Genomic DNA, 102,753 nt, shown 5'->3' on the forward strand with positions numbered 1-102,753 from the left:
GGCCTACGGTGAAGGCGGTGATGGTGCGCAGCAGCGACCACCAGGGGCTGCGGCCTTCTACCAACGCCGCCGCCCGGCCCAGGCGCAGTTGCAGCGGCAGCACCAAGGCCAGCAGGAAAGCCATGTGGTCGTAGCCCTGCAACAGGTGGTGCATGCCCAGTTGCAGGTAGTCCCACAGGGTGGCTGCAATACCGCGCGGCGGGGCCGCCACCGCCTGGCGCAGTACCAGCGGCACGGCTTGCTGGGGCGCGGCGGTGGCCAGCAGGTCGCGGTCGTCGAGGTGGCCGGTGACGATCAGGCGGTGGTTGCTGTCTTCATTTTTGAACAGGGTGTAGCGCAGGCCCAGGGCGCTGCCGGGTGGGCAGGCCGCCGGGCTGGTGGCGCGCAGGTAGGCACCGTCGCTGCGGGCCTCCAGGCCGTCATACGTCCAGTGCAACGTGCAGCTGGGCGTGGTGCTGGCCAATTCGGTATGGCTTTGCAGCAGGGCCAGGGCGGCGGGGGTGGCGGCCTGGACTTCGGCCCAGGTGACTTGTCCGTCGGCATTGGCATCCACCGGGATCAGCAGGTCCAGATCCTTCAGGGCCACGGAGAGCTGCAGAGTCAAGGCGCTGCCCTGCTGGCGCACGTCCAGGTACGCATCGCTGCCTTTGTGGGCCCACGCGGGGGCGCACAAGAAAGCCGCGCAAAGGATGGCGAGCAGGCGCTTCATGGGCGGCTCCGGGCATCGACGATGCCGGTCTGCTGCATGTCTTTTTGCAATTGCTGCACCGCCGCCGTGTCTTGGGCCTGGCGGGCGCTTTGCAGGGCCACCCACCAGTCGATGGGTTCGCGCTGCAGGTCCAGGTTGCGGCGGGCGATTTGCAGTGCGCCGGGCGCGTCGTCGTCCAGCCACAGGGCCACCAGGGCCTGCTCGCGGCTGTGCAGGCTCAGGTCGTCGCCACGGCGGGCGAGTTCGGCGTTCCACTCGCTCAGGGTGGCGCGCAGGGTTTTCCAGTCGGGGTTGTGCAGGCGGCGCATGGCGGTGGCTTGCCGCAGCAGCACGGCATCGGTTGGGGGCAGCGGCTGCAGCACGGCCAGGGCCTGGGCGGTTTGGCCGGTGCGCAGCAGCAGGTCGCTCAGGGCGATGCTGGTGTAGAGGTCGGGCTCGGCCTGCAGGCTGCGCTGGTAGGCGGTGCGCGCGGCGGCATCTGCGCCTGCGCGTTCTTCGCTTTCGGCCAGCAGGGACTGCAGCCAGCTGGTTTGGGCGGGGTCTTGTGTGGCGGCCAGCAGCTGGGTGAAGCCTTTGCGGGCGGCGGCAGTCTGGCCTTGCAGCGACTGGGTTTCCAGCTGGCAGGCCAGGGCATAGAGGTTTTGCCCGGCACGGGCCACGGCATCGCAGGCGTGCAGGGCCTCGGCGTAGTGGCCGGAAAGCCGCTCCAGGGCGGCCAGGTTCAACCAGCCCTGGGCGTGGCCGGGGGCACGGCGCAAGGCGGCTTGCAGGACGAGGCGCGAAGCCTTGAAGTCGTGGCGACCCTGCTGCACGGTGGCTTGCAATATCGCCAGATCCACCGGCGCGTCAGGCTTGTCCCACCAGGGGGCCAGCACGGCCTGGGCACGGCCCCAGTAGCGTGTGTCGCCGGTTTGGCGGGCGGTGGCGATGTGGGCGCGGGCCTGGGTGGCGGCCGCCACCGGGTCGGCAACGGTAGATGCCACAGCGGCGGGCCGCACCCGGGTGATGGTGGGCAGCCGCTCAATCACCTCATCACCCCGGCTGGGGTGCAGCGCGGTGGTGGCGTGGGCTGCGCTGCACAGCAGCAGGCAGGCGAACCACAGGAATGGGGGGGTACGCATGGTGGGTACGTAAAAAGCAGGTACGCTATGCAAATAGTAGCTACTAGCGCAGATGAAATATACGCTAGAGGCCTTTTTTATATAAATTTCCTTCACCCACCCTCTCCCGCTGGGCGGGAGAGGGTGCAAGGGAAGGCCGAGCGTCAGATTTCCGCAGGATCTGCTGAGTCGCTCGTCGCCAAGGTGGTGCTATCGCCCAGCACCACCGGGTCGCGGCTGTCGCTGGTGTTGGCAATTTCGGCCTTGGTGAAGGCGATCACGTCGTTCACATTGGTGACCGCGCCCACCGGCACGCCGGTGCCCGACACGTACTGGGTTGCCGGGGGGCCATCGTCACCCCCGCCGCAAGCCGCCAGCAAACCCACGGCGACGATGGCCGGTGCTATCCATTTGAAGTGCAACATGGTGTTGTCCTTATCAGTTGGAGCCAGAATTTGGCGTGTTGAGGTACGGGAAGCGCGTCAGGAACGGCACCGTCGCCTGGTCCACACCGTCGTGGATATTGGCCGACTGGGCACCCAGCGGCACGCTGGAGGGCTTGCAGGCCGAGGTCAGGCTGGGCACGCCGGGGACACCGTTCAGGCCCAGGCTGTTGTTGTCGCCGTTGATGACGCACAGGCCGCCGAGCATGGCCACCAGGGCGATGTCCACCACGTCGTCCTTGGGGCGGCGTCCATTGGGGAAGCCCGCCAGGTCCACGGCTTGCGACAGGTTGGCCGTACCGCCCACGCGCAGCACCTCACCGGCCACGCCCAGGCGGTTTTGCATCGCAAACGGCACGGGGGTGATGGCGGTGTTCAGGCGCAGCACTTCGGACGGCGTGGCGTTGGCAGGTTTGTTCACGCCGGTGATACCGGTCAGGAACACGGTGGCCAGGTCGGTGCGCGGCAGGTTGGTAGGTGCCACGGCAGTCGGGCTACCAGCCAACACCAGGCCCAACAAGGCGGGCAGCGTGGGGTTGGTCACGTAGGTCAGGAACTGGCCGTCATCCTGCGGCTTGGAGCCGTTGAACTTGTCTTTGTCGGGCAAACCGATCACCAGCTCATTCACCAGCGGATTGCCCAAACGCGAGACCTGCACCCAGGCACCACCGGCCTTTTCGCTGGTCTGGTGGCCCGACGGCGGCTTGCCGTTGAGCAATCGGGCCTGGCGCATGCTGGCGGTGGTCCAGCCGCCGATGACGGGCTCTGCACCCGCGGTCAGGCAGCCCTTGTTGACTTCGAGGGCGATGGTGGTGATATTGGTTTTCTGCACCGGAGCCTGGCCACCCATGCCGACCGCGTCCTTGTTGGCCGGGTCGAGCAGGAAGGCGGTGGGCGCGTTAACCAGGTCAAAGATCGGGCCCAGGTTGACCGCAAAACCGTCCTGGCGCTGGCCGACGAAGACCTTGCCATCGTCCATACCGGCGGGGCAACCCGGCACCTTGATGCTGAAGATGTGCTTTTGGGCGTAGGTTTCGTACGCTGCCGCACCGCCCAGGGTTTTCACGCCGATGTAGTCCACCGGTTTTTCAAAGGTGGTACCGCCACTGGCCTTGGTAACGGACGACACCACGCCCTTGCGCCGGTCGCCACGCACCACGTTGACGGTGTAGGTTTCGTTGAGGTTCAGGTTGGCATCGTTGACGTTGGCCACGGCACCGGCCTGGATCAGCGGAATCGCCACGCTGGCGGTGCCGATGGGCAGGGCCACGTTGTTGAGTTTGTTGTTGAACTTGAACTGGAAGGTCAGGTGTTCTTTGCCGTCACCCACGTTGTCGATGTGGATCTCGTACAGCGCGTTCGGGTCCATCGCAAAGTAGTTGGGGCCGCCGTACGGAGCCTGCAGGGGCTGGTAGTTGGCGATCATGGTGACGTAGTCAGAGCGGCCACCGCTGCCGTTGCTGGCCACGCCTTCGTAACTGCGGAACATGTAGAAGTCGGTTCCATCTACTTTGGGCACGGTGGTGATGAACGGTGCCTCGCGGTGGCTGGAGGCAAACGCCGCGCTGCCTAAAGCGAGAAGCAGGCAGGCTGCGGTAACAGGGCCGGTTTTGAATCGCATGGTGATCTCCTTGGGGGTCATGTCCATTGGTGCCAATGACAACCATTGGCTTGGTGGATACGCAGGCGGCTTTACCCCGGATTCACATTCGTGAACTATTTCTCAAAAAATCTTCATGTCCACCAACGGACCGCTACACCTTTAATAGCTACTTGTGCTGGTGGAATAAGCGCTGGATGCCGTTTTTATGCCAAACCGGATGCCGGTGCCAGCGCGGCCCCTGGGCTGCGGCAGACCGGGTCGCTATTTATTTGATCTGGATCAAGCGACCGCCAAACAGCGCCGCCCACCGCTTGAAACCCTCCCGCAGCTCCCGCCTAATCGAGCCCGTTACCAAATGTAGTTACCGCTACGCCGAAGGAGCTCCCTATGCGATCCAACCTGCCCGTCACCCGGCAAGAGTACGACTACCCATCGGCCGACATGCTGGTGTCCACCACCGACACCCGGGGCTGTATTACCCACTGCAACAGCGCGTTTGTGCAGGTCAGCGGCTTTACCTACGACGAGCTGGTGGGCCAGCCGCACAACATGATCCGCCACCCCGACATGCCGCCCGAGGCCTTCAAAGACATGTGGAGCACCATCGGCCATGGTCGCCCCTGGACCGGCATGGTGAAAAACCGTCGCAAGGACGGCAGCTTCTACTGGGTGCAGGCCAACGTCACTCCCATCATGGAAGGCGGCAAGCCGCGCGGCTACATGTCGGTGCGCACCAAGCCCAGCCGCCAGCAGGTGCAGGAGGCCGAAGCCCTGTACGCCCGCATGCGCAGCGAACGGGCTGCCAACCGCCCTACTTTCACCTTGCGCGCCGGGGTGGTGCAGCCGCTGGGCTGGCGTGGCACACTGGGCGCACTGGCACGCGTTGGCATGGCGCAGCGCTACCTGCTGGTGCTGGCGGTGATGGTCGGCGTAGGCGTGTTGCCGCTGCTGTTGGGCGTGACCGGCCCCACGGGGCTGTTGCTGCAAGTGGGCTTGCAGGCGGCCTGCGCGGCGGTGATGGTGTTGTGGTTCAAGAGCCACGTATCGGATGTGGTGCGCGAGGCCGAGCGCTTTGCCAGCGACCTGTCGGGCTGCAACCTCAACACCACGATTGCGCTGAACTACCCTGCGCCGCTGGGCGCGCTGGTGGGTTGCTTGCGGCAGATCCAGATCAATATGCGCGCCGTGATCGGCGATGTGCACACCGAAATCCATGGCTTCACCCAGGTGGCCGCCGAAATCGCCTCGGGCAGCATGGACCTGTCGGAGCGCACCGAATCCCAGGCCAGCAGCCTGCAGCAAACTGCGGCCAGCATGGAGCAGTTGTCTGGCACGGTGCAGCAAACCGCCGAGACCGCCCTGCAGGTGGCACAGCAAAGCGACAACAGCACCCAGGTGGCCACGCGGGGCGGCCAGGCCGTGCACCAGGTGGGCGTGGCGATGCAGAACATCGACAAGTCGTCGAAAAAAGTGCAGGAGATCATCGGCGTGATCGAGGGCATTGCCTTCCAGACCAACATCCTGGCGCTGAACGCCGCCGTCGAAGCCGCCCGCGCGGGCGAGCAAGGCCGGGGCTTTGCGGTGGTGGCTTCTGAGGTGCGCTCCCTGGCGCAGCGCAGCGCCGGGGCGGCCCGCGAAATCCGCACGCTGATTGCCGAATCGGCCGAGCAGATCGCGGCAGGCAGCCACCAGATGGCGGATGCCGGGCGCACCATCGACGAGGTGGTGGCCTCGGTCAAAGAGGTGGGCGCGCTGATCCGCCAAATCACGCACGCCACGGTGGAGCAGTCGGGCGGCATCGCGCAGGTGAACGAGGCGGTGAACCAGCTGGATGCCGTGACCCAGCAAAACGCTGCGCTGGTCGAAGAGTCCGCCGCGTCGGCCGAGGGCCTGAGCGGTAGCAGCCTGGCGCTGGCGAGGTCGGTGCAGGTGTTTGTGCTGGCGTGATGGATAAGTGCTAGGCCGCAGCCGTGCTGTCTCGCTCGATCAGCTGGTAAGGCAGCTTGCTGCTGCTGGGCTCGGGGCCGTCGGCCAGGGATTGCAGAATGGCCTTGGCCGCCACCCTGCCAATGTCGGCAGTGGGTGGCCGCACCGTGGACAGGGTGGGCTCCAGCTGGCGGCCAATGGGAAAGTCGCCAAACCCCAGCAGCGCCAGTTGCCCCGGTATGGCGATGCCCTGGCGGGTGGCCTGCATCAGGGCACCGCAGGCTAGGTGGTCGGTGGCAAAAGCCACCGCCGTCACTCGCGCGCCCTTGGCAGCCAGTATCTTGGGCAGCACCGCGCGGCCCGCGTCAAACGCATCGCCCATGGCGGCACGCAGCACCGTGGCACGGGCTCCCTGGGCCTGCACCTCGGCCACAAAGCCTTCACCGCGTTCGTGGGCCCGGAAATCCTCGGCCACGCCGCTGTCCACATAGGCCAGCGAGGTGTGGCCCAGATCGAGCAAATGCCGGGCCATGGCCTGGCCCACGGCAAAGTGGTCAAAACCAATCTGCGCAAAGCCTTCTGAATCGGCCCGCGTGGTGGGATGGTCCCAGATTTCCACCACCGGAATGCCCGCGGCCTGCGCATCCCGCAGCAAGCGCAGGGCCCCCGGCGCATGGTGGCGGCCGGTCACCACGATGGCCGCGGGAGCCCAGCCGGTGAGCACACGCAGCTGCTCTTCTTCACGCTCCTGGGAATAGCCGGTGGACAACAGCAGCAGCTCGTAGGCGCTTTCGCGCAGGCCCTCGGTCAGGCCCTGGATGGTTTCTGCAAAGATGGAATGGCCCACATTGGGGATCAGCGCCGCCACCAGGCGCGACGCGCCGCTAGCCAGCTGCCCGGCCTGCTGGTTGGGTACATACCCCGTCTGGTCGATCGCCTCGCGGATGCGCAGAGCCGTGGCTTCGGCCACCAGGGTGGGCTGGCGGATGTAGCGCGAAACGGTGATGCGGGTCACGCCTGCGGCGTCGGCCACGTCATGCAGCGTAGGCCGCCCATGGCCGCGCCGCTGGCGCTTGGTCGGGTCCGTATTCATTTTTATGTGCGCTAGGGTTTTTGCTAATGCGTGAAGTTTCCACTGCCGTTAATGTTACCGGTAACAGTCAAACCGATCTTCTTAATTTCGAAAGCCCCTATCCATGACCCAATCCCTCGCAGATTTACGCAGCCGCCGGTGGTTCTCCGCCAGCGACATGCGTGGCTTTGCGCACCGCCAGCGCATCCAGCAAATGGGCCTGCGCCGCGAAGATGTGCTGGAGCGCCCCATCATTGGCATCATCAACACCTGGAGCGACCTGTCGCCCTGCCACGCCCATCTGCGCGAACGTGCCAAGAGCGTCAAGCGTGGTGTGCTGATGGCCGGTGGCATGCCGTTCGAGCTGCCCGCCATGAGCCTGGGCGAGGTGATGGTCAAGCCCACCACCATGCTGTACCGCAACTTTCTGGCCATGGAGGTGGAAGAGCTGCTGCGCTCGCTGCCACTGGACGGCGTGGTGCTGCTGGCCGGGTGCGACAAAACCACCCCCGGCACGGTGATGGGCGCCATCAGCGCAGGCCTGCCCATGCTGTTCTGCTCCGCCGGGCCGATGATCAGCGACCGCTACCTCAAGCGCGGCGAACCCACCCGTGCCGTGGGCGCAGGCACCCACACCCGCATGTTCTGGGACGAATACCAGGCGGGCCATATCGACGAGGCGGAGTGGATTGGCCTGGAGGCCAAGATGACCCGCGCGCCCGGCACCTGCAACACCATGGGCACGGCCAGCACCATGACCTCCATCATTGAAGCGCTAGGCCTGGCCCTGCCGGGCTCGACCTCCATCCCCGCCATGGACTCCGGCCACAGCCGCATGGCCGCCGACTGCGGCACCCGCATTGTGCAAATGGTGTGGGACGACCTGACCCCGGCCAAAATACTGACCAAGGGCTCGTTTCGCAACGCCACCGTAGCGCAGATGGCGCTGGGCGGCTCCACCAACGCTGCCGTGCACCTGATCGCCCTGGCACGCCGCGCCGGGGTCAACCTGCAGCTGGAAGACCTGGACGCCATCGGCCACGAAGTGCCGGTGCTGGCCAACCTATACCCCAGCGGTGACAAGCTGATGGAAGATTTCCACTACGCCGGTGGCATGCCCGCTCTGCTGAACCGCGTGCGTGCGCATTTGTCGCTAGATGAGATGACCGTCACCGGCCACACCCTGGCCGAGAACATCGCGGGCCGCGAAAGCCTGGACGATGCCGTCATCCGCCCGCTGGACCACCCGGTCAGCCCGTCTGGCGCGCTGGCAGTACTGCGCGGCAACCTGGCCCCGGATGGCGCGGTGATGAAGCCCAGCGCCGCCAGCCCGAAGTTCTTCCACCACCGGGGCCGTGCCCTGGTGTTCGACTCCCCCGCCGAGATGAACCAGCGCTGTGCCGATCCCGAACTCGATTGCGACGAAAACACCGTGCTGGTGCTGCGCAACGCCGGGCCGGTGGGTGCGCCCGGCATGCCGGAATGGGGCGGCCTGCCCATCCCCAAGAAGTTGCTGGACCAAGGCGTGCGCGATATGGTGCGGATCTCGGACGCACGCATGAGCGGCACCCACTATGGCAGTTGCATCTTGCACGTCAGCCCCGAGGCGGCCGTGGGTGGCCCGCTGTCGCTGGTGCGCGACGGGGATGAAATCCTGGTCGATCTGACCAGCCGCAAACTCGAACTGCTGGTGGACGAGGCCGAACTGGCCGCTCGCCACGCCGCGCGGGTGCCACCACCACGCACCTACCAGCGCGGCTACATACGCCTCTACCAGGAGCATGTAACCCAGGCCCACGAGGGCTGCGACTTCGACTTCCTCCAAGGCACGGCACCCACACCGCAGCCGCCCATTTTCTAAAGGTCCCCTATGAACCCTTTCAAGCAACTCCTGCAAACCACCGGTGCCGCCACGCCGGTCGGCACCTGGATCATGTCGGCCAGCCCCCTCGTTGCTGAGGCCATGGGCCACGCTGGTTTCGACTGGGGTGTGATCGACATGGAACACACGCCGCTGGACCTGATGGACCTGGTACACATGCTGCAGGCGGTATCGGGCACCCCCCTGCTGCCGGTGGTCCGCGTGCCCTGGAACGACACCGTAAACATCAAGCGCGTACTGGACGCCGGTGCCACAACCCTGCTGGTGCCGTTTGTACAAAACGCCGAAGAAGCCCGTGCCGCCGTGGCCGCCACCCGCTACCCGCCCGAAGGCTGCCGCGGCATGGCGGGCATGAGCCGCGCTTCCAAATTCGGCACCACGCCCCAGTATCTGACCACCGCCAACGCGCAGATGACCGTGATCTTGCAGCTGGAAACCACCGAGGCCATCGCCCAGCTGGAGGCCATCGCCGCCGTACCAGGCGTGGATGCGCTCTTCATCGGCCCGGGCGATCTGTCGGCCACCATGGGCCATGTGGGGCAGCTCACCCACCCCGAGGTACTGGCCATCACGGCCAATGCCGTCGCCCGCGCCAAAGCCCTGGGCATGCCCATCGGCACCGTGGGCGGCACCACCGAGGTGGTGGCGCAGTACCGCGCCATCGGCTTCGACTTTGTCGCCATCGCCTCCGACTTGGGCCTGCTGATGCGCAGCGCCCAGGCCGCGCTGGCCAACGTACGCAACACGGGCGCTAGCCCAATCACCCCTACCAACGGAGGCTACTGATGGCTGCTGTAGAACTACGCAAGGTCGTCAAGACATACGACGGCAAACACACCATCATCCATGGCCTGGACCTGGATATCCGTGAGGGTGAATTTTGCGTCTTTGTCGGCCCGTCCGGCTGCGGCAAGAGCACGCTGCTGCGCATGATTGCCGGGCTGGAAACCATCACCAGCGGCGAAGTGCGCATCGGCGGCGAGGTGGTGAACGACAAGCCCCCGCGCACCCGTGACATCGCCATGGTGTTCCAGGACTACGCGCTGTACCCGCACAAGACGCTGTACGACAACATGGCCTTTGGCCTGCGGTTGCGCAAAACGCCCGAAGACGAAATCAAGCGCCGGGTGATGGACGCCGCCAAGCTGCTGCGCATCGACCACATGCTGGACCGCCGCCCTGCTGCCCTGTCGGGTGGGCAGCGCCAGCGGGTGGCCATCGGCCGGGCCATCGTGCGCAAGCCTGCGGTATTCCTGTTCGACGAACCCCTGTCGAACCTGGACGCGCAGCTGCGCCAGGAGATGCGCACCGAGATCAAGCGCCTGCACCAGCGCCTGGGTGCCACCATGATCTACGTGACCCACGACCAGGTGGAGGCCATGACCCTGGCCGACCGCATCGCCGTGCTCAGCGCCGGGCACAAGATGCAGTACGACACGCCCGATGCCATCTACAACCGCCCCGCGGCGCTGTTTGTGGCGGGCTTCACCGGCGCACCGCCAATGAACCTGGTCGATGCCAGCATTGCCCACGGCGTGGCCGATGTGGGCAACAGCGTGCAGATCACCCTGCCCTCGCGGCTGGCGGCGCATGGCGGTGCCTGCAAACTGGGCGTGCGCCCGGAGAACCTGCGCCTGGCCCCCGAGGCGGGCGACATCGTGCTGCCCGCCAGCGTCTCGCTGCTGGAGCCATTGGGCTCGGAAACACTGGTGTCGTTTAAGGTGGGCAGCTCGGAAATGATTGCCCGGGTGTCGGCCTCGTTCCGTGAAGCGCCGGGCACCCTGCTGCCGGTACACGTGCACCCCGACCACCTGCATCTGTTCAACCCGCAAACCGGTGCGGCGCTGAACTGAGCTACTGACAAAAACCCAAGGAGACACTCATGCAAACACGCAACACCTTTCTCGGACTGCTGGGCTCGGCCCTGCTGGTCAGCGGTATGGCCACCGGCAGCGCCCTGGCAGACACCAAAATCCGCGCCTTTGCGGGCGGGTCCGGGCAGCGCCCCGACTTGATGCGCAAGCTGTTCGACCAGTACCAGGCCAAAAACCCCGGTGTCACCATCGAAATGGAAACCGGCGGTGCCACCTCCGAGCTGCAACGCCAGTACCTGGGCACCGTGCTCAACGCCAAGGACCCGTCCATCGACGTGTTCATGATCGACATCGTGAACCCTGCGCAGTACGCCGGTGCAGGCTGGATCGAGCCACTGAACAGCTATGTGGGTGACACCGCCACGGCAATGAAATCCTACCTGCCCGCCTACGCATCGGCGAATGTGATCGACGGCAAGATCGTGGCCATGCCTGCGTTTGCCGACGCGATGTTCATGTACTACCGGCGCGACCTGCTCGAAAAGCACAAAATCGCCGAACCCAAGACCTGGCACGAGCTGGCCGCCGCCGCCACCAAGATCCAGAAGGCCGAAGGCGATGCCAATCTGCAGGGCTTGTCGATCCAGGGCGCGCCGATCGAAGGCGCGGTCTGCACCTTCCTGCTGCCCTACTGGAGCCAGGGCCACGAATTCAACGATGCCGCGGGCAAGCTCACGCTGGACAAAGCCGCCGCCGCCAAAGGGCTGAACCAATGGCTGGCCATGGTGGACCAGGGTGTCATCAAGAAGAATGTGGCCGAGGTCAAAACCCCCGACACGGTAAATGAATTCAAGGCCGGCCAGGTGGTGTTTGCCGTCAACTGGGGCTTTGCCTGGGACCGCTTCAAAGACGATGCCGACAGCAAGGTGGCGGGCAAGGTCGGTGTCATGCCGCTGCCCGCCGTGGCAGGCGGTAAAAGCGCCACCTGTATTGGTGGCTGGCAGTGGGCGCTGAGCGCGTTCAGCAAAAGCAAACCCGAGGCGGCCAAGCTGATCAAGTTCCTGTCCAGCCCCGAAGCCAGCAAGTTCCTGGCGGTGCAGGGCTCGCTGCTGCCCACCGCGCTGGGTGTCTACCAGGATGCCGACGTGGTGAAAGCCGTGCCCTGGTTCAAGGATGCTGCCGCCGTGGTGGCCGCAGGCCGCAGCCGCCCACAGTCGAAAGACTACGGGCAGGTCAGCGACATCATCCGCACCACCACCAGCGCCGTGCTGGCACGCACCAAGAAGCCCGACGAAGGTGTGGCCGAGATCGATGCCCGCCTGCGCCGGGTAATGCGTTGATGGTTGCGCTAATACACACGAAAGAGAAACTACCGTGTCACTGATCAACCGTCTGCGCGACCCCAGCGACAAGACGCTGGCAGTCATGATGCTGGCTCCGGCCTTCCTGCTACTCGCACTGATCGTGGTCTACCCGATTGGCAGGCTGATCTGGAACAGCTTCTTTGACCTGCGACTCTCCGGTGGCGGCGAAGCGAAATTCGTCGGACTGGACAACTACGCCCTGGTCCTGCAAGACCCGGACTTCTGGAACGCCACCAAAAACACCGTGCTGATCACGCTGATCACCGTGCCCGGTGCGCTGGTGGTCGGCCTGGGCCTGGCGATGCTGGCGAACCTGCCGTTCAAGCGGCAGTGGCCGGTGCGCCTGGCGCTGCTACTGCCCTGGGCTTTGCCCCTGGCTTTTTGCGGCCTGATCTTCGCGTGGTTCTTCCACTCGGAATACGGCGTGGTCAACGACGTGATGCGCCGAGCCGGTCAGCAGGAGCCGCGCATGTGGCTGCTGGAGCCGACCTGGGCCTTCGCGGCGATCTGCATCACCATCGTCTGGAAGACCAGTTCCTTCATGGCGCTGATCCTGCTGGCAGGTTTGCAGATGATCTCCAAGTCGCTGTACGAAGCGGCCGAGGTGGACGGCGCGTCCAAGCTGCAGCAGTTCTGGCAGATCACCATCCCGATGCTGATGCCGTCCATCATCGTCGCGTTGATTTTCCGCACCATCACCGCGCTGCAAACCTTTGACATCCCTTACACGATGACCAAAGGCGGGCCGGGCAACTCTACCGAAACGCTGGCCATGCTGATCCACAAGACCACCATCGACTACCTCGACGTGGGCTACGGCTCCACCCTGGCGGTGTTCATGTTCATCCTGTCCTTGTGCGTCACCGGTGTCTACCTCAAACGGATTGGAAACAACGCATGAACAAGCTCTTTGAAGGGCGCTCGCTGCGCTTCATCGCCGCCACCATGGTGGTGCTCAACGGCTTTTTCCCAGCCGTGTGGATTCTGCTGACCTCGCTCAAGACCGAGGGCGAACTGGTGCACAAGCCCATAACCTACCTGCCGCACGAGCTGGTGCTGAGCAACTACGTGCAGGCCTTTACCGACCAGCCGCTGCTGAAGTACCTGGGCAACAGCCTAGCGGTGGCCGGTATGTCCACCCTGGTCTCGCTGGTGGTGGCGGCCTTTGCGGCCTACGCCATCGCCCGGCTGAACATGAAGTACCGGCAACTGGTGCTGACCTGCATCGTCGCCTCCAGCATGTTCCCGCTGGTCACGCTGCTGGTACCGATCTTCGAGACCATGCGCAACCTGAATCTGCTCAACACCTACACCGCGCTGGTGCTGCCCTACACGGTGCTGAGCCTGCCGGTGTGCACCCTGGTGCTGGTGAGCTTCTTCCAGAGCATCCCCAAGGACCTGGAGAACGCCGCCATGATCGACGGCTGCACCCGCATGGGCGCGCTGTGGCGGGTGGTGGTGCCATTGGCCGCACCGGGCGTTTTCACTGCGGGCATTCTGGCCTTCGTGAACGCCTGGGACGAGTTCCTGCTGGCCCTGTCGCTGAACGCCAGTGCCTCCATGCGCACCCTGCCCGTCGGTATTTCGCTGTACCAGGGCGAGTTCACGTTTCCCTGGCCCGTCATCTCCGCAGCCCTGGTGGTCGCCATCGTACCCATTGCGGTGCTGATTGCGGCTTTCCAGGAGCGCGTAGTCGGCGGTCTGACCCAGGGCGGCCTCAAAGGCTAGCCCGCTCTCCAAGTACCCAAGCATCCCAAAAATCAAAGGAAGAGACATGCACAACACACACAAACTGGCCTTGTTGGCCACCGTGGCACTTACCCAAATGGCATTCAGCCCGGTCGCCATGGCGCAAAGTTCCATCATCTATGGCCGCGTGGATGTAGGCCTGCAGCAGGTCAACAACGGTACCAGCAGCACGCGGGTGGACAGCGGCACCTACACCTCGTCGCGCCTGGGTATCCGGGGTGATGAAGATTTGGGCGGCGGTCTGTCGGCGCTGTATTTCATGGAAATCGGCTTTAACGCCGACACCGGCGTGGCGCAGGGAGGCAACCGGCTATTCAACCGCGGATCGTATGTGGGCCTGTCCAGCAAGGATGCGGGCACCGTCACCATCGGTCGGCAATACACGCCGATCTTCTGGCCGTTTCTATTCTCTGATGACACCGGTCCGCTGCGCTTGCATGGCTACAGTCCGGTGCAGTCCGTCCAGCGCAGCAACTTCTTCCGGGTCAACAGCAGCGCCCTGACCACCCCGGTGGCCAACGGCACACTGGCCTCTGCCAGCGGGGGCATCTATTCGGTCGGCATTACCTCGGCGTTTGAAAACAACCTGGTGGTGTACAAAACGCCTTCGTTCGGCGGGCTGACGGTGACCGGGGCCTACGGCGCACCCGAAGGCTATACCGACGGCGGCAGAATCTACGGCGCCAATGCCGAATTCCGCAAGGGCGACCTGTACCTGGGCGGCGGCTGGACCCAGAAGCAAGGGCTGGTCGCCAGCACAGGCAGCTACCAAAAGATCAACGAATCCATGGTGGGAGCGATGTACTCCGTCACCTCCGCCATCAACCTGTGGGGCAATGTGCACGGCTGGGATGTTGCGGCCGGTGCGGGCAGCAAAGTCAAAGGCCATGACCTGATGGTCGGCGTGTCGTACAAGCTGCCTGCGGGTCAGCTGTGGGCCAACTACGCAGGCAAGACCGTCAAGGAATGCACCGACTGCAACTCCCAGGGCTTTGGCGTGGGCTACCACCATTACATGTCCAAGCGCACCGAGCTGTACGTCTCGTACGGCCGGGTCAACAACGATGCCAATTCGGCCAACAGCCTCAACGGTATTGCCCCCCTCACGGCAGGCACCAGCGTGCGCGGCGTGGCAGCAGGCATTGCCCACCAATTCTGAACAGGACACACACCATGGCACAGACCATTCGTTACGGCATCATCGGCTGCGGCAGCATGGGCCGCGAACACATTGAAAACCTCAAGGCCCTGGCGGGCACCCAGGTCACCGCCATCGCTGACCCGCACCCGGCCAGCCGCGCGGCGGCGCTGGAGATATTGCCCGCGGGCGTGCAGGTCTTCGAGCACCACCAGGCGCTGCTCGACAGCGGCCTGTGCGACGCGGTGGTGATCGCCACGCCCAACTTCACCCACATCAAGATGATGCGTGCGGCGCTCAAGACCGACCTGCACATCCTGGTCGAAAAGCCCTTGGTCACGCGCATCGAAGACGGCGTGGAAATGGTCAAGCAGGCCGAGGGCCGCAAGGGCATCGTCTGGGTGGCGCAAGAGTACCGCTACATGCCACCGGTGGCCGAAATGATCCGCATGGCACACGCGGGCGCGGTGGGCAAGCTGCACCAGGTAGCCATCCGCGAACACCGCGAACCCTTCTACCCCAAGGTGGACGACTGGAACCGCTTCAGCGCCAACACCGGCGGCACGCTGGTGGAAAAGTGCTGCCACTATTTCAACCTGATGGACCTGATCCTGGGCGAAAAGCCGGTGCGCGTGTTCGCCTCCGGCGGCCAGCGCGTCAACCACCTGAGCGAAGAATACGGTGGCCGCCGCCCCGATATTCTGGACAGCGCCTACGTGATCGTCGAGTACGCCAGCGGTGCCCGGGCCATGCTGGACCTGTGCATGTTTGCCGAGAACTCGGTGGACAACGAGCAGGTGGTCATCGTTGGCGATGAAGGCAAGCTGGAGTCGCTGCTGCCCTCGCTCACGCTGCGCCATGGCCGCCGCGAAGACTGGGGTCGGCGGGAAACCTGGGGCCAGCCCTCGGGCACCGGCAAGGGCGTGGCCGTGCGCCGCGTGTGGGACACCAACATCAAATATGCGGGCCAGCACTTTGGGGCCTCCTTCATAGAGCACCAGCATTTCGCCGCCGCCATCCGCAACGGCACGCCGCCCGAGATCACGCTGGAAGAAGGGCTGCGCAGCGTGGCCACCGGCCTGGCCGCGCACCGCAGCATCGAGACCGGCCGCGCCGTGCTGATGAGCGAAGTGCTGCCCGCGGGCTGGTAATGCAGAGCAACCACGGCATCACACTGCAGGCGGGGCCGCTGCGCCTGGCCGTGCGGCCCGACCTGGGCGGCAGCCTGGCCGGGCTGTGGCACCAGGGTCGGCCCGTGCTGCGCTCCACCGAGCCGGGACTGCTGGCGGGGCCGCGCCAATCGGCCTGCTTTCCGCTGCTGCCCTATTCCAACCGGCTAGGACATAGGCGCTTTGCGTGGCAGGGACAGAACTACACCACCGAGCCCAATTTCGACGACAGCCCGCACTCGCTGCACGGCGTGGGCTGGCTGCGCGCCTGGCAGGTGGTGCAACAGACCGCTGACCACTTGACTTTGCGCTACACACACGCGCCAGACGGCCACTGGCCGTTCGCCTTCGAGGCCGAGCAGGACATCACGCTCACACCGCAGGCGCTGCGGCTGGACTTGCGGCTGCGCAACACCGATACGCGCACGCAGCCCGTGGGCCTGGGCTGGCACCCCTACTTCCCGGCGCGCCACAGCAGCCATCTGCAGGTCGACGTAGCGACCCGCTGGGAACGCGATGCCTCGATGCTGCCGACGCACGCCACGGTCCAGCAAGGCATCGATGCGCCAGTGCGGTCGCTGGCCCTGGACCACTGCTTCGGCGGCTGGCCGGGCGTGGCCCACATCCGCGATGCGCAGTTCGCGCTGCGCCTGTCGTCCACCCTGCCCTACCTGGTGGTGTTCACGCCGCCCGGGCAGCCGCATTTTTGCGTGGAACCGGTCGGCCATGTGAACAACGCCATCCAACACGCGGACCCGGCCAGCCAAGGGCTGGTGGCGCTGGCACCGGGCGCAGCAACCACCGCATCGCTGACGCTGGACGTGGAGGCGCTGTGATGGACCTCCACCCCACCATCGGTGCTCTGCCCGTACCCGCCAACCTGCTGGGCGAATCGCCCCTGTGGCACCCGCAGGAACAAGTGCTGTACTGGTGCGACATTCCGGGGCGGCAGTTGCACCGCTTTGACCCGGCATCCCAGCAGCACCAGCAATGGCAATTCCACACCGAAGTCGCCTGCTGCGCAGCGCGCGCCCAGAGCGGCCTGCTGCTGGCCCTGCGCGACGGGCTGTGGCATTTCAACCCCACCGACGACAGCCGCACCCAGGTGTCCGCAGCGCCCTACCCGCAGGCCACCGAGCGCTATAACGACGGCAAGGTGGACGCGCAAGGCCGTTTCTGGTCCGGCACCATCCACGAGCCACGCGACACCCCCAGCGCCAGCCTGTACCGGTGGGCCGATGGCCAGCTGCAGCGGGCCGCAGGCGACATCACCGTCAGCAACGGCCTGGCCTGGAGCCCGTCGGGCCGCACCCTGTACTGGGCCGATACCCCGGCGCATGTGATCTATGCCTGCGACTTCGACGCGCAGCAAGGCAGCCTGTCGCACCGGCGGCCCTTTGCCCGCTTCACCCCGCGCGATCCGGCCAAAGACCTGGCGCACTACGGTGGCCGCCCGGATGGTGCCACCGTGGATGCCGAAGGCTGCTACTGGGTGGCGATGTTTGAAGGCGGCTGCCTGCAACGCTTCACACCGCAGGGCGAGCTGCTGCAAATCCTGCCCCTGCCGGTGCGCTGCCCGACCATGCCCTGCTTTGGCGGGCCGGATCTGCGCACCCTTTTCATCACCACCTCCCGCGAGAAGCGGCCCGCGCAGGAACTGGCCGATATGCCTTTATCCGGCCAGGTGCTGCACCTGCGCGTGGCGGTTCCCGGCCTTGCCACCCACTTTGTGAATTCACCATGACCCAAGCCACCACCTGCTACCCTTCCCTCAAAAACCGCGTCGTCTTCATCTCGGGCGGCAGCTCCGGCATCGGTGCCGAACTGGTGCGCGCCTTCGCGGTCCAGGGCGCACAGGTGGCCTTTTGCGGCCTGCGTGCCGACGGCGGCCAGCCGCTGGTCGAGGAAATCACCGCGGCCGGGCACCCTACCCCGTTCTTCGCCCCCTGCGACGTGCGCGACGTGGAGGCCTACCAAGCCCTGCTGGCCGATGTCATCCAGCGCCTGGGCCCCATCCGCGTGCTGGTCAACAACGCAGGGCGCGACGACCGCCACGCCATGGAAGACGTGACCTCGGCGATGTGGGACGAGCGCCTGGCGCTGAACCTCAAGCACTATTTCTTCGCCATCCAGGCCGTGGCCCCTGGCATGGCCGCCGCTGGTGGCGGCTCCATCATCAACATGGGCTCGGTGTCGTGGATGCGCGGCCGCCCCAACCTGGTGGGCTACACCACCGCCAAGGCCGGCATTCTGGGCCTGACCCGCACCCTGGCGCGTGAGCTCGGCGCGCGCAACATCCGCGTCAATGCCATCGTGCCCGGTGCCATCGTCACCGAGCGGCAAACCACACTGCACCGCGACCCGGCCGCCGACCAGCAGTTCCTGGACGCGCAGTGCCTGAAGATCCACCTCGACCCCGGCCACGTGGCCCGCCCCACGCTGTTCATGGCCGCCGATGACAGCGACGGCATGACCGGCCAGCACGTGCTGGTCGATGCCGGCATCGCCCAGCAGTCCGTTATTTCCTGAAACCGTATGACCACCATGACCTCCCCCCTGGCCCTGCTGAACGACCCCACCCTGCTCCAAACCGACGGCCTGATAGGTGCCGAATGGGCCAGCTCGGCGCAGCGCTTCACAGTCCACGACCCCGCCACCGGCCTGCCGTTGGCCGAAGTGGCCAACCTCGACGCCACCCACGCGCTGCAGGCCGTGGCCGCCGCCGAAGCCGCAGGCCCCACCTGGCGCGCCCGCCCCGCCAAGGAACGCGCCAGCCTGATGCTGCGCTGGTTCCATCTGATCCACCAGCACGCCGACGACCTGGCCCGGCTGATGACCGCCGAGCAGGGCAAGCCCCTGGCCGAATCGCGCGGCGAAGTGGCCTTTGGTGCCAGCTTCATCGAGTGGTTTGCCGAGGAGTCTCGGCGCATCTACGGCGAGACCATCCCCACCACCGACCCCGACAAGCGCTACCTGGTAATCCGCCAGCCCATCGGCGTGTGCGCGGCCATCACGCCGTGGAACTTCCCCATCGCCATGGTCACCCGCAAGCTGGCCCCGGCGCTGGCCGCGGGCTGCACCGTGGTGCTCAAGCCCGCCGAGCAAACCCCGCTGTGCGCGCTGGCGCTGGCCGAACTGGCGCAGCGCGCCGGTCTGCCGCCCGGGGTCATCAACGTGGTGCCTGGCGACGGTGCCAACTCCATCGCCATTGGCCGCGCCTGGTGCGAAAGCGATGCCGTGCGCCACCTGTCGTTCACCGGCAGCACCGAGGTCGGCCGCATTCTCATGCGCCAGTGCGCGCCCAGCATCAAAAAGCTGTCGCTGGAACTGGGCGGCAACGCGCCCTTCATCGTCTTCGACGATGCCGACCTGGATGCTGCCGTGGAAGGTGCCATGGCCAGCAAATACCGCAACGCCGGGCAAACCTGCGTCTGCGCCAACCGCTTTTACGTGCAGGACGGCGTGTACGACGCTTTTGTGGACAAACTCGCCGCCAAGGCCCGCGCCATCCAGGTCGGCAACGGCTTCGACGCCGGCGTGCAGCAAGGCCCGCTGATCGATGCCGACGCGCTGGCCAAGGTGGAAGCCCATGTGCAGGACGCACTGGCCCTGGGCGCACGCCTGGTCTGCGGAGGCGAACGCGTGGGCGAGCGCAGCTACGCCCCCACGGTGCTGGCCGATGCCACGGCCGCCATGCTGTGCGCGCGCGAGGAAACCTTTGGCCCCATGGCCCCGGTGTTCCGCTTCCACACCGAGGCCGAGGTCATCGCCCTGGCCAACGCCACCGAGGCCGGGCTGGCCAGCTACTTCTACAGCCGCGACATTGGCCGCATCTTCCGCGTGGGCGAGGCGCTGGAGTACGGCATGGTGGGGGTCAACACCGGGCTGATCTCCACCGCCGAAGTGCCGTTTGGCGGTGTCAAGCAGTCCGGCCTGGGCCGCGAAGGCTCGCGCCACGGCATGGACGACTACGTGGAATTGAAATACCTGTGCCTGGCGGGCATGGCATCCTAGGCCTATGACGCTGCCCCAGCACCTGCTGTTCCTGCTGTGTGCCGCCACCGCAGGCTATGTCCAGAACCTCACCGGCTTCGCCTTCGGGCTGGTGCTGCTGGGCCTGGTGGGCTTGCTGGGTGTGGCCTCTATTGGCGATGTGGCCAATGTGGTCAGCGTGCTGACGCTGGTCAACGCCGTCGTGCTGTTCTGCGCCACCCGGCCGAAGTTCGAGACCCGCATCCTGCTGCCTGCGCTGGCGGCCAGCCAGGTGGGTGTGGTGGCTGGCGTGCTACTGGTGAACTGGCTCAGCAGCAGCCTGGTGGTGGTGCTGAGCTTGCTGCTGGGCCTGACCATCATTGCCTGCGCCAGCATGCTGGCCCGCACGGCACAGGCACAGCTGCAGCGTTCGTCCACCACCAGTTTCATGGCAGTGGGGGCGGTATCCGGGGTGCTGGGCGGGCTGTTTTCTACCGCCGGGCCGCCGCTGGTGTACCACCTGTACCGGCAACCCCTGCCCATGCGCGCCATCCGCGACACTCTGGTGGCCATCTTTGCCGCCAACGCCGTGCTGCGCCTGTGCATGATGGTGCCCACCGGGCATGTCAGCAGCAACGCCCTGCTGTTGAGCCTGGAAACGGTGCCGCTGGTGCTGCTGCAAACCTACTGGATGGCGAACCACCCGTCACGCCTGCAGCCCGCCACGGTCAAACGCATCGTCTGCCTATTGCTGGCGCTGGTGGGTTTCAGCCTGGTGGCATCGTCTTTGCACGCCCTGCACTTTTTTAAATAAAACAGGGCTATAGCGCTTACTCCGTCTACGCTAGTAGCTATTATTTTTGTAGCAAACCTGTTTTGCGGCGCTGCAAGCCGCCCATCACACCCAAGCCCAACAGCACCAGTGCCAGACTTTCAGGCTCGGGGATTTGCTGTTGGGTGAAGGTGGCACCCAGGTCGGCATCGCTGAGGGCGAAGACGAAGATCTTGTTGTCGCCCGAGGTGCCCGGCACAAAGTCGTTGTCATTGGCCACGTACAGGGTGTGCGACAGCACACCGTTCAGCGTGATGTCCTCGCCAAACGCCAAGCCTTCTATTTTGGACGGGATCTGGTCGGCGGTGATGCCGTTGGCGGTGAGCACATTCACCAGGTCCAGCACCAGGGTTTTCTTGACCGCAGCGGTTTTCAGTGCCGTTTGGTCGGCGCTGGAGCCGGTGAGGTTGGTCACGTCGGTGGCACCGTCCAGGTCGATGCGAAAGAGTTGCTTGACCACGGCGATGCTGCCGTCGCCCAGGCCCTTGCCGTCGCGCTCGTCCACCAGGAACTGGTGGTTGTTCAGCGCCACGATCTCGCTCACACCGGAGCCAGTGGTGAGCTGGTAGGCATATTCGTGCGTCACGCCGGTGGCGATGTCGATGGTGACGATGCGCACCACCTTGTTTTTATCCTGCTCCAGCGAGGCCTGCATGATGCCCACCAGCATGGTGCCATCGGGCGAAATCGCCAGGCCTTCCATGCCCTTGTTGGTCACGCGGCCGGTGGCGTTGCCAGCGATTTCCACCGCGCCCCGGGCGCTGAGGGTGCTGATGGCCAGATTCGTGGGCAGGGCAAAGCTCTTGATGCGCTGGCCGGTGGCACGGTCGAACTGGTAGACGTAAGGGCCGTATTCGTCCGAGATGAACACGCTCTTGCCGTCCTTGGACACGCGCACCGCCTCAGGGTCGAGCCGGGCGTTGTTCGGGTTGGTCGAGGTCTTGCTGGCATCGAAATTGTCCGAACGGCCGGTGAAGTAGCTGACGCTGGCGGTGTTTTGCGCCGGCGCGCCACTGGGCAGACCTGCCGCCGTGCCGGTGCCGTAGACCAGCGGGGTAGCGCTGCTGAGCAGCGTGGTGGCGGTGAGCGTGGGGGTCAGGGTGTACGGCAGGTTGCCCGAGGCGGTAGCCACCAAGTCCAGCTTCAGGGTCTGGAAGCGCGAGATGTAGGACGTAGTGTCGTCCACCTGGCTGTTGTAAGCGGTGGCGTTGGGGCCCCGGTCGGGCGTGGCCACAAAGGTGTTGCCACCAGCCCAGGCCAGGCCGGAACCCAGGCCACCCAGCACGTTGCCGGCCAGGCCGTTTTCCAGGGTGCCGGTAAGGCCCGACAGGTCGGACGTGCCACCCAGGGTGCCGATGGCGATCAGCGTGGGCGTGGCCTGTGCGGCCGTGGCGGCAAACAACGAGGCAATAACGAGCGAGAGGATAGAGGTGCGGTGCATGGTGCGTGGGGTTGGTTTATACCCGCAAAGACGCTGCGGGCCAACCCGGTAGCGTAAGCACCTACCGTGACGGTGTGATGACGCTGTATGGACCTGTTACTGCCGCGCCGTGCGCACATTGCCCGGCAGCGTGCCGGGGTGGCTGGTACGAAACGGGTTGATGTCCAGCCCGCCGCGGCGGGTGTAGCGGGCGTACACCGTCAGCTTGATGGGCTGGCAGCGGGTCCACAGCTCCATAAAGATGCGCTCCACGCACTGCTCGTGGAATTCGTTGTGGTTGCGGAAGCTCACCAGGTATTTCAGAAGCCCGGCCTGGTCGATCTGCGGGCCGGTGTAGCTGATCTGCACGCTACCCCAGTCGGGCTGGCCGGTGACCAGGCAGTTGCTTTTCAGCAGGTTGCTAGTCAGCACCTCGGACACCGGAGCTTCGTCTTGCGTAGCGCTGAGCAGCGTGGGGTCGGGGCTGTAGGTGTCGAAGTCCATGTCGAGCCGGTCCAGGCTCAGGCCGTCCAGTTCGTGCACCGGTTCGCGGTCGAACATCTCGGGCAGCAGGATGCGCACGCCAACGCTGGCCGGTGTGTCGCTGCCGCGCCAGGCGGCTTCGCTGATGTCGGTGCGGATGCGGGCCTGTACGGCGGCGGCATCGGCAAAGCGGGTGTTGTTGAAGCTGTTCAGGTAGAGCTTGAAGGACTTGCTCTCGATGATGTTGGGGGTTTCACAGGGCACGGTGATGTGGGCCAGCGCCACCTGCGGCTTGCCGCGTAAGTTCAACCAGCTCAGCTCGAAGGCTGTCCATAGGTCAGCCCCGAAAAATGGCGTGGCTTTATCGGCCAGGCCGATTTCGGCCCGCTTGGTGGCGCGCGGAATGGGAAACAGCAGCGAGGCATCGTACTGGTCGATGTAGGCCGAGCTTTTGCCCAGCTGGGACTGGTCGGGGGTGTTGGCGTTGCTCACAGGAGTTTACTCTTTATTTGATAGCTACTAGCGTAGATGGAATATGCGCTAGAAGCCAATTTGACTAATTAAATTCGTTTTCTCTTAACCACTTGGTGGCAATCCACTTTTCGCCCGCCAGCACCGGCGCGCCGCCGTGCAGGCTTTGGGTGCTGGGGTGGGGCCGGTCGTAGCTGAAGAATACGGCGTTACCGCGCTGTGGGGCCACTTCGAGCTGCACATCGGGGAAGATGGTGGCCCCGCCCTGTTCGGGGGCCTGCAGGTAGATGATCAGCGTGGCCACGCGCTGGCCGCCGCGCTCCAGAATGCGGGGCGTACCCGGCTCGTGCGGTTCAAAGTAATCGTAGTGCGGCTTGTACTGCGCGCCTGGCTGGTACTGCAGCACCTGCAGGCCTTCGCCGTTGACCTCGGGCCAGTCCAACAGCCGCGCGATGCGGGCCTCGATGCGCTGGACCAGCGGGTTCTCGCCGCGGCGGAAAAACATGCCCTCGCTGGTGCGGTCCACATGCACTTCTTCACCGCCGCTTTGGGTTTCTACCGTGAGCGAGCGGCTCAGGCGCGGGCGGGCCAGGTCCACCAGCGCGGTGCATTCCTCGTCTCTGAGCAAACCGCCCAGCACCACCAGCCGGGGCATGCGCATGACCGACAGCACGGCCACCTGGCGGTCACCTGCATCCAGCCACAGAGGCGCGCCGTCGAGTGCGGGGCTGGGCACGGGCACGGCGGCGGGCCGTTGCGCCTGCAGGCTGCGGTCTTGCAAGTGCGCGGTCAAGGTGGCTTCCAGTGCGGCAATGGCCACGTCCTCGTCCCAGCCCGAGGCCCGCATGGATGCCAGCACCACGTCGGGCGCAAACCCGGCCTCGGCCTGCTCGATGATCCATTTGCGCAGGGCGGGTGTGGCGGCTTGCGCAGGCGCACCGGGTTTAGCCATGGGCAGCTCCGCTGCGGCGAAACACCAGCCGCTCGGGCGCGGAGACGGCAGCGGCAAAGCCATAGCCCTCCAGGTTGAAACCCTGCAATTGCTGGGGCAGGCTGAGGCGGTGCTCGGCCGCAAACCGGGCCATCAGGCCGCGGGCGCGCTTGGCCATGAAGCTGATAATCTTGTACTGGCCGTTGCTGCGCAACTCTTCAAACACGCATTCGACCACCTGGGCCTTGAGCGCCTTGCGGTCTACCACCTTGAAATATTCTTGCGAGGCCAGGTTGACCACCACCGGCGTGGCATCGGCGCGCAGGCGCTGGTTCAGGTAGTCCGATATCTGCGTGCCCCAGTATTTGTACAGCGTCGCGCCCTGCGGGTTGGCCAGCCGGGTGCCCATCTCCAGCCGGTACGGCTGCATCCAGTCCAGCGGGCGCAATACGCCGTACAGGCCACTGAGGATGCACAGGTGGTCTTGCACCCAGGCCAGTGCGTCGGCAGGCAGGGTAGCGGCATTCAGCCCGCCGTACACATCGCCATTGAAGGCCAGTACGGCTTGTTTGGCGTTCTTGGCAGTGAACTTGGGACTCCAGGCCTGGTAGCGCGCCACGTTCAGGGCCGACAAGGCATCGCTGAGGTGCATCAGTTCAGAGATTTGCTGGGGCGATTGGGCCCGCAGCAAGGCAATCAATTCGGCCGACTGGGCGGTAAACAAAGGCTGTGTGTGCGGCTGGCCCGTGGCGGGCGTTTCAAAATCCAGAGCCTTGGCGGGCGACAACAAAAACAACATGGGCAAGCATCCTTTGTCAATGATTATCCTTGGACTTGGCGCACCGGCCAGGGCCATCACTGCCTGCCAAGGCCCTGTGCCGCTCTGCGGCTGCGTTTGTTCTCGCGCATCAACGCATCGACCTGCATCAGCTGGGTGTCGATGTCCGCATGGTTCTGCACGGCCACGTCCAGAATGCCGTAGCTGCAAGTAATGGCGTAGCCGCTTTTGCTGAACTGGTTGCGCCGCTCCAGGGCGGCCAGCAAGCGCTCGACGATGCGGTGCGTAGGCCCAGAGCTGCAGTCATACAGCAAAGCCACAAACTTGTCGCCCTCCAGCCGGGCCAGGATATCGGCCCCACGGAAGGTGCGCCGCATCTGTTCGGCAAACGACAACAAGGCCTTGTCACCCTCGGCATAGCCAAAAGACCCGTTGACGGCTCTGAACCGGTCCAGGCCAAAAAACGCCAGGCTGCAGGCTTTGCTTTCGCGCTCGGCCATGTTCAGCGCATGCTATGCCAGCACCTTGAAGCCGCGCCGGTTGTACAGCTTGGTGCGGGGATAGGCAGTGTCCAGTTGGTGGGTAGAGATTTCTTGCTCGGCCATGCTGGCCAAGTCACCCAGCATGCGCAGATCTGCAGGGCTGAATTCCTTGGGCTGAGGGTCGAGGACGCAGAAGGTATCCAGCACGCTGCCATTTTGTACAACCAGGGGCCAGGGCATAAAAGCGGATCTGCGGGCCGCTGGTGACCAAGGGGTTATCGGCAAAGCGCAGGTCTTGCAGCGCATCGGGCACCACCATGCCGGAGTCGCTCAATTAGTGCCAGGCACGCCCCTGTGCAAAGCAGGCAGATTTGCCGTCGGGCCGGATTCTAGAGGCCTGTGCGGGCCTGCAAACGCAGAGCCGCCAAGCCATAGCGGTGGCCAGGGACATCCCATCGGGTCTGTCCATGCATACCGGCCATGCTGGGGGAAGTGCCAGGACCCTTGCAGGTGCACTCTTTTGCGGAACGTGCCCCCAACGGGCTGCACCGAGTAGGTTTTTACTGCTGTTTACGGCCGCGTTTGTGCTGGTACATCAGCGCATCCGCCTCGGACAACAGGGCCTCGATGGGTTTCTGGGCATCTAGCGCGATAGGCACGATGCCGTAACTGCAGGCAATGGCATAGCCGCTGCTGCTGAACTGGTTGCGCCGCTCCAGAGCTGCCAGCAAGCGGTCCACAATGCTTTGCGCCAGGCCGTGCGGGCAGTCAAACAGCAGCACCACAAACTCGTCGCCGCCCAGGCGCGACAAGATGTCGGCATCCCGAAAGCTGCGCCGCATCTGGTCGGCAAAGACCACCAGGGCTTTGTCGCCCTCGGCGTGGCCAAAGTTGTCGTTGATAGCCTTGAACTTGTCCAGATCAAAAAACACCAGCGAGCTCGGCAACGCCTTGCGCACGGCCAGGTGCAGTGCGTGCTGCGCCAACGCCAAAAACCCACGCCGGTTGTGCAGCCGTGTCAGCTCGTCCAGCGTGGCCAGCTGGTAGGTGGAGATTTCTTGTTCCACGATGGCGACCAGGTCGCCCATCAGTTGGATGTCTTCGTCGGCAAATGCGCGGGGCTGCGGGTCCAGCAGGCACAGCGTGCCCAGCTTGCTGCCATTCAAGGCCCGCAGTGGCCAGCCCGCATAAAACCGCACATAGGGTGGATTGATGACCAGCGGATTGTCAAAAAAACGTTCGTCACTTTTCGCGTCAGGTACCAGCAGCAGGCCGTCGCCCAAAATGGCATGGCCGCAAAAGGAAATGTCGCGCGGTGTCTCTTTGTCCGCCAAACCCTGGGCCGACTTGAACCACTGGCGGTTCTCGTCCACCAGGCTGACCAGCGCAATCGACACCCCAAACATGCGTTTGGCCATGCGGGTCAGCCGGTCGAAGCGCTCTTCGGGCGGGGTGTCGAGCAGGTCGAGCGAGCGCAAGGTGCCCAGGCGAAAAGGCTCGTCGGATGGGATGGCGGGCTTGATCATGGGCGGTCTTTCTGCAAAGAGCGTGTTCAGGTCGCCACGGCGTGGCCTGCGATTTATACGCCAATTTACCCGATGCGCCCTGGCCGCTCAGTCGGTAAACCAACCCAATCTTTTCAGGTGGATATTCGTCCAACCCACATCAAGCTGGCTGTTCTTGATTTCACATGAAGCCGCCTTGCTGGTGTAGCCGCCGTAGGTGTTTTTGGCGTACAGGCTCATGGACAACACGGTGCCTTCTTTTCGCACATCCTGTACATACGGGGAGCCGGGGTCTTTCAACATCGGCTTGATGAAATTCAGGCACATCTGCGCTTCGCCGTCCAGCGGACTGGCAGCGGGAGCCGTGGACGCGTTGGGCGGCACGGCAGGGGCAAAAGAGTCCGCCTGGTTGTTGGTTTTGATGGGCGATAGCCGCTCGGGGTCGGGCAGCACCACCGGGCGGCCTGGGTTGAGCACCTGGCCGCTGCCGGTCGATGGGCAGGCCGGGGTTTGGTAGGTCACTTTGCCGCCAGGAGCCGTGCACTTGTTGACGGCAAATGCCTGCCCACAAACCAGCACCAACAGGGCTGTTGCCCATACCGATGTTTTCATTTTTACTTTCATCTAAGTGTTGCGGGCGGCAGGCAGTGCGTGCAACCAACACACACACGCAACACCTGGTACGGAACCTGGTTGCCAGGGCCCCAAGCTGCCACCGGGCGATCCTACCGCGATCCTGTAAATTTAATAAAAAAAGGCCTCTAGCGCATATAGCGCCTACATAATTAGCTATAAATAAAATAGCAACTCAGAAGCCACCACCCCCGCCCGGTAAAATCGCTCCCTCCCAGAAAGAACCCCGATAGACCATGACCGACACCGCTTCCACCGCTCCCGCCCAGCCCGGCTTGCAATCCCTGTCCAAATCGTTCGAACCCGCCGCGCTGGAAGCGCACTGGGGACCGGAATGGGAGCGGCGCGGCTACGCCACGGCGGGCTACCGGGGCACGGGCCAGGCCAAAGCCGGCGTGGAGGCCTTTGCCATCCAGCTGCCGCCCCCCAATGTGACCGGCACCCTGCACATGGGCCATGCCTTCAACCAGACCATCATGGACAGCCTGGCACGCTACCACCGCATGCAGGGCCACAACACCGTGTGGGTGCCCGGCACCGACCACGCGGGCATCGCCACGCAGATCGTGGTGGAGCGCCAGTTGCAAGAGCAAAAGATCAGCCGTCACGACCTGGGCCGCAAGAATTTTGTTGAAAAGGTGTGGGAGTGGAAGGAAAAGAGCGGCAACACCATCACCACCCAAATGCGCCGCATGGGCGACAGCGTGGACTGGGAGCGCGAATACTTCACCATGGACCCCAAACTGTCCAAAACGGTGACCGAAACCTTTGTACAGCTGTATGAGCAAGGCCTGATCTACCGCGGCAAGCGCTTGGTCAACTGGGACCCGATCCTGCAAAGCGCGGTGAGCGACCTGGAAGTAGAAAGCGAAGAAGAAGACGGCTTTATGTGGCACATCAGCTACCCCCTGGCCGACGGCTCGGGGGCGCTGACGGTGGCCACCACCCGCCCGGAAACCATGCTGGGCGACGTGGCGGTGATGGTGCACCCCGAAGACGAGCGCTACATCCACCTGATCGGCAAGATGGTGAAGCTGCCTTTGTGTGACCGCGAAATCCCGGTGATTGCCGACGACTACGTAGACAAGACTTTTGGCACCGGCGTGGTCAAGGTCACGCCCGCGCACGACCAGAACGACTACGCCGTCGGCCAGCGCCACAAGCTGCCCATGATTTGCGTGCTGACGCTGGATGCCAAAATTGAGAGCAATGCGCCCGCAGCCTACATTGGCCTAGACCGCTTTGTCGCCCGCAAAAAGATCGTCGCCGACCTGACCGAACTCGGCCTGCTGGTCGAGACCAAAAAGCACAAGCTGATGGTGCCCCGCTGCACCCGCACCGGCCAGGTGATCGAGCCCATGCTGACCGACCAGTGGTTTGTCGCCATGAGCAAGGTCAGCCCCCAGGACCCGACCGGCAAATCCATCACCCAAAAAGCAATCGACGCAGTGCAGTCTGGCGAAGTCCAGTTTGTGCCCGAAAACTGGGTCAACACCTACAACCAGTGGATGAACAACATCCAGGACTGGTGCATCAGCCGCCAGCTCTGGTGGGGCCACCAGATTCCAGCCTGGTACGACGAAGACGGCAAGGTCTACGTGGCCCGCGACGAGGCCGAGGCGCAGGCCCAGGCACCCGGCAAGACGCTCAAGCGCGACGAAGACGTGCTGGACACCTGGTACTCGTCGGCGCTGGTGCCCTTCAGCACCATGGGCTGGCCCGAGAAAACGCAAGATTTTGACCTGTACCTGCCCTCCTCCGTACTGGTGACCGGCTACGACATCATCTTCTTCTGGGTCGCCCGGATGATCATGATGACCAAGCACTTCACCGGCCAGGTGCCGTTCAAGCACGTCTACATGCACGGCCTGGTGCGCGATGCGCAAGGCAAGAAGATGAGCAAGTCCGAAGGCAATGTGCTGGACCCGGTCGATCTGATCGATGGCATTGCCCTGGCCCCCTTGCTGGACAAGCGCACTGTGGGTTTACGCAAGCCCGAAACCGCCCCCGCCGTGCGCAAGAACACCGAAAAAGAGTTCCCTGAGGGCATCCCCGCCTTTGGGGCCGACGCGCTGCGCTTCACCTTTGCGTCCCTGGCCTCGCTGGGCCGCAACATCAACTTCGACAGCAAGCGCTGCGAGGGCTACCGCAACTTCTGCAACAAGCTGTGGAATGCCACCCGCTTCGTGCTGATGCAGTGCGAAGGCCAGGACTGCGGCGTGCTGGAAGACCAGGCCGATGGCTACCTGGACCTGAGCCAGGCCGACCGCTGGATCGTCTCCAAGCTGCAGCAGGCCGAGGCCGATGTAGCCAAGGGCTTTGCCGACTACCGCCTGGACCTGGTGGCCAACACGATTTACGACTTTGCCTGGAACGAGTTTTGCGACTGGTACCTGGAAATCGCCAAGGTGCAGATCAACACCGGCACGGATGCCCAAAAACGCGCCACCCGCCGCACCCTGATCCGCACGCTGGAAACCTTGCTGCGCCTGGCGCACCCGCTGATTCCGTTCATCACCGAAGAGCTGTGGCAGAAGGTGGCACCTGTGGCCGGTCGTGCGGGTGAGTCGATCAGCATCGCCGTGTACCCCGTGAGCCAGCCCGAGCGCATCGACGAGGCAGCTATTGCACACATCACCAAGCTCAAGGGTCTGGTGGATGCCTGCCGCAACCTGCGCGGCGAAATGAGCGTCTCGCCCGCCACCCGCATGCCGCTGTACTGCGTGGGCGATGCCGAGTTCATGCAGTCGGTGGCACCGGTGTTGCAGTCGCTGGCCAAGCTGAGCGAAGTCAAGCTGTTTGACGACGAAGCCGCCTGGCAAGCCGCCGCGCAGGCCGCCCCCACCGTGGTGGCCGGCGACGCACGCCTGTGCCTGCACATGGAGATCGACGTGGAAGCCGAGAAAGCCCGCCTGGGCAAGGAGGCCGCCCGTCTGGAAGGCGAAATCGCCAAGGCGCACAACAAGCTGGGCAACGAAGCCTTTGTCGCCAAAGCCCCGCCCGCCGTGATCGCCCTGGAGCGTGGCCGCATCACCGACTTTGGCGCGACGCTGGAACGCCTGAAAGAGCAGTTGGCGCGCCTGGGCTAAGCCCTTCGCGGCGACGCACCATCGTCACAATCGAGGGCTAGCATGGCGCGCTTCTTAACCCAGGAGTAGTGCATGTCCTCGATCCCGTTTCTTCCCCGTTCCAACCTTGTGGTGGTGGCCACGGCCCTGAGCTTGGGTGCCTGCAGCATGCTGCCGCCCCAGCGTCTGGCCACGCTGACCGGCCAGGCACCGCTGGTGATTGCGCACCGGGGGGCATCGGGCTACCTGCCGGAAGAAACGCGCGAAGCCTACCTGCGCGCCATTGCACTGGGTGCCGACGTGATCGAGATGGACATCATCGTCACCAAAGACCGCCAGCTCATCGCCCGCCACGACCCGAACCTGGCCATCAGCACCGATGTCGCCAAGCACCCAGAATTTGCAGCGCGCAAGAAGACCATCCAGATCGACGGCGAAACCCAGACCGGCTGGTTCAGCGACGACTTTACGCTGGCCGAAATCAAAACCCTGGGGGCGATCTCTACCGACGCAGAACGCCCACAGCAGTTCAATGGCCAGTTCAAAGTGATTACCTTCGAGGAGGTGATTGAGCTCGCCAAGGCCCAGTCCATCGCCACCGGCCGCAGCATCGCCATCTACCCAGAAACCAAAAAACCCAGCTACTTTGCAGCACTGGGAATACCGATGGAAGACCAGTTTGTGGCCACCATCGTCAAGGCTGGCTGGAATAGCAAAACCGCACCCATCTTTGTCCAGTCCTTCGAACCCAGCAGCTTACAGTACATGAAGAGCAAAGGCCTGCAGACCAAGATGGTGCAGTTGATTGATGGCGACAGCGTAGACCTGCGCACCGGCCAAGTCACGTTCAAAGCCCCCAGCGACCGCCCCTACGACTGGACCATGGTGGGTGACAAGCGCAATTTCGATGCCATGCTGACCCCTGCGGGCTTGGCAGAAATCAAAACCTATGCCGATGGCATCGGCCCGTGGAAGCGCTACATCATCAGCGTCAAAGGCACCATCGGTGCCGATGGCAAGCCCATGGACATGAATGGCGACGGCAAGGTCAACGACGCGGACGCTACGTCTATGGCGCCAACCAGTTTGGTAGCCGATGCGCACAAGGCCGGGCTGTTCGTGCACCCCTTTACCTTCCGCAACGAGTCACGCCGCCTGGCGATGGACTACCAAAAGGATGGCACGAAAGAATACACAGCCATCTTTAATACAGGGGTAGACGGCGTATTTACCGACTTCACCGACACCGCTCTGGCTGCGCGCAAGGCCTGGATGCCGTAAAACTCAGCGGCGGCGCAGCACGTGGATGTAATCAGTGCCTGCGGTTTGCTGGTCCACCAGCTCGTTGCCGGTTTGCTTGGCAAAGGCCTGGAAGTCGCGCACCGAGCCCGCGTCGGTAGACACCACCTTGAGCAACTGGCCGCTTTGCATGTCGGTCAGCGCCTTTTTGGCCTTCAGGATGGGCAGCGGGCAGTTCAGGCCGCGGGTGTCGATTTCTTTGTCTGTCTGCATGGGGCGGGTGTCCTAAGATGGATTTTGATTTTAGTGGCTGGAACTCTCAACCGGGTTGGGCAGCATCGGCTCCATGAACTGCGGCTCAAAGCCCCGCCCACGCAAGAAATCCGCCATGGCATAGCCGGTCCCGGCGGGCCAGCACTTCACGTCGGCCGGGTCGTATAGCCGGTAATCCACCAGCTCGGGCGACAAGCGTACCTCGCCATGGGCGACGGCGTGGTAGACGATCAGCACTTGGTTCATGCGCTGAAAGTCGTACACGCCCACCAGGTTCAGCGCCGAGGTCTGCAGGTTGGTTTCTTCCTGGATTTCGCGGGCAATGCCCTCTTGTGGGGTTTCGCCCGCCTCCATGAAGCCGGTGATCAGCGCGTACATGGCGTTGGTCCAGGCCACGTTGCGCGCCAGCAGGATCTGCCCACCGTATTCCACGATGGCCCCCAGCACCGGCGTGGGATTGTTCCAGTGCGTGAAGTCGCAGGCCGGGCAGCGCAGCCGCTGCTTGGGGCCGCCGTCTTCCAGCTGGCTGATCAGGGCCAGCGGCGTGGCGCACTGGGGGCAAAATTTGAAGGCTGAGGGCATGGGTTCAATTTTTAACAATACTACAAAAATAGTAGCTACTAGCGTATATAGAACATACGCTAGAGCCACTTTTTCTATAAATTTCTAAGCCGGAAAAACGCCGGTGGACAAATACCGATCGCCCCGGTCGCAGACGATGAACACCACCGTGGCATTGGTTTCGCGCTCGGCAATCTGCTGCGCCACCCAGCAGGCCCCGGCGGCAGAGATGCCCGCAAAAATGCCCTCTTCGCGCGCCATGCGGCGGCACATTTCCTCGGCATCGTCCTGGCTCACGTAGGCCAGTTCGTCCACGTGCGACGGGTCGTAAATCTTGGGCAAATAGGCCTGCGGCCATTTGCGGATGCCGGGGATGCGCGAGCCCTCGCTGGGCTGGGCACCAATGATGCGGATGGCAGGATTTTTTTCTTTCAGGAACCGGGACACGCCGGTGATGGTGCCGGTGGTGCCCATGGCGCTAACGAAATGGGTGATCTGGCTCTGGGTATCGGCCCAGATTTCCGGCCCGGTGGTCTCGTAATGGATGCGCGGGTTGTCGGCGTTGGCGAACTGGTCCAGCACCCGGCCCTTGCCCTCGCGCTGCATCTGGTCGGCCAGGTCGCGGGCGTATTCCATGCCGCCGCTCTTGGGCGTAAGGATCAGCTCGGCCCCGAACGCCTTCATGGTCTGGGCGCGCTCGATGGACAGGTCCTCCGGCATGATCAGCACCATGCGGTAGCCCTTGACCGCCGCGGCCATGGCCAGCGCAATGCCGGTGTTGCCCGAGGTGGCCTCGATCAGGGTGTCGCCCACGCTGATTTCGCCACGCTCCTGCGCCCGCTGGATCATCGACAAGGCCGGGCGGTCTTTCACCGAACCCGCCGGATTATTGCCCTCCAGCTTGCCCAGCACCACGTTGCCACGCTCGGCATTCACGGCTGCACCAATGCGCTGCAGCGCCACCATCGGGGTTTTTCCGATGACATCTTCAATTGTTGGATATTTCATACCCTGCACTGTGCCATAATACTGGTCTTGCTTCTGCATTGCCCGGGTGGTGAAATTGGTAGACGCAGGGGACTCAAAATCCCCCGCCGAAAGGCGTGCCGGTTCGATTCCGGCCCCGGGCACCACATTTAAGGCCGCACACTTCCACAAGTGTGCGGCTTTTTCTTTTTCCCCTCTGAAAACCCCTTATGTCACGTGCGTAAGCGTGCATGGAAGTATGCCTACATCCGGGGGCACTTGGGGGCACATTTGGGGGCAGAAAATTGGAAAGTGGGGGCACATGGTACTTTTGGGGGCATCTCCAAAGTGCCCCCGCAAGGCACCTTGGGCAAGGTCAGAAATTGGGCATTGGGAAATGCAAGGCCGGGGCCGCTTGCCCCTATGCATCCAACCCTCAGGGGGTAGTTTTCACTTTCTATAAAAGTTTGGGTAACCGTTCGGTTTCCGCTGGGGCCGCCTTGACTTTTGACCCGCCCCACCCCACGGGCTTGCCTCATCACTTAACCCCCTTGGGCACACAGTGAAACACTGGCTGGGCACGATTCGAATTACCCGTACTCAGAACATGCCAGGAGGACCCAAACAGGGGGGGCCTGTCAAGCCGCATGTCAAGCAATCCAATTTGCCAGCCGCTAACGCAATTTCGGGATCTTTTAGCCCCGTGTGGGGAATGCCCCTGAAAGGACCCGCTGGGGGTGGGGGGGGCCATGCACCACCCTGCCGGTAGGACGGGAATAGCCCGCAAGCCACCGCTGACAGGCCATCGCACTGCACACCTCTATTTCACCACCAAGCTGCCCCGCCACGCTATGCAAAGACGGCAGGGCCAGCAGCCCACCCATGACGGGCCAAAGCGCACACAGCCCCAGCTCCAAGATGTGCAAGTGATTGCCGCAAGGGCAGGCATTGCATCCCTACTTGTAACTAAACCGTGAAACTTCATTGGCCCGAAACATGAGCCACCAGCATTCGAAACAGGCACGACATGCCCGTTTTGAGCCCATGCAATGCGCGCACACGCGCCCGGTAGCTACCCCGTTTTATAGGGAACGTAGGGAACGGTTGCTAAAAACACACGTAAGCCAATGATTTAAAACAACAAAATCGTTCCCTACAGTACCGGGAACGGCGACGGTTTTACCGGGAACGTAGGGAACCAGAACCTCCATTTATGCCGCATTGTGAAAAATAAACCAATTTCAAGGGTTTACCCGCAAAAACACACACTCATCTATTGGTGCGGCATGCGCGTGTGGTCGTGATTTTCGGCGCGTGAATGTTCTCAGCACGCCGCCCCCCAGCGGCCCGACGTGTAGCTCATTGTTTGTAACAAAACGACTGCAACCTTTTCGGATGGAGAGCGGCAGCAGCCACCGTTGAAGCCTCAGGTCAAACCGTGGTGGTCTTTTCGATGGGAGAGCGGCAGCACCTGACGGGGAAGCCCTAGGCCAAACCGTGGTGGTCTTTTCGGACGGAGAGCGGCAGCGGCCACCAGGGAAGCCCTAGGCCAAACGGCTGCAACCTTTTCGGTGGGAGAGTGGCAACGACAACCGTTGAAGCCTCAGGTCAAACCGTGGTGATCTTTTCGGACGGAGAGTGGCAACGCCCACCGTTGAAGCACTAGGTCAAACCGTGGTGGTCTTTTCGGTGGGAGAGTGGCAGCAGCCACCGTTGAAGCGCCAGGTCAAACCGTGGTGGTCTTTTCGGTGGGAGAGTGGCAGCACCCGACGGGGAAGCCCTAGGCCAAACCGTGGTGGTCTTTTCGGACGGAGAGCGGCAGCGGCCACCAGGGAAGCCCTAGGCCAAACGGCTGCAACCTTTTTGGACAGAGAGCGATAACGCCCACCGTTGAAGCACCGGCTCAAACCGTGGTGGTCTTTCGGACGGGGAGCGGCAGCGGCCACCAGGGAAGCCCCAGGCCAAACGGCTGCAACCTTTTCAGGCGGAGAGTGATAACGCCCACCGTTGAAGCACCAGGTCAAACCGTGGTGATCTTTTCGATGGGAGAGCGGCAGCACCCGACGGGGAAGGCCCCGGTCGGGAACAGCTTACACGTCCAAGCTGTAAACCCCTGCCGTGACACGGTAGCAGCGCACACCGCTGGCCCCCATGCCGGGCAGCTTGGCTTTCATGCTGAAACGGCCCGGCTCCGACGGGGAGACGGTCAAACAACCCAGCTCCAGCAGCAGGCGACACACGGCCTCGGGGTCAAAGCCCTTGCATACCTCGGACTTGAACACCTCGGGCAGCACATAGAACTCGCTGGTTGCGTCTTCTATGAACTCTGGCGGCGTGCCCTCGCCGTACATCACCTGGTGCTGATTGTTGGTCTTGATGTTTGACCCGCCGGAGTCGATCAGCATGCGAAAGCCCGCCCGGTTCAACGTCTTGGCGCTGTGGTCATCCATGGCCCGGTGGAACCAGGTAAACCGGGCCTCACCTTGGGTCTCAAAGAACATACGGACCTGGCGCAGCATGGCTGCCCGTTCGCTGTTGCCCGCCCCGCCACGCGCTTGCAGCCAGGTGCCAAGGCACGTCTGCACTGCCCAGGTAGCGGTGCCCTCGGGCCAGCCCGTCAGCCCTTGCTGTGTGGCCAGCTCGCCCGCAGCCGCCACGAGGGCAAAGCGCTTGACGGCACGTCGCACCTGGCCCTCTGCACCAGGTGGAACTAGTTGCACCTCTATGCCGTCCATCAGGGCTTCCAGCCGGGGGCGCAGGGTAGCGATGTTGGCCACCAGCCATTCCAGCCAGGCGCGGCCCGCCGTGCCGTAGCGTTTGGCCGCATGCGTCTGCACGTGGTTAGAGAAGTCGTGGCCAGTGTCGAAATGGTGCAGCTTCTCCAACGACGTGCCCGGCTCCACCTCGGCCGGAATGGTGATAAGCCGCACCTCCTGCCCGCCCTTGATCTTTTTGCCCACACTGTCCATGTGCTCTGCTGGGCTGACCTCACCCGTGGACAGGTACAGCACCCGCCACGTGGCCACCGGGCGGTTACCGCCTTGGGCCTGGCCACGGGCCTTGCCCATGCCGTCGGCCAGCATGTAGGCGGCTTCGCCCATTTTGTTGGGATCCATTTGGGCCAGCTCGTCCAGGATCAGCACGCCGTCGCTGTGCTGCTCGGCCAGGCCTTCCAGGCTGGTTTCGGTGGTTTTCCATTTTTGGATGTAGGTATCGCCATCGCGTTCACTGGCTTTGCCCCATACGCTGGCGGCCAGCAGCAGGCCGGTGGTCTTGCCCACGCTACTGGTGCCCTTGTAGTGAAAGCCCCCGCCCGACGTACCCGGTGCCCAGGCCAGCAGCGGCCCGGCAAAGGCCACAGACACGGCCAGGGCAAGGCGGCTATTGCCGATACACAGGCTGCTTAACTGCTCTTGCCACAGGGCCAAACTACCCCGCTGCGCGTAGCGTGCGCCCCGGCCCTTGTCGTTGTAGAAAATGACTTTCTCGCCATCGGTGTTGCCCAGGGTTTCGCCGGGCAGCACGTAGCAGGTATTGGCCCCATCGCCGAACCAGCCCACGCGGGAGGTATGGCGCATCAGGGGAAGGTTTTTGCGGGTCAGCAGGTACTGGGTTAGGTAGGCCCGGTATGTGGCCACAGTGGGCGGCTTAAAGCCCATGCCCAGCAGAATGGTGCGGTAGCCCGTGCCATCGCCCGACAGCATGGCCATGGGCATCAGCCAGCGGCGGGCCTTGGCCCGTCCGGTGTCGAATTCCAGCAGCAGGGAAACATTGTTGTTGTCGATGTCGCTGACCTCACCCAGCACGCGCAGGGCATCGCATATGCGCTTGGGTGCGCCGTTGCCATCGTCGCCGGGCGGTGTGTACCACAGGCCGGATTCATCGCACAGAAAGCGGTCCAGGGGCACACGCACGCCGTCGCTGGCCATGCCGTCGGCATCGCTACCGGGGGCTACCAGGTCAGCACCAGGTGCATTGCGGCGGGCTGGCCCCTTGCCTGGTTTGGGGGGCTTGGGCGGCTTGGATGTGGCGGGAGTGGGGTCGGTCATGGCTTGCTGCTGCTGCGCCCGGTGGTGGTCGATTGCGGCCTGCACGATGCGGCGCACCGTGTCCAGGCCGCGGGCGGCGTGCAGATCGTTAAAGTCGCTGCCGCCATCGGGCAGCAGGGAGGGAAATACGGCAATGCCTTGCACGGCCTTGGCCGCAGCGGTGGCTTTGTCGCGTCCGGGGTTGTGGCCTTTGGTGGCGAAGGTCTGCACATCGTCATCGCCGCACAGCACCATCAAAGTAGCGGGGTATTGCTGGCGCAAGGCTTTGGACACTGCGGCCAGGTTGCCCGCATCGAAGGCCACGGCGCAGGGGTAGCCAGTGGCTTCAAACAGGCTGGCGGCGGTGGCGTAACCCTCGGCCACCAGCAGCACCGCAGGCGGTACAGGTAGGCCACTGGGGTCGATCTGGGGGGCTGGCTGCATGCCGGTAGCGGCATCGCCCACAGCCCCGGCCAGCACCTCGCCAGCAGCCCCCAGCCAATGCCACAGCCCAGACTTGCGGCCACCCTTCAAAAACAGCTTGTCGGGGCCACCATCGTCGGGCTTGGCCGGGGCGATACGTTGGATGTTCCAGAGCTGGCCAGCGACATCGCACACGGGCACAAGCAGCCCCCCAGACGCATCAAAACGCACGCCGTGGGGCAGTACGCCCTTGCGGTTCAGGTAAGGACTGTGGCCCGTGGGGCTGGCCTGCGCCCACCGGGCAGCGGCATCGGTGGCGGCGGCTGCATGGGCGGCATTGATGGCCGCTTGCTCGGCCTGCAGGCGTTCGGCCTGGTGCTGCTTTTGCAGGGCCACCGCCTCGGCACTGGGTGGGGTGGCTGCCTGGTTGGGCTTGGGTATCTCGAAGCCGTGCTCTTTGGCACGGTACAGCAGCGTGTTAATGCGCACCCCGCCACCGGCCTTGATGCTGCGCCACGTACCCGCTGTGGCGCGGGCATTGAAGCCTTCGGCGGTCGCGCTCCAGTCGGTGAACAGGTCGCGGCCCGTATCGTCTGGATACTCGCTCTTGATGGCCATGCCGATCTTGGCCCAGTCGTCGCGGGGAAGATTGGCAGGGATGTACAGCAGGGCGGCGCGTACCAGGTCGGGGGTGATTTGGGTTTGCATGGGTCGGTTCAATCAGTGCAGCCGCCGCGTGAAGCCCGCCCGCAAAACAGCGGGTTGCCCTGGCTCAGATTCGGCCAGCAGCGCGCCCGTGGTGGGGTCGTACACCGCCACCACACCCGGCCATGCGGCGCACACGGTGACGGCCCCGGCCCCCTTACCCATGGTCTTTTTGACAATGGGGCTTTTGATGCACGGGGCGATAAAGTTGGCAGCACGCTCCAGCAGGTTGACGCTGTAGACATTTGCCCGGCGGGCTGCATCATCTACCGCATTGGGCACGGGGGCAGCAGCACCACCGGGATGGGCTTCGTTGCCGTCGATGTGGTGGTTCACTGGGTCAAGCTGGTGGAACAGGATGGCGGTTTTCTCGGCCTCGAAGGCCGTGGCTGCATCCCGCTTTTGCTCGAAGTCTTGGAGCCGATTCAGCAGCCCCCGTGCCTCAGACGGCGACAGGCCGCACCGCTTGTTTACCCGTGCGGCCAGTTGCTGGCGTGCCGTGGTGTAGGCCGCAAGGGCGGCGGCTTTGCGGGCGGTGTGGACGGATTCCGCAGCCTCCATAACGCGGGCAATGTAGGCGCAGTAACCCGCCACCTCCCAATCAGGCACGGGGTGGCGCACTTGCTGTGCCAACTGCCGCGTGGCATCGCCGTTGCAGCGCATCGCGGACAGCTCAGCGACCCGGCTGGCCTCGTATGTGGGCAGCAGCGCATGGAGTTGCTGTACCTCAGTGGCGCTCATGCCCTCGCCTTCCAGGGCAAAGCCTAAAAGGGGTAGTGCAATTGCCCGATAGGCGGTGTCTACCGTGTCGGACACGTCGGCATGTGCACCGATGTCGATCTCTACTTCCAGCGCCAGGGCGGCAAGGGTGGCGGCGTATGTTTGGGCGGCGGCGGTCATTACACGGCCCCCGTGTTGATGCGGTCCTGCACCCACTGCAAAACAGCGGCCTCGGACCACGCGGCCATGCGCCGGGTGATATTGATGCACTTGGGAAACTTGCCCTCTTTCATCAGCTTGTAGATGGTGGATTTTTTGCAGCCGGTGGTGGCCTCTACATCGGGTAGGCGCAGCAAGCGGCCCCGTGGTGGGATGTGGCGGGGCGGTTCAGTCGGGGGCTGGGTGGTGGGTACAGATTGCAAGGTCATGGTTTGGGAGTCCTAAAGGGTCGCTGGCATCCGGGATGGTTTGCTCTGGCGATGTAGAGACTGTCCCAGCAGGCATGCCCTGAAATCAAATGTTCAGGGGTCGTGCCAGTGCGCTAAGAGCTATGAACGTGCGTGTTTATTCAGGCTTTGTTCAGGGGGTGAATAACCGCCTACGCTGCTTTTTTGCTGTTGCTGCTACCCAAACCAGAAAATAGAGTTGCCGCCTTGGGTGCTTTGACCTTCAATAGCTCTGTGATTCGTTGGGGCTTTACGTTGTAGCGCCGCGCAGCATTCGCCTTGCCGCCACGCTTATGGCTTTCGTCGTAGGCTCTGATCTCTGCCCGCAGGCTGTCTATTGCACCGGGGGCCGTCCAATCGTTGGGCTGTGCAAGCTGTACGGAATCCAGAACGCCTACCGCCGCGGCCTCAGCCGCCTGCACCACCCCATAGCCCCAGAGCGCACGCGCCTTGGCGACAGGGATGGCCAGCCGGGAAATCGCACTTCTCACATCGTCCAGCGGGTGGAATACAGCCATGCGTGCGGACGAGGATTTAAGAGACGGTGCACCCCGTATGAGGCGCAGCAAAAACGGTAGGTCCGGCTTGTCGGGTAAGGATCCGGGAAGTAAGAATTTGACCCCATGGAATCGCCCTTGATGCGGCATAGCCCAGCCAGGCGACCCACTAGGCTCAACTGAAACCGTTGCATGTAGATGCACAGATTCCGCATAGTCACCTACCCGCACACGGTAAAGCCAGTCCATCTCATCCGTCGGCAGGGCCCCGCATAACACCTCTGCCGCTGCCGCAAGGGGAATGGAACGGGTTTGCTCCAGCCAGCGCAGCAGGTCAGCCAGCCGCACCAGTTGTCCGCCGTTGCCTTCTTTGTAGGCCATGAAGCCCAGCGGGGCATGCAGTAGCCAGTCTTGGGGCGGGTCGATAGCGGCGGGGGCTGTGCCGTAGCCCCATAGGTCAAACGCACTTGCCAAGGGCACGGCAAGGGTGCGCAGCAGGCCAAGCAGAAACGCATCATCAGGACACGACTGCACAAAGTCCCCGCGTGCCTTGCCCGCAGGCGATGCGGCGGCAACCTCAGCCAGCCGCACAATCGCCCGCTCATGCCTCGATTGCGCATCCGTCTCAGGATTTGCCAGCCCCGGCCACACGCGGTCCCATGCGTCGGCCACGCCACGGGCCACCGTTTCCGGGCTGGAATCGGCCTGCACTTCGGGCAGGTATTGCCAAAACCCACTCAATGCGGCGTTGACCTGGTTGCCGATTACCAGCGGCTTTGCATGGGTGCGGGCATTGACCACGTACAGCAGATGGGCCATCCGGCCATCGTCTTGCACCAAGGCAGAAAACACCGTTTGCAATGCAGTGTCGCGGGGTTCTTTGGTAGCCAGCCAGCACAGCACATCCTCCAGCCGGGCAAGCCGCCCCGCGTCGGTTTTGTCGCTACGTAGCAAGCCGTAATCACTGGTGGCTAACCAGTCCCCCAGTGGGGGCGTGGCAGTGGCTGGATGACCCACAGGAGGTGGGGCGGCTGGTTTGGTCATGGGGTGGGCGTTGCGTGGGTTGGTGTTGGTGTAGTCCCCCGCCCGGCGGGGTTGACGGGCGGGGTGGGGCTAGGCCGTCCCGTCTGCGGGCCTCAGCGCAGATTTTTAGCTATGTTTTTCTGGCTCCATCCCTCGATGGATTCGCGGGTCCATCGCTTTGTGCGCTTACCCAAAACCAATGCAGGCCGGGGAAAATCCGCCCGTTTACTGATTCGGTCTACAACTTCGCGGTACGGCACTTGCAGGGCGGCGGCAATATCGGCGGCGGCCAGCAGCTCAATCATTTGTCAAACTCCCCAAGCTTTAGGCGAATCTCGAAATTTGCCTCTTTCGCTATTACGGCCATACCCCGCAGGCCGTCGATCTGGCTGGCCAGTGAAAACAGCTGTTCGGAGACACCTTCTTTGCTTTGGAAGCTGCCTACGGTGCCATCAACGACGACAACGCAAGCCAAGCTTTCCACCCAGCCAGCCAGGTGCATGGCTTGCGTGGCCACGTGGCTGCTTGCGCCGTCGGCAAACCATTGCAGCGTGCGTACATCCATCGACGGGCGGGCCTGGTCCCAAAGCAGGGACAAGGCAGACGCTGGGCGAAAAACCTCAAATCGTTCTAAGTCTTTGGCGGTGCTCATACTGCCTCCTCTGTACTTGGGATAGCTTCGAGTTTGCGCAAGTTGACGAGGTGGTCCAAATACTTTTGCATGCAGGCATAGGCAGTTTCTATTTCCGGCTCTTGATCTCTCATCTCTAACTTGGCTATCAGCAGGGAAGCCATGGAAAGCAGTACGCTGCCATAGACGAGAGACATATCCGGAGGGGTTGGTGCTACGGCCTTTTCTGCCCACTCGTAGGCCTTTTCTAGGTCTACATCCTGGGTGTTCAGCTCAGACGTGGCACTCAGCAGGCAGGACATGGCCAGGCGCTTGGCGTTGGCCTGGTCGAAGGCGGCGATGGTGTCGGGTGCGGTGCTCATGCTGTAGCCCCCTTTGCAGCCATAACGATGCCGTGGGCCTTTCGCTCGATTTCCAGGGATGCAGTGCGGGCATCCCAGCGGCGGCGCTGCACGTCATCCGTGTGGTTGCAGCCCACGGCCTCGGCGCTGCAATTGATGGCGTTGGCGGCATCCCCTGCACGGGCGTGGATGATGCCCAAAGCGTGGGCTATCACTTCGGCGTTGGTGCAGTACCGGGGGCTTTCCAGAGCAACCAGCACCAGGGATGCAATGGCTTGGATTTCATTGAACGCGGCGGCGGCGTAGCCGTCCATCTCGTTAACCGCAATGCGCAGGGATTCGATGGAGTCGCCCAGGTCGGGCCGTGGGCTGGATTGGGTTTTCATGGTTCACCCCTCCAGTGTCGAAGTGGTGGCGCAGGCATGCTTTAGCAGGCTCAGGGCACGGTTTGCGCGGCCCGTGGCGGCTTGCAACAGGGCCGGGGTAGCGTCGGGGTGGCGCACGAAATACAAGGCCGTGGACAGGGCGTTTTCGATGGCCTGTTGGCGTTCGATTTCGATGGGCGCAGCAGCGCGGGGGCTGTGCAGGGGTATTACTTTGGTCATGGTTCAGCCCCCTACTTTCTGCATGCGGGGCTGCACCTTGGCACGGCTGCGCAGGCTGCGAATACTGGATGCACAGCCCTTGCTGATTCCAAACTCTTTGGCAATGTCTGTGATGCGTTTGGGGCTGTGCCGAATGGCCAGCACGTCGGCCTCTGATAGCTTGGTGCGGGGCAGTCTGAAACCGCTTGCTGTGCGGCCATGTGCGGCGCGGTCGCAGGCGTTTTGGGCTGCGTCACCCAGATACAGATGGTAGGGGTTGACGCACTGGGCATTGCCGCATGCATGCAGCACCAGGGCGGGGGCTGGAATGGCCCCGCAGAACAGGCGGTAGGCCAGCCGGTGGCCCCGCGACTTGCTGCCCTTGCCATTGGCCACAAAGGGGTAACCGCTGGCATCGTGTTGCAGGTGGGGCGTGAGAAAGCAGGTATCCCGCGATAGGCCGGGGAAGGTCGATTGCATGGCTTCGTTCTCCGTGTCGAGACAAAAAACCATCCAGTGCGCTTTTCTGGCGTGCAGGATGGACGTAAGGTGGAGAAAACATGGAACACGCCATGCTGCCGCCCTTACGGGTAGGCAACACCTTACGTCCAAAACCATAAATTTTGGGCGTAACAAAACCCGGCTTTAGGTGCGGGTAAGAACCTCGTGTTCACTGACGGTGTTTTCTGCACCAGCCCCGTAAATCGGGGATGCGCGAATTATGGCAGCAGATTGGCGGGGTGGGCTGATTTTTGTGCCCCCCTTGTCGATCACGCTGCCGGACTGCATTGCACCAGGTGGCAGAAGTCAGCAGCCACCGTTGAAGCACCAGGTCAAACGGCTGCAACCTTTTCGGACGGAGAGCGGCAACGGCCATATGGGAAGCACCTGGTGGGGCAGCAGTCAGCCGCCCGGTTCGATGTACGTGCGGTGCAGCCGCTTTATGTCCAGCATGGCCCCCAGGTACGCGGGAACCCATGCAGGGATGGGCGTTTGTGCATTTGCCCAGCGGGAGGGGGTTTGCTTAGTTACCCCGGACTTGCGGCAAAAGTCGGATTGCTTCCAACCCAGGTCAGCCAAAGTGGCGGTGAATTCGTCAGGACTCATGGTGGCATCGGTGATGGGTGTTTTCATGGTGCATCAGTGTAGTGCAGCAGTTCCCTATTGAGTACGTACGATGCGATTACGTACGCTTAGTTAACATAACGCCCGTCGTATAAAGTAGACAAAATGAATAACTTTGTACTCATTAAGGAAATATTCAATCGAATCAGGCACTTACGCAATAGGTATTTCTGCCCAAAATTTAAGCATCCAACAGATACGCGTTTGCAGAAAAGTTATCCACAGGCGGGATTCTGCGCAGTCGGCACCGGCCCGGCGGATGACGGGTAATTTGGTGGGGGCTACCGGCGTTGCGGTGTAACGGCTGGTGGGCACTGGCTGCAGGGGCAACCGGCACACGCTGCACAGGGCCGGGGGCTATCTGGTGGCCACGGGAGTGCATGCCTAACTTTTCTCGCAGAGCCACAGGCCGCACCTTACGGACGGGGCTCAACAGCCGCATATCTACTGCCGTCAGCACGTGCACTTCGCCAGCGTCATCCATGAGCGGGCGGTGCGTGTTCAATCAACAGCCCCAGGGGCAGGCTGTACTGTGGTGTCTGGGGGCTGCTACCCCCTGACGCGGGCGCGGGCAACGTCACCCAGTGCCGCAGACAGACACAGGCCCATATCGGCATATCAGCCTCTCGGGTGGGAACGACTGGGGGAAGTGCACGCGTCTGCACACGCCACGCCAACCCCGACAGTGTTCGTCTAGGGTATACCTCAGACGGACTGCGCAACCTGCCCGCAAAAGCGTTCGGATAGGGTGGTAAATCGCTTTGTTGGACGGTTTCCATGTTGGGCCTTAGAACCTATCCGAACACTTTGCCCACGTCTGCACCCATGCCGCTGGTGGACGGGGCCGGTGGAGCCATCCAAGCGCCCAATTCCAGCAACGTGCGTACAGCTCCAAACAGGGGGCTACTTCGCCAATCAGCAGCGCACCGGACCAATAGCGGACTGACCACGGCGGCACGGCTTGTCCAGGGCACGGGCCAGCACGTCCAAGGCGTGGCCCACCACCGATCAGCAATACCCGAATCGACGGCCCGCGCCCACCAGGTCGAAGCCCACCAGCCCGCCCCCATCAAGTGGCAACCCACCGCCGGGTCGAACTGGTAGCCGGGCATGGGTGGCCAGCAGCCCAAAAAACAAGCCCCAGCAAAGGGCTACAGACAAGGCAAAACCCGATGGGAAAAGGGAGTCAAAAACCAATGGTTAATACTTATATAGATAGAGAATTTTTCATATCTTGAAATATATAGTGTTCCGTTCCCTATTGGTTCCCTATAAGTTCCCTACTGGTTCCCTACTGTTCCCACCGCCTTATCCTCCGCAAACCCGCATGGATGCTGGGTTCTTGGAATCTGTTCCCGGCGTTCCCTACGTTCTCTATGACTTTTGGCTCTAGCCGTGAATGCTTTTTCTGAAAACGGGCGCAAAAAAACCGCCGGGTGGGTGCTGCGGGGCGGTGTTAGGTGGGGGTCGGTACTGGTGCTGGGGCTCTCAGGCGGCACGTTGGGGCAGTTGCACCACGTTGCCAGCCTTTCGCCCGTCCAGGTAGTCAGCCCACCACTGCATCAGCCGCGTACGCTCCTGCATGTACGTGGTGCGGTGGTAGGCGGCACGTATTTCGTTCTGCTCTTTGTGAGCCAGCTGGCGCTCGATCACATCAGGGTTCCAGCTGTGTTCGTTCGCCACCGTGGAGAACAGCGCCCGGAAGCCGTGGGCCGTGGCGGTGTTCTTGTAGCCCATACGGGCAAGGGCCGAATTGAAGGTGTTTTCACTGAGCGGCTTGCTGCGGTACACGGGGCTGGGGAACACCAGCGCACTGTCGGCGCTCAGCGTCTGCATGCTGGCCAGCACCTCAAGGGCCTGTTTCGACAACGGTACACGGTGTTCGCTGCGCATCTTCATGCGTTCGGGCGGGATGGTCCAAAGGGCCGCGTCCAGGTCAAACTCTGCCCAGCGTGCGCCGCGCACCTCACCGGGCCGCGTGGCAGTCAACATCAGCAGGCGCAGGGCGTGCGTGGTGTGGGGGTCGCCCTCATAGGCTTCCAGCTTGGCCATGAAGTCGGGCAGCTCTTTATCAGGCAAGGCGGCACGGTGTTGCACCTCGCGGGGCTTGAGTATTTCGGAGGGCACCAGGTCCAACATCGGATTGCTTTCGATGCGCTCATGCGTCACAGCCCAGCGGTACACCGACTTGACCCGCTGCAACACCCGGTTGGCCTGGTCGCCCGCGCCGCGTGCCTCGATCTTCTTCACCGCCGCCATGACTTCACCCGCCTTGATGGATGCCATAGGGCGTGCCCCCAGCGTTGGGAAAATGTCGGCATGCAGTGATGCACGGATGCGGCCCATGGTTTCAGCCTCCCAGCGGGATGCCTGGTGCACCAGCCAATCGAGGGTGACGGCTTCCAGCGTGTTCACGGCTTCATGCGTGGACTTGGCTTTTTCAGCCTTGCGCACCTGGCCGGGGTCGTCGCCAGCTTCTAGGACCTTGCGTGCATCGGTGGCCAAGTCACGGGCGGCCTTGAGACCCACCGCCGGATAGACACCAAAGGCTAGGCGCTTCTCTTTGCCGCCGTGGCGGTACTTCATGCGCCAGTACCGCCCGCCTGCCTTGGTCAGCTCCAGGTACAGGCCTGCGCCGTCGAAATGCTTGCCGGGTGTCTTGAGCGTTCGGAGCAATGTGTCGCTGAGCTTCATAGCTATATATCCAATTCATTATGAAAAACAAACGTCTTACGCCTTTTCACGTCCACCACAAAGCAATTGGGGGCACATTTGGGGGCACATCCAGCACTTTTGAAAACTCTACCATTGATTCATAACGATTTTTTTGAACAGTGCGGGAGCGGCCCCGGCACCACATCCTAAAAACCCTTTGACTCCACCGAGTCAAAGGGTTTTTTTATGCCCCTACATTGCTGTAGTTTCTGAATTTTCATAAAATACTGAAAATTCAAAAGAAACACACTATGAACCTGCCTCCCCTTACCCAGCGCTTCGTTTTGCATTTTGGCGAAATGGGCAGCCGCTGGGGTATCAACCGCACCGTGGGGCAAATCTATGCCCTGCTGTTTGTGTCGGCCAAGCCGCTGAACGCCGACGAAATTGCCGAAGGACTGGCGTTTTCGCGCTCCAATGTCAGCATGGGGCTCAAGGAGCTGTCGTCATGGAACCTGGTGCGCTTGCACCATCTGCCCAATGACCGGCGCGAATACTTTGAGACCCCCGGCGACGTGTGGGCCATCTTTCGCACCCTGGCGGCCGAGCGGCGCAAGCGCGAGATCGACCCCACGCTGACCATGCTGCGCGAGGCGCTGATGGAGCGGCCCGCGCTGGCCGAAGACATCCACGCCCAGTCGCGCATGAAGGAAATGCACGATCTGATCGAGCTGGGCACGTCCTGGTTGGACGATGTGCAAAAGATGGACTCCGCCTCGCTGGCCAGCCTGCTGAAGATGGGTTCGCAGGTAAAGAAACTGCTCGAAGTCAAAGAGCGGGTCAAAAAAGTATTCAAAACCACGCCCTCGGAAGGAACCACATGATGGAAGCCCTCGACCCGGTCGTGCTGGCCCGCATCCAGTTTGCGGCCAACATGACTTTTCACATCCTGTTTCCCACCATCAGTATTTCGATGGGTTGGGTGCTGTTTTATTTCAAGACCCGGTATACGGCCACCCGCGCACCGCACTGGATGGATGCCTACCAGTTCTGGGTGAAGATTTTCGCGCTGACCTTTGCGCTGGGCGTGGTCAGCGGCATCACCATGAGCTTCCAGTTCGGCACCAACTGGCCGGGCTTCATGCTCAAGGTGGGCAATGTCGCCGGGCCGCTGCTGGCCTACGAGGTGCTGACGGCCTTCTTTTTAGAGGCCACCATGCTCGGCATCATGCTGTTTGGGCGGCACCGGGTGAGCGAACGCATGCACACCACCGCGACCTTTCTGGTGGCGGCGGGCACTACCTTGTCGGCGTTCTGGATTCTGGCGCTGAACTCGTGGATGCACACCCCGGCAGGCTTTGCGATGATCGACGGCAAGGCCCATGTGACCAGCTGGCTGGAGGTGATTTTCAACCCCTCTTTCCCCTACCGCTTCAGCCACATGCTGCTGGCCTCGGGGCTGACATCGGCCTTTTTGCTGAGTGGCATCAGCGCCTTCCGCTGGCTCAAGAACGACCGCGGGCTGGAGGTGATGGCCGGGCTGCGCACGGGTTTGACCATTGCGGCCTTCTTGATCCCGGTGCAGATCGTGGTGGGCGACATGCACGGAGTGAACACCTTGCACCACCAGCCCGCCAAGATTGCCGCCATGGAAGGCATCTGGAAGACCGAGCGCGGCACGGCTGCAGTGTTGTTTGGCATACCCGATGCGGCCACGCAGAGCAACAAGTTCGAGATCGCCATCCCCAAACTGGCATCCTTCTACCTCACCCACGACTGGAACGGCGAGGTCAAAGGTATCGATGCCTTTGGCGACAAGCATCCGCCCGTGGCCCCGGTGTTCTTCGCGTTTCGCATCATGGTGGGTGTGGGCCTGCTGATGCTGGCCGCGAGCTGGACGGGCGTGTGGCAACTGCGCCGCCAGGGGCAGCCCCGGCCCTGGCTGGCCAAGGGCCTGGTGGCCATGACCTTCATCGGCTGGGTCGGGCTGATTGCGGGCTGGTATGTGACTGAAATCGGCCGCCAGCCCTGGCTGGTGCAGGGCGTGATGACGGCGGCCGAAGCGGCCTCCACCGTGCCCTCCGCCGCGATTGCCAGCACCCTGGTGGTCTATTTGCTGCTGTACGTGGTGCTGATCACCGCCTACATCTCGGTGGTGTTCCACATGGCCCGCAAGGCCTCGCTGCACGCCCAACCCGGCTACCCCCACATTGACCGCCGTATGGAGACCCAACATGCCTGACCTGATCAACAACTTTGGCCAACCCGAGGTCTGGCTGCCGGTCGTCTTCGCCCTGGTGATGGCCCTGGCCATGCTGGCCTATGTGATTTTGGACGGCTACGACCTGGGCGTAGGCATCCTGCTGCGCAAGCCCAACAACGCCCAACAAGACGCGATGGTCGCCAGCATCGGCCCGTTCTGGGATGCCAACGAGACCTGGCTGGTGCTGGGCGTGGGCGTACTGCTGGTGGGTTTTCCGGTGGCGCACGGCATGATTTTGGGCGCGCTGTACCTGCCGGTGGCCCTGATGCTGGTGGCGCTGATGCTACGCGGCGTGGCGTTTGACTTCCGCGTCAAGGCGCGGGACGAGCACAAGCGGCTGTGGAATATGGCGTTCCATGTGGGCTCGGTGCTTGCGGGCTGGTCACAGGGTTTCATGCTGGGCTCGATGATCACCGGCTTCGTCAATGACACGGCCAGCGTGCTGTTTAGCAGCCTGATCGGTCTGTGCCTGCTGGCCGCCTACGCGCTGCTGGGTGCGGGCTGGCTGATCATCAAAACCGACGGTGCGCTGCAGCTGATGGCCGTGGGCTGGGCGCGGCGCAGCCTGTGGATGACTGGGCTTGGCGTGCTGGCCATTTCGGTGGCCACGCCCTGGGTAAGCCACAGTATCTTCCTGAAATGGTTCAGCTTTCCCAACGTGATTTTGCTGCTGCCCATCCCCGTGGCCACGCTGGTACTGTTCTACACCATCTGGCGCAGCCTGAGCCGCTTGCCGGTGCGGCTGGCGCAGGGCAATGAGTACGGCATCGGCGTGCCCTTTGGTGCCACCGTGGGCATCTTTTTGCTGGCCTTTTACGGCCTGGGCTACAGCATCTTTCCCTGGCTCATCATCGACCAGGTCACCATCTGGCAGGCCGCCAGTTCGCCCGAGGCGCTGATGGTGATTTTTTACGGCGTGGCCGTGGTGCTGCCGGTGATCATTGCCTACACCGTGTTCGCGTACCGGATTTTCTGGGGTAAGTCCACAGAACTAAAATATTGATGAAATAGGCATTAAGCGTATGTAATGCATACGCCAGTAGCTATTTATTTAATAGCAAACCTGCACCAGACCAAAGTTAACCCTGCCAGCACTGGACAAGCTTGTGGATAAGCTGGGAAAACCACTGTATGCCCGGCTTAAGTACTTGTTTTTAAAGACTAAAGCTTGTAGTGCCTAAAAAATAGGCAAGGTGCATAAATAGCCTAGGCGGCAGAATTCGCCTACCATGGGTCGGCTCTGTTGCATGCCGCGTAACCCGTTGAACTGGAAATTTTTTTATGACCATCCGCTCTGCTGTTTGGCTGGCTTTAGCCGCCCTCGCCCTTTCGGCCTGCGCCACCAAGTCCACACCCTCGGGTCCGGCGCTGGAAGGCCGCCTCACCGCCTTGCGCTGGACGCTGCAATCGGCCACCGACGGCCAGGGGCAGCCCATCGCCGCACTGTTTCCACGTGCCGACCCGCGCTTTACGGTGGAATTCAAAGACGGCCGCGTAGGTATCCGGGGCGGCTGCAACGCCATGGGCGGCAACTACCAGATCGACGCGGCCAACCAGCTGCAAGTGGGGCCGATGATGTCCACGCGCATGGCCTGCGCAGACGGGCTGATGGAGGCTGACCACGCCCTCAGCGCCCTGCTGGCCCAGCGCTTACGCGTCCAGTTAGACGAAAGCCCGGCCCCGACACTGCGGCTGGTGTCGGCCGATGGGCAGACACTGGTGTGGGCGGGTGTGCCTGCGCCTTGAATGCTACGATTTAAGCAGCATATTACGCAGATGGAATATGCGCTAGAGGCCTATTTCACCCTTAACTTCAGGCACTGACCGGTAGCGACTCCGCACGGCGGTGCTTGACGATCAAACGCTCGGGCGACAGGTACTGCGGCAGGTACACATCAAAAGGCATGGTGTCGGCGGCTTCGATGGCCTTCTGAGCGGCGACCGATGCGGTGGTCATCGCTTCAAAGCGGCTTTGCTGCTCGGCACTGAACGGCAAATCCAGCAAGTGCTGACGGGTTTGCAGCGACTGGTGCGCGATGAAGGGCACGAACGAGCCGCACTCGGTTCCCTGCATGGCGGCCAGCACGCGGGCCGACGACAGCAGGCTGGGGTCGGCCAAGGCGGCATCGGCAGCGGCCAGCGCATCGCTGTACAGCGTACCGCCGTGGGCGGCATCCAATGCAGCGGCGATGGGGCGGCACTGGGCCACCAGGTCGCTGCCCCACTCGGCCAAGGGTACTTCCTGGCCTGCGCGCTCCAGCGTCAGGCCGGGCTCGCGGCCCCGGGCGGCCACACGGTGCTGGTTGTGCGCCAGCTCGGTGATTTCCTGCGGGCTGTCGGGCGGGCTGTCGCTGAGTAAACAGTGCAGCAAAAACACGTCGATAAAGCGCATGGTCTGGGCGGTGATGCCGACCGGCACAAACGGGTCCAGGTCCAGCAGGCGCACTTCCACGTACTCCACACCGCGCTCGCGCAGGGCGTGCAGCGGGCGCTCGCCGGGGTAGATCACGCGCTTGGGGCGGATGGTGCCGTAGAACTCGTTTTCGATCTGCAACAGGCTGGTGGCCAGCTGGTTGTAGTCGCCGCCAGTGCCGCGCACACCCACCGCCTTGTAGGCCGGATACGGGCGGGTCAGCGCGTCTTGCAGCGAAGCGCCGTAGCCTTCCAGGCTGTTGTAGCTCACGGCCAGCGAAGCCTGGGCATCGCTTTGGTAGCCGAGACGGCCCATGCGCAGCGAGGTGCCGTGCGGCATGTACATGGTGCGGTCATTCAGCTCCTGCAGCTCGTGCTGGCGGCCGGCCACAAAGCTGGAGCACACCGCAGGCGACGCGCCAAACAGGTACAGCAGCAAGAACGCGTGGCGGCGAAAGTTGCGAATCAGGCCAAAGTACTCTTCGCTGCTGACACCGGGCAGCGACCAGTTGTAGTGGATGCCCGAGATGGTCTGCATGCGGCGGCCGTAGCGGTGGCCCAGGCCCATGCGGTAAACGCTCTTGGCGCGGCCCACGTTGGAGCTGCCATAGCGGCCAATCGGAATGGTTTCATCGGTGGGCAGGCCGCAGGGCATGCTGGACACCCAGAGCATTTCGTCGTCACCCTGGGCTTGCAGGGTGCGGTAGGTGAACTGGTGCACTTCGGTGAGCTCGTCCAGGCAGGCTTCCACGCCCTTGTGCACGCCGGTGATCAGTTCCACCTGGGATTCGCTGAAGTCGGTGGTGATGTGCGGGTGCGTCAGGGCCGAGCCGAGTGCTGCCGGGTGCGGCGTGAGGGCCAGGCTGCCGCTGGGCTGGGCGCGCAGGCTTTCCTTTTCCAGGCCACGGCGGATGCCCTGGAGCCGTTCGGGCGCGAGGGCCTGCAGGCGTTCTAGCAATGCGGCGGAGGGGGTGGAGCTGCTCATCTTGGGTATCCGTTAATGTGAAGTAACTTTCATGGCTCGGGGTGCTCTGCACCCGAGTCTGTGAAAGTTAGGGACAAGACACAGCGCCCAAACCCTGGGCGGCTCGCCCACGGTCTGGGCACTGCATCCAGTCGTACATAAATCTTGACCGGGCGTGGAAGGTATCACAGGCGCGCCCGGCGTGCTGGAGACGGCAAAACGCCCCCAGCCGCAGGGCGTGGGGGCGTTTCGCGCAAGCGAGAACTACGGTTTTGCTATCTGCGCCGTGACGCTGCTGGCATCCCAGCCGCCGCCCAGCGCCTTGTACAGGCTGACCACGGCATTCAACTGGCCGCGCTGGATGTCTATCAGGCCGGATTCGGCCTGCGCCAGGTCGCGCTGGGCATTCAACACTTCCAGGTAGCCGGAATAGCCGTTTTTGTAACGCAGGTCGGCCAGGCGCAGGGTGCTGCGCAGGGCATCGATACGCTTGGCAGTGGTGGCGGTGATATCGCGGCCGGCGGCCACGTTGTTCAGCGCGTCGTGTACATCGCGGAAGGCGTTTTGCACCGTCTGCGTGTAGGTGGCCAACGCCTGCTGCTGGCGCGCGTTGGACGCGGCCACCACGGCATCGATGGCCCCGGCCCGGAAGATCGGCTGCGTCAGGTTACCCACCAGGTTCCACAGCAGCGAAGCCGGGTCGAACAGGTCCGACAGGTCTTTGGACTGCACACCGTAGCCCGCCGTGAGGCTGAGCTTGGGAAAATAGGCCGCGCGGGCCTGGCCGATGTCGGCGTTGGCCGCAATCAGGCTTTGCTCGGCAGCCACCACGTCGGGGCGGCGGGTCAGCACGTCGGATGGCAGATCAGCCGGGATCGCCTGCGCGGCGTACAGCGTGCCCAGGTCGGCACCGCGGGCCAGCACCGGGTTGGCGATGTCGGTGGGCTTGCGGCCCAGCAGCACGGCTAGCGCGGATTCGGCGTTGCTGCGGTTTTGCACAGTCTGCTGCAGCGTGGCCTGGATGCCTGCGGCTTCGGATTCGGCCTGGCGCAGGTCCATCTCGCCAATCACCCCGGCGCTGAAGCGGCGGTTTTGCAAACGCAGGTTCTCGGTACGGGTGGCCAGGGTCTGCTCGCCCAGGGTTTGCTGGGCATCCAGGGCGCGCAGGGCAAAGTAGCTTTGGGCTACGTTGGCGTACAGCGTGGTCAGCACCGTGCCCCGGCTGGCGGCCTGGGCCAGCAGGCGGGCACGGGCGGCCTCGTCGGCGCGGGCGTATTTGCCCCAGAAGTCGAGCTCGTAGCTGGCGCTCATGCCCAGTTGCCGGTCGTTGGAGTACGGGTTGCCACCGGGCGTGAACGAGGCCGAATTCTCGCTCGCACGTCGGCGGGTAGCGCTGGCGTTCAAATCCACCGAGGGGTAGAAGTTGGACGCGTTCTGGTCCAGCGTGGCGCGAGCCTCGGCGATGCGGGCGGTGGCCAGGGCCAGATCTTGGCTGTTGGCGGCTGCCTCTTGCAGCAGGCCATCCAGCACCGGGTCGTTGAAGCCCTTCCACCACACCAGCCAGTCCACGCTGGTGGCGGTGCCACTGCTGGTCAGGGTGGTGGGCAGGTCCAGCGCCGGGCGCTGGTAATTAGGACCTAAAGGAGCGATACCGCAGGCAGATAGTGCGCAAGCAGCTACCAAAGTAATAGCAAATGATTGTAGAGTGCGCTTAGACATGCTGCGCTCCTTCGCCATGGGCGGGTTTGTTCAGACTCTTGAAGTCCTCCGGCGTGCTGCGGAAGTTCCAGTCGTTGACCAATTTAAAGAACAGCGGCACCAAAAACACCGCCAGGAAGGTCGCGGCCAACATGCCACCCAGCACACCGGTACCGATGGACTGGCGCGCAGCCGCACCCGCACCGCTGGAGAAGGCCAGTGGCACCACACCCAAGATGAAGGCCAGCGAGGTCATCAGAATCGGGCGGAAACGCAGGCGGGCAGCTTCCAGGGCCGCGGCCACCGGGGTCAGACCTTCGTGCACCTTCATGGTCGCAAACTCGACAATCAGAATCGCGTTCTTGGCCGACAAGCCCAGCAGCGTGACCAGACCGATCTGGAAGTACACGTCATTAGTGTAGTTGCGCAAGTACACCGCCACCAGAGCACCAAAGATGCCGAACGGCAGGGCCAGCAGCACCGAGAACGGCAGCGACCACTTTTCATACTGCGCGGCCAGGATCAAGAAGATCATCACAAAGCCCGCGCCAATCGCAAGCCCGCTGGAGCCGCTGCTGCGCTTTTCCTGGAAGGCGGTGCCGCCCCAGTCGTAGCCCATGTCGGCGGGCAGCACCTTGGCTGCGGCGCGTTCCATGGCGGCAATCGCCTGGCCCGAGCTGTAGCCGGGTTTCGGATCGCCCAGGATCTGGATCGATGGCAGCGCGTTAAAATGCTGCACTGAGTCGGGGCCGGCCACAAACTGCACGTCGGCCACGGTGCGGATCTGCACCATCTTGCCGGTGTTGGTACGCACATACAGGTTACCGATGTCGTCCGGCTTGGAGCGGTACTTGCCCTCGGCCTGCATCAGCACCTGGTAAATACGACCGCTTTTGTTGAAGTCGTTGACGTAGTAACTGCCCAGCGTGGCGGCCAGTGTGTTGTAGATGTCGGCCACGGCAATGCCCATGGAGCGGGCTTTTTCGGTGTCCACACTGACAAACAGCTGGGGCGAGTTGGCTTGCCACAGGGTTTTGACACCTTGCAGTTCGGGTTGCTTATTGGCCTCGGCCAGCAACTGGGGCAGGATTTGCGCCAAACGCCGCACGCCGCCATCACCCTTGTTTTGCAGGTTGAACTCAAAGCCACCGGTCTGGCCCAGGCCCTGGATGGCCGGGGGGCTGAAAGCCAGAGGCAGGCCTTCCTTGATACCCGCGGTCTTCATATAGAACTCGCCCACCAGCTCTTTGGCCGACTGGGTGCGTTCGTCCCAGGGCTTGAGCGGGAAGAACATGGTGGCGGTAGACGACTTCAGGCCGCCGCCGCCCAGGATGTTCAGGCCCACCAAGCTGAACACCGTGTCGATGTTCTTGTTTTGCGATTCAATGGCTTCGATCTTGCGGACCACGTCGTTGGTGCGGTCCAGCGACGCGCCTTCGGGCAGGATGGCTGCGCCGATGAAGTAGCCCTGGTCTTCGTCAGGCACCAGGCCGCCGGGCACGATCTTGAACAGCAGCCCGGTCAACCCGGCCATGCAGACGAACAGAATCACGCCCAGGAAGCCGCGCTTCAGGAAGAAGGCCACTCCACGGGTGTAGCGGTAGGTGAGCTTCTCGAAGCTGCGGTTGAACCAGTTGAAAAACGCGTTCTTGCGTTCAGCACCCGGCTTGAGCAGCACCGCGCACAGGGCGGGGGTCAGCGTCAGCGCCACAATGCCGGACAGGATCACTGCAATGGTGATGGTGACCGAGAACTGTCGGTACAGCTCACCCGCCAAGCCGCCCAGAAAGGCCACCGGGATGAAGGCGGCGCACAGCACCAGCACAATGGCAATCACCGGGCCAGTCACTTCGCGCATGGCTTCAATGGCGGCTTCGCGCGGGCTCATGCCCTCTTCGTGCATCAGCCGCTCGACGTTTTCCAGCACCACGATCGCATCGTCCACCACGATACCGATGGCCAGCACCATGCCGAACAGGGTCAGGGTATTGATGCTGTAGCCCAGCAGGTGCAGGCCCGCCATGGTGCCGATCAGCGACACCGGCACGGCCAGTGTGGGAATGATGGTGGCACGCCAGCTTTGCAGGAACAAATACACCACCACAAACACCAGCACCATGGCTTCGGCCAGGGTTTTCAGCACTTCGCGGATGGATTCGGTAACGAAAGGCGTGGTGTCGTACGGGGTGGCGTAGGTCAGGCCTTCAGGGAACTTGGCCTTCAGTGCGACCATGGTGGCTTCCACGGCTTTGCGGGTGTCCAGCGCGTTGGCACCGGTTTGCAAAAACACGCCTACGGGCACCGTGGGGTGGCCGTTCACGCGGCCATAGAAGTTGTAGTCCTTGGAGCCCAGCTCGACCCGGGCCACGTCTTTTAGGCGCACCACGGCCCCGTTGGCACCGGTACGTACGACGATGTTGGCAAACTGCTCGGGTTCCAGCAGGCGGCCCTTGGCGGTCACGGTCAGGGTCAGCTCCTCGGTGTTGCCCGGGGGCGCACCGATCTTGCCTGCGGCGTACTGGGCATTTTGCTCGGTCACGGCGCTAGAGATGTCGGCCACGGTAATGCCCATGGCTGCCATGCGATCGGGGCGCAGCCAGATACGCATGGCGTAGTCTTTGGCACCGAAAATCTGCACATTGGTGGTGCCGGGCACGCGCTTGATGGCATCCAGCACGTTTTGCGTCACGTAGTTGGAGATGAACAGCGAGTCGTAACGGTCGTCAGGCGAGTAAATGGAGGCCACGGTCATGAAGCTAGCCGAGCTTTTGGCCACCGTCACGCCCTGGCGCTGCACTTCCTGCGGCAGTTTGTTGAGCACCTGGTTGACGCGGTTGTTGACGTTCACCGCCGCGATGTCCAGGTCGGTGCCCACGTCAAACGTGATGCTGATGCTGACTGCGCCATCGCCGGACGAGGTGGAGCTCATATAGAGCATTTTTTCCACGCCGTTGATGGCCTGCTCGATGGGGGCCGCCACAGTGGTTTCCAGCACTTCGGCCGAAGCACCAGGGTAGACCGCGCTAACGCTCACCACGGGGGGCGAGATTTCCGGGTAGCGCGCAATCGGCAGCACGCGCATGGCGGCCAAACCGGCCAGCACCAGGAACAGAGACAACACCGTCGCGAAGATCGGACGGTCGATAAAAAACTTGGAGAACATGGGTGGGTTGCTCCTTATTTTGCAGCGGCTGATGCAGCACTGGCAGGCGCTGCAGGCTCAGAAGCTGCAGCAGCAGGAGCCTTGGCAGTAGACCCCAGCGAGGCATTGGTTGCCGCCACTGCCACATAGGACACGGGCTTGACCGTCATACCGGGCTCATGGGCCTTGATGAAGCCTTCGACCAGCACGCGGTCGCCGCTTTGCACGCCCTTGGTAACAATCCATTCGCCCTTGGTCCAACCATCCAGCTCCACCGGATGCGGGGCCAGCTTGTTGTCGGGGGTGACCAGAAACACAATCTTGCCCATGGGGCTGTCGATCACCGCCCGCTGCGGCACGCTGATGGAGTTGGGACGGCTGGCGCCGCCCAACAGCACGCGCACAAACTGGCCGGGACGCAAGACACCATCGGGGTTGGGGATTTCGGCCCGGGCATCAAAGCTGCCGGTGGTGGGGTTGAGCTTTTCGCCGGTGAAGTTAAGCTTGCCTGCACGCGGGTAGGTGCTGCCGTCGGCCAGTTTCACGTTGACGCTGAAGCCCAGGCTGCCATTGGCCGACTTCTTGCCGGGCACGGCCAGCTGGCCCGAGCCCACTTGCTTGGTGATGCGCAGCAGGTCGGCCTCAGACACGCTGAAGTTCACGTACATCGGGTTGGTTTGCACGATGGTGGTGAGCAGGCTGTCGGTGGCCGACACCAGATTGCCGTCGGACTTGGCGGCCGCGCCGGTGGTGCCGCTGATGGGGGCCACCACGGTGGTGTAGCCGAGGTTCAGGCGGGCTTCGTTGGCCTGGGCCTGTGCCTGCTTGAGCGAGGCGGCCGCGGATTCGGCGGCCGACTTGGCATCGTCAAATTCTTTCTGGCTGATGGCTTTTTCGGCCACCAGAGGGGCCAGGCGGGCCTGGTCGCGCTGGGCCTGGTTGACCTTGGCCTGGGCCACGGCCACGGCGGCTTCGGCAGAAGCGGCCTGGGTCTGGAAGTTGGCCGGATCGATCTGGAACATCGGCGTGCCCGCCTTGACGGTGGCGCCTTCTTCAAACAGACGCTTATTCAAGATACCCGCCACCCGTGCGCGCACCTCGGTTTCACGCGAACCAGCGGTTTGGCCCACGTACTCCAGCTCGACCGAATGGTCCTGGGCCGTGACGGTGACCACCGACACCTCGGGCGGTGGCATGGCACCACCGGGGCCACCGGCACCGGCGCTATCGGCATGCTTGCCGCAGGCCACCAGCGCCAATGGCAGGGCAGCCAACAAGAAGGGCGACATCCACCGCTGGCGCAAAGAACGCGCCGCAACTGCGGTATGGGGATGGTCGATCGAGGGAGCGCGAGACGGTGCGATGGACATAAACATAGTAAGGTTTAATTAGGTTGATGTAGTATCACATACATTCGTGTATGTTTACTTTGAGATAAGTAGTAACCCGCTAGCAACTTTCCCGCCATGGCCAGAAAAACCAAAGAAGACGCAGAGCATACCTACGCCGCCCTGCTAGAGGCTGCGGAGCAGATGTTTTTTGACAAAGGTGTTGCCCACACCACACTGGCCGACATTGCCAGCGCCGCGGGCATGACGCGCGGTGCCATCTACTGGCACTTCAAAGACAAGGGTGCCCTGCTCCAGGCCCTTTTTGAGCAGGCCACGCTACCCATGGAAAACATGCTCGCCGAGGCCACCGCCTACACCGCGACCGACCCGCTGGGTGCCCTGCGCCACATGTGCGTACAGGCTCTGACCACGCTGGCCGGGTCGCCCCGGCAGCAGCGCGTGTTCAACATTCTGTTTCACAAATGTGAAAACGTGGGCGAAGTAGCCGACGTACTGGAGCACGAACTCGCCTGCCGCGACGAATGCCTGGCCCGATTCGAAGCTATCTTGCAACAAGCTATTGCCCAGGGCCAGTTGCCCCCCGACACCGACGTGTTCCTAAGCCTGCAAACCCTGCACAACTTCACCATGGGCACCATGCGCGAATGGCTGCTGGAGCCGCAAGCCTATCCATTGGCCAGCGCCGCCCCGGCCATGGTGGACATGCTGATCGCCGGCCTGCGCACCTGCCCGCCCCGGGTCAAGGCACCGTAAGAACCCGGTACAGTGCGGGCCATGCAAGGCCTGCACCTCACCGCCGATCTCCACCACTGCGATTGCGACAGCGCTTGGCTGCTGGATGCGCGGCTGCTGGGCGTAGCCTGCCGCGATGCGGTACAGGCAGCCGGACTGCAGGCCGTGGGCGAACTATTCCATGCTTTTCCGGCCACAGCGCAGGGTCCTGGTGGGGTTACAGCTACTATTTTGCTAGCAGAGTCGCATTTGTGCGTGCACACCTGGCCCGAACTACGGGCGGTGACGCTAGATGTGTATGTGTGCAACTTTGGAGCCGACCACTCGGCCAAGGCGCACGCGCTGCTAGACGGGCTGGTCGCCCTGTTTGCGCCGACACAGGTGGACCGGCAGAGCTTGCAGCGCGGAAGACCGGGTTAATTTCCCGAGCTTCAGCGTTTCGCTTTTTTCGCCACCCCTCTATCTAGTTAGGGACCGCACCAGCAGCCTGGAAAAGCGCACTCTTCGGTGTTCCTGAAGGCAGTACATTCTGGCCGAATGCTGGGTCATGGGTAGTTATTAATTTTAAGAAAAATAAGCCTCCAGCGCATACAAAACCTACGCGAGTAGCTACTCTATCTATAGCATTCATATCCAAGCCATAAAGGGTCGGCTACCATGTTCCCTCAAGAGACACCCCCCGTTATCAACAGGAGCGCACCATGGCATTGATGGACTTCATCCGCAAACAGTTCATAGACATCATCCAGTAGACCGAGGACGGCGACGGCACGCTGGCCTGGCGCTTCCCGATGGCCGACATGGAGATCCAGAATGGGGCCTCGCTCACCGTACGGGCCTCGCAGGTGGCGATTTTTGTCAACGAAGGCCAAGTGGCCGACGTGTTTGGCCCCGGCACCCACAAGCTCACCACGCAAACCCTGCCGGTCCTCACTTACCTCAAAAATTGGGACAAGCTATTCGAGTCACCGTTCAAAAGCGATATCTACTTCTTCAGCACCCGCCAGCAGATCGACCAGAAATGGGGCACGCCCCAGCCCATCACCATCCGCGACAAGGACTTTGGGGCGGTGCGCCTGCGCGCCTTTGGCAACTACAGCTTCCGCGTAGCCGACCCCAAACTGTTCCACACCGAAATCTCCGGCACGCGTGACGTGTACAGCGTGGCCGATGTCGACGGCCAACTGCGCGGGCTGGTGCTGCAAAACATCAGCATGGCGATTGCCAGCAGCGGCATTCCATTTCTGGACCTGGCCGCCAACCAGCAGGTGTTTGCCCAGGCGCTGAGCACCCAGCTCGCCCCCGAATTTGCCAAGATCGGCCTGCAGCTGGACGGCATGACAGTGCAAAACCTGTCCCTGCCCGAAGACCTGCAAAAAATCCTGGACCAAAAAATCGGCATGGGCATGGTGGGCAACGATATGGGCAAGTTCATGCAGTACCAAACCGCGCAAGCCATTCCCAAATTCGCCGAAGGCGCGGGTGGCGGTGGCGGCATTGCGGGCGACGCGATGGGCCTGGGCGCGGGCGTGGCCCTGGGCCAGGTGCTGGCGCAAAACCTGCAGGCCGGTTTGCAGGGCAATGCAGCAGCGCCCGCCGCAGTGGGTATGAAACCGGAAGAAGTCATGGCCACGTTGGAGAAGCTGGGCGAGCTCAAAACCAAGGGCATCCTGACGCAAGAAGAGTTTGATTCCAAGAAGGCGGAACTGCTGAAAAAGCTCGTCTAAACCGCGTCCGTGGCGACCCCGTCCCCCCAACGCGCCTACCGCGCGCCCTGCCCTGGCTGCGGCGCGCCGGTCGACTTCCTGAGCGCGCAATCCACCCACGCCGTCTGCGCCTACTGCCAGAGCACGGTGGTGCGCAGCGGCGAAACCCTGGCGCGCATCGGCAAGATGGCCGAGCTGTTCGACGACCACAGCCCCCTGCAACTGCAGGCCAGCGGCACCTGGAAAGCCCAGGTCTTCACCCTGGTGGGCCGCCTGCAGTACAAATACGCCGAGGGCACCTGGACCGAGTGGCACGCGGTGCGCGCCGACGGCAGCAGTGCGTTTTTGAGTGAAGACAACGGCTCCTACGTCTTCACCACCCCGCTGCTGGCCGAGCGCGCCGTCCCAATGGCCGAGCAGTTCCGCGTGGGGGCCACCACCGCCATCAACGGAAAAACTTTCAGCGTCGCCTCCAACCAAACCGTGTCGCTGACCTCGGCCCAGGGCGAGCTGCCGCACCTGCCCGCCCTGGGCGAACCGTTTGCCATGGTGGAGTTGCGCAGTGCCGCTGGCGAGGTACTCAGCGTGGACTACGGCACACGGCCTCCCAGCCTGTCCATTGGCACCGCGGTGCTGCTGGAGGATTTGCAACTGGTCGGCCTGCGCGCCGAGTCGGTCAAAGATGAGAAGGGCCGCCAGTTCGACTGCCCCAGCTGCGGCGCACCGGTCACGGTGCAATTGGCCAGCAGCAAGAGCATCACCTGTGGCTCGTGCCACAGCCTGATCGACCTCACTAGCGGCATCGGTGGCGAGCTGCGCCACGCCACACAAGACGAGCCCGTGCAGCCGCTGATCCCCCTGGGCCAAACCGGCAAGCTGCAGGGTGTGAACTGGCAGGTGGTGGGCTTCCAGCACCGCATGGGCAGCGTACCGGGGGACGACGAACAATTCGGCTGGGAGGAGTATTTGCTCTTCAACGCCAAGCACGGCTTTTTGTTTCTGGTGGACAGCACCGAAGGCTGGAGCCTGGTGAAGCCCGCCACCGGCGCACCCGAGATGACCGGCAACGGCCAAAGCGCTACCTACCTGGGCAGCCGCTACCAACTCAAGGAAAGCTACAGCGCCGAGACCAGCTACGTGCTGGGCGAGTTTTACTGGCAGGTGCAGCGCGGGCAGAAAACCAGTAACCGCGACTTCACCAGCGGCAAAAGCCTGCTGTCCATGGAGCAGTCGGCCCAGGAAGTCACTTGGTCGGTGGGCAGCCAGATCGACAGTGCCCTGGTGGCCACGGCCTTCAAACTAGAGGGCAAAAAAGACCTGCTCCAACGCAGCGATGCCAGCCCGCTGGGCATAGGCATCGCCGGGATTGCGCCGAAAACGGTGCTGTGGATTATCGTGGTCGTGGTGCTGCTGGTGATCGTATTCAGTGCACGCAACGACTGCGACACGAATGTCGAAAACTGTAGGTCCAGTACCCGCACCTCGGGGGGCTCCTACGGCGGCTTCTCCAGCGGTGGCGGACACAAGTAACTTTTAAGGAGATCAATATGGTTATCGAATGGCTGCGGCCCGAAGTGGTTTTGGGTTCGGTGGTGTTTGCACTGGTGGGCGTGGCGGTGTTTGCGCTGTGCTTTGTGCTGATGGACAAGCTCACGCCCTACAAGCTGTGGGAAGAAATCATTGAAAAGCAGAACATGGCGCTAGCCCTGGTGGTGGCCGCCACCTCGCTGGGCATCTGCATCATCGTGGCCGCTGCCATCCATTGAAGCCGCGTGACAACGCCGGGCCGCGCCCGGTCGAGGTCGCGCTGCTGGCCTCGGTGTTCATCGTCTCGGCCTGCGGGCTGGTGTACGAACTGGCGGCGGGCGCGCTCGCGTCCTACCTGCTGGGCGACTCGGTGCTGCAGTTCTCTACCGTCATCGGCACGTATTTGTTTGCCATGGGCGTGGGCTCGTATTTGTCGCGCTTTTTCGAGCGCCAGTTACCTGCCCACTTTTTACGCATAGAACTGCTGGTAGCGCTTATTGGTGGTGCACTGCCAGCTCTTCTTTTTATAGCAAATGCGTATCTGCCCGGCGCGTTCCGCCCGTTGCTGTACAGCCTGGTGTTGCTGGTCGGCACACTGGTGGGGCTGGAGATTCCGCTGGTCATGCGCATCCTGCAGCGCAACGTAGCCCTGAAAGACCTGGTGTCGCAGGTGCTGACCTTCGACTACCTGGGCGCGCTGGCGGTGTCGCTGGCGTTCCCGCTACTGCTGGTGCCGCACCTGGGCCTAATCCGCACCGGGCTGCTGTTTGGCCTGATGAACGCCGCCGTGGCGCTGTGGGCGCTGTGGCTGTTTCGGCACGACCTGCGCCGCTTCAAAGCCCATGCGCTGGCCTGCGGGTTGACGCTGGCCGCCCTGGCCGCGGGCATGGCGGCGGCAGACCACATCACCACCTGGGCCGAAGACAAGCTCTACCAAGACCGCGTGGTCATCGCGACCACCACGCCCTACCAGCGCATCGTGGTGACGCATGGCGCGGGCGAAGGCAAGGCGGGTTACCGGCTGTTTTTGAACGGCAACCTGCAGTTTGCCCAACGCGACGAATACCGCTACCACGAGGCCCTGGTCCACCCGGTGATGTCGGCCCAAGGAGCCCCCAAAAAGGTGGCCGTGCTGGGCGGCGGCGACGGCATGGCGGTGCGCGAAATCCTCAAATACCCCGGCGTGGAAAGCATCACCCTGGTCGAGCTGGACCCGGCCATGACCACGCTGTTCCAAACCCAGCCCGCGCTGGTGCAGCTCAACGGCGGCGCGCTGCTGTCCCCCAAGCTGCACATTGTCAACACCGACGCGTTCCACTGGCTGCAAACCACCACCGAGACCTTCGACGTGATCGTGGTGGACTTCCCCGACCCGACCAACTTCGCCATCGGCAAGCTCTACACCAACTCGTTCTACAGCCTACTGGACCAGCGCCTGTCGGCCAGCGGCTACGCCGTCATCCAGACCACCTCGCCCCTGGTGGCCCGGCACAGCTTCTGGACCGTGGCCACCACCATCGAATCGGTCGGCCTGACCGCTACGCCCTACCACGCCCACGTGCCCAGCTTTGGTGAGTGGGGCTACATCATCGCCAGCCGCCGCCCCTACCGCATGCCGACTAGCCTGCCCGATGGCCTGCGCTTTTTAAGTCCGCACAGCCTGCCCGCGCTGTTCGACTTCCCGCTGGACATGGCCCGCGTGCCGACCGAGGTGAACCGGCTGTCGATCCAAGTGCTAGTGACAACCTACGAGGCGGAATGGGGCAAGGTAGTGGCGCGCTAGATAAAGCCGACGGCCACCCGCGCCGCCGCCAGATCCCAAGCCGCCTGGCCCACGGTTTTGAACACCGGAGCCTGCTTGGACGGCGGCAAAGGCGTGGCCAGCACCGATGCCAGGCTGCTTACCTGGCTCCAGTCCACCTGGGCTTGCAGCAGGTCGCCCGCTTCGTGCCGCGCGCCGCCCAGGTCGTCCACCACGATCTGGCGGCTGTGCAGCAGCGCCGGGGGGAATTCGGCCATGTCGGGCTTGAAAGCCCCCACGCCGATGGCCAGGGTGTGGTCAGCAATGTGGGCGGGAATCACCGGCGTGCGCGAGGTGGTCAGGGCCAGCACCAGGTCCGTGGTGGGCAAGGCGTGTTCCAGATCATCCACCGCGATAGCCTGCACCTGCGGGTGCCGCTTCTGTAACGCTGTGCAAAAAGCCTGTGCCGATGCTAGGCTGCGGGCCTCCACCCAGAATTGCACGATCCCCACATGTTCCACCAGCGCATCCGCATGGGCGGCGGCCTGCGCTCCGGTGCCGATTAGCAGGGCCGATGTGGGCTTTTGCACCGCCAGCGTCTGGATGCCCAGCAGCGTGACGGCCGCTGTGCGGCGGGCGGTGACGGTGGGGCCGTCGAGCAAGGCGAGGCGGCGGCCGGTGGCAGTGTCCATCACCACCACCTCGCCCTGGATCACCGGCAGGCCGTGCGCGGCGTTGCGCGGGTGCACGGTGACCAGCTTGGTGACGCTCAGGTCATGCGCCACGGCGGGCATGGCCAACAACACACCGCCCTCGGCCATGGGCACCACCAGGCGCTCGGGGGCGTTGATCTGCTGCTGCGCCAGTTCCCGCGCGGCCTGGGCCACAGCGGGCACGAGTTGCGCGTAGGGCAAAGCCAGTGCGGTCTGTTCGGCATTCAAAATTTGCATGGCGGCCTTCAGCGTAAAAAGAAACCGGTGGGGAACGGGTCCAATTCCTCCAGCACCCACTGGTGGTGGCCCATGATGTGGGCGCTGCCGGTGACCTCGGTGAGCGCGCCGTCAAAGTCGCCCACCTTCACCCCCTGCGTGACCTTGACCTCGAATTTGCTGCCCACGATGCTGCCGTTCACATAGGTTTGCCCCAAGGGCAGTTGCCCGCGCAAAAACAGTTGCGCCGCCCGGCCCGAGGTGCCGGTGCCGGTGGGCGAACGGTCCACCTCGCGGTCGGCAAACACGCAGACGTTGGACTGGTCCACCCCCGCACAGTTGGGGGCGCTGTCGATGATGCTGCCATAGAGCTGGTCCAACCCCGGCTCCAGCGGGTGCTGGATCTTCACCTGGGCGATAACCGCGGCCTTGGTTTCCGCACCCAACTGGATCAGTGAACGGACCAGTTCTGGTTTCACCGTCAAACCCGCCTGCTCGGCATTCAGGTAGTAGTAGAACGCCCCGCCAAACACAATGTCGCCGCGCACCCGGCCAAAGCTGGGTGTGTCCACCTCCAGGTCGCGCAGGTAGATAAAGGCCGGCACATTCTTGAAGGTCACCTTGCCGGCGCGCTGGCCATCCCACTCCACAAAGGCTTCGATGAAGCCGGCGGGTGCGTCAAAACCGATGCGCGTTAACGGGCTGGTGCGCTCCACATAGCCCAGCTCTACCAGCACCTTGCCCAGCGCAATGATGCCGTGGCCGCACATGTCGCTGTAGCCCTCGTTGTGGATGAAGATCACGCCAAAGTCGGCACCTGGCGTAGTGGGCGGCAGCAGGTAGGCACCGTACATGTCGGCATGGCCGCGCGGCTCGTTCATCAGGAACTGGCGCAGGTCGTCACGGTGGGCTTTGAGCCAGGTGCGCTTTTCCAGAATGCCGGTGCCGGGCACGGCGGGCAGGCCGGAAGTCAGGATGCGCAGCGGCTCACCGCCGGTATGCGCGTCCACGGTCTGGACGGTACGGACAAGGTTCAACATGGCGGGTTCCAGGGTAGAGGGAAAGTGGTTTTATTTTAACCAAACTGGTTTTAAAATAGTGCCAATTTATGAAATACCCCCTGTCTACCGAGCCCACCCACCCACCGCTGCACGTGCCGCAGCTGTACGAACTGGTGGCCGACCGATTGAAAAAGTCCATCCAGGACGGCAGCTACCCGCCCGGCGCGCGCCTGCCCGCCGAGCGCGACCTGGCCGCTACCCTGGGCGTGGGCCGCGCCACGGTGCGTGAAGCCATGGGCGAGCTGGTCAACCAGGGCGTGGTACAGACCCGGCCCAACGCGGGATCCTTCGTGCGCGACACCGCGCTAGAGGTGATGCGCAGCGCCGCCAGCGCCCCGGCCCACCCCGACACCAGCCCGCTGTCCACCCTGGCCGCACGCCTGGCGATTGAGCCGCTGGTGGCCCAGTTTGCCGCCGCTGTGGGGGGCCGCGACCCGGAAATCGAGCGCCTGCTGGACCACATGGAACACACCAGCGACCTCAGCGACCCCGCCCAGCGCCGCGCCTGGAACGAGGCCGATCGCCAGTTCCACCAGCGCATCGCCCAAATGAGCGGCAACCCGGTGATGGTGGCCATCGCCCAGGTGGTCGCCGCAGCGGTGGACGAACCGCTATGGCGCCAGTTGCGCGACCACGGCATCCACGACCCGGCCCGCGCCCGGCTGTATGTGTACGAGCACCGCCTGATTTACGAAGCCATAGCAACTGGTAACGAGGAGGCCGCAGGGTTCTCCGTGCGGCAGCATCTAGAGCGGGTGCAGAAGGACATGCTGGCTGCGGGCTAGCCCGCCAGAAAAATACCAAGGTTGGCAGGGTCATGCATAGCGTGGAAAATACCAAGGCATGTCCTGGCGAGGGGCAGATTCCTCGCACTCTTTTGACCCCACTGGAGACCCTCTATGCGATCCTGGATCTACCCCCTGGCAACCGCCTGCCTGCTCGCTTGCAGCGCCGCGCAAGCCAAAGACACCACTCCCACGCCCAGCGTCAACGAGCGCCTGCAAAGCGCCCAAAAAGCCATCCAGGCTAAGGACTGGCGCCGCGCGCAAACCGAGCTCAACGCCGCGCTACGCGACGAACCCCGCAACGCCGACATCCACAACCTGCTGGGCTACACCGCCCGCAAAAGCAGCCCACCCCATTTGCCCGAAGCCTTTGCGCACTACAAAACCGCGCTAGAGATCAACCCCCAACACCGGGGCGCACACGAGTACCTGGGCGAAGCCTATCTGATGGACAAACAGCCCGCCGAAGCCCAAAAGCAGCTGGCGGCATTGGAAAAAATTTGCGGCAACCAAAGCTGCGAAGAGTACGCAGACCTGGCCAAGGCGATTGCCGACTACAAAGCCAGCAACCCCTGACCGGCTATTGCGTGGCCCGGCTTGTAACCCACCACGCCAAGCCTACCCAAACCGCACCGAGCGCATCGACAGCGTAGCTTCTTCAAAGCCCTGGAACGGAAAGCTGATTTTGTCGGCTTCGGTGCTGGCACCCAAGGCATACAGCAGGGGCACGTAGTGCTCGACGCTGGGATGGGCCATACGCCACAGGGGGTGTTTGGCCTTGTCTTGCGCCAGCAGGATCGGCATATCGCGCTGCAGCAAGGCCGCGGCGGCCATGCCGTCGAACTCTTGCGCCCAGTCGTAGACCTTGGTGTCAGGATCTTCGGTCGCTAGGCGCAGGTTGTGCACGATATTGCCGCTGGCCAAAATCAGCACGCCCTCGGACCGCAACGCCCGTAGTCCGGCGGCCAGGGCGACATGCTCGTCCAAGCGGATGCGGGCCGGCATGGCCAGTTGGATGACCGGAATATCGGCCTTGGGGTACAGGTGGTGCAGCACCGTCCAGGCACCGTGGTCCAGACCGCGCTGGGTGTCGACCATGGCATTCGGCAGGCTGCGGGCGAGCTGCTGGGCCAGCGCAGGCTGGCCGGGGCTGGGGTAACGCACCTGGTACAGCGCTTTGGGGAAGCCGCCAAAGTCGTACATCGTCTCCGGCTGCGCGGTGGCGCTGAGCATCGGCTGCTCGGCCGCCCAGTGCGCCGACACCACCAGAATCGCCCGGGGCCGCGGCAGGTCGCGCCCCAACTGGGCCAGGTGCCGGGTGAACGGCGTGTCGCGCAGCGCATTCATCGGCGAGCCGTGGCCGATAAACACCACCGGCATCTTGCCGCGCGCGGGCGGCTGGGCGGAGGCAGCCGCCGCCTGGGCTAGCGGGTGGGCGGCGATCAAGGCTATGGCGGTTTGGAAGAATTGGCGGCGGGTCATCGTGGCGTGGGAGTGCGGCAGGCGGAGATAGTTCCGGGCAGGGGCTGCCTATACTGACAAGCACCCCATTCCAACACTTGCGCCCATCCGCCACATGCCAACCGTCTGAATTCACCCGCATGTTGTTTGTATTCCACTGTGACCTGGGTGTGTCGGGCACGTACCTGTTTGCCCCCAGCCCCTCCATGCACCGCCACTATTTCCTCACCAGCACCGCCCCTGAACGCAGCCACCGGCTGCGGGATGCACGCGCCTGGCCTGCGCCCGCATGGCGCACGGTGGCGGCGCGGTGATGGCACCACGCAGTCTGCGCAACCCCTGGGTCGATGCCTTGCGTGCGCTGGCACTGCTGGGTGTGTTTGTGGTTAACGCGGTGGGCTATGCCCAGGCTCCCGACTATCCCCAACCCGTGGGCGGACCACTGCCCACCGGTGCGCCCCTGGCGCTGGTGCTGCACGGCCTGCTGCTGGCCCTGGTGCAGGGCAAAGCCTGGTCGGTGCTGTGCTTTTTGTTTGGCTTTAGTCTGGGCGACATGGCGCTGCGGCTGCGCGCCACAGGCCTGAACGTGCGGCTAGGGTTGCGTGCGCGCTACCGCACATTGCTGCTGGTCGGCGTGGTCCACGGCGCGCTGCTGTACTTTGGCGACATCCTGACCATGTATGCCCTGTGCGGCTGGCTGGCAGCACGCTGGGCCACGGCCCGACCTGCCCGATTGCTGCAGATTTGGCTGCGCATCACCGTACTTGTCACGGCGACGATGCTGGTCTTGGGCGGTAGCCTGTGGCTGGCACCGTACGCCCCCAACGACGCGCAACCTATGGCGGACGCGTTGATCCATGCACCCACACTGTCGGCCTTCATGGCGGTCAATGCCGCTGCTTATCTGTGGGCGCAGGTGGGCTCGGTGCTGTTTTTCCTGCCCATGCTGCTATGGCTAACCGTGGCGGGCATGCTGGCGCGGCGGTTCGGGCTGCTGGGCCAACGGCGATATGCCCGTCAATTTTGGCGCCGCCACCTGGGCACCCAGCACCTGGTGCTGGGCTTGGCGCTGAACCTGGACCTTGCCCTGGCCACCGTACGGCTACATGCGCTGGGGCAAGCCGACACCACGCGGCTGGGTTTGTACACGGTGCTGATGGGCCTGCCCGGCATATGGCTTGCCGCTGCGGCCATCGGCTACTGCATGCGCTACCAACACCGCTACCCAACGCCACCGGGCTGGGTAGCGTGGCTGGCCCCGGCGGGGCAGCACACGCTGGCGATGTACCTGCTGCTGTCGCTGGCACTGGTGCTGGGCCGCACGGCTTTGCAAGGCCTGGACGGCGCCACCGCCCCCAGCTTGGCCTTGGCGATGGCGGCCTGGTGGCTGGCGGTGTGCGCCGCCCGCTGGGCCACCCGGCACCGGTTGCGCGACCCGGTCAGCCGGTGGTTGTCACAACGAACGAACCCTGCGTCTCTGAACCGGTACTAACGCAATGCACCGCCGCCACTTTCTCGCCACCACAGCCCTCCCCCTGCTGGGCTGCGCGCCCGCCCACGAGATCACCGGCGGCTTCACCGGCATCGCGTTTGAACGGGGCCATCTGCTGCGGGAGGCGCGCACCTGGCCTGCGCCCAGCGTGACCCGCCGCACCGACGTGCTGATCGCCGGGGGCGGCGTGGCGGGCTTGGCGGCGGCGCGGGCCTTGCGTTTAAAAGGTGTCGAGGACTTCGCCCTGCTGGAACTGGAAGACAGTACAGGCGGCAACAGCCGGGGTGGCGTGGTGGGCGGCATGGCCTGCCCGCTGGGCGCGCACTACCTGCCGGTGCCTGGCGACGACGCGCCGGATGTGCAGAATCTATTGGAGGAACTGGGCCTGCGCCAGCGCGTGGCGGGGCGCTGGCAATACGATGAACGCCATCTGTGCCACAGCCCGCAAGAGCGCTTGTTTTTGCACGGCGCGTGGCAAGACGGCCTATTGCCGGTGCAAGGTGTAGGCGCGGGCACACTGGCGCAGTACCAAAAGTTTGCAGCCTTGGTGGAGCAACTGCGCCAACAGGCCCCATGGCATATTCCAGCATCAAATCAGCCTCTAGCGCAGGTACAACTTACGCTAGCAGCTATCACTTTCGCAGCATACCTGGACCAGCACGGCCTGCGCGACCCGTATCTGCGCTGGTACCTGGACTACTGCTGCCGCGACGACTTTGGTGCGGGTACGGCCATCGTGTCGGCCTGGGCGGGTATCCACTACTTCGCCAGCCGCCACGGCTTCCACGCGCCGGGAGCCGACAACGGTGAGCGCGACAGCGTGCTGACCTGGCCCGAGGGCAACGCCTGGCTGACCCGCCGCCTGGCCGCACCACTGGGTGAGCGGCTGCACACCGGGCAGATGGTGGTGCGGATCGCCGAGACCCGGCACGGCGTGGAGGTGGATGCCTTCAACACCGCCACCCAGACACTGGAGCGCTGGCAAGCCCGCCGCGCCATCATCGCCCTGCCGGTGTTCATCGCCGCGCGGGTGGTGCAAAACCCGCCCGACTTTCTGACCCAGGCAGCGGCACGCACGACCTACGCGCCCTGGCTGGTAGCCAATATCCACATCGCCCAAGCTTTGCACGACCGGCCCGGCCCGGCACCCAGCTGGGACAACGTGCTGTACAACGCGCCGGGCCTGGGCTACGTGGATGCCATGCACCAAAGCCTGCTGCCCGTGCCCGCCGCCACGGTGCTCACCTACTACCGCGCGCTGGGCGACACACCGAACGGCCGCCGCCTGCTGCTGGAAAAACCATGGACTGCGTGGCGCGACGAGATCCTGGCCGAGCTGGCCACGGCCCACCCCGACATCGCGCAAAAGGCCACCCGCATCGACATCACCCGCTACGGCCACGCCATGGCCATCCCCACCCCCGAGCTTTCAAGCCAAATTGGCCTCCAGCCCATATACCCTCGACACAAGCAGCTACAAAAACCGCAGCGCCTGGCGTTTGCGCACAGCGACTGGGCGGGGTACTCGGTGTTTGAAGAAGCTTTTACGCTGGGGCACCGTGCGGGCAGCTCTTGAAATCTGCGACGGCGGACATTAATTGGTGGATGCGGTGGTTTACAGAGTGGGCCACCGGCTTTTCAACCATTTATTCAGGAGAACGACATGAATGCCATGACGAGCCGCAGCAACAGCCTGTTTGACGACTTTTTCAGCGACTTAGCCCCCGGCTTTTTCATCCGCCCGCTGCACGGCGACCCGCTGCCATCCCCCGCGCAGATCAAGGTGGATGTGCAAGAAGACGCGCAGGCCTACAACGTGGTGGCCGAGTTGCCTGGGGTAAAAAAGGAGGACATCCAGGTGTCGGTAGAAGGTAGCACCGTCACCCTGCGTGCCGAAATCAAGCAAGAGGACGCACGCAAAGATGCCCGCACCCTGCGCAGCGAGCGCTACTTTGGCGCGGTGGTCCGCAGTTTCCAGCTGCCGCAGGAGGTGGATGCCAGCCAGGCCCAGTGCCAGTACCTGAACGGTGTGCTGAGCGTGGCCTTGCCCAAGAAGGCCAATAACAGCGTCCAGCGCCTGACCATCAACTGAGCCCTGCACGCCCAGACCCGCCCCCGCGGGCCTGGGCGTGCAGGGCCGCACTACGGTGCGGTGCCAATTTTAAGAAAAATAGGCCTCTAGCGCATATTCCACCTACACGAGTAGCTACAAAAAGCAGAGCATTTACGATTCCACGGGTGTATCCCAGGTCTGCACCGCACCGCCGCTACCGGCCACCGAATACAGCGCGTTCGGGGCGTTGCGGGTTTGCTGGAACACCTCTAGCGTCTCGCCGCGCATGGCGGCGTAGATGTGCAGGTTGGACACGCCCAGCACCGCGCCCAGCTTTTCCAGCCCGAAGAAGATGGCCCCGTAGTGGATCAGGCCACGCCAGTCGCGGCGCAGCAGCAGGTCGCATTCGTCCTCGTTCAGACCGGCATCGCGCATGTGGGCGAGGCCATCGGCCAGGAAGCGCTGGCGGTGCGCGGGCACGGCCATGTCGCGCAAAAATCGGTTCAGCCGCAGCGCCTTCACGCTGCGCGCAAAGTTGAACGGGTAGCTGCCTTGCAGGCGCTCGGCCCCGGCCATTTGCAGGGCCATGGCAGCGCGGTGGCGCTCCACCTCGCCCGCAATCACCGGACCGGCCAGGTTCTCGTAGACCACCGCCGCAATCCCGGTCATGGACGGCAAATAGTAGGCCTGGTGCAGCTTGCGCACCTGGGACGACAAGGCCCCGCGCATGGTCAACCACATCATCACTTCCGCGCCCTCCATGCCACCCAGCGTGGCCAGCTCAGCGTGGGTCAAGGAGGCCAGGCGCTCGGGGTCGTTTTCAAACAGCTCCAGAAACTGCATGTCCCAGGGCGTGTTGTTGAAGCCTGCGCGCTCGCCGTGCACCTGGTGCGACAGGCCGCCGGTGGCCACGATCACTACGCGCAGGTCTTCGGGGTAGCTCTCGATGGCGCGGCGCAGGCCCTGGCCCAGCTTGTAAAAACGCCGCGCACTGGGCAGCGGAAACTGCAGCACGCCCATTTGCAGCGGCACGATGCTGACCGGCCAACCTTTGTCGTGCTCCCACAGCACCGACAGCGGCGAAAAGCAGCCGTGGTCCAGCGGTTTGTCCTGGAAGAAAGACATGTCGAATTCATCCGCCATCAGCGACTGGCCGATGTGCGCAGCCAGCGCCGGGTGGCCGTTGATGCCCGGCAGATCACGCGCACCACCGCCCTCGTCGGCCACTTCATAGCGCTCGCCAATACCCAAGGCAAAGGCCGAGTAGTGGTCAAAGAAGAACGAGGTGACGTGGTCGTTGTAGGTGACGATGACCACATCGGGTTGCACATCGGCCAGCCATTGCTTCACCGGCTCCATGGCCGCAAAGATAGGCACCCACACCGGGTCGGCCTGCTTGTCGTGGTCGAAGGCAAAGCCGATGGTGGGAGTGTGCGAGACGGCAACGCCGCCAATGATTCGTGCCATGTGGCTGCTCCAAAATTACGATTTCAAAATTGCAGCCCTCGGCACCGTGCCGAACGCACGTCCACCATCAGTACCGCTGCGCTGGTTTGGCCCACCGCCCTTAATTGCCGGCGGCCAGCTTCTGGTCGATCCATTTGAAGGCGTCCAGCACGTCGTAGTTGCCGGCGTGGCCCTGGTCCCAGAACAGGGCGTAATCGACATCCTTGACCTTGGCATCGGCCTTCAGGGCGCGGCTGAGGTTGTAGGCCACAGTGAACGACGTGTCGCGATCACGCGCGCCCACACGGACACGCCAGTGCGTCGTGATGCCATCGGTCTTGCCGACATAGGGCAGCGCGTTGATCATCTTGTACTGGTTCAACAGATACGCCTGCTGCGGGTTGGCAGCCCAGGTGTAGCCGGTATTCGCCAAGCCCACATCGCTTTGCGCGGCGTTGATGGCATCCCCCCCGTTGTTGTTGTTCCAGGCGTACTCGGTGAAGTTGGAATACACCTGGGCAGCGGTGCCGAACAGATTGGACTCACCGCCGCTGTAGTTGCCGTAGACAGTGGCGCCAGCCAAGGTGGTGTCTGCCGTAGCGGTCGTTGCGAGGGCGGCGGTTTGACCAAGTTGGTCAAACGCCGGCACGGCCTTGAGCCGGGACTGCTTGGCAACGAACTTCATGTAGTTCGACATATTGAAGCTCGTGACCGTGCCGCTCGCATCCACATTGATGAAGTCGTTCTTGTAGTACAGGGTTCCGCTTCCGCCGGCCACACCATTGGCCGCAGCGCTGCCGTAAGCGTTGTAGGCGACGAAAGTCTTGCCCGCCTTGACATACGCGCTGGCCGCCTTCTTGATCTCGGCCTGCAGGGCGGCCAGCATGTTGTCAGTGGTCAGCGCCGTGCCATCGTCATTCTTCAAGCCCAGACCGGCTTGGTAAGTCATGAACTTGTTCATCAGAGCGGTGCTGCCAGCAGGGTCTGGATTCGAGGCGCGAACGAGCGCATTGCCGTTTGCGTCGACGATCAGCCCGGCCTTCTGGTCCGCAGAGACCAGCGTGCGCGTATTCACCACATTGAACATCCATTCGTAAGCCAGGTCGGCACTGCCCAGATCCTGGATGGGGCAGTAGGCCACGATGGCGTAAACGCTGTCGCTGATGGCACTTTTGCCATTCGTGTCAATGCCGGCGGCTCCGGCGGCTTTCAGGTAGGGCAAATAGTCCGCGCTGTCACCGGTGGCGCCAAGTTGCGTACTCTGCGCGCCACCGCCGCTGGTACCGTTCACCACGATGCGGCTGGCGCTGCCCGGCATGAGGCCGTCGTTCAGGCGCAAGTAGCGCACAGCGGCCTTGGCATCGACAATGGCGGCCGGTGCCTTGCCCTGGTAGATGCCATCGTCGTAAACGCCGACGGGGGCGGTAGCGCCACGGCTACGCGAGGCCATATTGATGTAGACAAAACCGCGGGCGAGCGCAGCACCCTTCTTGTCGGTATCGCTGTTGCTGACATAAGTGCCGCCGTTGACGATGTCGGCCCCGGCGTAGTTGCTGTTGGTGATGGGGTCCGTGCCATTCCAGCCACCCTTGCCCCCTTGGTAGCTGGCCAGCCAGCCGGCGTTGTTGACGTTGAGCAAAATAGCGTTGTCTTGCTTGGCCGCATCTACCTCGCGCACAAAGATGTTCATGTTCTGGTAGCCGCAGGCTTGGTTGTCCACCGCGCCCGCGGACTGTGTAGCCGCAAGCGTCATCGGCTTACCGACGTAACACACTTCCCGGTACCAGCGTACCGGCGTGCTCACGCCGTCCAGAGTGACCGTGATCGTCGTGTACTTGGTCTTATCGAAAGCCAGATGGCTGTCATACACACCTGGGCCGGCAGCGACGGGCGTGCTGCTGGTGTCACTGCTGCCACCGCCGCCGCAGGCCGTCATGAGGCCGGTGGCCGAGATTGCGGCGATGGAGGCCACGAGTGCGCGATGTTTGAATTGTTTGTGCATGCTTGTCTCTTTAGGTTTTAGGAGTTGGATGTGGGTTCTTCAGGGTGCGAGATTTCTGACTCAGACCGCTCTTACGCTCGGGTTTTAGGCTGCAGGTCAGCAGTTGGCTGTCCTTTCTGGTGATGAAAGACCGCGCATGGGTGTTGCGCGTCTTTTGAAACGGTGGCGGCGGAGGTGGTGCTGCCCACGCCGCCGATGGCGGTCAGGCTGGCGCAGGCGGCCATGGGCTTCACATGGCCAAGGGGATGGTTTGGGCCGCCACAGTGTCGCGGTCGCCGCAGGCCACGATGGCCAGGCTCAGGACGGCCGCGATGGCAGCGCCCCATAGTTTTTTGACTTTCACGTTGTCTCCTCCAGGTTGTGGGTGCAGGCTGCGGTGGGGCAACCTGCGGGCGGATTGTGCGAACCGCCCGGCCACTTGGGGAGACGTTGATTTCCGGCGCGTGATAGCGCTCGGTTATCGCGGGTGGCTACGCCCGGTCAATCTGGTGCGCGGCCCGGTGCAGGTGGGTCAGCAGATGGCGCAGCACCGGCGACACTGCAGAGTCGCTGCGCAAAATGGCCCCCACCTGTAGCGGATAGCCTTTTTCAGCGATGTCGATGATGGAGATGAACTGCGCCACCACCGGGTGCACCGCAATCTGGCGCGGCATCAGCGCCACATAGTCGCCCGAGGTCACCAGGGCCAGCAAGGCCAGGGTGGAATTCACCACGGCACCCACGCGCGGCGGCGTGAGCTGGTGGCTCTCGAAAAACAGCTTGGCGTAGCCCGAATCGCTACTCGTACCGGTGTAGACCCAGCGCGCGGTTTGCAGGTCTGACAGCCTGCGCGCCTTCAGCCAGGGGCTGCCCTTGCACACCGTGGCCACCATGCTGGTGTGCATCAGCGGCTCGACATAAAACTCGCCGGTGGACAGGTCGTCGGGGATGCCGCCCACGGTCACATCCACCTCGCCCGAGCGCAGTTTTTGCAACTGCGCCACGTACAGCTCTTCGCTCACCCGCAGCCGCACCTCGGGGAACTCCTGGCCGAAGGTGCGCAGGGTTTCGGGGATCAGCAGCATCACCGCCAGGGGCACCGCGCCCACGTGCAACTGGCCGACCATGCGGCCACCGATCTGGTTGATCTCGTCCACCGCGGCGGTCAGTTCGCGCTCCACCTTCACGGCGCGCTCGTACAGCACCTTGCCCTGGGGCGTGGGCACTACGCCGCGCGAGGTGCGCAGCAGCAGGGGTGCGGCCAGCTCCAGCTCCAGCTCGCGGATCATTTTGGTGATGGCCGGCTGGGAGGCCGCCACCCGCCGGGCCGCGCCGCGCAGGCTGCCCTCTTCGATGGCGGCCACCAGCACGTTCAGGGTTGTCAATTTCATGGGGTGATTCCGGTCTATGTCTGCGGGCCAATATACCGATACCTGTGGGTTATCGCGAGTCGAATCCTGGCATCTTTTAGGTATCGCATGCCGTCCCGATAATTCGCGGCTCTGGGGGGCATGGTCCTGAAGATTCCCCTCGAAAACCACAACAAAACGGAGACTTTATGGCAACGGCTTCTACCCTGGACATCCGGGATTTCATCAACACGCGCGCACTCTCCACCCGGCAGTGGATGCTGGTGCTGCTGTGCTTTTTCATCGTGGCGGTGGACGGCATGGATGTCGCCATCATGGGCTTCATCGCCCCGTCCATCATCGCCGAGTGGAACATCTCGCGGCCCGCGTTTGGCCTGGTGATGGGGGCCGCGCCCATCGGGCTGGCCGTGGGAGCGCTGGTGGCCGGATCGTCCTCCGACTGGTGGGGCCGCCGCAAGGTGCTGCTGGGGTCGGTACTGGGTTTTGGCGTGTGCACCCTGCTCACGGCCTATGCCCACAACACCACCGAAATGGCCTTGCTGCGCTTCCTGACCGGGCTAGGCCTGGGTGCGGCCATGCCCAACACCACCACCCTGCTGTCCGAATACGTGCCCGAGCGGCGCCGCGCCTTTTTGGTGGCTACCATGTTCACCGGCTTCAACCTGGGCTCGGCCATGGTCGGGTTTATGGCCGCGGCCTTGATTCCGGTGCATGGCTGGCAATCTGTGCTGATCGTGGGCGGGCTGCTGCCTTTGGTGCTGCTACCGGTGCTGTTTTTCTTTTTGCCTGAGTCGGCCCGCTTCATGGTGGCCCGCAACTACCCCGCCGACCCCATCCGCAAGGTGCTGGCGCGGGTCTGTCAGACGCAGCTGGACTACGTGAAGGCCTTTGTCTCGGGCGAAGCCGAGGTGAAGACGCGCCAGCCGATTGCCGTACTGTTCCAGCCAGGCTATGCGCTGAAAACCATCACCCTGTGGACCACCTACTTCATGGGCTTGCTGGTCATTTACCTGACCACCAGCTGGCTGCCCACCATGATGAAGGACGCAGGCATGTCGATCGACCGGGCCGCCAACGTCACCGCCATGTTCCAGTTGGGCGGCACGGTGGGCGCGCTGTGCGTGGGTTGGCTGATGGACAAAACCTCGCCCAACCGGGTGATCGCCGCCGCCTACCTGCTGGGTGCCGTAGCCCTGGTGGCTATGGGCCTGAACGGCCTGATGTCGGCCTCCATCGTACTGATGGTGGTGATGGTCGGCTTCTTCCTGAGCGGTGCGCAGACCGGCCTGAACGGCTTTGCCCCTGGCTGCTACCCCACGGTCGCGCGGGCCACAGGTGTGAGCTGGATGCTGGGCATCGGCCGCTTGGGCAGCATCCTGGGTTCGTCGATTGGCGGCTTGCTGCTGAGCCAGGGCTGGGGGTTTGAAGGCATCTTCTCGGCCCTCGCCGTACCAGCGGTGCTAGCAGGCATCGCCATCCTGGTGAACCGCTCCAGCCGAAAGTAATTCGGGGTTTAATGTGGCTTCCGTGCATATTCCACCAGCACGACAAGCTATGAAAACAGGAGTAAATGCCATGCCCCAGCCCTTTCCACCTCTCGAACCCTACCGCACCGGTACCTTGCCGGTGGATGCCATCCACACCTTGTACTGGGAAGAATGCGGCAACCCCGACGGCGTGCCGGTGCTGTTTTTGCACGGCGGGCCGGGCTCGGGCATATCGCCCCGGCACCGGCAGTTTTTTGACCCCGCCCACTACCGCATCGTGCTGTTCGACCAGCGCGGCGCGGGCCAATCGACGCCGCTGGGCGACATCCGCAACAACACCACCCCGCTGCTGGTGCAGGACATCGAGCAACTGCGCCAGATGCTGGGCATTGCGCAGTGGCTGGTGTTTGGCGGCTCCTGGGGTTCGACCCTGGCGCTGGCCTATGGGCAAGCCCACCCCGAGCGTTGCACCGGCTTTGTGCTGCGCGGCATCTTCCTGTGCTCCCCGTCGGAAATCGACTGGTTTTTGAACGGCATCTGGCACTTTTTCCCGAAAGAACACGCAGCCTTTGCCGGCCACATCCCTGAGGCCGAGCGCGGCGACCTGCTCAGTGCCTACGTACAGCGCCTGTTCAGCGACGACCCGGCGCAGAGCCTGGCCGCCGCCCGCACCTGGAGCCGCTACGAGGGCAGTTGCCTGCACCTGTTGCCGCGCCCCGAGGTGGCCGACCAGTTCGGTGCCGACGCGGTGGCCCTGGGCGTGGGCCGGCTGGAAGCGCACTACATGCGCAACGGCGCGTTTTTTACCGACAACCAGCTCATTCGCAATGTGGACCGCATCCGCCACCTGCCCGCCGTGATCATCCAGGGTCGCTACGACGTGGTCTGCCCGCCCTGCTCGGCCTGGGCCCTGCACCAGGCTTGGCCGGAAGCGTCTTTCCAGGTGGTGGATGACGCAGGCCATGCGGCGTTCGAGCCCGGTATCGCCAATGCGCTGGTGGCGGCGACGGAGCGGTTCAAACACGACGGTACGTTGTAACAATTTTTAAGAAAAATAGGTCGATAGCGCTTACTCCACCTGCACAAGTAGCTACAAAAAATAGAGCACCCTACCCCCGCCAGCGGTTTCATCCCCAAATTGGTGGACACGGTTTCCGGCACGGCTCCTATATTGAAACCAACCCATAAAGGGCCCAATACAGGAGACCACCATGCCCGCTGACCATGCTGCTTTGCGCGATGCCGATCCCAACGACCCCAGCCCCGACAACCCCGAGTTCCAGCAGGTGCTGGAGGCCTTGGTCGGGATCTACCGGCCCATCTTGCAAGAAGACCTGCAACGCGCCGACGACCTGCAGGCCCTGGCCAAAGAGGCAGGCCAGCAAGAGCCCGATTGCGAGGCCGAGATCGCCATGGCGCAGCGCCTGTTCAGCCGCTTTGCCGACGAAAAAACCACCCTGGCCCTGCTGCCCGCCCAGGCGCGCGAGCTGCTCGGCCCCACCGACAACTGGCGCTGGTGCCTGCTGCACATCCGCTGCTGCATCATCTTTGGCTGGCTGCTGTGCCGCCGCCCGCGCAGCTTCCGGCTATCGGCCTACTACCTGTACCGCTACTGGCTGTGCGTACGCGAGGTGCTGGGCACACCGGTCACCCCCGGCAAGCTCAGCGACACCGAACGCAAGGACCTGGCCACGCTGATCGCCGCCCTGGCCAAGGCCTACCGGCCCTACCTGTCGGACCAGCTGGCCACGGTGGACTTCACCATGGGACTGCCCGAAGCGATTGACGGCGGCCAGGTCGATTGCCAGGAGGGCGAGGAAGAAGCCGCCGCCGTGTTCGAGCGGCTGCTGACCGTGGACACCGCCCAGGCCCTGCTGGGGGCCGCCGCCTTCAAGCAGCACAGCGCCCAGCCCTGGTTCTGGTTCTGCCGCTGCTGGTGCCTGTGTGCCATCCGCTTCGGCTGCTGCCTGGCCCGCGCCCGCAGCCTGGTGGACGTGGCCCGCTGCGCGCGCAGCTACTGGCGCTGCCTGCGCGACTGCTTCCGCCCGCTGCAGTGCGCCCTGACCGGCCCGGACGGCTGCGTGGCCGAAGAAGTCAACGCCTTGGTTCCGGCCATGGTGGTGCCCATTACCGGTACTGCGGCGGGCATGGGCTTTAGCCACTACGTGCTGGAATGGTCGCTCAACGGGGCCATCTGGCACGCCAGCAACTTTGTCTACCCGCCGGTGCCGCCGCTCAACACCACGCAAGGCAATACCGCCGTGGTGGCGGGCCTGCTGGGCTACCTGGACACCACCTTGCTCAACGCGGGCACCTACTTTGTGCGCATGGCGGTGTTTGGCAACAACCAATCCACCGTGCCTTGCCAGATCACTTTCTCGGTGTTCAAGAAGGACGTGCGCATCCTGGGTATTGGCGGCAGCACCGCGCTGGACGCACCCTGGACCGACCCCAATGCGCGGCTGATCGACTTTGTACCCGCGCTGTGCAGCCGCCCGTCGGGCACCTACGAGGCATCGTTTGGCACCTGCCTGAACGTGCTGGGCTCGGCCATGGTCGGCGGCTGCGACGACAACCAGCGCATCAAGCGCTACACGCTGGACTACAAGGCCGGTTTCGAGCCCGACTGCGCTACCCCGGGCTGGAGCAACTTCTGGTCGGTGGAATTCACCACGGCAGCGCAGTACCGGGCCATCAACATGCGCACCGATACCTCGGTGCTCACCGCCTACTGGACGGCCGACTGCCTGGTGCCCGTCATCTTTCCGCCCTGGTGCCTGTTGAACGACCCGCAGGCACTGCTGTCGCCCAGCAGCTGGAACAGCAACACCGGCAGTTGCCAGCTCAGCGGCCTGTACACGGTGCGCCTGCTGGTGGAGGACACCAATGGCAACACCTACTGCGACACCCAGCGTGTCTGGCTGGACAACAAGCCCATCAGCGCCCTGGTACGGGTAGGCAAGGTGGCACCCTGCGCAGACCTGAACATCAGTCAATTTGCGCTGCCACCCGACTGCAGCGTGCCCTGGAGCGTGCCGCTGGAAGGCTATGCCTACGACGAATACATCGACGAGCTGCAACCCCTGTCCCGGCCCAACGACAACTTTGACCACTACGAGATCTGGGTCAACAAGCAAGGCGGCGGCGCGTTCAAGATCCCGCTGCCCGGCCCCACCGGTGGCTGCTTTGACGGCATGGCCCGTGTGGGCGACCCCGGCACCCGCTGCGGCATTCCCACCTTGCCTGAAATGATCGGCCAGCTGGCGCTGTTCGACCTGCGCATGGTGGACCCGGAGTGCAGCCAGTCGGTGAAATCGCTCAACGTGCCGGCGGGTTTCACCACCCCGCGCGGGGAATGCTGTATCTACAACTTCACCCTGCGGGTGTTTGACCGCACCGTGCGCCCGTGCGGCAGCAGCTACGCGGAATCGCAATGGCCGGTGAAGATCTGCAACGACCTGCCCATCGTGGACTAAAACCTTTGGACACGCCCTGGTTTCACGCCGTGCTGGGCGCGCTGGCCACCTGGCGGCTGGCGCACCTGCTGGCACGGGAAGATGGACCGTGGGATGCCGTACTGCGCCTGCGCCAAGCGGCGGGCAGCAGCATCTGGGGTCAGATACTGGACTGCTTTTACTGCCTGAGCCTGTGGGTGGCCGCGCCGGTGGCCCTGGCCGTGGCCCGCAACCCGCTGGAATGGCTGCTGGCTTGGCTGGGCCTGTCGGGCGCGGCCTGTTTGTTGGAGCGGCTGGGGCCTGCCGCCCCACCGCCCGTTCTCGAACTTCAAGACTTCAAACTTGCTGACCTCAAAGGAGAACACGATGAGCTGCTGCGGACAGAAACGCGAGACGCTGGCGACCCACCGCCCGCCGAGCCTCCCCACACCGGCACCGACACCGGCCCGGTTCACCTCGTTCGCTAAGCCACCGGCCCCGGCAACCGTGGCACAGCCGGTGGCTGCGCTGGTGGGCCTGGGCAACCTCGGGCTGCGCTACCTGGCCCGCTCGGCGGTGCAGGTGCGCGGGCCCAGTACCGGCCGCATGTACCAGTTCTCGGCGGCCCAGCCGGTGCAGCGCGTCGCCCGTGCCGACAGCGAGGCGCTGCTGCGCAGCGGGCACTTTCGGCTGGAAGCCTGAGAGTCAGCGTACCGGCAAATCCACCACGGCCTCCAACCCCGGCTGCGCGGGCCGCAGCGTCAGCCGCCCGCCGTGGGCCTGCGCCACCAATCGGCACAGGTACAGGCCCAGGCCGACGCCGCCAGTGCCACGCTGGCGGGCGGCATCGGCGCGGTAAAACGGCTCGGCCAGCTGCGCCCATTGGCCATCGGCCACGCCCGGGCCGTGGTCGCGCACGCGCAGTTGCAGGCCGCCATCAACCCGCGCCAGATACACGTCGATCGCGCCCTGGCCGTGCTGACGGGCGTTGTCCAACAGGTTGCGCAGCAGCAGGCGGATGCGCACACGGTCCAGTGGCCAGGCGGGCAGGTTCGGCGCGATGTGCAGTTGGGTGCCGGGGGCCGTGGCCATCTCGGCCACCAGCGCGGCCAGATCGGTGGGCTCCAGGTGCAGGGCGGCGTGCGGGCTGGCCAGGCGCTCACTCTCCAGCAGGTCGCTGATCAGGTCGCGCATGAGTTGCAGATCGCGCAGCAGCGGGTCGCGCAGGAGTTGCAGGTCGGCGGTTTCGGGCAGCAGCTCGGTGTTGAGCCGGGCGCGGGTCAGCGGCGAGCGCAGTTCGTGGCTGATGGCCAGCAGCAGGCCGCGCTTGGCCTCCAACATGGCGTGGATGTCGTGCGCCATGGTGTTGATGTGCAGGGCCAAATCGCCCAGCTCGTCGCGACTTTGCTGCGGGATGGGCTGGCTGAAGTCGCCCGCGCCAAAGCGCTGCGTGCCCCGGCGGATGTCTTCCAGCGGGCGCAGCAGGCGGCGCACCACCGCAAAGGCCACGCCGGTCAGCAGCAACAGCCCACCCAGGGTGGTCCAGACAATGCGGCTGCGCGGCTCCTCCCAATCGATATCGCCCAGACCCAGCACCACGCGGGTGCCGTCGGCCGTGGTGCGGGACAGCAAATGCGGCGCATCCCGCAGCTCCCCCCGCTGCCGCCATGGGCGGGCGCTTTTGCCGGGGTGGGACTCCCAGTGCCCCTGCGGGCCGTCCATCCGTACCGACAGCGGCAGGCGCTGCACCAGGGCCTGGGCACGTTCGATACTGGGCGGGCTGCCCAGGTCGGCCACCAGGTAATCCACATAGTCGCTGACCAAGGGCAGCGCTGCGTCGCGCCAACCCACGGTAAAGGCCTTTTGCATGCCAACGACAAACACCACCGACATGGTGAGCGCCAGCACCATGAACAGCATTACCAGCCGCCACCGCAGCGAATGGCGTATGGCGTGGCGCACGCGGCGGTGCCAGCGGGCTTTTCCTTTGTTTTTAAACAGGGCCATCGCTAGACACGGCCGACAGCCAATGAGTACCCGGCATTGCGCCAGGTTTTGATGCAGTCCAGCGGCTCCAGCTTTTTGCGCAGACGGCTGACCAGCAGGTCCACTGCGCGGGTTTGCAGGTCCACCTCGTGGCCGCGCAGGCGGTTCAGGATGTCGTCGCGGCTGAACACCTTGCCGGGCTCACGGGCCAGCAGGCTGAGCAGTTCGAACTCGGTGCTGGTGAGGTCCAATGCCTGGCCCTGGCGCAGCACGCTGCGTTTGTCCAGGTCCATCTCCAGGCCGTCAAATACCAGCCGGTGCGACTCGTCTGGCACGCGCTGGCGGCGCAGCACGGTCAACAGCCGGGCCACCAGCTCGCGCGGCTCGAAGGGTTTGGGCAAATAATCGTCGGCCCCCAGCTCCAGGCCAACCACCCGGTCCATCACCTCGCCGCGGGCGGTGAGCATGACGAGCGGGATATCGCTGTCTTTGCGGATGGCGCGGCACAGGGCAAAGCCATCCATCTCGGGCAGCATCACGTCCAGAATGGCCGCGTCAAAACCGCCCTGGCGCAGCTTGGCCAGCCCGACGCTGGGGGTCAGCGCGCAGTCCAGCGCCAGACCAAAGCGTGCAAAGTACACACCTAGCGGCCCACCGAGTTCGGCATCGTCGTCAATCAGCAGGATTTTGGGCATGCGGGCATTGTCATCGCAGGTAACGCACTTTCAGGCAAAACGCACCGCCCGCCAGGGATAGCTGGCCCTGGCTTTGCCAGGCCACTGGTATCGCCCCACGCTTATCGCATCGGTTTTTGCAAACCGATCCGAGGGGGGGGTGGAAAAAGATGCGAAGCACTGCAGCCTGGGGGTGTGCCAATATTTCAGCCGTGGCGAAACCAGCCCCCACGGTGTTGCATGAAATCGCGCACTTGCTGCTGCTGCCCCGGGTTCAGCGCATCAAAGAAGTTGGCGGCGGCGGTAATCACCTGGGGGCTCTGGCTGCGCAAAACGGCAGTTTTTTCTTCTACCAGGGCCTGTGCCTTGGTGCGGTCAAACTGGGTGCCCGCCACCAGGGCCTGCATGTCGGCGCGCGGGTCGGTGCTGCTGCCCATCAAAGCTTTGCGCTGGGCTTGCAGCGTGTCGCTCAGGGTGCCCAGCAGTTGTTTCTGCGCATCATTCAGGTCGAGCTTTTTGCCGACTTTTTCGACCATCTTGACGCGGAACTCGGCCGCGCGCTGCTCGTTCATCGGGCCGCCCCAGGCGTGCTCGCCGCGGCCTGCGTAAGCGCTGAGGGCACCAACTACCAGGCTGGCACCGAAGAGGCCGAGCAAGGTTCTTTTGAGGGTTCTTTTAAAAGTAGATGGCATGGTGTGAATCCAGTGAAATAGAGGGTTAAACAGGGTTCCCATGGTGCCGGGGCGGGTACGGCGCGTCCTCTCGGCGCGGTATCGGTTTGTGTCGTTTTATGTCTGGGGTGCGAAAAGACCCCTTCAACACTATGCTTTACATAGCGGTACATGCATGGCCGATAATCGTTAGCCTCGGATTCCATGGTTTAGCTGGCGTAACGGCAGCCAACAACCCGCCTGAGGTGTGCCCCAGGCACACGACTCTGTGCGAGATTGTTAGAAATGTTACATAAAGTTACACGTAGTGTGATAAAACCAAACTCAAACCATTCTGAGTGCCTCCCTGATTCCATGCCCAAGACCCGAGATGTAGCCCCTGCGTGGCTGACGTTGAGCACCACCACGTGCCTGTTTTTGCCCATGCTGCTGCTGATCGTGGTAGCGGGCAGCTTGCGTTACCGGTTACTGGTCCAATTTGAAACCCGCGCGGCCAATGCCCACTTTGCACAGCAAATACTGCTGGTCCAAAAATACCTGCTGCCCCCACTGGCGCAGACCCTGCAGTCCCCCCAGGCTGTGCCAATGGCCGCCTGGCTGCGCACCGAACTGCAGTCTTACCCCGACATCACCTTGCTGCAATGGCGCGCGGGCGGGCAAATCACCGAAGCGCGCAACCCTGCCCCCGCCCAGCCGCAATACCCCCCGTGGTTCGGGTCCTGGCTGAACATCCTCCCCCACACCGCCCAGCTAGAAGCGGCCAACAGCGCAGGCGCGCTGACCGTGCAGATCAGCCCGGTGTTTGCGTTCAACAGCGCCTGGAGCCGGGTGCAGTCGCAACTGTGGATTGCGGGCGGCAGCATTCTGACAATTCTGAGCCTGCTGTTCTGGCTGTTGCGCACCAACCGCCGCATGCTGCAACGGCTGGCCGTGGCCACCCAGCAGTTCCAGCGCGGCGACCTGTCCACCCGCATGCAAGTGACGGGGCCGCTGGAGGCCCGCACCCTAGCGCACACCTTCAACAACATGGCGGGCGAGGTGCAGAGCCTGGTGGCATCGCTCACCCACGCCCAGGTGGCCCTGCAAATCGAAAAAGAGCGTGCCGAAGTCACCCTGTCGTCGATTGGCGATGCCGTCATCACCACCGACCTGGCCGGGTGCATCCTCAGCCTGAACGCCGTGGCCCAGCAGCTCACCGGCTGGACCCACCAGCAGGCCCTGGGGCACCCGTTGGGCGAGGTGTTTGAGCTGCTGGAAGAACCCGGCTGGGCTGCAGGCCATGCCAAGCAGGCACCGCTGTACCAAACCACCACCGTGGTGCATGGCACCCACCAGACGCTGTTGCACCCCTCAGGCGAGCGCATCGCGATCGAGACCACCGCCGCCCCGATCCGCCAGGCCGACGGCACGGCCATGGGCTGCGTGCTGGTGTTCCGCGATGTGAGCGAAAAGCGCCAGCTGATCCAGGAAATCTCGTGGCAGATCGGCCACGATGTGCTGACCGGCCTGCACAACCGCGCTGCCATGGAAGAACCCTTCAACCTGGCCATCCTGCAGGCCCGCCACCACCACAAGCTGCTGGCCGTGTGCCTGCTGGACCTGGACCACTTCCAGCCCATCAACACCCGCTACGGCAGCAGCTGCGGCGACCGCTTGCTGCAGCAGGTGGCCCAGCGGCTGGCCGAATTTGCCGGGGACGACCACGGCCTGGCGCGCCTGGGCGGCGATGAATTTGTGCTGCTGCTCAAAGACCAAAGCCACCTGGCCGAGGTGCAGCAGCAGGTCGACCAGGTGCAGGCCCTGTTGACTGCGCCCTACCAGATCGACGACCAAACCATCCACCTCACCACCAGCATCGGCATCGCCGTCACACCGCGCGGTGACATGCACAGCGAAACCAACCTGGACACCTTGCTACGCCACGCCGACCAGGCCATGGTCCAGGCCAAGCAGACCGGGCGCAACCGCAGCTACCTGTTTGATGCCCAGCGCGACCAGGAAGTGCAAACCCACCACCACCAGCGCACCCGCATCCACCAGGCCCTGCTGGACGGCGAACTGCGCCTGTACTACCAGCCCAAGCTGAACATGCGCACCGGCACCGTGTTTGGCATGGAAGCCCTGCTGCGCTGGCAGCACCCCGACAAAGGCGTGGTCGGCCCCTACCAGTTTCTGCCGCTGGTGGAGCACACCGACCTGATCATCGACATCGGCGAATGGGTGCTGCAGCAGGCGCTACAGCAAATGCAGCAGTGGGCCGCACAAGGCCTGCACTGGGTGGTCAGCGTCAACATCGCCGCGCGGCACTTCCAGCGGCCCGACTTTGTGGCCCGGCTGGGCAGCATCCTGGCGGACTTCCCGCAGGTCTCCCCCAGCAAGTTGGAGCTGGAGATTCTGGAGTCTGCCGCGCTGGAAGACGTGCAGCACATGCGTAGCGTGATGGCCGCCTGCCAGCAGCTGGGCGTGCAGTTTGCGCTGGACGACTTCGGCACCGGATATTCGTCCCTGGCCTACCTCAAACACCTGCCCGCCAACACCTTGAAGATCGACCAGGCCTTTGTGCGCGACATGCTGGAAGACCCGGACGACCTGACCCTGGTGGAAGCCGTGGTCGGCCTAGCCAAGGCCTTCAACCGGCAGGTGATTGCCGAAGGCGTGGAAACCGTGGAACACGGCCTGCTACTGCTGCAACTGGGCTGCGACCTGGCCCAGGGCTACGGCATCGCCCGCCCCATGCCCGCCGACACGGTAGCCGCCTGGGCCGCCAACTTCATCCCTGGCAAAGCCTGGCGCGCCTGGGGGGCCATGCAGTGGGACACCGCCGACTTCCCCCTGCTGCTGGCCGAGCACGACCACCAAGCCTGGGTGACCAGCATCGCCGCCCAGCCCGCCGATGCCGATGCCAGCTACCCGGCCCGCTTTGGCAACTGGTATGCCCAGCGCGGCAGCACGCTGTACGGCCAGTTGCCCGCCTTCACCGCGGTGGGTGCCGCCATCTTGCGCCTGCGCGACCACAGCCAGACGTTGGCCAAAGGACGCGTGAACGGGCAGGCCGTGGACATGCCCAAGCTGCACGATCTGCAAGCCGAACTGGCCACCCAACTCGCCGCCCTGCTGCTCGAAGCCACGCAAAAGCAAGCCCGCAGACGCGCCGCGCAGAACTTCATGGTGTACAGCTAATGCTATAAAATAAATAGCATACTACGCATACAGAATATACGCTAGAAGCTCATTCAATGCTGATTTTTAGCCAGCCAGGCCGTCACCTTGGCCTGGTCGGTCTCGGCCCGCAGGGCCAAGAAAGCCACCTCCGCCTCGGGGTACTGGCGGCGCAAGAAGTTCAGCCATTGCTTGAGCCGCCCGGCGCGTGAGCGCGGCTCCAGCTGGCTGCACACCAGTTGCCAAAAGGCATTAATCATGGGTTGCAAATCTGCCCACGGCAGGTGCGTTGTGTCGGAATCGGCGCGGATTGCCAGCGCCAAGCCGGGATCGGTCACCATGCCGCGCCCCAGCATCAGCGTGTCGCAGCCGGATACAGCGCGGCAGCGGCGGGCATCGTCTACGATCCAGATTTCGCCATTCGCCACTACCGGGATGTGCACGGCTTGGCGGATGTCGTTCACACGCGCCCAGTAGGCGGGCGGCCGGTAGCCGTCGGCCTTGGTGCGGGCGTGCACCACGATCTCGGTGGCCCCGGCCTCGGCGATGGCCAGCGCGCATTCCACCGCCCGGCTGTCGTCGTTGAAACCCAGCCGCATCTTGGCCGACACGGTCTGCTCCAAAGGCACGGCACGCCTTACCGCCGCCACAATTTTCACCAACAGCTCCGGCTCGTCCAGCAGGGCCGCGCCGCCGCCGTGGCGGTTCACCACCTTGGCTGGGCAGCCAAAATTCAAGTCCACGCCCATCGGCCCCAGGCTGGCCAAGCGCCCAGCGTTTTCGGCCAGGCACACCGGGTCCGAACCCAGCAGCTGCGGCCGCACCGGCACACCGGCCAGCGTGCGGCTGCCGTTAAGCAGTTCTGGCACCACGCGGATGAAAGCCCGCTCGGGCAGCAAGCTATTGGTAACACGGATGAACTCAGACACGCAGCGGTCAATACCGCCCACGCGCGTCAAGATGTCGCGCAGCACGAAGTCGAGCAGCCCCTCCATCGGGGCCAGCAACAACTGCACGTTAGAAGCTGCCGACGAAATCCTTCTTGCCGACTTCCACGCCGTTGTGGCGCAGGATGTCGTAGGCCGTGGTGGTGTGGAAGAAGAAATGCGGCAGGGTGTAGTTCAGCAGGTAGCTGCTGCCCACCAAGGTCTGCTCTTTCGGCGTGCCAGGGCGCAACACGATGCTGCGGTCGGCACCGGCTTCGATGTCGGCGGCGGGCAGGCTTTGGATGAAGGCCAGGGTCTTGGCGATCCGGGCTTGCAGGTCACCGAAGCTGGCTTCATTGTCTTCATACGCAGGCACGTCCACACCGGCCAGGCGGGCAGCACCGCCCTTGGCGAAGTCGGCGGCGATCTGCACCTGGCGGGTCAACTCAAACATGTCGGGGTACAGGCGCGACTGCAGCAAAACGCTGGGGTCGATCTTCTTGTCGGCCGCGTGGGCTTCGGCTTTTTGCAGCACAGCGCTCAGGCCGCCCAGAATTTGGGTAAACAGGGACACAGAGGCTTGGTGGAGGGACAGGGACATAGTTTTTAACTTGGATACATTGGCTAAGGAGGCAGGAGTCTACGGCGTTCGGCCCGACCCAGCAGGGGCCGCCGCCAAATCCGGGAAAATAGCGGTGATTCCTCTTATTTTAAAAATACACATGACCGACACCACCGCCACCACAACCACTGCCTCCACCCGCCCCGCCCTGCCCGACCATCTGTCGGTAGACCCGCGCAGCCCCCACCACGTGGCCGCCGTGTTCGAACACGACATCGGCATCCGCCTGAACGACAAGGAGCGCGTGGACGTGGAGGAATACTGCATCAGCGAAGGCTGGGTCAAAGTACCCGCAGGCAAAACCCGCGACCGCAAAGGCCAGCCGCTGCTGATGAAGGTCAAGGGCAAAGTCGAGGCGTTTTATAAATAAAGCCCGGCAAGACCCCATAAAGCCCTGCCTATACGGGGCGGAAGATGCGGTGCTAGACTGGTTTTTGCCCTGGAAGCGCGGCCTGCAACCATGGCAATCCGAGCAAATCATTCCATTTGGAGACACACATGATGGTCACCCACCGCAGCTTCACGAAATCGCTTTTTGCCACCGCCATCCTGGCCATGGGCATCGCAGGTTGCAGCTCCATGCTGCCGTCCAACAAAGTGACTTTGTCCGCGCAACTGACCGCCGCCCAAGAGGTGCCGCCCACGGCCTCTACCGGCTCTGGAACGGCCGAAGCCTGGCTGAACAAAGACACCAATGTGCTGACCTGGAAAGTCAGCTTTTCGGGCCTGACCGGTCCCGCCACCGCAGGCCATTTCCACGGCCCAGCGGCTGCGGGGTCGAATGCCGGTGTGGTCGTACCCTTTAGCGGCACCACCAGCCCGCTGGAAGGCCAGGCCACCCTGACCCCCGCCCAAGCCGCAGACCTGCTGGCAGGCAAGTGGTACGCCAACGTGCACACCGCGGCCAACAAGGGCGGCGAAATCCGTGGGCAGATGACTCCCAAGATGTGATGCTGGGCTGCGATGGCCCCACCAGGCCATCGCAGCCATTGCACACAGCGGCGTAACTCAAAAACTCCTGAATTGATAGCTATCAGTGCAGATGGAATATGCGCCAGAGGCACTTTGGAGGCTTAATATGTCGTACCGATCATTTTTTCGACCCTTAGCCGCTTTGGCACTGGCCGCGGTGCTCTGGCCGGTGCCCGCGGCTCTGGCGGCCGATACGCCCGCAGCGGTGGCCGACAGCGAAGTACACGTAGCGCGCGCCGACGGCAGCTTCACGGTGGACATGACAATCCACGTGCCGGTGGACCCCGCACGGGCCTGGGCGGTGCTGACCGACTTTGAGCACATGGCCGATTTCGTGCCCAACCTCGCCAGCAGCCAGGTCACCGAACGCAGTGACGGCCTGGTCAAGGTCGTCCAAAAAGGGGTAGCGAAGTACGGTGTTTTCTCGACCCACTTTGAGTCCACCCGCGAAATCCATCTGGTTCCCACGCACGAGATCCGCGCCCATGGCGTGGGTGGCAACGTCCAGCGCATGGAAAGCCTGATGCAGTTGGAGCCAGACGGCACCGGCACCAAGCTGACTTACCACGCCGAGGTGCAGCCAGGATTCTGGTTTCCGCCGCTGGTCGGGCCCTCTTTGGTGCAGCACCAAACGGCTGAGCAATTCACCGCCATGCTGCACGAGATGCTCAAGCGGCCATGAACTTGGCTGCGGCGCTGGCTAACCCCTAGTCAGGCCTAAAACAAATCTATAACTTAACGACGCCAGTCGTTGCCACGGCCTTCGCCATGGCCGCGGCCTTCATCCCAGCCGCGGTGGTGCCAGCGGTGGCCCCATTGCGGGTAGACCACTTGCGGCTGCACGTACACCGGCTGGGGCTGGTAGTACACCGGCGCAGGCCGCACGTACACGGGCGCAGGCTGGTAATAGACCGGTGCGGGCGGCTGGTAGTACACCGGGGCGGGTTGCACATACACCGGCTGGGGCGCGCCGCCGTACACCTGCACGCCGGGCACACCAATACCAATCGACCAAGACACATCGCCGCGCGCTTGTGCAACGTTGGCTGCGCCGAGTGCACTGATGGCCAACACTGCAGCAAATAATGAACGTTGGAACTTCATACTGATCTCCTTATTTCAATTTGGGAGCGAATAGCCCCTTAGTTCTGTTAACGCTGTACAACCAATCCGGTGGACAAGCCTGTAAACAGAAGCGTTGCCAAACGTAACGGGACCTTGCGCAACCTAAAATCAAGGTATGAGCGCACACCCCACCTCCCCATCGTCATCCGCCCCTGCCGAACCCACCAAACCCAGCAACTTCCTGCGCCAGATCATCGAATCCGATCTGGCCGCAGGCACCTATGCCCAGCGCCAGTGGGCTGGCAGCCCCGGCGATGCCGCGCACCAGGCCACCGGCCAGCCCGACCCGGCCAAAATCCGCACCCGCTTCCCGCCCGAGCCCAATGGCTACCTGCACATCGGCCACGCCAAAAGCATATGCCTGAACTTCGGCCTGGCACGCGATTTTGGCGGCGTGTGCCACCTGCGCTTTGACGACACCAACCCCGAAAAAGAAGACGAGGAATACGTCAAGGCCATCATCGACACGGTGAAGTGGCTGGGCTTTGACTGGAATGGCGCACCCGATGCCCCCGCGTACGAGGCCAGCAGCTACTTCGACTTCATGTACCGCGCCGCCGAATATTTGGTCACCGCAGGCCACGCCTACGTGGACGAGCAAACCGTGGAGCAAATGCGCCTGAACCGCGGCGACTTCGGCAAGCCCGGCACCGACAGCCCCTTCCGCGCCCGCACCCCCGACGAAAACCTGGCCCGCTTCCGCGAAATGCGCGACGGCCAGCACGAAGATGGCTCCATGGTGCTGCGCGCCAAGATCGACATGGCCAGCCCCAACATCAACCTGCGCGACCCCGCCATCTACCGCATCCGCCGCGCCACCCACCACCGCACGGGCGACAAATGGTGCATCTACCCGATGTACACCTTTGCCCACCCCATCGAAGACGCGCTGGAGCAAATTACCCACAGCATCTGCACCCTGGAATTTGAAGACCAGCGCCCCTTCTACGACTGGCTGCTGGCCCGTTTATGCGAAGGCGGCCTGCTGGCCAGCCCGCCCCCCCGCCAGTACGAATTTGCCCGCCTCAACCTCACCTACGTGGTTACCAGCAAACGCAAGCTGGCCCAGCTGGTGTACGACCACAAGGTCAGCGGCTGGGACGACCCCCGCATGCCCACCATCGTGGGTCTGCGCCGCCGCGGCTACACCCCCGAAGCCATCCACCTGTTTGCCGAACGCATTGGCGTGACCAAGAGCGACAGCTGGATCGACTACAGCACCCTGGAAGGCTGCTTGCGCGAAACGCTAGACCACAGCGCCCCCCGCGCCATGGCCGTGCTCGACCCCGTCAAGTTGGTGCTTACCAACTGGGATGCGGTGATGGGTGCTAATGTGCTCGATGCCTGCAGCGCCCCAGTGCATCCGCATTTGCCCGAGCTGGGCAAGCGCAGATTCCAAATCGGCAAAGAAGTGTGGATCGAACGCGGCGACTACGAAGAAACCCCGCCCAAGGGCTTCTTCCGCCTCTTCCCAGGCAACAAGGTCCGCCTCAAATACGGCCATGTCATCACCTGCACCGGTGCAGTCAAAGATGCCAACGACCGGGTCACCGAAGTGCACGCCGAACTCATCCCCGACACCAAGAGCGGCACCCCCGGCGCCGACAGCGTCAAGGTCAAGGGCGTGATCACCTGGGTCAGCGTGGCCGACGGCCTGCAAGCCGAAGTCCGCATGTACGACCGCCTGTTCATCGATGCCCAGCCCGACGCAGGCGGCAAAGACTTTATCGAAAGCCTGAACCCCAACAGCCTGAAAGTAGTGCAAGCCATCGTGGAGCCGTCACTGGCAGCGGCGAAGGCGGACGACAAGTTCCAGTTTGAGCGCCACGGGTACTTTGTGGCGGACCGGGTGGACCACCAGGCGAGGAAGATGGTGTTTAACTTGGCTGTGGGGTTGAAGGATAGTTGGGGGAAGTGAGGCATCTACTATCTTCCATGCATCTAATAATCACATGAAACCTGAAAAGCCGACATTCGTGGACCTCTTCTGTGGGGGGGGGGATTCGGCGCGCGTGGCGCAGTTCGAGGTGGAGGCATCCCTCTCCTTGGTCTCGATGCTTGGGACCTAGCGACCCAAACCTACAAATCAAATTTTCCCGAAGCCGACATCATTACCAACTTCATTGAGAAAGTTGATATCAGCGCATTGGGGGAAAAATACCAACCGGATGTACTTCTTACATCACCGGAATGTACGTCTCACTCTATTGCTCGCGGCTCGAAAGCAGGCAAAGAAAGCAGCCGAGAAACGGCTATGGGCATAGTCCCATGGGTCGAATCTATGAACCCGCGTTGGGTAATTGTTGAAAACGTAAATCGAATGAAGAAATGGGATCGCCACAATGAGTTGGTTGAGACCATTGAGGGATTGGGGTACACGGTCAGCGATTTGTTCTTGAATTCTGCTGACTTTGGATCAGCACAAGCGCGCAAAAGAATGTTCTTGGTTTGTGATCGTGAAAGCTCCACCATTACCCGAGAAGAGTTGCTCGCCCAGGGAAATATAGTGCGCCAATCCGCGAGCGATATCATTGATTGGGATGCCAACTATCCTACAAACTTGCTCGAAAAACCAGGGCGAGCAAAACCAACACTGGCGCGCGCCGAGCGAGCAATTGCGGCTCTCGGTCGAGGCATTCCATTCATCATTGTTTATTACGGCTCCGACTATGCTGGCGGATGGCAAAGAATTGATGCCCCATTGCGAACCGTAACAACAGTTGATCGCTTTGCACTAATCACGTGGGCTGGTGACACCCCATACATACGCATGCTTCAACCGAATGAGCTAACGAAGGCCATGTGCGGGGGCGCTGACCACGTACTACCTCATGGCAGCCGCAGAGAGAAAGTGAAACTTTGTGGCAATGGCGTCTGTTCTGACATGATGACTGCAATCTTTCGTTGGATTGCAGTTGCCCAAGCCACTTCCAAACTCAAGCGCGCATGATTACCAGTGCCCTTAGTTCTGCGGATTTGATAGTCGATGAAAGCTACGGGGGCTCAAGAAATGGCAATGCTTCCGATGACCCGCTGCCACAGTTACTGGGGGTTGATAACGGAGCAGGTTTTCGTCACCTCGGGAAAAGGCCGGCAGTCAAGACACTAAAGTTGCTTGCGTTGAAGTCAAGCCTAACTGACATCAATTGGCCAGATTCGATAGATCGCGAAAACGGCCTGTTTACCTATTACGGCGATAAGCGTGAGCCAGGCGACTTGCATGACACGCCTCGGCAGGGCAACTTGATGCTTCGCAATCTTTTCGACGAAGCACATTCACAGCAAACGAGTGATCACTTTCCGCCAATTTTCTTATTTGGCAACACCGGCACTTATCGCGACCTCCGTTTTCTTGGACTAGCAGTACCTAGCGCTGCTGGTAAAGAATGCGTTTGACGCAGATTCACCTGCAGTTGGGATAACTATCATCCCTCGAAGCGAGAATCGTCCACTCGGGAAAATCATTGTCCAAGACCATGGACACGGCATGACCTATGACGACGTTGTGAATCGCTGGTTCGAACCAGCAACAGATGAAAAGCTAAAGCGACAGACAAGTCCGGGTGGGCGCAGACTACTAGGAGCAAAAGGTATTGGTCGCTTTGCCGCATCCCGACTAGGAAGCAACCCTCCTAGATGATGAAATGCCCTGTGGATCGATCGATCTTGGAATCAACGTGTATGACCGCGAATCGGAGTCCGTTGCCGCTTTGTTCGAGAGGATGGGCCTTGATTTTGAAAAAATCGGAATTCGCGCCGCCAGAAACATACTTACGGACAATGCGGGCATATCGATATTTCGCAATCGATTCCGGATTCGGCCATATGGTGAACCTGAAAACGATTGGCTTGAACTTGAACGCCAGAGAGTACAAAACCCATCTAAAAAACTTGGCCTGACCCAAGTTTCTGGCCGAGTGACGATTGAAGACGAGGCGACTTCAAATCTAATTGAAAGAAGTAGTCGTGAAGGGCTGGAGCACAACGGCGCTTTCGAGAGACTGAAAAGGCTCCTTCATGGCGTACTTGTTCATGTTGAAGAGCGGCGCCTATGGAAAACAACCTGGACTTCGAGCTGCGCCACAAAGCCATCGTCGACCGCTTTGGCCGCTACCCCCACCGCAACGCCGTGCTTGGCCGCAGCTCTAAGGCGGAAGAACTGGCTTTCTTGAGCGAGCACGGGTCTTCGTTCTAGGCTCGCGCCAGGGTTTGCTACGCTTTTAGTAGCTGCATCCGCATATATCGCCTGCGCAAGCGGCATTTTTTACTAAAATCAAGTATGCCCCGCAAACACCACCACGTCTACGTGGTCGAGCTCTCCAAAGACGTGCTGCTGGAGCCGCGCTTTCGCAAGGGCAATCCGGGCTATGTGGAAGGCAAGCTGTGCGTGTATGTGGGCATGACGGGGCTGGACCCGGATGTGCGCTTTGACAAGCACAAGGCGGGCATCCAGGCCAACCGCTATGTGCAGCGCTATGGTTTGCGCCTGCTGCCAGACCTGTACGAGGCCTTCAACCCCCTGACCTACCAAGACGCGGTGGACAAGGAGATCGAGATCGGCATCGACCTGCGTTCGGCGGGCTTTGGGGTGTGGCAGGCCTGAGCAAAAGCCCGCCGTATAGAGCCTAGAGACGCTCAGTCAGTGCCCCGCCTTACGGGGCGGCTTCAAAGTCAATAAAGCCGCGCTCGACATTGGTGGCCAAGAGTTTGACCCGCACTTTGTCTCCAACCTTGAGCGCACTTAAACCTCGGAGCAGCTTGCCCTCGGCAGGCGGGTTCAGCAGGCGTACCCACATGCCATCGGCAGCGTTGCCGGTGACGATGGCGTCAAAGCGCTGGCCAATGCGTGACTCCAGCAGCAACGCTGCCTCGGACTTGCGCATCTGGCGCTCCACCTTTTGCGCTGCATCTTCCTGGCGGGTGCAGTGGGTGGCCAGCGCGTCCAGCTCGGCGCTGGAATACGGTGCTGGCTGGTGGGCCAGCGCGGCCTTGAGCAGCCGCGCGGTGATGAGGTCGGGGAAGCGCCGGTTGGGCGCGGTGGAGTGGGTGTAGTCCGTCACCGCCAGCCCAAAGTGCCCCACGGCCAGGCTACCCGGGGTTTCGAGCACGTATTCGCCCCGCCCCATGAGCTTGACGATGACCAGCGACAGGTCGGCAAAACGCAGCGGGTCGGCCCGGCGGCGCTTGGCCAGAAAGTCCTCCAGCGCCTTGGAGTCGGGGTCGGGCGGCAACACCTCGCCATATTCCTTGGCCACGGCCACGATGCGCAACCAGCGCTCGGGCGAGCGCACTACGCGGCGCAGCGAGGCGATGCCCTGCCCCGCCAGGTAGCGCGCAGTGCAGGTGTTGGTGGCAATCATGACTTCTTCGATCAGCTGGCGGGCACGGTTGTGCTCTTGCAGGTGGATGTCGGACACCCGCTCGCCATCAAACACCACGCGCGGCTGAAAGGATTCAAACTCCAGCGCACCGGCCGTGTGGCGGCGGGCCCGCAGTTGCTGGGCCAAAGCATCTTGCGTGCGCAGTTGCGCGTCCATGCCCGGCACGGCGGCAGCCGCAGCAGGCAATGCGCCCTGGCCGGCCAGTGAGGCGTCGGCGTTGAACACCATCTCGGTCACCATGGCCAGGCGGTCTTGCTGGGCATTGAGGGAGGTCAGGTCGGTCGACAGGCGCTCGGGCAGCATGGGGAAGATGCGCGCCGAGGTGTAGACCGAGGTGGTGTTGGCGCTGGCGTGCTGGTCAATCGGGCTGTCGCGCGGCACCAGGGCATCCACATCGGCAATGGCCACCCACAGGCGCACGCTGCCATGGGCCAAGACTTCCGACACGGTGAGCTGGTCCAGGTCCAGCGAGTCGTCGTTGTCGATGGAGCACCACAGCAAGGCGGTGAGGTCATGCACGGCAGGATCTGCGCTGTCGCCGGTGGCCGTAATGCCGGCCAATTGGCGATCTACAGCGGGCGAGAATTCGGGCAGCAGGCCGCGCTCAGACATGGCCTGGATGGCGATACGAACCAAATCGCTGCGGTGGTGGGCAATGGCGGGCTTGTAAACTCGCAGCCTTTGCCTGCTGGATACGGAGACCCCATGAACAAAGCCCCGCACAAACCTTTCGTGATCGGTGTCGCAGGCGGCAGTGGCAGCGGTAAATCGACGGTGACGCGCCAGGTGCTGGCATCCATCGGGCCGGAGATGACGGCGGTGCTGATCCAGGACGATTACTACTGCGACCAGACGCATCTGTCGCCCGAAGAACGGCGCGCCACCAATTACGACCACCCCGACGCGTTTGACTGGCCCTTGATGGTGCAGCATGTACAGGCGCTGCGCCGCGGCGAGGCGATCGAAATGCCCACCTACGATTTCACGCTGGACAACCGCGCCACCAAAACCATCACCGTGCAGCCCGCGCCGGTGATCGTGATCGAAGGCCTGTTTGCGCTGTTTGATGCCGATTTGCGCAAGATGATGTCGCTGAAGATTTTTGTGGATACCGCCGCCGACGTGCGCTTCATCCGCCGCCTGCAGCGCGACATGGCCGAGCGCGGGCGCAGTGCCGAAAGCGTAATCAACCAGTACCTGGAAACCGTGCGCCCCATGCACAAGCAGTTCATCGAGCCCACCAAGCGCCGCGCCGACGTGATCCTGCCGCACGGCGCCAACGGGCCCGCCATCGACATCATCACCACCAAGGTAATGAGCTTGATCCGCGATCTGGAGCGGGCCTGACGCCGCCCCACCGCAACCACCTGTCTGCTATTTTTTTAATAGCTACTAGCGCATATTCCAACTACGCTAGAAGCCTATTTAGTTTAAAAAATTCACGCCTGCACACACCGCCGCCACCTGTGCGGCAATGCACTGCTCAGGCGTGGCGCGGGGGCTGTCCGGATAGACCTCGGTCGTCGTGGTGTAGCGCGCACCGGTAATGCCTGCGCACAGGCCCAGCTCTTTCATCGCGTAGTGGATCACGCCGTGCGCCACCAGCGGTGAGCCGATGATGCCGCCGTGCGCGTCGGCGGGGGCGATGTGGGTCACGCGTTCTACGGCCAGGATGATGGCCTGCTGGAACGCGGGCTGGGGGTTGACGGTGTCGTCCACCAGGTAGAAGCCGTCGGGGATGGTGGCGGGCTCGAACGGCTGGCCGTCGCGGGCGGCCACGGCGGGGCGGTATTCGGACTCGTCGGTGTCGGTGGTTTCGTGCAGGTCGATGTGGGCGGTGAACTGGCCGCGCATCGGGCCGATGAGGCGCAGCAAGGCGGCAGACTCTTGCGCGGGGCTGGCGGGGCGGAACGAGCGGTTCGGGTCCAGAGCATCGAAGTTCCAGCGCTGGATGCGCTCGTACGCCCAGGGGCTGACGCAGGGCACCACCAGCAGGTTCACCCGGCCCGCGTAGGCTTCGGCGTGCGCCTCCACAAAGCGCAGCGCGCCCAGCACGCCGCTGGTCTCGTAGCCGTGCACGCCGCCGGTCACCAGCACGCTGGGCAAGGCGCTGTTCCAGCCCCGGCTGCGGATGGCGAACAGGGGGAAGCGTTCGTCCGCATAGGCCACTTCACCGTAATGCTCTACGTCAAAGCGCTCGCGCAGCCGCTCGATGCGCGGCAGCACGTCGTCCGCATAGCTGCGCTGGCGCACCTGGCGCGCGCGCCACTGGGCACGCTCTGTGTCGCCCCAAGCTTGGCCGGGGGTGCCGATGGGATAGAAATGGGGGTTGCTCATGGGGTGTTTGGCAGATGGAGTTACTAGAAAAAGCCAGGGGCATTATGGGGTTGGGCGTTGCAGGCATCACGCCACCCTTGCAATCCAGCCCCCCACCACGACCTGCGGTAAATGACCGAATCCCTGCACATCGTCTGCCCCCATTGCCACACCACTAACCGCGTGCATACCGACCAGCTGGGCAGCGCGCCCGATTGCGGTAGCTGCAAAAAGCCCCTGTTCACCGGCCAGCCCGCCGATCTGGATGGGGCGGCGTTTGACAAGCACCTGCTGCGCAACCAGATTCCGCTGTTGGTGGACTTTTGGGCACCGTGGTACGGGCCGTGTCGGCAGATGGCACCCGCTTACGTGCAGGCCGCGGCCCAGCTGGAGCCACGCATCCGCGTGGCAAAGGTGGATACCGAGGCGCACCAGACCTTGGGCGCGCGCTACCAGATCCGTAGCATCCCCACGCTGGCGCTGTTTGTGGGGGGCCGCGAGGTAGCCCGCCAGGCCGGTGCCATGGGGACGGCCGACATCGTGCGCTGGGTGCAGCAGCATGCGCCGCGCTAAGTTTCACGCTTAAACGCCTACCTCAATTTGCAATAACCCGGCCGGAGAAGCTTTATGCACCGGCTGTTACCGTTCGCCACTTTCCTCCACCAACCTGTTTGAACACCATGCTATTGACCCCTTTGCACGTCGGCGCCCTCACCCTGCCTAACCGCGTCCTGCTGGCCCCGTTGACCCGCACCCGCGCCGACGCGGGCCACCTGCCCAACGACCTGATGACCGAGTACTACAGCCAGCGCGCCACCGGCGGCCTGCTGATCACCGAATGCACCATGGTGGCCCCCGGCACCTCGGCCTTCATCAACGAACCCGGCATCTACAACGAAGCGCAAATTGCGGCCTGGAAGAAGGTGACCACCGCCGTGCACGCCAAGGGTGGCCGCATCTTCATGCAGATCTGGCACGCAGGCCGCGCTGCGCACCCGGACATCAACAGCGGCGTATCCACGGTATCCAGCAGCGCCACGGCGATCGAGGGCGAGATCCACACCCCCGGCGGCAACGTGCCCCACGTGGTGCCCCACGCGCTGACCGCCGACGAAATTCCGGCCATCGTGGAGACGTTTGCCCAGGGCGCCAAGAACGCCATTGCCGCCGGTTTTGACGGCGTGGAAGTGCACGGTGCCAATGGCTACCTGATCGACCAGTTCCTGCGCGATACGCCCAACCAGCGCACCGACGGCTACGGCGGCACGCTGGAAAACCGCGCCCGCTTCCTGTTCGAAGTGCTGACCGCCGTGACCGCCGCCATTGGCGCAGACAAAGTGGGCTTGCGCCTGTCGCCGTTGAACAGCTTCAACAGCATGCAAGACAGCGACCCGCTGGCCTTCATCGGCTTTTTGGCCGACAAGCTCAACGCCTATAAGCTGGCCTATTTACACGTGATGCGGGCCGATTTCTTCGGCGTGCAAAAGGGCGACGCGCTGGCCGTGGCCCGCGCCAAATACAAGGGTGTGCTGGTCGGCAACATGGGCTACACCGCCGAAGAGGCCGATGAAGCCATCACCGCAGGCCAACTGGATGCCGTGGCCTTTGGTACGTCCTTCCTGGCCAACCCCGACCTGCCCGCCCGCATCCAGCTCAAGGCCCCGCTGAACGTGCCCGACCAAAGCACCTTCTACACCCAGGGCGCCAAGGGCTACACCGACTACCCCACGCTGCAAAACTAAGCCAACAGCCCTTCAATCACCTGCCAATGCGCCGGGTCCACCGGCGTGATCGACAGGCGGTTGCCCCGGCGCAGCACCTGCAGATCGGCCAGGGCCGGGTGGGCGCGTAGCTCGGGCAGAGCCAGCAGCCGCGTCTTGCGTATCGCCTGCACGTCCAGCAGCAGCCAGCGCGGCGCTTCTGGCTTGCTGGCGGCATCAAAGTAAGGTGAAGCCGGGTCGAACTGCGTAGGGTCAGGCCGGGTACCCGAGGCCACGCGGGCCAGGCCGGCAATGCCCGGCTCGACGCAACTCGAGTGGTAGAACAGCACGCCATCGCCCGGCTGCATCTGGTCGCGCATGAAGTTGCGGGCCTGGTAGTTGCGCACGCCGACCCAGGGCACCGTGCGATCGGGCGCGGCCAGGGCATCGTCGACGGAGCATTCGTTGGGTTCGGATTTCATCAACCAGTAGTGGGGCATGGCAGGCTTGCGTGAAGAAGGAGCAGCTAGCTTACCGCGCTGGCGCGGGCCCTGCCAGATACTCCTTTTTTCATAGCTACTAGCGTAGGTACTGCATGCGCTAGAGGCTTATTTTTCTTAAATTTAATCGATGGCCATGGGCTTCGGTTACCCTCCTGCATTTCCTACTCCACAGAGCTCCAAGCCATGAAAAAACTCAACATCACCATCCAGCTCGAAATGTCCGTGCCCGACGACTGGGAACTGGCCACCACCTCCGAAGGCGGCCAGGTGCTAAAGCTGCCGAACGGCCAGTTCATGGACATGGCCATCGAGCCGATGTTTGCCACCGACCCCGAAGACACCTGGACCAGCACCGGCGACGACGATGTGCTCAACGACGTGCTGGACATGATCGAAGCCGAAGACGTGACCTACCAGTTCGTCACGCACTAAAAACGTTCCAAGAACGCGGCGGTGTGGAACGCGCCTGCGGGTGTTTATCTGACACGCTGCAGCCAGGCCTGGGCTTGTAATGGCAGCTTGCCGCAATCTTTTGCGGCCCCATCACAGGAGACCCCCATGCAAGCCACCAAGACCGTTCAAGCCACCATCACCGACCACGTCACCTTCACCCCCGGTGACGGCGCGCCCATCGTGATCCCCAAGGGGCCGGTCGAGATCGAGGTGGCCACAGAGAGTGCCACGCTGAGCTGGACGGCCGATAACGGCGCAGCCTGTGTGGCCGCCCTCACCCTCACGCAATACAAAGAGTACGTGCGTGACAAGAAAATCACTTTAGCCAGTTAAGGCAACGCTGAATAAGTCCCGACCTGGCGCGTGACTTGCATTGGTATTGTCATCCCTCACAAGGCGACAAAGATGAAGCAACACACCCTGGCCCTGGCCGCCGACCAAGAAGCGGGATTCGCCCAGCACCGCAAA

At 63.3% G+C, this 102,753-nt stretch carries 98 protein-coding genes, 1 tRNA gene and 2 pseudogenes; 54 read left to right on the plus strand and 47 right to left on the minus strand.

Annotation, left to right across the window (positions count from 1 at the left end; translation table 11 throughout):
- The 4 genes from Q0T48_RS01975 to Q0T48_RS01990 all read right to left on the minus strand — a co-directional run.
- A partial coding sequence (locus tag Q0T48_RS01975) for a HupE/UreJ family protein (RefSeq protein WP_295951661.1) occupies positions 1-709 on the minus strand: 709 nt, incomplete at its 3' end.
- Positions 706-1,830, minus strand: a complete 1,125-nt coding sequence (locus Q0T48_RS01980; protein ID WP_295951663.1) for a hypothetical protein — start codon at positions 1,828-1,830, stop codon at positions 706-708. The genes Q0T48_RS01975 and Q0T48_RS01980, both read right to left, overlap by 4 nt.
- A 143-nt stretch (positions 1,831-1,973) precedes the next feature.
- Positions 1,974-2,234 (minus strand): hypothetical protein, encoded by a 261-nt coding sequence (locus Q0T48_RS01985; protein ID WP_295951666.1) that lies wholly within the window; start codon positions 2,232-2,234, stop codon positions 1,974-1,976.
- A 13-nt stretch (positions 2,235-2,247) separates the two neighbouring features.
- The gene (locus tag Q0T48_RS01990; RefSeq protein WP_295951668.1) at positions 2,248-3,873 is read right to left on the minus strand and encodes a DUF4331 domain-containing protein; all 1,626 of its coding nucleotides are present in this window, start codon (positions 3,871-3,873) and stop codon (positions 2,248-2,250) included.
- A gap of 369 nt (positions 3,874-4,242) precedes the next feature.
- Between Q0T48_RS01990 and Q0T48_RS01995 the strand changes: the two genes are divergently transcribed.
- Positions 4,243-5,802 (plus strand): PAS domain-containing methyl-accepting chemotaxis protein, encoded by a 1,560-nt coding sequence (locus Q0T48_RS01995; RefSeq protein WP_295951670.1) that lies wholly within the window; start codon positions 4,243-4,245, stop codon positions 5,800-5,802.
- Between the two features lie 10 nt (positions 5,803-5,812).
- Here the strand turns inward: Q0T48_RS01995 and Q0T48_RS02000 are convergent, their stop codons facing one another.
- Complete coding sequence (locus Q0T48_RS02000) at positions 5,813-6,874, minus strand: LacI family DNA-binding transcriptional regulator (RefSeq protein ID WP_295951673.1); 1,062 nt, start codon at positions 6,872-6,874, stop codon at positions 5,813-5,815.
- A gap of 103 nt (positions 6,875-6,977) precedes the next feature.
- Between Q0T48_RS02000 and araD the strand changes: the two genes are divergently transcribed.
- Genes araD through Q0T48_RS02065 form a run of 13 tightly spaced genes read left to right on the plus strand, consistent with a single transcriptional unit; the run spans position 6,978 to position 20,755 of the window.
- On the plus strand, positions 6,978-8,714 hold the full coding sequence (araD, locus tag Q0T48_RS02005) for an L-arabinonate dehydratase (RefSeq protein WP_295951675.1): 1,737 nt from the start codon (positions 6,978-6,980) through the stop codon (positions 8,712-8,714).
- A gap of 9 nt (positions 8,715-8,723) precedes the next feature.
- Entirely contained in the window at positions 8,724-9,521 is a 798-nt protein-coding gene (locus Q0T48_RS02010; RefSeq protein ID WP_295951678.1) for an aldolase/citrate lyase family protein, read from the plus strand.
- Complete coding sequence (gene ugpC, locus Q0T48_RS02015; RefSeq protein ID WP_295951680.1) at positions 9,521-10,588, plus strand: sn-glycerol-3-phosphate ABC transporter ATP-binding protein UgpC; 1,068 nt, start codon at positions 9,521-9,523, stop codon at positions 10,586-10,588. The genes Q0T48_RS02010 and ugpC overlap by 1 nt, the downstream gene beginning before the upstream one ends.
- 29 nt (positions 10,589-10,617) lie before the next feature.
- Positions 10,618-11,889 carry an ABC transporter substrate-binding protein gene (locus Q0T48_RS02020; RefSeq protein ID WP_295951684.1) on the plus strand — a complete coding sequence of 424 codons (1,272 nt, stop codon included), beginning with the start codon at positions 10,618-10,620 and terminating at the stop codon, positions 11,887-11,889.
- Positions 11,890-11,923: 34 nt separating this feature from the next.
- Positions 11,924-12,814, plus strand: a complete 891-nt coding sequence (locus tag Q0T48_RS02025; RefSeq protein WP_295951685.1) for a sugar ABC transporter permease — start codon at positions 11,924-11,926, stop codon at positions 12,812-12,814.
- Positions 12,811-13,641, plus strand: coding sequence for a carbohydrate ABC transporter permease (locus tag Q0T48_RS02030; RefSeq protein ID WP_295951688.1), 831 nt, complete (start codon positions 12,811-12,813; stop codon positions 13,639-13,641). Before Q0T48_RS02025 ends, Q0T48_RS02030 begins: the two co-directional genes overlap by 4 nt.
- Positions 13,642-13,687: 46 nt before the next feature.
- Entirely contained in the window at positions 13,688-14,821 is a 1,134-nt protein-coding gene (locus Q0T48_RS02035) for a porin (protein ID WP_295951691.1), read from the plus strand.
- Positions 14,822-14,835: 14 nt separating this feature from the next.
- Positions 14,836-15,951 carry a Gfo/Idh/MocA family oxidoreductase gene (locus Q0T48_RS02040; RefSeq protein WP_295951695.1) on the plus strand — a complete coding sequence of 372 codons (1,116 nt, stop codon included), beginning with the start codon at positions 14,836-14,838 and terminating at the stop codon, positions 15,949-15,951.
- Positions 15,951-16,805: an aldose 1-epimerase gene (locus Q0T48_RS02045; protein ID WP_295951698.1), complete on the plus strand. Its 855-nt coding sequence runs from the start codon at positions 15,951-15,953 to the stop codon at positions 16,803-16,805. The genes Q0T48_RS02040 and Q0T48_RS02045 overlap by 1 nt, the downstream gene beginning before the upstream one ends.
- Positions 16,805-17,713 carry an SMP-30/gluconolactonase/LRE family protein gene (locus Q0T48_RS02050; RefSeq protein ID WP_295951700.1) on the plus strand — a complete coding sequence of 303 codons (909 nt, stop codon included), beginning with the start codon at positions 16,805-16,807 and terminating at the stop codon, positions 17,711-17,713. The genes Q0T48_RS02045 and Q0T48_RS02050 overlap by 1 nt, the downstream gene beginning before the upstream one ends.
- Positions 17,710-18,498 carry an SDR family oxidoreductase gene (locus Q0T48_RS02055; RefSeq protein WP_295951702.1) on the plus strand — a complete coding sequence of 263 codons (789 nt, stop codon included), beginning with the start codon at positions 17,710-17,712 and terminating at the stop codon, positions 18,496-18,498. The genes Q0T48_RS02050 and Q0T48_RS02055 overlap by 4 nt, the downstream gene beginning before the upstream one ends.
- 6 nt (positions 18,499-18,504) lie before the next feature.
- Positions 18,505-19,983, plus strand: a complete 1,479-nt coding sequence (locus Q0T48_RS02060) for an NAD-dependent succinate-semialdehyde dehydrogenase (RefSeq protein ID WP_295951706.1) — start codon at positions 18,505-18,507, stop codon at positions 19,981-19,983.
- Between the two features lie 4 nt (positions 19,984-19,987).
- On the plus strand, positions 19,988-20,755 hold the full coding sequence (locus tag Q0T48_RS02065) for a TSUP family transporter (protein ID WP_295951709.1): 768 nt from the start codon (positions 19,988-19,990) through the stop codon (positions 20,753-20,755).
- 40 nt (positions 20,756-20,795) lie between these two features.
- On the opposite strand, the gene Q0T48_RS02070 is transcribed toward Q0T48_RS02065, so the two are convergent.
- The 8 genes from Q0T48_RS02070 to Q0T48_RS02105 form a co-directional block, all read right to left on the minus strand.
- A complete protein-coding gene (locus tag Q0T48_RS02070; protein ID WP_295951712.1) occupies positions 20,796-22,214 on the minus strand; it encodes an esterase-like activity of phytase family protein in 1,419 nt (472 codons plus the stop codon).
- Positions 22,215-22,310: 96 nt separating this feature from the next.
- Positions 22,311-23,168, minus strand: coding sequence for an NADPH-dependent 7-cyano-7-deazaguanine reductase QueF (gene queF / locus Q0T48_RS02075; RefSeq protein ID WP_295951715.1), 858 nt, complete (start codon positions 23,166-23,168; stop codon positions 22,311-22,313).
- A gap of 64 nt (positions 23,169-23,232) precedes the next feature.
- Complete coding sequence (locus tag Q0T48_RS02080; RefSeq protein WP_295951718.1) at positions 23,233-24,099, minus strand: 2OG-Fe(II) oxygenase; 867 nt, start codon at positions 24,097-24,099, stop codon at positions 23,233-23,235.
- Positions 24,092-24,877: a peroxide stress protein YaaA gene (gene yaaA / locus Q0T48_RS02085; RefSeq protein WP_295951720.1), complete on the minus strand. Its 786-nt coding sequence runs from the start codon at positions 24,875-24,877 to the stop codon at positions 24,092-24,094. Before yaaA ends, Q0T48_RS02080 begins: the two co-directional genes overlap by 8 nt.
- A 56-nt stretch (positions 24,878-24,933) precedes the next feature.
- Entirely contained in the window at positions 24,934-25,356 is a 423-nt protein-coding gene (locus Q0T48_RS02090) for a GGDEF domain-containing protein (RefSeq protein WP_295951722.1), read from the minus strand.
- A gap of 12 nt (positions 25,357-25,368) precedes the next feature.
- A complete protein-coding gene (locus tag Q0T48_RS02095) occupies positions 25,369-25,578 on the minus strand; it encodes a hypothetical protein (protein ID WP_295951724.1) in 210 nt (69 codons plus the stop codon).
- Between the two features lie 320 nt (positions 25,579-25,898).
- Entirely contained in the window at positions 25,899-26,864 is a 966-nt protein-coding gene (locus Q0T48_RS02100; RefSeq protein ID WP_295951727.1) for a sensor domain-containing diguanylate cyclase, read from the minus strand.
- Positions 26,865-26,951: 87 nt separating this feature from the next.
- Complete coding sequence (locus tag Q0T48_RS02105) at positions 26,952-27,455, minus strand: hypothetical protein (protein WP_295951730.1); 504 nt, start codon at positions 27,453-27,455, stop codon at positions 26,952-26,954.
- Between the two features lie 257 nt (positions 27,456-27,712).
- On the opposite strand from Q0T48_RS02105, the gene Q0T48_RS02110 reads away from it, so the two are divergent.
- Together Q0T48_RS02110 and Q0T48_RS02115 are read left to right on the plus strand one after the other, a co-directional pair.
- Positions 27,713-30,565 carry a valine--tRNA ligase gene (locus Q0T48_RS02110; protein WP_295951732.1) on the plus strand — a complete coding sequence of 951 codons (2,853 nt, stop codon included), beginning with the start codon at positions 27,713-27,715 and terminating at the stop codon, positions 30,563-30,565.
- 72 nt (positions 30,566-30,637) lie between these two features.
- Entirely contained in the window at positions 30,638-31,825 is a 1,188-nt protein-coding gene (locus Q0T48_RS02115) for a glycerophosphodiester phosphodiesterase (RefSeq protein WP_295951735.1), read from the plus strand.
- A gap of 3 nt (positions 31,826-31,828) precedes the next feature.
- Here Q0T48_RS02115 and Q0T48_RS02120 read toward each other — a convergent pair whose 3' ends face one another.
- The 3 genes from Q0T48_RS02120 to cysM form a co-directional block, all read right to left on the minus strand.
- The gene (locus Q0T48_RS02120) at positions 31,829-32,056 is read right to left on the minus strand and encodes a sulfurtransferase TusA family protein (protein WP_295951738.1); all 228 of its coding nucleotides are present in this window, start codon (positions 32,054-32,056) and stop codon (positions 31,829-31,831) included.
- A 30-nt stretch (positions 32,057-32,086) separates the two neighbouring features.
- On the minus strand, positions 32,087-32,638 hold the full coding sequence (locus tag Q0T48_RS02125; protein ID WP_295951741.1) for an NUDIX hydrolase: 552 nt from the start codon (positions 32,636-32,638) through the stop codon (positions 32,087-32,089).
- Between the two features lie 84 nt (positions 32,639-32,722).
- On the minus strand, positions 32,723-33,625 hold the full coding sequence (cysM, locus tag Q0T48_RS02130) for a cysteine synthase CysM (protein ID WP_295951742.1): 903 nt from the start codon (positions 33,623-33,625) through the stop codon (positions 32,723-32,725).
- Positions 33,626-33,665: 40 nt separating this feature from the next.
- Between cysM and Q0T48_RS02135 the strand changes: the two genes are divergently transcribed.
- Positions 33,666-33,750, plus strand: a tRNA-Leu gene (locus Q0T48_RS02135).
- A 1,923-nt stretch (positions 33,751-35,673) separates the two neighbouring features.
- On the opposite strand, the gene Q0T48_RS02140 is transcribed toward Q0T48_RS02135, so the two are convergent.
- From Q0T48_RS02140 to Q0T48_RS02190, 11 genes are all read right to left on the minus strand, one after another.
- Entirely contained in the window at positions 35,674-38,742 is a 3,069-nt protein-coding gene (locus Q0T48_RS02140) for a DUF927 domain-containing protein (protein ID WP_295951746.1), read from the minus strand.
- Positions 38,743-38,754: 12 nt separating this feature from the next.
- The gene (locus Q0T48_RS02145) at positions 38,755-39,639 is read right to left on the minus strand and encodes a hypothetical protein (RefSeq protein ID WP_295951748.1); all 885 of its coding nucleotides are present in this window, start codon (positions 39,637-39,639) and stop codon (positions 38,755-38,757) included.
- Positions 39,639-39,887: an AlpA family phage regulatory protein gene (locus tag Q0T48_RS02150; RefSeq protein WP_295951751.1), complete on the minus strand. Its 249-nt coding sequence runs from the start codon at positions 39,885-39,887 to the stop codon at positions 39,639-39,641. The genes Q0T48_RS02145 and Q0T48_RS02150 overlap by 1 nt, the downstream gene beginning before the upstream one ends.
- A gap of 170 nt (positions 39,888-40,057) precedes the next feature.
- On the minus strand, positions 40,058-41,446 hold the full coding sequence (locus Q0T48_RS02155; RefSeq protein WP_295951754.1) for a hypothetical protein: 1,389 nt from the start codon (positions 41,444-41,446) through the stop codon (positions 40,058-40,060).
- Positions 41,447-41,538: 92 nt separating this feature from the next.
- Positions 41,539-41,730, minus strand: coding sequence for a hypothetical protein (locus tag Q0T48_RS02160; RefSeq protein ID WP_295951757.1), 192 nt, complete (start codon positions 41,728-41,730; stop codon positions 41,539-41,541).
- Positions 41,727-42,077, minus strand: coding sequence for a hypothetical protein (locus Q0T48_RS02165; RefSeq protein WP_295951760.1), 351 nt, complete (start codon positions 42,075-42,077; stop codon positions 41,727-41,729). The genes Q0T48_RS02160 and Q0T48_RS02165 overlap by 4 nt, the downstream gene beginning before the upstream one ends.
- Positions 42,074-42,418: a hypothetical protein gene (locus Q0T48_RS02170; RefSeq protein WP_295951761.1), complete on the minus strand. Its 345-nt coding sequence runs from the start codon at positions 42,416-42,418 to the stop codon at positions 42,074-42,076. Before Q0T48_RS02170 ends, Q0T48_RS02165 begins: the two co-directional genes overlap by 4 nt.
- Positions 42,415-42,783, minus strand: coding sequence for a hypothetical protein (locus tag Q0T48_RS02175; RefSeq protein WP_295951763.1), 369 nt, complete (start codon positions 42,781-42,783; stop codon positions 42,415-42,417). The genes Q0T48_RS02170 and Q0T48_RS02175 overlap by 4 nt, the downstream gene beginning before the upstream one ends.
- A 3-nt stretch (positions 42,784-42,786) precedes the next feature.
- Positions 42,787-43,002, minus strand: a complete 216-nt coding sequence (locus tag Q0T48_RS02180) for a hypothetical protein (RefSeq protein WP_295951764.1) — start codon at positions 43,000-43,002, stop codon at positions 42,787-42,789.
- Between the two features lie 3 nt (positions 43,003-43,005).
- Positions 43,006-43,461 (minus strand): HNH endonuclease signature motif containing protein, encoded by a 456-nt coding sequence (locus Q0T48_RS02185; protein WP_295951767.1) that lies wholly within the window; start codon positions 43,459-43,461, stop codon positions 43,006-43,008.
- 423 nt (positions 43,462-43,884) lie between these two features.
- On the minus strand, positions 43,885-44,115 hold the full coding sequence (locus Q0T48_RS02190; protein ID WP_295951769.1) for a hypothetical protein: 231 nt from the start codon (positions 44,113-44,115) through the stop codon (positions 43,885-43,887).
- 798 nt (positions 44,116-44,913) lie between these two features.
- Between Q0T48_RS02190 and Q0T48_RS02195 the strand changes: the two genes are divergently transcribed.
- On the plus strand, positions 44,914-45,210 hold the full coding sequence (locus Q0T48_RS02195) for a hypothetical protein (RefSeq protein WP_295951772.1): 297 nt from the start codon (positions 44,914-44,916) through the stop codon (positions 45,208-45,210).
- A 384-nt stretch (positions 45,211-45,594) separates the two neighbouring features.
- Here Q0T48_RS02195 and Q0T48_RS02200 read toward each other — a convergent pair whose 3' ends face one another.
- A complete protein-coding gene (locus tag Q0T48_RS02200) occupies positions 45,595-46,800 on the minus strand; it encodes a tyrosine-type recombinase/integrase (RefSeq protein WP_295951775.1) in 1,206 nt (401 codons plus the stop codon).
- Between the two features lie 272 nt (positions 46,801-47,072).
- Between Q0T48_RS02200 and Q0T48_RS02205 the strand changes: the two genes are divergently transcribed.
- The 4 genes from Q0T48_RS02205 (at position 47,073) to Q0T48_RS02220 (ending at position 50,770) form a co-directional block, all read left to right on the plus strand.
- Positions 47,073-47,645, plus strand: a complete 573-nt coding sequence (locus Q0T48_RS02205; protein WP_295951779.1) for a GbsR/MarR family transcriptional regulator — start codon at positions 47,073-47,075, stop codon at positions 47,643-47,645.
- On the plus strand, positions 47,642-49,003 hold the full coding sequence (locus tag Q0T48_RS02210) for a cytochrome ubiquinol oxidase subunit I (RefSeq protein ID WP_295951781.1): 1,362 nt from the start codon (positions 47,642-47,644) through the stop codon (positions 49,001-49,003). The genes Q0T48_RS02205 and Q0T48_RS02210 overlap by 4 nt, the downstream gene beginning before the upstream one ends.
- Positions 48,996-50,027, plus strand: a complete 1,032-nt coding sequence (locus Q0T48_RS02215) for a cytochrome d ubiquinol oxidase subunit II (protein WP_295951783.1) — start codon at positions 48,996-48,998, stop codon at positions 50,025-50,027. The genes Q0T48_RS02210 and Q0T48_RS02215 overlap by 8 nt, the downstream gene beginning before the upstream one ends.
- Positions 50,028-50,305: 278 nt before the next feature.
- A complete protein-coding gene (locus Q0T48_RS02220) occupies positions 50,306-50,770 on the plus strand; it encodes an META domain-containing protein (RefSeq protein ID WP_295951786.1) in 465 nt (154 codons plus the stop codon).
- 67 nt (positions 50,771-50,837) lie between these two features.
- Here Q0T48_RS02220 and gshA read toward each other — a convergent pair whose 3' ends face one another.
- The 4 genes from gshA to Q0T48_RS02240 all read right to left on the minus strand — a co-directional run bounded on the left by gshA (position 50,838) and on the right by Q0T48_RS02240 (position 58,616).
- Positions 50,838-52,421 carry a glutamate--cysteine ligase gene (gene gshA / locus Q0T48_RS02225; protein WP_295951789.1) on the minus strand — a complete coding sequence of 528 codons (1,584 nt, stop codon included), beginning with the start codon at positions 52,419-52,421 and terminating at the stop codon, positions 50,838-50,840.
- Positions 52,422-52,664: 243 nt separating this feature from the next.
- Complete coding sequence (locus Q0T48_RS02230) at positions 52,665-54,119, minus strand: efflux transporter outer membrane subunit (RefSeq protein ID WP_295951792.1); 1,455 nt, start codon at positions 54,117-54,119, stop codon at positions 52,665-52,667.
- Complete coding sequence (locus Q0T48_RS02235; RefSeq protein ID WP_295951795.1) at positions 54,112-57,261, minus strand: multidrug efflux RND transporter permease subunit; 3,150 nt, start codon at positions 57,259-57,261, stop codon at positions 54,112-54,114. The genes Q0T48_RS02230 and Q0T48_RS02235 overlap by 8 nt, the downstream gene beginning before the upstream one ends.
- 14 nt (positions 57,262-57,275) lie before the next feature.
- The gene (locus Q0T48_RS02240) at positions 57,276-58,616 is read right to left on the minus strand and encodes an efflux RND transporter periplasmic adaptor subunit (protein WP_295951798.1); all 1,341 of its coding nucleotides are present in this window, start codon (positions 58,614-58,616) and stop codon (positions 57,276-57,278) included.
- 90 nt (positions 58,617-58,706) lie between these two features.
- Between Q0T48_RS02240 and Q0T48_RS02245 the strand changes: the two genes are divergently transcribed.
- The 6 genes and pseudogenes from Q0T48_RS02245 to Q0T48_RS02270 all read left to right on the plus strand — a co-directional run bounded on the left by Q0T48_RS02245 (position 58,707) and on the right by Q0T48_RS02270 (position 64,340).
- Complete coding sequence (locus Q0T48_RS02245; protein ID WP_295951803.1) at positions 58,707-59,345, plus strand: TetR family transcriptional regulator; 639 nt, start codon at positions 58,707-58,709, stop codon at positions 59,343-59,345.
- A gap of 21 nt (positions 59,346-59,366) precedes the next feature.
- Positions 59,367-59,744: an S-adenosylmethionine decarboxylase family protein gene (locus tag Q0T48_RS02250; protein ID WP_295951804.1), complete on the plus strand. Its 378-nt coding sequence runs from the start codon at positions 59,367-59,369 to the stop codon at positions 59,742-59,744.
- A gap of 281 nt (positions 59,745-60,025) precedes the next feature.
- Positions 60,026-61,051 (plus strand): annotated as a pseudogene (locus Q0T48_RS02255) (SPFH domain-containing protein).
- Positions 61,052-61,060: 9 nt separating this feature from the next.
- A complete protein-coding gene (locus Q0T48_RS02260; RefSeq protein ID WP_295951808.1) occupies positions 61,061-62,560 on the plus strand; it encodes a DUF4178 domain-containing protein in 1,500 nt (499 codons plus the stop codon).
- A 17-nt stretch (positions 62,561-62,577) separates the two neighbouring features.
- The gene (locus tag Q0T48_RS02265; RefSeq protein ID WP_295951809.1) at positions 62,578-62,796 is read left to right on the plus strand and encodes a DUF350 domain-containing protein; all 219 of its coding nucleotides are present in this window, start codon (positions 62,578-62,580) and stop codon (positions 62,794-62,796) included.
- Complete coding sequence (locus Q0T48_RS02270) at positions 62,793-64,340, plus strand: polyamine aminopropyltransferase (RefSeq protein WP_295951811.1); 1,548 nt, start codon at positions 62,793-62,795, stop codon at positions 64,338-64,340. The genes Q0T48_RS02265 and Q0T48_RS02270 overlap by 4 nt, the downstream gene beginning before the upstream one ends.
- Here the strand turns inward: Q0T48_RS02270 and Q0T48_RS02275 are convergent.
- Positions 64,337-65,248, minus strand: a complete 912-nt coding sequence (locus tag Q0T48_RS02275) for a delta(1)-pyrroline-2-carboxylate reductase family protein (RefSeq protein WP_295951814.1) — start codon at positions 65,246-65,248, stop codon at positions 64,337-64,339. The two genes, Q0T48_RS02270 and Q0T48_RS02275, sit on opposite strands and share 4 nt — an antisense overlap.
- 8 nt (positions 65,249-65,256) lie before the next feature.
- Positions 65,257-66,267 (minus strand): trans-3-hydroxy-L-proline dehydratase, encoded by a 1,011-nt coding sequence (gene lhpH / locus Q0T48_RS02280; RefSeq protein WP_295951818.1) that lies wholly within the window; start codon positions 66,265-66,267, stop codon positions 65,257-65,259.
- Between the two features lie 68 nt (positions 66,268-66,335).
- On the opposite strand from lhpH, the gene Q0T48_RS02285 reads away from it, so the two are divergent.
- Positions 66,336-67,073: a FadR/GntR family transcriptional regulator gene (locus Q0T48_RS02285; RefSeq protein ID WP_295951820.1), complete on the plus strand. Its 738-nt coding sequence runs from the start codon at positions 66,336-66,338 to the stop codon at positions 67,071-67,073.
- A 114-nt stretch (positions 67,074-67,187) separates the two neighbouring features.
- A complete protein-coding gene (locus tag Q0T48_RS02290) occupies positions 67,188-67,649 on the plus strand; it encodes a tetratricopeptide repeat protein (protein WP_295951822.1) in 462 nt (153 codons plus the stop codon).
- 42 nt (positions 67,650-67,691) lie between these two features.
- On the opposite strand, the gene ygiD is transcribed toward Q0T48_RS02290, so the two are convergent.
- A complete protein-coding gene (ygiD, locus tag Q0T48_RS02295; RefSeq protein ID WP_295951824.1) occupies positions 67,692-68,555 on the minus strand; it encodes a 4,5-DOPA dioxygenase extradiol in 864 nt (287 codons plus the stop codon).
- Positions 68,556-68,674: 119 nt separating this feature from the next.
- On the opposite strand from ygiD, the gene Q0T48_RS02300 reads away from it, so the two are divergent.
- From Q0T48_RS02300 to Q0T48_RS02315, 4 genes are all read left to right on the plus strand, one after another.
- Complete coding sequence (locus Q0T48_RS02300; RefSeq protein ID WP_295951828.1) at positions 68,675-68,848, plus strand: hypothetical protein; 174 nt, start codon at positions 68,675-68,677, stop codon at positions 68,846-68,848.
- A complete protein-coding gene (locus tag Q0T48_RS02305) occupies positions 68,848-70,026 on the plus strand; it encodes a hypothetical protein (RefSeq protein WP_295951830.1) in 1,179 nt (392 codons plus the stop codon). Before Q0T48_RS02300 ends, Q0T48_RS02305 begins: the two co-directional genes overlap by 1 nt.
- 4 nt (positions 70,027-70,030) lie before the next feature.
- Positions 70,031-71,602 (plus strand): FAD-dependent oxidoreductase, encoded by a 1,572-nt coding sequence (locus Q0T48_RS02310; protein WP_295951831.1) that lies wholly within the window; start codon positions 70,031-70,033, stop codon positions 71,600-71,602.
- Between the two features lie 87 nt (positions 71,603-71,689).
- On the plus strand, positions 71,690-72,118 hold the full coding sequence (locus Q0T48_RS02315) for an Hsp20/alpha crystallin family protein (RefSeq protein WP_295951834.1): 429 nt from the start codon (positions 71,690-71,692) through the stop codon (positions 72,116-72,118).
- A gap of 132 nt (positions 72,119-72,250) precedes the next feature.
- On the opposite strand, the gene Q0T48_RS02320 is transcribed toward Q0T48_RS02315, so the two are convergent.
- The 3 genes from Q0T48_RS02320 to Q0T48_RS02330 all read right to left on the minus strand — a co-directional run bounded on the left by Q0T48_RS02320 (position 72,251) and on the right by Q0T48_RS02330 (position 76,897).
- A complete protein-coding gene (locus tag Q0T48_RS02320; protein ID WP_295951836.1) occupies positions 72,251-73,546 on the minus strand; it encodes a gallate dioxygenase in 1,296 nt (431 codons plus the stop codon).
- 100 nt (positions 73,547-73,646) lie between these two features.
- On the minus strand, positions 73,647-75,527 hold the full coding sequence (locus tag Q0T48_RS02325; RefSeq protein ID WP_295951838.1) for a subtype B tannase: 1,881 nt from the start codon (positions 75,525-75,527) through the stop codon (positions 73,647-73,649).
- A gap of 470 nt (positions 75,528-75,997) precedes the next feature.
- Complete coding sequence (locus Q0T48_RS02330) at positions 75,998-76,897, minus strand: LysR substrate-binding domain-containing protein (protein WP_295951842.1); 900 nt, start codon at positions 76,895-76,897, stop codon at positions 75,998-76,000.
- A 167-nt stretch (positions 76,898-77,064) separates the two neighbouring features.
- Between Q0T48_RS02330 and Q0T48_RS02335 the strand changes: the two genes are divergently transcribed.
- The 5 genes from Q0T48_RS02335 (at position 77,065) to Q0T48_RS02355 (ending at position 82,499) form a co-directional block, all read left to right on the plus strand.
- Positions 77,065-78,381, plus strand: coding sequence for an aromatic acid/H+ symport family MFS transporter (locus tag Q0T48_RS02335; RefSeq protein WP_295951845.1), 1,317 nt, complete (start codon positions 77,065-77,067; stop codon positions 78,379-78,381).
- 70 nt (positions 78,382-78,451) lie between these two features.
- Complete coding sequence (gene pip, locus Q0T48_RS02340) at positions 78,452-79,402, plus strand: prolyl aminopeptidase (RefSeq protein ID WP_295951848.1); 951 nt, start codon at positions 78,452-78,454, stop codon at positions 79,400-79,402.
- A 172-nt stretch (positions 79,403-79,574) separates the two neighbouring features.
- Complete coding sequence (locus Q0T48_RS02345; protein ID WP_295951849.1) at positions 79,575-81,839, plus strand: hypothetical protein; 2,265 nt, start codon at positions 79,575-79,577, stop codon at positions 81,837-81,839.
- Positions 81,840-81,844: 5 nt separating this feature from the next.
- Complete coding sequence (locus Q0T48_RS02350; RefSeq protein ID WP_295951853.1) at positions 81,845-82,285, plus strand: DUF1360 domain-containing protein; 441 nt, start codon at positions 81,845-81,847, stop codon at positions 82,283-82,285.
- Positions 82,286-82,304: 19 nt separating this feature from the next.
- Entirely contained in the window at positions 82,305-82,499 is a 195-nt protein-coding gene (locus tag Q0T48_RS02355; RefSeq protein WP_295951855.1) for a hypothetical protein, read from the plus strand.
- A 3-nt stretch (positions 82,500-82,502) separates the two neighbouring features.
- Here Q0T48_RS02355 and Q0T48_RS02360 read toward each other — a convergent pair whose 3' ends face one another.
- The 3 genes from Q0T48_RS02360 to Q0T48_RS02370 all read right to left on the minus strand — a co-directional run bounded on the left by Q0T48_RS02360 (position 82,503) and on the right by Q0T48_RS02370 (position 85,149).
- A complete protein-coding gene (locus Q0T48_RS02360; protein ID WP_295951856.1) occupies positions 82,503-83,804 on the minus strand; it encodes a HAMP domain-containing sensor histidine kinase in 1,302 nt (433 codons plus the stop codon).
- 2 nt (positions 83,805-83,806) lie between these two features.
- Positions 83,807-84,478 carry a response regulator transcription factor gene (locus Q0T48_RS02365; protein ID WP_295951858.1) on the minus strand — a complete coding sequence of 224 codons (672 nt, stop codon included), beginning with the start codon at positions 84,476-84,478 and terminating at the stop codon, positions 83,807-83,809.
- A 185-nt stretch (positions 84,479-84,663) separates the two neighbouring features.
- Entirely contained in the window at positions 84,664-85,149 is a 486-nt protein-coding gene (locus Q0T48_RS02370; protein ID WP_295951860.1) for a Spy/CpxP family protein refolding chaperone, read from the minus strand.
- 333 nt (positions 85,150-85,482) lie between these two features.
- On the opposite strand from Q0T48_RS02370, the gene Q0T48_RS02375 reads away from it, so the two are divergent.
- A complete protein-coding gene (locus Q0T48_RS02375; protein WP_295951862.1) occupies positions 85,483-88,308 on the plus strand; it encodes a bifunctional diguanylate cyclase/phosphodiesterase in 2,826 nt (941 codons plus the stop codon).
- 53 nt (positions 88,309-88,361) lie between these two features.
- On the opposite strand, the gene Q0T48_RS02380 is transcribed toward Q0T48_RS02375, so the two are convergent.
- Both Q0T48_RS02380 and Q0T48_RS02385 read right to left on the minus strand, forming a co-directional pair.
- Positions 88,362-89,303: a tRNA-dihydrouridine synthase gene (locus Q0T48_RS02380; protein ID WP_295951865.1), complete on the minus strand. Its 942-nt coding sequence runs from the start codon at positions 89,301-89,303 to the stop codon at positions 88,362-88,364.
- Position 89,304: 1 nt separating this feature from the next.
- Positions 89,305-89,814 (minus strand): DUF1993 family protein, encoded by a 510-nt coding sequence (locus Q0T48_RS02385; RefSeq protein ID WP_295951867.1) that lies wholly within the window; start codon positions 89,812-89,814, stop codon positions 89,305-89,307.
- Between the two features lie 121 nt (positions 89,815-89,935).
- Here Q0T48_RS02385 and Q0T48_RS02390 point away from each other — a divergent pair, with 121 nt between their 5' ends.
- From Q0T48_RS02390 to Q0T48_RS02400, 3 genes are all read left to right on the plus strand, one after another.
- Positions 89,936-90,205, plus strand: coding sequence for a DUF3297 family protein (locus tag Q0T48_RS02390; RefSeq protein ID WP_295951869.1), 270 nt, complete (start codon positions 89,936-89,938; stop codon positions 90,203-90,205).
- Between the two features lie 131 nt (positions 90,206-90,336).
- On the plus strand, positions 90,337-90,786 hold the full coding sequence (locus Q0T48_RS02395; RefSeq protein ID WP_295951905.1) for a CHRD domain-containing protein: 450 nt from the start codon (positions 90,337-90,339) through the stop codon (positions 90,784-90,786).
- Positions 90,787-90,949: 163 nt separating this feature from the next.
- Entirely contained in the window at positions 90,950-91,489 is a 540-nt protein-coding gene (locus tag Q0T48_RS02400) for an SRPBCC family protein (protein ID WP_295951871.1), read from the plus strand.
- A 53-nt stretch (positions 91,490-91,542) separates the two neighbouring features.
- Here Q0T48_RS02400 and Q0T48_RS02405 read toward each other — a convergent pair whose 3' ends face one another.
- Positions 91,543-91,911, minus strand: coding sequence for a hypothetical protein (locus tag Q0T48_RS02405; RefSeq protein WP_295951873.1), 369 nt, complete (start codon positions 91,909-91,911; stop codon positions 91,543-91,545).
- Between the two features lie 136 nt (positions 91,912-92,047).
- Here Q0T48_RS02405 and Q0T48_RS02410 point away from each other — a divergent pair, with 136 nt between their 5' ends.
- The 6 genes and pseudogenes from Q0T48_RS02410 (at position 92,048) to Q0T48_RS02430 (ending at position 96,535) form a co-directional block, all read left to right on the plus strand.
- The gene (locus Q0T48_RS02410) at positions 92,048-93,850 is read left to right on the plus strand and encodes a glutamine--tRNA ligase/YqeY domain fusion protein (protein WP_295951876.1); all 1,803 of its coding nucleotides are present in this window, start codon (positions 92,048-92,050) and stop codon (positions 93,848-93,850) included.
- A 192-nt stretch (positions 93,851-94,042) separates the two neighbouring features.
- Complete coding sequence (locus tag Q0T48_RS02415) at positions 94,043-94,882, plus strand: DNA cytosine methyltransferase (protein WP_295951908.1); 840 nt, start codon at positions 94,043-94,045, stop codon at positions 94,880-94,882.
- Positions 94,879-95,328, plus strand: coding sequence for a hypothetical protein (locus tag Q0T48_RS02420; RefSeq protein WP_295951879.1), 450 nt, complete (start codon positions 94,879-94,881; stop codon positions 95,326-95,328). Before Q0T48_RS02415 ends, Q0T48_RS02420 begins: the two co-directional genes overlap by 4 nt.
- A gap of 31 nt (positions 95,329-95,359) precedes the next feature.
- The gene (locus Q0T48_RS22015; protein ID WP_366887920.1) at positions 95,360-95,572 is read left to right on the plus strand and encodes an ATP-binding protein; all 213 of its coding nucleotides are present in this window, start codon (positions 95,360-95,362) and stop codon (positions 95,570-95,572) included.
- A 402-nt stretch (positions 95,573-95,974) separates the two neighbouring features.
- Positions 95,975-96,127: pseudogene (locus Q0T48_RS02425) on the plus strand (DUF924 family protein); the annotation flags it as partial.
- Between the two features lie 84 nt (positions 96,128-96,211).
- Positions 96,212-96,535, plus strand: a complete 324-nt coding sequence (locus Q0T48_RS02430; protein ID WP_295951882.1) for a hypothetical protein — start codon at positions 96,212-96,214, stop codon at positions 96,533-96,535.
- A 49-nt stretch (positions 96,536-96,584) separates the two neighbouring features.
- On the opposite strand, the gene Q0T48_RS02435 is transcribed toward Q0T48_RS02430, so the two are convergent.
- Complete coding sequence (locus Q0T48_RS02435; RefSeq protein WP_295951884.1) at positions 96,585-97,949, minus strand: RNB domain-containing ribonuclease; 1,365 nt, start codon at positions 97,947-97,949, stop codon at positions 96,585-96,587.
- A gap of 69 nt (positions 97,950-98,018) precedes the next feature.
- Here Q0T48_RS02435 and udk point away from each other — a divergent pair, with 69 nt between their 5' ends.
- Positions 98,019-98,660, plus strand: coding sequence for a uridine kinase (gene udk / locus Q0T48_RS02440; RefSeq protein WP_295951887.1), 642 nt, complete (start codon positions 98,019-98,021; stop codon positions 98,658-98,660).
- Between the two features lie 78 nt (positions 98,661-98,738).
- Here udk and Q0T48_RS02445 read toward each other — a convergent pair whose 3' ends face one another.
- Positions 98,739-99,650 (minus strand): M14 family metallocarboxypeptidase, encoded by a 912-nt coding sequence (locus Q0T48_RS02445; RefSeq protein WP_295951890.1) that lies wholly within the window; start codon positions 99,648-99,650, stop codon positions 98,739-98,741.
- A gap of 111 nt (positions 99,651-99,761) precedes the next feature.
- Here Q0T48_RS02445 and trxC point away from each other — a divergent pair, with 111 nt between their 5' ends.
- Together trxC and Q0T48_RS02455 are read left to right on the plus strand one after the other, a co-directional pair.
- Positions 99,762-100,202, plus strand: coding sequence for a thioredoxin TrxC (trxC, locus tag Q0T48_RS02450; RefSeq protein ID WP_295951893.1), 441 nt, complete (start codon positions 99,762-99,764; stop codon positions 100,200-100,202).
- A 107-nt stretch (positions 100,203-100,309) separates the two neighbouring features.
- The gene (locus Q0T48_RS02455; RefSeq protein ID WP_295951896.1) at positions 100,310-101,371 is read left to right on the plus strand and encodes an alkene reductase; all 1,062 of its coding nucleotides are present in this window, start codon (positions 100,310-100,312) and stop codon (positions 101,369-101,371) included.
- Here Q0T48_RS02455 and Q0T48_RS02460 read toward each other — a convergent pair.
- Positions 101,368-101,829, minus strand: a complete 462-nt coding sequence (locus tag Q0T48_RS02460) for an EVE domain-containing protein (protein WP_295951898.1) — start codon at positions 101,827-101,829, stop codon at positions 101,368-101,370. The two genes, Q0T48_RS02455 and Q0T48_RS02460, sit on opposite strands and share 4 nt — an antisense overlap.
- A 186-nt stretch (positions 101,830-102,015) precedes the next feature.
- Between Q0T48_RS02460 and Q0T48_RS02465 the strand changes: the two genes are divergently transcribed.
- Together Q0T48_RS02465 and Q0T48_RS02470 are read left to right on the plus strand one after the other, a co-directional pair.
- Entirely contained in the window at positions 102,016-102,264 is a 249-nt protein-coding gene (locus Q0T48_RS02465; protein ID WP_295951901.1) for a hypothetical protein, read from the plus strand.
- Between the two features lie 126 nt (positions 102,265-102,390).
- Positions 102,391-102,618, plus strand: coding sequence for a hypothetical protein (locus Q0T48_RS02470; protein ID WP_295951903.1), 228 nt, complete (start codon positions 102,391-102,393; stop codon positions 102,616-102,618).
- The last annotated feature ends 135 nt before the right edge of the window (positions 102,619-102,753 follow it).

The sequence above is a fragment of the Rhodoferax sp. genome (genome assembly GCF_025354435.1).
GTDB lineage: Bacteria > Pseudomonadota > Gammaproteobacteria > Burkholderiales > Burkholderiaceae_C > Rhodoferax_B.

What these genes read in the sequence shown, in the direction of transcription:
- Q0T48_RS01980 (WP_295951663.1), bottom strand. Translation starts at nt 1,830, where the DNA reads ATGCGTACCCCCCCATTCCTGTGGTTCGCCTGCCTGCTGCTGTGCAGC.
- Q0T48_RS01985 (WP_295951666.1), bottom strand. Translation starts at nt 2,234, where the DNA reads ATGTTGCACTTCAAATGGATAGCACCGGCCATCGTCGCCGTGGGTTTG.
- Q0T48_RS01990 (WP_295951668.1), bottom strand. Translation starts at nt 3,873, where the DNA reads ATGCGATTCAAAACCGGCCCTGTTACCGCAGCCTGCCTGCTTCTCGCT.
- Q0T48_RS01995 (WP_295951670.1), top strand. Translation starts at nt 4,243, where the DNA reads ATGCGATCCAACCTGCCCGTCACCCGGCAAGAGTACGACTACCCATCG.
- Q0T48_RS02000 (WP_295951673.1), bottom strand. Translation starts at nt 6,874, where the DNA reads ATGAATACGGACCCGACCAAGCGCCAGCGGCGCGGCCATGGGCGGCCT.
- araD (WP_295951675.1), top strand. Translation starts at nt 6,978, where the DNA reads ATGACCCAATCCCTCGCAGATTTACGCAGCCGCCGGTGGTTCTCCGCC.
- Q0T48_RS02010 (WP_295951678.1), top strand. Translation starts at nt 8,724, where the DNA reads ATGAACCCTTTCAAGCAACTCCTGCAAACCACCGGTGCCGCCACGCCG.
- ugpC (WP_295951680.1), top strand. Translation starts at nt 9,521, where the DNA reads ATGGCTGCTGTAGAACTACGCAAGGTCGTCAAGACATACGACGGCAAA.
- Q0T48_RS02020 (WP_295951684.1), top strand. Translation starts at nt 10,618, where the DNA reads ATGCAAACACGCAACACCTTTCTCGGACTGCTGGGCTCGGCCCTGCTG.
- Q0T48_RS02030 (WP_295951688.1), top strand. Translation starts at nt 12,811, where the DNA reads ATGAACAAGCTCTTTGAAGGGCGCTCGCTGCGCTTCATCGCCGCCACC.
- Q0T48_RS02035 (WP_295951691.1), top strand. Translation starts at nt 13,688, where the DNA reads ATGCACAACACACACAAACTGGCCTTGTTGGCCACCGTGGCACTTACC.
- Q0T48_RS02040 (WP_295951695.1), top strand. Translation starts at nt 14,836, where the DNA reads ATGGCACAGACCATTCGTTACGGCATCATCGGCTGCGGCAGCATGGGC.
- Q0T48_RS02045 (WP_295951698.1), top strand. Translation starts at nt 15,951, where the DNA reads ATGCAGAGCAACCACGGCATCACACTGCAGGCGGGGCCGCTGCGCCTG.
- Q0T48_RS02050 (WP_295951700.1), top strand. Translation starts at nt 16,805, where the DNA reads ATGGACCTCCACCCCACCATCGGTGCTCTGCCCGTACCCGCCAACCTG.
- Q0T48_RS02055 (WP_295951702.1), top strand. Translation starts at nt 17,710, where the DNA reads ATGACCCAAGCCACCACCTGCTACCCTTCCCTCAAAAACCGCGTCGTC.
- Q0T48_RS02060 (WP_295951706.1), top strand. Translation starts at nt 18,505, where the DNA reads ATGACCACCATGACCTCCCCCCTGGCCCTGCTGAACGACCCCACCCTG.
- Q0T48_RS02065 (WP_295951709.1), top strand. Translation starts at nt 19,988, where the DNA reads ATGACGCTGCCCCAGCACCTGCTGTTCCTGCTGTGTGCCGCCACCGCA.
- Q0T48_RS02070 (WP_295951712.1), bottom strand. Translation starts at nt 22,214, where the DNA reads ATGCACCGCACCTCTATCCTCTCGCTCGTTATTGCCTCGTTGTTTGCC.
- Q0T48_RS02080 (WP_295951718.1), bottom strand. Translation starts at nt 24,099, where the DNA reads ATGGCTAAACCCGGTGCGCCTGCGCAAGCCGCCACACCCGCCCTGCGC.
- yaaA (WP_295951720.1), bottom strand. Translation starts at nt 24,877, where the DNA reads ATGTTGTTTTTGTTGTCGCCCGCCAAGGCTCTGGATTTTGAAACGCCC.
- Q0T48_RS02090 (WP_295951722.1), bottom strand. Translation starts at nt 25,356, where the DNA reads ATGGCCGAGCGCGAAAGCAAAGCCTGCAGCCTGGCGTTTTTTGGCCTG.
- Q0T48_RS02095 (WP_295951724.1), bottom strand. Translation starts at nt 25,578, where the DNA reads ATGCCCTGGCCCCTGGTTGTACAAAATGGCAGCGTGCTGGATACCTTC.
- Q0T48_RS02100 (WP_295951727.1), bottom strand. Translation starts at nt 26,864, where the DNA reads ATGATCAAGCCCGCCATCCCATCCGACGAGCCTTTTCGCCTGGGCACC.
- Q0T48_RS02105 (WP_295951730.1), bottom strand. Translation starts at nt 27,455, where the DNA reads ATGAAAACATCGGTATGGGCAACAGCCCTGTTGGTGCTGGTTTGTGGG.
- Q0T48_RS02110 (WP_295951732.1), top strand. Translation starts at nt 27,713, where the DNA reads ATGACCGACACCGCTTCCACCGCTCCCGCCCAGCCCGGCTTGCAATCC.
- Q0T48_RS02115 (WP_295951735.1), top strand. Translation starts at nt 30,638, where the DNA reads ATGTCCTCGATCCCGTTTCTTCCCCGTTCCAACCTTGTGGTGGTGGCC.
- Q0T48_RS02120 (WP_295951738.1), bottom strand. Translation starts at nt 32,056, where the DNA reads ATGCAGACAGACAAAGAAATCGACACCCGCGGCCTGAACTGCCCGCTG.
- Q0T48_RS02125 (WP_295951741.1), bottom strand. Translation starts at nt 32,638, where the DNA reads ATGCCCTCAGCCTTCAAATTTTGCCCCCAGTGCGCCACGCCGCTGGCC.
- cysM (WP_295951742.1), bottom strand. Translation starts at nt 33,625, where the DNA reads ATGAAATATCCAACAATTGAAGATGTCATCGGAAAAACCCCGATGGTG.
- Q0T48_RS02140 (WP_295951746.1), bottom strand. Translation starts at nt 38,742, where the DNA reads ATGCAAACCCAAATCACCCCCGACCTGGTACGCGCCGCCCTGCTGTAC.
- Q0T48_RS02145 (WP_295951748.1), bottom strand. Translation starts at nt 39,639, where the DNA reads ATGACCGCCGCCGCCCAAACATACGCCGCCACCCTTGCCGCCCTGGCG.
- Q0T48_RS02150 (WP_295951751.1), bottom strand. Translation starts at nt 39,887, where the DNA reads ATGACCTTGCAATCTGTACCCACCACCCAGCCCCCGACTGAACCGCCC.
- Q0T48_RS02155 (WP_295951754.1), bottom strand. Translation starts at nt 41,446, where the DNA reads ATGACCAAACCAGCCGCCCCACCTCCTGTGGGTCATCCAGCCACTGCC.
- Q0T48_RS02160 (WP_295951757.1), bottom strand. Translation starts at nt 41,730, where the DNA reads ATGATTGAGCTGCTGGCCGCCGCCGATATTGCCGCCGCCCTGCAAGTG.
- Q0T48_RS02165 (WP_295951760.1), bottom strand. Translation starts at nt 42,077, where the DNA reads ATGAGCACCGCCAAAGACTTAGAACGATTTGAGGTTTTTCGCCCAGCG.
- Q0T48_RS02170 (WP_295951761.1), bottom strand. Translation starts at nt 42,418, where the DNA reads ATGAGCACCGCACCCGACACCATCGCCGCCTTCGACCAGGCCAACGCC.
- Q0T48_RS02175 (WP_295951763.1), bottom strand. Translation starts at nt 42,783, where the DNA reads ATGAAAACCCAATCCAGCCCACGGCCCGACCTGGGCGACTCCATCGAA.
- Q0T48_RS02180 (WP_295951764.1), bottom strand. Translation starts at nt 43,002, where the DNA reads ATGACCAAAGTAATACCCCTGCACAGCCCCCGCGCTGCTGCGCCCATC.
- Q0T48_RS02185 (WP_295951767.1), bottom strand. Translation starts at nt 43,461, where the DNA reads ATGCAATCGACCTTCCCCGGCCTATCGCGGGATACCTGCTTTCTCACG.
- Q0T48_RS02190 (WP_295951769.1), bottom strand. Translation starts at nt 44,115, where the DNA reads ATGAAAACACCCATCACCGATGCCACCATGAGTCCTGACGAATTCACC.
- Q0T48_RS02200 (WP_295951775.1), bottom strand. Translation starts at nt 46,800, where the DNA reads ATGAAGCTCAGCGACACATTGCTCCGAACGCTCAAGACACCCGGCAAG.
- Q0T48_RS02205 (WP_295951779.1), top strand. Translation starts at nt 47,073, where the DNA reads ATGAACCTGCCTCCCCTTACCCAGCGCTTCGTTTTGCATTTTGGCGAA.
- Q0T48_RS02210 (WP_295951781.1), top strand. Translation starts at nt 47,642, where the DNA reads ATGATGGAAGCCCTCGACCCGGTCGTGCTGGCCCGCATCCAGTTTGCG.
- Q0T48_RS02215 (WP_295951783.1), top strand. Translation starts at nt 48,996, where the DNA reads ATGCCTGACCTGATCAACAACTTTGGCCAACCCGAGGTCTGGCTGCCG.
- Q0T48_RS02220 (WP_295951786.1), top strand. Translation starts at nt 50,306, where the DNA reads ATGACCATCCGCTCTGCTGTTTGGCTGGCTTTAGCCGCCCTCGCCCTT.
- gshA (WP_295951789.1), bottom strand. Translation starts at nt 52,421, where the DNA reads ATGAGCAGCTCCACCCCCTCCGCCGCATTGCTAGAACGCCTGCAGGCC.
- Q0T48_RS02230 (WP_295951792.1), bottom strand. Translation starts at nt 54,119, where the DNA reads ATGTCTAAGCGCACTCTACAATCATTTGCTATTACTTTGGTAGCTGCT.
- Q0T48_RS02235 (WP_295951795.1), bottom strand. Translation starts at nt 57,261, where the DNA reads ATGTTCTCCAAGTTTTTTATCGACCGTCCGATCTTCGCGACGGTGTTG.
- Q0T48_RS02240 (WP_295951798.1), bottom strand. Translation starts at nt 58,616, where the DNA reads ATGTTTATGTCCATCGCACCGTCTCGCGCTCCCTCGATCGACCATCCC.
- Q0T48_RS02245 (WP_295951803.1), top strand. Translation starts at nt 58,707, where the DNA reads ATGGCCAGAAAAACCAAAGAAGACGCAGAGCATACCTACGCCGCCCTG.
- Q0T48_RS02250 (WP_295951804.1), top strand. Translation starts at nt 59,367, where the DNA reads ATGCAAGGCCTGCACCTCACCGCCGATCTCCACCACTGCGATTGCGAC.
- Q0T48_RS02265 (WP_295951809.1), top strand. Translation starts at nt 62,578, where the DNA reads ATGGTTATCGAATGGCTGCGGCCCGAAGTGGTTTTGGGTTCGGTGGTG.
- Q0T48_RS02275 (WP_295951814.1), bottom strand. Translation starts at nt 65,248, where the DNA reads ATGCAAATTTTGAATGCCGAACAGACCGCACTGGCTTTGCCCTACGCG.
- lhpH (WP_295951818.1), bottom strand. Translation starts at nt 66,267, where the DNA reads ATGTTGAACCTTGTCCGTACCGTCCAGACCGTGGACGCGCATACCGGC.
- Q0T48_RS02285 (WP_295951820.1), top strand. Translation starts at nt 66,336, where the DNA reads ATGAAATACCCCCTGTCTACCGAGCCCACCCACCCACCGCTGCACGTG.
- Q0T48_RS02290 (WP_295951822.1), top strand. Translation starts at nt 67,188, where the DNA reads ATGCGATCCTGGATCTACCCCCTGGCAACCGCCTGCCTGCTCGCTTGC.
- ygiD (WP_295951824.1), bottom strand. Translation starts at nt 68,555, where the DNA reads ATGACCCGCCGCCAATTCTTCCAAACCGCCATAGCCTTGATCGCCGCC.
- Q0T48_RS02300 (WP_295951828.1), top strand. Translation starts at nt 68,675, where the DNA reads ATGTTGTTTGTATTCCACTGTGACCTGGGTGTGTCGGGCACGTACCTG.
- Q0T48_RS02305 (WP_295951830.1), top strand. Translation starts at nt 68,848, where the DNA reads ATGGCACCACGCAGTCTGCGCAACCCCTGGGTCGATGCCTTGCGTGCG.
- Q0T48_RS02310 (WP_295951831.1), top strand. Translation starts at nt 70,031, where the DNA reads ATGCACCGCCGCCACTTTCTCGCCACCACAGCCCTCCCCCTGCTGGGC.
- Q0T48_RS02315 (WP_295951834.1), top strand. Translation starts at nt 71,690, where the DNA reads ATGAATGCCATGACGAGCCGCAGCAACAGCCTGTTTGACGACTTTTTC.
- Q0T48_RS02320 (WP_295951836.1), bottom strand. Translation starts at nt 73,546, where the DNA reads ATGGCACGAATCATTGGCGGCGTTGCCGTCTCGCACACTCCCACCATC.
- Q0T48_RS02325 (WP_295951838.1), bottom strand. Translation starts at nt 75,527, where the DNA reads ATGCACAAACAATTCAAACATCGCGCACTCGTGGCCTCCATCGCCGCA.
- Q0T48_RS02330 (WP_295951842.1), bottom strand. Translation starts at nt 76,897, where the DNA reads ATGAAATTGACAACCCTGAACGTGCTGGTGGCCGCCATCGAAGAGGGC.
- Q0T48_RS02335 (WP_295951845.1), top strand. Translation starts at nt 77,065, where the DNA reads ATGGCAACGGCTTCTACCCTGGACATCCGGGATTTCATCAACACGCGC.
- pip (WP_295951848.1), top strand. Translation starts at nt 78,452, where the DNA reads ATGCCCCAGCCCTTTCCACCTCTCGAACCCTACCGCACCGGTACCTTG.
- Q0T48_RS02345 (WP_295951849.1), top strand. Translation starts at nt 79,575, where the DNA reads ATGCCCGCTGACCATGCTGCTTTGCGCGATGCCGATCCCAACGACCCC.
- Q0T48_RS02360 (WP_295951856.1), bottom strand. Translation starts at nt 83,804, where the DNA reads ATGGCCCTGTTTAAAAACAAAGGAAAAGCCCGCTGGCACCGCCGCGTG.
- Q0T48_RS02365 (WP_295951858.1), bottom strand. Translation starts at nt 84,478, where the DNA reads ATGCCCAAAATCCTGCTGATTGACGACGATGCCGAACTCGGTGGGCCG.
- Q0T48_RS02370 (WP_295951860.1), bottom strand. Translation starts at nt 85,149, where the DNA reads ATGCCATCTACTTTTAAAAGAACCCTCAAAAGAACCTTGCTCGGCCTC.
- Q0T48_RS02375 (WP_295951862.1), top strand. Translation starts at nt 85,483, where the DNA reads ATGCCCAAGACCCGAGATGTAGCCCCTGCGTGGCTGACGTTGAGCACC.
- Q0T48_RS02385 (WP_295951867.1), bottom strand. Translation starts at nt 89,814, where the DNA reads ATGTCCCTGTCCCTCCACCAAGCCTCTGTGTCCCTGTTTACCCAAATT.
- Q0T48_RS02390 (WP_295951869.1), top strand. Translation starts at nt 89,936, where the DNA reads ATGACCGACACCACCGCCACCACAACCACTGCCTCCACCCGCCCCGCC.
- Q0T48_RS02395 (WP_295951905.1), top strand. Translation starts at nt 90,337, where the DNA reads ATGGTCACCCACCGCAGCTTCACGAAATCGCTTTTTGCCACCGCCATC.
- Q0T48_RS02405 (WP_295951873.1), bottom strand. Translation starts at nt 91,911, where the DNA reads ATGAAGTTCCAACGTTCATTATTTGCTGCAGTGTTGGCCATCAGTGCA.
- Q0T48_RS02410 (WP_295951876.1), top strand. Translation starts at nt 92,048, where the DNA reads ATGAGCGCACACCCCACCTCCCCATCGTCATCCGCCCCTGCCGAACCC.
- Q0T48_RS02420 (WP_295951879.1), top strand. Translation starts at nt 94,879, where the DNA reads ATGATTACCAGTGCCCTTAGTTCTGCGGATTTGATAGTCGATGAAAGC.
- Q0T48_RS02430 (WP_295951882.1), top strand. Translation starts at nt 96,212, where the DNA reads ATGCCCCGCAAACACCACCACGTCTACGTGGTCGAGCTCTCCAAAGAC.
- udk (WP_295951887.1), top strand. Translation starts at nt 98,019, where the DNA reads ATGAACAAAGCCCCGCACAAACCTTTCGTGATCGGTGTCGCAGGCGGC.
- Q0T48_RS02445 (WP_295951890.1), bottom strand. Translation starts at nt 99,650, where the DNA reads ATGAGCAACCCCCATTTCTATCCCATCGGCACCCCCGGCCAAGCTTGG.
- trxC (WP_295951893.1), top strand. Translation starts at nt 99,762, where the DNA reads ATGACCGAATCCCTGCACATCGTCTGCCCCCATTGCCACACCACTAAC.
- Q0T48_RS02455 (WP_295951896.1), top strand. Translation starts at nt 100,310, where the DNA reads ATGCTATTGACCCCTTTGCACGTCGGCGCCCTCACCCTGCCTAACCGC.
- Q0T48_RS02460 (WP_295951898.1), bottom strand. Translation starts at nt 101,829, where the DNA reads ATGCCCCACTACTGGTTGATGAAATCCGAACCCAACGAATGCTCCGTC.
- Q0T48_RS02465 (WP_295951901.1), top strand. Translation starts at nt 102,016, where the DNA reads ATGAAAAAACTCAACATCACCATCCAGCTCGAAATGTCCGTGCCCGAC.
- Q0T48_RS02470 (WP_295951903.1), top strand. Translation starts at nt 102,391, where the DNA reads ATGCAAGCCACCAAGACCGTTCAAGCCACCATCACCGACCACGTCACC.